This is a genomic window from Polynucleobacter sp. MWH-Loch1C5, assembly GCF_018881775.1.
GTDB lineage: Bacteria > Pseudomonadota > Gammaproteobacteria > Burkholderiales > Burkholderiaceae > Polynucleobacter.
Map to the genome: position 1 here is coordinate 632,558 of NZ_JACVPR010000001.1, position 115,343 is coordinate 747,900.

The window sequence follows — 115,343 nt, forward strand, 5'->3', positions numbered from 1 at the left end:
ATAACTTGGCCACATCTTCACACTTACTCGCATTAGGTGTTGGCACGACCTGCATCGTTTGAGTCGCTGGCGCACGTGTGGCAATCAAAGATAAAGCTTCAGCAGTTTCAATATTGGCGGCATAGTCCGATGTGGGGCAATAAGCAATCGCATCTTCACCCGTATCAGCAATCACATGGAATTCTTGACTACCCGTGCCACCAATCGCGCCATTATCTGCAGCTACCGCACGGTACTTCAAACCCAAACGAGTAAAGATGCGGTTATAGGCATCAAACATCTTGGCATAAGAAGCCTGCATACCCGCTACATCTTTATCAAAGGAGTAAGCATCCTTCATTGAGAACTCACGGCCACGCATGACACCAAAACGTGGGCGACGCTCATCTCTGAACTTCGTCTGAATCTGATAAAAGTTCACTGGTAACTGCTTATAGCTCTTGATCTCGTGACGAGCGATATCGGTAACGACCTCTTCTGAAGTCGGCTGAATCAAAAAGTCACGATCATGACGGTCTTTAATACGCAAAAGCTCAGGCCCCATCTTTTCCCAACGCCCCGTCTCTTGCCAAAGTTCGGCAGGTTGAATCACAGGCATGAGTAATTCAATAGCGCCTGCGCGATCCATCTCTTCACGAATAATATTTTCGACTTTACGGATGACTCTCAAGCCCATGGGCATGTAGTTATAGATACCCGCACCGAGTTTACGGATCATGCCCGCGCGCATCATCAACTGATGCGACACAATTTCAGCGTCTGCTGGGGCATCTTTTAAGGTACTGATAAAAAATTGCGAAGCTTTCATGAGAAATTCGTTTCTTTAAATGGTTAGGGTATCGCTATAATCAAGATATTGATTTTAAAGGATTAAGGGATTAAGGCAGGAATATGCTCGACAGAGAAGGGTATCGACCCAACGTCGGCATCGTTCTTCTCAATCAACGCAATGAAGTGTTCTGGGGCAAACGAGTTGGACAGCATTCTTGGCAATTTCCTCAAGGCGGCATCCAACATGGTGAAAATCCTGAACAAGCGATGTATCGTGAGTTGCATGAGGAGATCGGTCTAGCGCCGCAGCACGTTCAAATTATTGGACGTACACGTGAATGGCTACGTTATGACGTGCCAGAGGAATTCCTGCGTCGTAGCCAAAATCTGCGTTCTGCCACTGGTAAACCTAGAGCGAGCTATCGTGGCCAAAAACAGATCTGGTTCTTACTCAGAATGGTCGGCAGAGATAGTGACATCAGTTTAAGAGCTACGGATCACCCTGAGTTTGATGCCTGGCGTTGGAGCCCCTATTGGGTACCACTGGATGTGGTGATTGATTTCAAACGCGAAGTCTATCAACTTGCACTCTCAGAGTTAGCCCGCTATTTATCACGCAACAGAAAAATGAGTATGTTGCCTTGGGGTAGTGATCTCGAATTACCTCGCTTTGGCATCAAAGCCCCACGTAAAAATTCCTCAGAAGGACATGAGTCATGAAAAAAATACTATTTGGCTTGTGCTTCATGCAATGTCTCAGCTCTTTAGCATTGGCACAATACAAAACTCTGGATCCTAACGACGCCAATGATCCCGATGCGCCACGCGTTTGGTCAGAAGTCGACATAGAGCTACCTAAAGAAGGGCCTTCGAATGATTTACGCCCTTTTTATGTTTCCAATACAACAACTCTAAGCTTTGCGATTGATGCTAAAAGCTTAAGTATTGGTCAAGATGATGTGATTCGCTATATTGTTGTCATTACTAGCCCGAGTGGTGCTCAGCAAGCTACCTATGAAGGTATTCGCTGCGAAAAATATGAGTCTCGTCACTACGCGACCTATCAAATCTCAGAAAAAAAATGGGTCAGAAATCCCTACAGCAAATGGGAAATTATTCACGGCGGTAGCCGCAACCGTTACCACGCAGCTTTGGTGCAAGATGCTTTTTGTGATTTTAAAAATCCAAGAAGAAATCGCGAAGAAATCCTACGTTTACTCAAACCTTAACAAGGTTTTAGTGGTTCGCTAGCAACTGCGTGCCAATCAGCTCGCCTTCTGCAAGGCGTACCAATACTTGATTTTCAGTGCCATCGGCAATCACGGTATTGGCACCAGATTGCTTGGCTAATTTAGCAGCCAACACTTTGGTCAACATGCCACCCGTACCAATCGCACTGCCTGAACCGCCCGCCATCACTTCTAACTGGGCATCCCCGGCTTTCGCAGTCTGTATCAGAGTAGCATTCGGATTTTTACGTGGATCTTCGCTGTAAAGACCCCCTTGATCAGTCAGAATGATGAGTGCATCAGCTTCAATCAAGTTGGTAACCAAAGCACCTAAAGTATCGTTGTCACCAAACTTAATTTCATCGGTGACGACTGTGTCATTCTCATTAATGATAGGTACCACACCCATCTTGAGGAGCGTCAAGAGAGTCATGCGGGCATTTTGATAACGCTGCTCGTCGGCCAAGTCAGCATTCGTCAAAAGAACTTGTGCGGTTTTGATGCCATGTTTAGCAAAACAAGTTTCATAAACTTGCACCAAGCCCATTTGGCCAACAGCTGCTGCAGCTTGTAACTCATGTATATCTGTGGGGCGTTTTTGCCAACCCAGGCGCTGCATGCCTTCCGCAATAGCGCCAGAACTCACCATCACGACTTGCTTACCCATTTGTCGCAGTTTTGCCATTTGCTCAGCCCAACGACCAATCGCGGCATGGTCCAGTCCCTGACCATGATTAGTCACTAAAGTGGAACCTACTTTGACAACGACACAATTTGCTTCTTGAATGGCTTTACGCACAATAACCTCTATGCTGTTTTTGATCTTTTTATTGATTAACTATTAGACTCATCATCGCTAGGCAAAAAACGTACATCTGCTTCTTGTTCTTCTTCAAGATCCCGTGCGGCACGCTTGGCATCTAGGTCTTTCTGAATCGCATAACAAAGTTCTTTACAGCCCTCACCGGTCAAGGCAGAAATCTCAAAGACAGGGCCCTTCCAAGCAAATGCTTTCACGAATTTTTTAATCCGCTCAGCACGCTCTTCAGCAGGAATCATGTCGACTTTATTCAGAACCAACCAGCGTGGTTTGGAATATAAATCTTCATCATATTTTTTGAGCTCATTCACAATCGCTTTAGCTTCAGCCACCGTATCGATGTTTTCATCAAAGGGGGCCATATCCACCAAATGCAAAAGTAAGTTCGTTCTCTGTAAATGCTTTAAGAAACGGTGACCTAAACCAGCACCTTCAGCCGCACCCTCAATCAAACCCGGAATATCAGCAATCACAAAACTTTTTTCATGGCTGACTCGGACTACACCTAAATTAGGATGCAAGGTAGTGAATGGATAGTCTGCAATCTTCGGTCTAGCATTCGAGACTGCGGTAATGAATGTGGACTTACCCGCATTAGGCATACCCAATAAACCCACATCCGCCAAAACTTTCAGTTCAAGTCTGAGCTTACGTTCTTCGCCCGGCAGACCATTGGTCTTTTGACGCGGTGCGCGATTCGTACTGCTCTTAAAGTGCAAATTACCCCAACCCCCTGCACCGCCCTTAGCGAGGCAAAGTCTTTGTCCGTGGTAAGTTAAATCAGCAATGACATCTTCTGTTTCACTGTCATAAATAATCGTGCCAACTGGCATGCGCAATTCAATATCTTCACCGGCTTTGCCATAACAGTCAGAACCACGACCAGGTTCACCGTTTTGCGCTAAATGTTTTTTTGCATAGCGATAGTCAACGAGGGTATTGATATTGCGATCAGCAATGGCATACACGCTGCCACCACGACCGCCGTCACCGCCGTCTGGACCACCGAACTCAATGAATTTTTCACGGCGCATAGAAGCGCTACCGGAACCACCGTGGCCGGCCACAACTTCAATACGGGCTTCGTCAATAAATTTCATGAGTGACTGACTTACTTTCTAGGTCTATACAATTTTCTAATCAATAAAAAAGGCCTCGCTTGGCGAGGCCTTATTCTGAGTTGAGTGTCTTAGTTCAATTCAGTTAAGGCGAATTAAGCACGCGGCAAAACAGATACGACTGCTTTTTTGCCAGCGCCTTTAACGCCAAATTGAACATGACCATCTACCAATGCAAACAATGTGTGGTCTTTGCCACAACCTACGTTTACACCAGGATGAACACGTGTACCGCGTTGACGCACGATAATGCCACCGGCATTAATTGCTTGACCGCCATACACTTTTACACCTAAACGTTTTGACTCGGAATCACGACCGTTGCGCGTGGAACCGCCACCTTTTTTCTGTGCCATTTTTTACTCCGTTCTACCTGCTTAGGCTTTAATGGTGTTAATCAAGATCTCAGTAAAGTTCTGACGATGACCTTGACGCTTTTGATAGTGCTTACGTCTGCGCATCTTAAAAATCTTTACTTTGTCATGACGACCTTGTGCGACAACAGTGGCTTTAACAGCAGCACCTGCAACCAGAGGTTCACCAATCTTGAGTGACTCGCCCTCGCCGACGGCAAGAACCTGGTCCAAAGTGATTTCGCTGCCAACGTCCGCCGGTATCTGTTCTATTTTCAATTTTTCGCCAGCAGCAACCTTATATTGTTTGCCACCGGTTTTTATGACCGCGTACATATAGAAATCTTTCTTTAGTTACCTCTAGCAACCCCATGTCGCTAGATAGCCTTAGATTATAGCCCTAGCCTTATTTCTAGTCAAAAAGTAGAATCGTGTTTTACTAGTGTCTAGTAAAAGCGTTGTTTTTCCATCTATTTATAAAAAATATGATTGAATTCAATGGCTTATATGATGAAAATACGATAAAGAGACCCGATAAGCAGTATCTCAAACAGATTAAAAAGTTAATGAGCACTAACTTACAAGCCATTTTAAGCCCGGTTGAGCAGGATATGAAGACCCTCGATGAGGTCATTCGTACCCGCTTACAGTCGGATGTGGTACTCATCAATCAGATTTCTCATTACATCATTGGCGCGGGTGGCAAACGCTTACGTCCCGCATTATTGATGATGACTGCGCAAGCTCTAGGGGGTACTCAAGTTGCCCACCGTCACGAAATGGCTGCCGTAGTCGAGTTCATACACACTGCCACCTTATTGCATGACGATGTGGTTGACGAATCTTCTTTACGTCGTGGTCGCGCTACCGCCAATGCTGCTTTTGGTAATGCCGCGAGTGTGCTCGTCGGTGACTTTTTATATTCGAGAGCATTTCAGATGATGGTGGCGCCTGGGCAGATGCGTATTATGGAAATCCTAGCCAATGCCACTAATACGATCGCTGAAGGCGAAGTCCTGCAACTACTGAATATGCATGACCCTGATGTCAATGAAGAACGTTATGTTCAGGTGATTAACTTTAAAACCGCGAAATTGTTTGAAGCCGCCGCCTCTTTAGGCGCTTTATTGGCGGGGGCCAGCGAAGCTCAATTTGCGGCAGCAGAGCGCTACGGTCGCCACATCGGTACCGCCTTCCAAATTGTGGATGATCTTTTAGATTACACCGCAGATGCATCACAGATGGGTAAAAATGCGGGCGATGATTTGCGTGAAGGCAAGCCTACCTTGCCTCTGATTTACCTCTTACAAAACGGTACTGCTGAGCAAAAAGCTTTGATTCGTTCGGCCATTGAACAAGCCGATGAGCTGCCTGACGATGTCTTTGAAAAGGTTTATCGTGCCATCGTCGAGTCTCAGGCTCTGAAGTACACGCAAAGCGTTGCAGAAAAAGAAGCTCATTTAGCCAAAGAAGCATTAAAAGCCTTCCCGCACAATGCGGTTACCCAAAGTTTGAGTGCTTTGTGTGACTATTCACTCGTGCGTACACACTAATTTTCTAATCTTGTCCTACACATCTTGTCCATCTTTGGACAAATACTTTTTCTTATGACTTTGCTATAGTGATAGCCATGTTCATTACTGATAAAGGTCTCAGTGGATTCTTGGCTTGATCATTGGCCCTGGTGGGTTCAAGTTGCCTTAGTTATTCTACTTTTGGTGATCTCGGCTTTTTTCTCCATCACAGAGACAAGCATGATGGCATCCAATCGCCATCGCTTACGACATCTTGCCAATCGCGGGAATAAGGGTGCGAAAAACACTCAGGATCTTTTAAGTCGTACTGAAGAACTCCTCTCAGTGATTCTGATTGGCAACAACGTGGTCAATACGATTGTGCCCGTCCTCTTGGGAGCCATTGCATTACATGCCTTTGGTAACAATGCCACAGTCTTGTCGATCAGTACGGGCGTATCGGCAGTCCTGATTATTATCTTCTGCGAAATCACGCCGAAAGTAATTGGTGCCACCTTCCCAGAACGAATTGCGATGTGGGTGAGCTGGATTATCAAACCATTGACGGTCCTTCTGAAACCCATCATGTGGCTGATCAATGTTTTTGTATCTGCCTTACTCAAACTATTGCGTATCAATACCAAAGACACAAAACATAGCCAGATGACCCGCGATGAATTACGTAGCGTTTTGTTGGAATCGCACTTTATTCCTCATAAGCATCGCAATATTTTGTTGAACTTCTTTAACTTAGAAGAGATTCAAGTCGACGATGTGATGACGCCGCGTGCACGGGTAGAAGTTTTAGATTTATCACGTCCTATTGATGAAGTGATTCATCAATTAGAAACTTGTTATCACAATAAATTACCAGTCTTTGATGAAGACTCAGACAAGATTATTGGCATTTTGGCGGTGCGCAAGGCTTTATCCCTATTAGGAGATGAAGAGCTCACCCATGAGCACTTCAGAGAAATCTTAAGTCCGTCTTATTTCATTCCAAGTGGCACACCGGTATTACAACAGTTGCAATACTTCCAAGAAAACCAAGAACGTATTGGCCTAGTTGTCGATGAGTATGGGGTCGTTCAAGGCATTGTGACGATTGAAGATATCTTAGAAGAACTCATTGGTGAATTCACGACTTCTTTACCGGATCTAGCCACTAAAACAAAATGGTTACCTGACAATACCTATATTGCTGATGGTACGGCCACCTTAAGAGATTTAAACCGTCTTCTAAGCTTGGATTTACCTTTAGATGGTCCTAAGACTCTCAACGGTCTATTGCTGGAATATCTTGAAGACATCCCTGATAACGACGTGAGTGTGCGTCTTGAGGGTGTTGTGATGGAAATCACACAAGTTGATGATCAAATTATCAAAACAGTGAAAATCTATCGACCGAATGGCAGCTGAGACGAGTCCACAAACGTGGAATACGATTCTTCAGCAAGCCATTCAGTTTAAAGCCAGCGACATACATATCGAACCAAGGGGTATCGATTGGCAAGTTCGTCTGCGCATTGATGGCCTACTGCGCGAATTACCTATCGCTCCTGATATATCCCGGGAGCGCTTATCCAACTTCATCAAAGTGATGGCTGATTTAGATATTTCTGAAAAGCGCTTACCCCAAGATGGCCAAATAAAAACTGAGATCAATCAGCAAAGTATTCAATTACGAGTCTCGACCATGCCCGTGCTGCATGGCGAAAAAATTGTGCTACGTCTGACAGGCCACTACACAGACTTTGATGACACCTTGAGTGCTCTAGGTATGAATGCAGCACAAGAGGATTTAATGATGGGTGCCTTACAACAAAGTTCTGGTTTGATTTTAGTGACAGGCCCTACCGGTAGCGGTAAATCAAGAACTCTGTATACCTGCCTCAACATATTGAATGACGGGCAAAGAAATATTTGTGCGATTGAAGATCCTATTGAAATTGAATACCCGGGTATTCAGCAAATTCCGATACACACTAAGGCAGGTTTTGATTATCCGCATGCCCTCAGAGCACTATTACGACAAGACCCAGATGTCATCATGATTGGTGAAATCCGCGATCGCACGACTGCTCAAATCGCACTCGAAGCGAGTCGCACGGGTCACTTAATCCTGGCCAGCCTTCATACGACTAGTGCTTTAGGTAGTATTGCTCGACTTCATGGTCTAGGGATTGATCAAGCAGATCTTTTAGAAGAACTAAGGCTAGCCTCTGCACAACGTTTACTACGTCAACGATGCCCCTCTTGCCATGGCTCGGGCGTTCTTTGCGACACATGCCATCAGAAGTCCTATCTAGGACGTATAGCCGTTCATGAAGTGCTGCCCATGACCGCAAAATTACGCGAGGCTTTTTATATAGGCCATTCACTGGGGACAATCAAAAAGCAACTGTCTCAGATGGGCTTTAAATCCATTGATGAAGAAGCCCAATCCCTGATTGCCCAAGGTATTACCGATGAGGCAGAGGTTCAACGCGTTCTAGGATTGAACGATATCCGCAAGCACCATGAGTGAGCACTATGAAGATTGAAGATGAAATGCGCTTTTATCAAAGCTTGGGCTTTTTATTACAAGCAGGCCTACCTTTAATGAATGCTCTAGAGAAAACAGGGGTACAGTCCATGCTAAGGGGCATCCAAGAAGGTCGATCTTTGGCGGAGGTACTCAATCAACATGCATGTCATCTGTCATGTGTACAGATGATTCGCATCGGTGAACAAAGTGGTCAACTGACGTCTGCGCTGATAGAAGCATCTGAAGAACTGCAAGAACTCATTAAAAATCAAACAGAAATGAAGCGAGCCTTGCAATATCCCTGCTTTGTACTGGCTTTGGCAATCTCTATTTTGGCGGGGATGTTGTATTGGGTGGTACCCAGTTTTGCCAGTATGTTCACGCAATTCAATGCTGAATTACCCAAACCAACACAAGTTTTACTGACTGTATCAGAAAATATACAGAGCTATGGTCTATGGGTTTTACTGAGCTTTACTGTGATTTTTTTATCTGCAAGAACTTTGCTCGTGCGCCATCGTGGCTGCCAACAATTCTGGGATTATTTACTCGTGAGACTCCCCGTGATCGGCCCCTTACTCGGACATTATCTTTGTCAAACATGGGCACAACAATTGGCTCGTTTATTGCGCTCAGGAATGTCTTTGCCTTTAGCCTTACTGGAAATCGCTCAATATTCGAACCATTGGGTTGTTCATGATGCCTGCCTAGGTATTCATTCTCAATTAAGCCTAGGTCATTCTTTAGCTCATGCAGTACAAAGAACACATTTAGGTAGGCTACTTCGACCTAGCCTAGTTCAATTAATCGAAGTGGCCGAGGCATCGTCACAACTAGATTCTGTTTTATTAATGATTGGGCAAGAAGAAAAACGACAATGGAGTCATTCAATCACCCAGCTCAATAAAAACTTAGAGCCGGCCCTCATCTTATTCCTCGGTATGATCTTGGTCATGATGATTAGCGCCTTATATTTACCTATTTTTGAGATGGGTCACTTATTTTGATGAGCCTGACTTTTTCGATTTTGATTGCCTGCTTATTACTGGTACTTAGCCTCATCGATTGGCGTACTTTTTTACTGCCTGATTGGGGTACCTTTAGTCTGATGGGCGTAGGCTTCTTGCTCAATTTTTTTCACATTTACCCCTATGGTTGGCAAGAGTCTGTACTCGGTTTATTGTGCGGCTACGGTTTGATCTGGCTGGCTAACTTCATCTATCGTTACATCAAAGGACAAGATGGTATGGGTATGGGAGATGCCAAATTATTAGCGGGCTTGGGTGCTTGCTACGGCATATCACTCTTACCGATCATTTTGCTCGGTGCTTGTCTCATTGGCTTAGCAGGTGGAATCTTGTGGTTACAGATTAAAGGTCAATCACTGCGTTCACCCTTCCCATTTGGACCCTATTTAGCCCTATCCGGTGTTTTGATTGGCAATTACTCGCTCTACTTTTAATATGTCATCATGACAGCCATGAATACCCCTTATTATCCATTGCTACGCGTGGGCCTGACCGGCGGGATAGGCAGTGGTAAAAGTGCAGTTGCCCGGTATTTATCAGAGCATGGTGCCCATATTATCGATACCGACGCACTCGCTCATCAAATTACAGCTCCTGGTGGTTTAGCTATGCCGGCTATTCGAGAGAGCTTCGGCGATGATTTTATAGATAGCTCGGGGGCTTTAAATCGCACAAAAATGCGGGAGTTGGTTTTTTCAAACCCGGCTGCTTTAGCACGTCTAGAAGCGATCACTCATCCCCTCATTCGCCGCTTAACAGAAGAGGCGGCTATGCAAGCAATTGCTTTCAATCCTAGCTATGTGGTTTTTATGATTCCGCTACTCTTCGAATCCGGGGACTGGCACGGGCATGAACCCAAAAAGCTAGACGTGATTGTGGTGGTCGATTGCCCCGAAGAGCAACAAATCGCCAGAGTCATGGCGCGTAGTGGTCTTGATCGCTTAGCCGTTGAGCAAATCATGGCCCAACAGGTGAATCGTCAAGAACGTCTTGCCCATGCCGACTGGGTGATTCCCAATGATGGCGATCTGGAACATCTCAAAAGGCAGTGCAATCTCGCCCACGAAAGACTATTGGCTTTGAAAAATACTAAAAATCGTTAATAAATCGACAAAAACTCACGATTTTGGGTCTAGAATAGTGAGCTGTGATTATTTACGAATACCCCTTCAATGAGCTGGTTCGCAGTCTTTTAAGACTCGAATACCTCTTTGACCGTTTTGAGTATTTCGTTAATCACGAAGATGCGCGTGACCAACATGCTGCCATTGCTATTTTGTTTGATTTAGCGGAAATCACTGCTCGAGCTGATTTGAAGTCGAGCTTGATGAAAGAATTAGATCGCCAAAAGAGCTCTTTGATGAGCCTCAAAAATTCAGCACAAATTAATCAAGATGCTCTGAATCGCACACTCGGCGAAATGGATGCAATCTGGCAACAAATTAATCAAACGGGTAAAAGTAATACAGGCATCCTTGAGAGTGAATGGCTGAATCTGATTCGTTCACGTTTAAGTATTCCGGGCGGCACGAGCCCCGTCGATTTGCCAGCGTATTACGCCTGGCAATTTACCCCAGCAGAAAATCGTATTCAGTTACTGAAGTCTTATGTGCAACCTTTGCAAGCATGGAATGTGGCAAGCCAAATGTTCTTACGTTTATTACGTGAGTCAGGCAAACCACAAGCAATGAATGCACCAAGCGGCTCATACCAACAGATGCTATCTGGCAAGACCTATCAGTTAATGCGTGTTTTTGTCGAAGACCCACAATTGATTCCTGAAATCAGCGCCAATAAATATATGTTGTGGACGCGCTTTATGATTTCTGATGGTTTGGCCAAACCCAAACCGGTGGGTACCGATGTGAGCTTTCAGCTCTCATTATGTAACTTCTAAAGACTCATTCCTCTTAGCTTTTCCATAATCGGAATCGTCGCTGGCAATAGCGGCTCTAATGATGACTGAGAGTCGTCTAATGAAAGCCAAGCAAGCTGTTGTTCTTCCATGCCTTGAGGATTACCCTGCCATTGCCTCACTAAACAGATATGCAATCTGACATAAGCATGCGGATAGTCATGCTCTAGCACCATGAACTCGTTGGCATCTTCAATCACAATATTGATTTCTTCTTGTAATTCACGACGTAAGGCTAAAAAGATTGTTTCACCCGGCTCCACCTTGCCACCCGGGAATTCCCAATAACCCGCGTAGGGCTTGCCATGAGGCCTTTGCCCTAAAAGTACGGTGTGATTTTGAATAAGGACGCCGACTGCCACTTCAACAATGGGGCGAGTTGTCGATTGATTCACAAGCTTTACTGTTGGCCAGCCCAGTGGCGCGCAAATTGCCAAGCCACACGACCCGAACGAGAGCCACGCTCTAATGCCCAAATCAGAGCTTCAGGATGAGCGGCCTTGATTTTCTCAGGACTCAAATCAAAGTGCTTTAACCAATGATCGACCATATCCAAATACTCATCTTGCTTCGGTGGATAGAAGGAAATCCATAAACCAAAGCGCTCAGAAAGCGATATTTTTTCTTCTACTACTTCACCAGGATGAATCTCACCATCCTTGGTGTGCACATAAGATTGGTTATCACTCATGTACTCGGGTAATAAATGACGGCGATTAGAAGTGGCATAAATCAAAATATTGTCAGACTGGGCAGCTACAGAACCATCCAAGGCTGACTTCAATGATTTATAACCAGACTCGCCATCTTCAAACGATAAATCGTCGCAAAAGATAATGAAACGCTCAGGGCGTTTTGCCAACTGATCGGTAATATCACCCAAATCAGTGAGATGCTCTTTATCAACTTCAACCAAACGTAAGCCCTGCTTGGCAAACTCATTTAAACAGGCCTTGATTAAAGAAGATTTACCGGTGCCTCGCGCACCCGTCAAAAGAACATTATTCGCAGGCTTACCTGCCACAAAGTGGGCGGTGTTGTCGTAAATAAGATTTTTTTGACGCTCAATATGCTGTAAATCAGCAAAGGAAATCTTGGAGGTGTGCGTAACCGCTTGCAAGTACCCCAACTTACCAAACAAAGTGTCTTTACGACGCCAGCGATAAGCATGCGCCTGCCAATCGGCTTCTGTCATGGCAGGCGGCAACCACTCTTCTAGGCGAGTGAGTAATTGAACCAGTTGTTGACTGTAATCTGCGGCCATAATTAAGAACGATAGTCAGCATTGATCGTGACATAGTCATGCGATAGGTCACAGGTCCAAACAGTATGACTTGCTTGGCCTCGACCTAAATCAGCTTTGACTTTGATCTCAGCTTTTTTCATGACTCTTTGACCATCGGCTTCCTGATAATCAGGGTGACGGCCACCATTTTTTGCAACCCACACATCATCTAGCCATAATTGCACACCATTGACATCGAGATCAGCAATGCCTGCATAACCAATCGCAGCCAAGATACGACCTAGATTAGGATCGCTCGCAAAGAAGGCTGTTTTCACTAGTGGAGAATGAGCAATTGCTTTTGCTACTTGCTGACACTCAGCGGTAGTTTTTCCACCGACGATTTCAATCGTGATGAATTTAGTGGCACCCTCGCCATCACGCACAATCATTTGCGCAAGAGCTTGGCTCATTTCAATCAATACTTTTTTAAACTCTTCATAAACAGGGCCCGTTTCCGGAATCTCAAGACCACTCGTACCACTTGCCATAATGATGAAAGAATCATTGGTCGAGGTATCCCCATCAATCGTGATCGCATTAAATGAGGCATCCGCTGCTTCTACAGTAAGCTTTTTGAGTAAAGCACTAGATACTTTGGCATCGGTAGCTAAATACCCCAACATGGTGGCCATATTGGGTTGAATCATGCCAGCGCCTTTACTAATACCGGTGAAAGTGATTGTTTTTCCTGCAATCGTGACCTGACGTGAACAAGCCTTAGGCTGAGTGTCGGTGGTCATAATCGCTTCAGCAGCGTTGTACCAATTATCTTCTTGTAGATTAGCAATCGCTTGCGGTAGTGCGGCGACTAATTTATCTACAGGCAAAGGCTCCAAAATCACGCCCGTAGAAAAAGGCAGAATTTGCTGGGCATTGACTGAGAGCAACTTGGCGAGCTCACTACAAGTTGTTTGTGCGTTTCGGTAACCGGGCTCGCCTGTACCTGCATTTGCATTGCCAGTATTGACAACCAGAGCGGCAATACCCTCTTGATGAGTCGCTAAATGTTCACGACAAATTTGCACAGGTGCCGCGCAAAAACGATTTTTAGTAAAAACACCAGCCACCGTTGTGCCTGCTTGCAAAGCAATCACAAGCACATCTTTACGTCCTGATTTACGAATCCCCGCTTGCGCATGACCTAAGCGAATGCCAGCTACAGGCTTAAGTTCACTGGCAACAGGTAAAGGTAAGTTCACGGCCATGGTATGTCCTTCTAAAACATTCGCTTTAAAAAATTATGTCAACTGGCCGTGGCAATGTTTGTATTTTTTGCCACTGCCGCATGGGCAAGGATCATTACGCCCCACCTTAGGGCCTGCTTGGGCCGGCTGAGGCTTGGCCGCAGTCGATGCATCAGATTCTTCTTCTACACCAGCATGCTGATATTGAACACCTTTGACATCCAAATCTTCTTGCATAGACTCAGCAGCCTGATCGAGTTCATCCGCTGTACGAATACGTACATTGGCAATGGTGCGGGTGACATCCAATTTAACCGTATCTAAAAGACGGCTAAAGAGTTCAAAAGCTTCACGACGGTATTCTTGCTTAGGATCTTTTTGTGCATAACCGCGCAAATGAATCCCTTGACGTAAGTGGTCTAAGGCTGCCAAATGCTCGCGCCAATGCGTATCAATACTATAGAGAATGACCGAACGTTCAAAATTAGCAAAGGACTCTTGGCCCACCATCTCGACTTTTTCTTGATAGATCTTGGCAACCAAATCCAACACTTGCTGCAAAATCATTTTTGCATCGATCTCATCTTGACTTTCGATCAAGGCCGCGAGATCAATGGCTAGACCCCAGTCATTGGTGAGGACTTGCTGAAGACCATCCACGTCCCACTGTTCAACGACTGAATCTTCAGGAATATAGTCAGCAATCAGTTCAGAGAAATAAGCTTCACGCAGATTAGCAATGAGTGCGGAAACATTATCAGACTCTAAAACTTCATTACGCAAACGGTAAATCTCTTTACGCTGATCATTGGCCACATCATCGTATTGCAAGAGTTGTTTACGAATATCAAAGTTACGCGCTTCTACTTTACGCTGGGCACTTTCGATAGAACGAGTCACCATGCCCGCTTCAATCGGCTCACCTTCTGGCATACGCAAACGATCCATGATGCTACGTAAGCGCTCACCAGCAAAGATGCGCAACAATGCATCATCCAGAGCCAAGTAAAAACGTGAGGAGCCTGGGTCACCCTGACGACCAGAACGACCTCTTAACTGATTATCAATACGGCGGCTTTCATGACGCTCGGTACCGATAATGTGTAAACCACCGGCACTGACCACATGGTCATGCAAACCTTGCCACTCATCTTTGAGCTTTTGGATACGGCTTGCTTTATCAGCCTCTGATAAAGCTGCATCTTGGCGAATAATGGCTGCTTGTTTCTCAACATTACCGCCCAAGACAATATCAGTACCACGACCCGCCATATTGGTAGCAATCGTGATCATTTGCGGACGACCCGCTTGAGCGACGATCTCAGCTTCACGGGCATGCTGCTTCGCATTCAATACTTGATGAGGCAATTTAGCCTTATCGAGCAAACCTGAAATTAATTCTGAGTTCTCGATTGAAGTGGTACCTACCAAAACAGGTTGGCCACGTTCATAGCATCCCTGAATATCCTTAATGACGGCGTTATAACGCTCTGTGGATGTTTTATAAATCTGATCCTGGAAATCGATACGCGCATTAGGGCGATTCGGTGGAATGATGACTGTTTCAAGACCATAAATTTCTTGGAACTCGTAAGCCTCTGTATCAGCAGTACCTGTCATACCGGCTAACTTGCCATACATACGGAAATAGTTTTGGAAGGTAATCGTCGCTAAAGTTTGGTTCTCATGCTGGATAGCCACACCTTCTTTAGCTTCAACCGCCTGATGTAAACCATCTGACCAACGACGACCCTGCATCAAACGACCCGTGAACTCATCAACAATAATGACTTCACCGTTTTGGACGACATAGTGTTGATCACGATTAAAAAGAGTATGCGCACGCAAAGCCGCGTATACATGGTGCATCAAGGTGATATTTTGGGCAGCGTATAAAGAATCGCCTTCCTTGATTAAACCGAGTTGAGTCAAAACGGCTTCTGCTTTTTCATGACCAGACTCAGTCAAGATGACTTGATGCGCTTTTTCATCGAGGATGTAATCACCAGGCTCAATAACGCCCGTACCATCAGCTTTTTGCTCACCGATTTGGCGAGTTAAATACTGAGGCAAAGCGTTCATCTTGAGATAAATCTCTGTGTGATCTTCGGCCTGACCAGAAATAATCAAAGGCGTACGTGCCTCATCAATCAAAATCGAGTCGACCTCGTCGACAATGGCATAAGCTAAACCACGCTGCACGCGTTGTTTAGACTCTTGAACCATGTTGTCACGCAGATAGTCAAACCCGAATTCATTATTGGTCCCGTAGGTAATGTCGGATTGATAGGCTTTTTGCTTGGCCTCATGCTCCATCTGTGACAAGTTGATGCCGACCGTTAAACCTAAAAACTGATAGAGCTTACCCATCCACTCCGCATCTCGCTGAGCAAGGTAGTCGTTGACAGTCACCACATGAACGCCACGACCTGTGAGGGCATTTAAGTAGACAGGCAAAGTTGCTGTCAGCGTTTTACCTTCACCCGTGCGCATTTCAGCAATCTTGCCTGCGTGCAAAGCCATGCCACCGATCAGCTGCACATCAAAGTGGCGCATGCCCATCACACGCTTGCTGGCCTCACGAACGACCGCAAAAGCTTCAGGCAAAATTTGATCTAGGGTTTGGCCTTGAGCCAAACGATCTTTGAACTCTGCCGTCTTGGCTTGTAAGCCTGCATCATCCAAACTAGCGATAGACGATTCCAAATCGTTGATCTGGGCAACGATTCGTTTATATTGTTTGAGTAGGCGATCGTTGCGACTGCCAAAAATCTGCTTTAAAAGACCGGTAACCATGAATTTTTCTAATGAATTTAAGCCTCAAAGTTTAGCATCTACGCATGTCCCTGCGTATGCTAAGGAGGCCTTAGATTGCATTGATGAACACTCGCCATTGGGTAAAACCTTGCAAAAAGCCAAGGAACAATTGCGTCTGCAAAGCATTTTAGAGGAATCCTTGGCTCAAATCGGGCTAGAAAGCCTGATAAATCAAGTACATGCATCCGAATATAAGGCTTCTTCGACAGACTGGCTGCTATTGGCTTTAAGTCCTGCAATTAGCCATCGTTTGCAGCAAAAATTGCCTAGCTTGATTGGGGCGTTGAAAAAACACTTGCCTGACTTGCAAATCGTACAAGTGAAACTTGCGCCACAGCTCAAAGCTAACTCTGCATCCAGGGTAAAGACTGAATCAGTTGCTACTCCCGCAGAATTACCAGTAAGCGCAATGACGGCTTGGCAAAAACTTTACGAAGAGATTAAAGATGATCCTGAGCAAGATGCCTTACGTCTTGCCATAGAACGTCTTTTAGCTCATCAAAGCACTAAGAAATAGTGTACTAAGCAAATAAGGGGCGATCGCCCTGGAGATAAGCTTTAGGCGCTGTATCTTCTGTGAATGTCTTGATCTCAAAGCTCTCAGGCTTAGCAAACATCGCACGTAAAAGAGCATTGTTTAAAGCATGCCCCGATTTTTCTGCAATATAGGCGCCTACAATCGGATGACCCGATAAATAGAGATCTCCAATGGCATCCAAAATCTTGTGACGCACAAACTCATCGTCATAACGTAATTCTTCATTATTCAGAATACGGTGCTCATCAAGAACAATAGCGTTGTCTAAACTGCCACCGCGCGCCAAACCCATCTCACGCAAGGCTTCCACCTCGTGCGCAAAACCAAAAGTTCTAGCTCGACCAATCTCTCTAGCATAGGTACTATCTGCGAAGTCGATGATATGACGTTGTCCAGTTTTATCGACAGCCGGATGCTTGAAGTCGATTGTGAAATCAAGCTTAAAACCATCAAAAGGTTCTAATCGGGCTAACTTATCACCTTCGCGTATTTCAACAGGCTCTTTAATCACAATAAAGCGGCGTAGCGCGTCTTGCTCTTCAATGCCTGCTGACTCGATTAAAAATAAGAATGAAGCCGCGCTACCATCCATGATGGGCACTTCTTCACAATCGAGCTCAATAATGAGGTTATCAATTCCTAAACCCGCACAACCCGATAAGAGATGTTCTACGGTAGATACTCTAGACTCACCTTTTTGCAAAACAGTGGCTAGACGCGTGTCGGTCACCAAATGAGCATCTGCTGGAATATCTTCCGCCTTGGGAAGATCAACACGACGAAAAATAATGCCCGTATCAACCGGGGCGGGAACCAAACGCAAAGTGACTTTGCGGCCGGTATGTAAACCGATACCGACCGTTTTAACCGGAGCCGCAATAGTCCTTTGTTTGAGCATGTATTACCTGATACTTTTAAAGCGCTTTTAAAACAGAAGCGGCATCACTGACTTCAAATTTACCCGGTGCCTCAACTGCTAAGTGTTTAACCACACCATTATCAACCACCATCACATGGCGTTGACAACGAATACCTAAACCACGGGCTGTCAAATCGAGTTCTAAGCCAAGCTTCTTCGTGAAATCTGCATTACCGTCAGCCATCATGCGAATCTTGCCAGCCACTTGCTGTTGCTTGCCCCAAGCACCCATCACAAACGCATCATTGACAGCTAAACACCAGATCTCATCCACACCCTTAGCTTTAAGAGCATCGTAATTAGCCAAGTAACCCGGCACATGTTGCGCAGAACAGGTAGGCGTAAAGGCGCCAGGCAAACCAAAAATCACAATTTTTTTACCCGCAACCAATTTGCTCACTTCGAAAGCATTCGGGCCTACTGAACAACCTGCAGTCTCTTCTTCATAGAACTCATGCAATGTGCCATCTGGTAATTTTTGTCCTACAGCAATCATGTTCGGTCTCCATTTTTTTGACGATTAAATTTTGCACTACTAGCTTTCAAACACAGTTTCCTAAAAAAAGATCTTTCAGGAAACTATCTTTGACTGCCAGAGTACCGATGGTAGCGCATGCGTCGTCGTTTCGCAGGAGGAGCGTTACCACCGGCACCTGTATGCCATTGTTTTTTATAGGATTTACTATTTCGATTGTTTTATAAAAAACTCAATTTCAGTCCGCTTGCTTGCGCAAGAAGGCTGGAATATCGTAATAGTCAGTCCCTTTATCCATCATCGCCTGAGCTTCTGGCGAACTATTGGCACCCAAACGTGGCTCCGCAGCATTCTCACGATTGCTACGAAATACCTTAGGCACATCGTACTGGCTGTAATCAGTCGCTACAGGAGCAGGGGCAAGCTGTGGAGCTGCTGCAGCTTGTGCCATGACCATCGATGCGGTTGGGCTTTGTGGCGCAAATGCTTTGAGATCCGCCATCGGTGCTACTGCATCATAAGTACCTGTGGCTTGAGTATTACGCCAAATCACTTCTGGCTGCTTGTCACGGCGACGACCATTATTCAAACCAGTCGCAACCACAGTCACACGCAAGGCATCACCCAAGGCATCGTCATACACAGTACCGAAGATGACAGTTGCGTCTTCTGCCGCATAACCACGAATTGCAGCCATGACTTCACGAGTTTCTGACAACTTCAGTGAACGGCTAGCAGTGATATTCACCAAGACGCCACGTGCACCGGAGAGATCTACACCCTCTAAGAGTGGTGATGCAACAGCCGCTTCAGCTGCTAAACGAGCACGATCCATACCAGAGACGGTTGCAGTACCCATCATGGCTTTACCCTGTTCGCTCATCACTGTCTTGACGTCTTCAAAGTCAACGTTAATCAAACCTTGCTCATTGATGATTTCTGCAATACCTGCCACAGCGTTATGTAAAACATCATCCGCGCAAGCAAAGGCTTTATCCATCTCTGCATCTTCACCCATCACTTCGAAGAGTTTCTCATTGAGAACCACAATCAGTGAATCGACATAAGACTCTAGTTCATGAGCACCCGCTTCAGCGACCTTAGCACGCTTAGAGCCTTCAAAATCAAATGGCTTACTAATCACGCCCACGGTCAAGATACCCATTTCTTTGGCGACTTGCGCCACAATCGGGCCTGCGCCAGTACCGGTACCACCACCCATACCGGCTGTGATGAAAACCATATGCGCACCTTGCAAGGCATCGGCAATACGTGCTTTGGCTTCAATGGCAGATGAAGCGCCCACTTCTGGTTTCGCGCCTGCACCTAAACCTGTTGCACCCAGTTGGATGTTTTGACTCGCTTTTGAACGTTGCAAAGCACCTGCGTCGGTGTTCATGCAAATAAACTCCACGCCTTGCACGCCTTTACGAATCATGTGCTGTACGGCATTGCCGCCTGCACCACCAACACCAACCACCTTAATGATGGTTTTACCTGCCGGTTCGTTATCTAACATTTCAAATTCCATACTTCCTCCTTATTAACTACGGTTGACGACGACGAAAAAAACAAACATTAAAAATTACCCATGAACCATTCACGCATCCGCGCAACGATTCCTTGGAAAGTGCCTGATTGAGCGACACGCTGACCTCTTAATAGTTGTGCACGCCCTTCCATTAACAAACCAATCCCCGTTGAATAACGTGGACTTCTTAAGACTTCGTGTAAATGACCGCGGTACTCAGGGATACCCACGCGTGCAGGCTTACCAAACACTTCTTCAGCCAGCTCAACGACCCCTGGCATCAAGGCGGTGCCACCAGTCAGCACCACACCCGAAGAAACCATGTGCTCCATACCAGAATCCATGATCACTTGTCTAACCAAGCTCAAGAGCTCTTCGACTCGGGGCTCAATCACAGCCGATAAGGCCTGACGTGAAATACTCCGAGCTTCACGATCACCGACACCAGGCACTTCGATCATCTCTGCAGGGTCGGCCATTGCTTGCTTAGCAATACCAAAACGAATCTTCAAATCTTCAGCATCCACGGTAGGCGTACGCAAGGCCATCGCAATATCGTTGGTGATCTGATCTCCAGCAATTGGAATGATGGCGGTATGACGAATCGCACCTTGACTAAAGATAGCGATATCGGTGGTACCTCCACCAATATCAATTAATACAGTCCCGAGTTCTTTTTCATCTTCAGTCAGCACTGAGACACTTGATGCCAAGGGTTGCAAGATCAGGTCATTGACTTCTAAACCACAGCGACGCACACACTTCATGATGTTTTGCGCCGCACTCACAGCACCGGTCACAATATGAACCTTGACCTCTAAGCGAATACCGCTCATACCAATCGGTTCACGCACATCTTCCTGACCGTCAATGATGAATTCTTGAGTGAGAATGTGCAGAATCTGTTGATCGGTTGGAATATTGATAGCTTTTGCTGTTTCAATCACACGTTCTACATCGGCAGGAGATACTTCTTTATCGCGAATAGCCACCATACCCGTCGAGTTAAAGCTATGGATATGGTTACCTGCAATACCTGTGAAGACTTGTGCAATGCGGCGATCTGACATCACTTCTGCTTCTTCAAGCGCTTTCTGAATCGACTGGACCGTTGCTTCAATATTGACGACCACGCCTTTTTTCAGACCCTTGGATTGAACTTGACCTAAACCAATCACATTGAATTGGCCATCACTACCCAACTCTGCCACCAAGGCCAAGACCTTGGATGTGCCAATATCTAAACCGACTAAGAGCTCTTTGGTATCTTTACTAATGACGCTCACAATTTTTTCCCCACTTGAATCGCATAACCATTGGCATAACGTAAATCGACTGAATCCACACGCTGACCCCACTTTTGTTCTACTTGTGGCCAGGTCTGTAAAAGGCGCTCAACACTTAACTGAATTTGTTTGCTATCGCGCTCATCTAATTCGCGACCTAAATCAATCGTGATGCCATTACTCAACTTGACTCGCCAGGCATAGCGTGACGACAGATCAAGAGCCAATACATGGGCATCCCAGGGTTTGAACCAGTCATTGACCTTATTGATCTTGCGATACACATCAAGATTGCTGCCTTCTGGGCCGCTTAATTTGAGTAAGGCACTTGGGTTCTCAACTTCAGCCAAATTGGCGGTGAATACTTCACCATAGGTATTCATGAGGCGCGGATTATCACTACCACCCCAAATGCCCATAGCTTGATGTTCTTCAATAGCCACCACAATGCCGTTCGGCCACTCGCGACGTACAGAAGCTTTTCTAACCCAAGGCATGGTCTCAAAGGTTTGACGAATATGATCTAGGCGAATCGTGAAGAAGTTGCCTTGTACAGATTGCAAACCTTTAGCTTTGATCACCGGTAGATGAATATGCTTAAGCTCTTGACCCGTCATCGATTCAACAGTGAGATGGTTGAGTGTGAAGACTGGTTTTTGACCCAACCAGAAGAGCACCCAGAATAAAGTGACTAATAGAGCAATCAAGAACAAGAAATTAGCGATCGTTCTCAAAATCAAAGGGTGATTCCACACAGGCCCTAAAGCTGTGACGAACACTCCTTGAATCATTGAGAAGAAGGCTTTGATGAATTTCATAGCTTCAAACTCGCCTGACTCAACAACCACATGACTAGTGTTGGGTAATCAACCCCCGCTGCTTTGGCAGCCATCGGCACGAGTGAATGACTCGTCATACCCGGTGCGGTATTCATTTCTAGTAGATATGGCTTTTGGGTTTGACCATCGATCATGACATCAGCACGACCCCAACCCTGACAACCCAATGCTTGATATGCCTTAAGAGCTAAGTCTTGTACTTCTCTTTCCAAATCCAAAGAGAGTCCTGTCGGGCAGAGATAACGGGTGTCATCCGAGAAATATTTATTGTGATAGTCGTAGTTGGCTGATGGCGCCACAATACGAATTACTGGCAATGCTTGAGCATTGTCACCTGCACCTACAATTGGACATGTGAGCTCTTCACCAACGATGCACTGCTCAGCCATGACGGCGCGATCTAACTTGGCCGCTAAAGCATAGGCCGCTGGCAATTCTTCAGCACGATTAACCTTTGATAAACCTAGGGAAGATCCCTCTCGAGCAGGCTTCACAATCAGTGGCAAACCTAATTCATCAATGACTGTTTGCCAATCAGTTTTTGCATCCAACATCACAAAGCGTGGGCTGGGTAAGTGATAGCTAGTCCACACACGCTTTGTGGCTTGTTTATCAATTGCTAAAGCCGAGGCCAACACACCACTACCGGTATACGGAATACCAATTTGCTCTAAAGCACCTTGCATCGTGCCATCTTCACCATAGCGTCCATGTAAAGCGATGAAGACTCGATCAAATTTTTCCTGAACCAAATCTGCCAATGATTGCTCGGCAGGATCAAATGCATGAGCATCGACACCACGACTTTTGAGCGCTTCTAGAACGCCTTGGCCTGACATCAGTGAAATGTCACGCTCACCCGAGCGACCTCCCAAGAGAACACCAACTCGACCCAAGTCTTTCGCTGCGACTTTTTCAAGATCACGCTGCACTTGGTCTGCCCAAGACGATGATGCTGACTTATGCATGTGAAGACTCCATCAATTTGCCAGCCACTGCAGAGATTGAACCTGCACCCATGGTGACAATCACATCACCATCACGCGCAACGCTCAAAATACCTTCGGGTAACTGAGTAATATCTTTAATAAAAACACTTGCTTCAGAGGCCAAGAGACGATCTGCAGCTTTTGCTTTTTGCAAAGCTTTCATCAAGCTCTGTCCATCTGCTCCGGGAATACGTGGCTCACCCGCTGGATAGACATCGGTCAATGCCAATGCATCCACGCTTTGTAAGACTTGTACGAAGTCACCAAAACAATCGCGTGTACGTGTATAGCGGTGGGGCTGGAAAGCGAGTAATAAGCGACGCCCTGGGAATGCGCCACGCGTTGCCGCAATCGTGGCGGCCATCTCAACTGGATGATGACCATAATCATCGATCACAGTACATGTGCCACCACTGGCTAACTTGAGCTCACCATAACGCTGAAAACGACGTCCCACACCTTTGAATTCCTTAAGTGCTTTGACAATCGCTTGATCAGATACACCTAACTCGGTGGCAATCGCAATCGTCGCTAGCGCATTACGCACATTATGTAAGCCGGGTAAGTTCAAAGTGACTTCAAGTGGCCCAGGTTTCGCACCATGGCGTCTGACGGTATGGCGCAATGCCACGAATTTCATTTGCGCCTGACTGGCTTCGATTTCTACTGCTCTGACTTCAGCTTCTTCAGATAAGCCATAACGCAATGTGGGTCTCGAAATGAATGGCAGGATATCTCTGACATTGGGGTCATCCATACAAACAACGGCGATGCCATAGAAAGGCATTCTTTGTGTAAATTGCACAAAAGCTTGCTTCAGACGGCTCATATCATGCTGATAGGTATCCATATGATCAGCATCAATATTGGTAATGACTTCAATCACAGGTAGCAAGTTCAAGAATGAAGCATCTGATTCATCGGCTTCAGCTACGATAAAGTCGCCTGTACCTAAACGAGCGTTCGCACCTGCAGAATTGAGCTTGCCGCCGATCACAAAAGTAGGATCTAGACCGCCCTCTGCCAATACAGAAGCCAGCAAACTAGTCGTGGTTGTTTTGCCATGCGTACCAGCAATAGCAATGCCTTGTTTAAGGCGCATGAGCTCACCCAACATCACAGCTCTGGGCACAATCGGAATCTTCTGAGCTCTTGCATGGAGAACTTCTGGGTTATCTCCTGTGACCGCTGTTGAAATCACAACAGCCTCTGCATCTCCCACATGCTTGGCATCATGACCTAAGAAAATCTCAGCACCCGCCTGACGCAGGCGTGTAGTGGTGGCACTCTCGACCATATCAGAGCCACTGACCCGATAACCTAAGTTCAAGAGAACTTCAGCAATACCACTCATGCCGGCACCACCGATGCCTACAAAATGAATATGTTCAACGATATGTTTCATAGGCTCACTTCCTCGCAGACCGCTGCGACATCATGGGTTGCTTGAGGCTTTGCTAATGTATGCGCAAGACTTGCCATTGCTAAGAGATCGGTGCGCTCAACGGTTTGTAAATAATGAGCCAAATCTGGCGCACTTAAATATTTCTGACTACACATCTTGGCTGCACCAGCATCGACCAAGAATTTAGCGTTGGTCGTCTGATGGTCATCTACTGCATGAGGGAAAGGTACAAAGTAAGCAGCCACCCCCACGGCGGCGATCTCTGCAACGGTCATAGCCCCCGCACGACAAATCACGAGATCGGCCTCTGCATAAGCTTTGGCCATATCGTTAATAAAAGGTCTTAAATCAGCTGTAACCCCCAAGGCTTGATAGCGCGCTTGTAAATCAGCAATATTTTTTTCACCCGCCTGATGAATGACTTGCGGTCTTTGATCTTCGGCAATTAAAGCCAAGGCTTCAGGAAGCAATTGATTGAGTGCTTGCGCTCCCAAGCTGCCACCGACCACTAAGATCTTTAACGGGCCAGTACGAGTCTTGTAACGTTGTTCTGGATTGGGGGATGCCGTCATCTCTGAACGCAAAGGATTACCTAGCCATTGCGCATTCGGTAAGGCTTTTGGAAAGGCGCACAAAACTCGATCCGCCACCTTGGCAAGCACTTTGTTAGCTAAACCAGCGATTGAGTTCTGCTCATGCAAGACCAGAGGCCTACCTAATAAAACACTCATCATGCCCGCAGGGAATGTGACATAGCCTCCCATACCCAAAACGACGTGCGGTTTTACGCGACGCAGCACTGCCATACTTTGCATGAATGCTCTGAGAAGATTGAGCGGCAATAAGAGCATAGTTTTCATGCCTTTGCCTCTTAAGCCACCAAATTGAATCGCCTCAAATGGAATGTTCTCCGCTGTCACTAAGCGATATTCCATGCCCCCACGATTACCCAACCAAGTGACATGCCAGCCTTTTTGGCGCAAATGGTTAGCGACTGCTAAACCGGGGAAGATATGACCGCCCGTGCCACCTGCCATCACTAAGATTGTTTTGTGACTGATAGAGTTCATAACTTACCCCCTCGCATCAGCACTCGGTTTTCATAATCGACTTTGAGCAAGATGGCAATGGCAACCGCATTCATGAGCATGCCCGAACCGCCAAAACTCACGAAAGGTAGAGTCAGTCCTTTGGTCGGCAAAATACCGAGGTTCACACCCATATTGATAAAGGCTTGCCAGCCAATCCAAATCGCAATACCTTTCGCGACTAAGCCTGCAAAACTACGATCCAATTGCAATGCCGTGCGGCCAATTAAGAAGGCGCGACGAATAATCCAGTAGAAAATAGCAATCACCACTGTGACACCGACAAAGCCTAGTTCTTCACCAATGACGGCCAAGATGAAGTCGGTGTGTGCCTCTGGTAAGTAATGCAACTTTTCAACACTGCCACCTAAGCCCACACCAAACCATTCACCACGACCAAAAGCCATGAGTGAATGAACCAGTTGATAGGCTTTACCCGCAGCATACTCTTCTTGCCATGGGTCAAGGTAAGCAAAAATACGATCGCGTCTAAATGGCGACAAGATAATGATGGTGATAAATGCAGTTAAAGCAATACCTGCTAAAGCACCAAATAACTTACCGCTAATACCACCTAAAAATAAGATACCCATAGCAATCATGGCTATGACCATGAAAGCTCCCATATCGGGCTGCCAAAGCAATAAGACACCGACCATCATCACAGCGGCGCCCATCGGGATTAAACCCTTCACAAATGAATGCAAATACTCTTGGCGTTGTACGGTGTAATACGCACCAAAGAGAACCACGGCGAGCTTCATCATTTCTGAAGGCTGGAAGTTCATAAAGCCTAGGGAAATCCAACGACGTGCGCCATTGACCCCCTTACCAATACCTGGAATAAGCACAATGATGAGCAGCACGAACGCAACTCCAAACATCAGCGGTGCCAAACGATCCCATACTTTGATAGGTACTCTAAAGGCCATGATGCCGACCACAAATGCCAAGCCAATAGAAATCGCATGGCGCACTAGGAAGTGACTGCTGCTATAGCGTGCGTATTTAGGTCCATCCGGTAATGCAATCGATGCTGAATAAACCATGACTAAACCCAAAGTCACAAGAACCATCACCGCCCACAAGAGGGGTTGGTCATAGCTCATCATTTTTGAACGAGTCGGTTTTACTGCAGTCGTCGCATCACGCAAACCTGATTTGAAATCAGCAAAACCATCGCGGATGCCGCCTTTAACGGAACCAAAACTATTTAGACTTAATTTTTTGAAGAAAGTGATCATCAGTTCACCTGCCCTTGCTCGTGAGCGAGCTCATTGACGGCTTCTACAAATACCTGAGCGCGGTGTGCGTAGTCCTTGAACATATCAAAGCTGGCACACGCTGGCGAGAGTAAAACCATATCTCCAGAAACTGCGAGTTGCGTAGCCTTTTGCACTGCCTCAGGTAAAGATTGCGCAGCCTGAATGGCAATACCACTCTGACTCATCGCTTCTGCAATCAAGGGGCCATCTTTACCAAAAACAATCACAGCCTTGGCATACGCTGCTACGGCAGCTTGCAAGGGTGCAAAGTCTTGTCCCTTACCTTCACCACCAGCTAGGAGAATGATTTTTGAACGCGTCTGACCTTGACCTAAACCTTGTAAAGCAGCCAAGGTGGCACCTACATTGGTACCTTTGCTATCGTCGATGTATTCCACATCATTGACGACCGCAACACTTTGTACACGGTGTGGCTCACCCGCATACTCGCGCAGCGCATGCAACATAGGGCCAATATGAAGACCTAAGGCACTAGCGAGTGCAAGTGCTGCTAATGCATTGGCTGCATTGTGACGTCCTTTGATACGTAAAGCATCACTAGGCATTAAGCGTTTGATACGTAAAGGCTCATCTCTTTCTGATTTGCGGCGACGTCTACCTGGGTTTTCTAATGCTTCCCAGTCGGGCTCCGCCCAGACTAGCCAATCGATGCCACCGGCAGAGGTGTCATGATGAATACCGAATGAATCTTCTTCGGTCGGTGTATCAAAGCCGAAAGTAATTTGACGTTGCTGCTTAGTCAAGCCTTTAGCCATGGCACTCACTAATGGATCATCACGATTAAGCACAGCCGCTTTAGCATTTTGGTAGATACGCTCTTTTGCTTTCGCATACGAAGCCATATCACCATGCCAATCTAGATGATCTTGACTGAGGTTCAAAACCGTTGCTGCATCAGCAGCTAGCGAGTAGGTGTGCTCTAGCTGGAAGCTCGATAACTCCAAAACCCAAATCTGCGGCAACTCTGCCACTAACTCATCTCGCTCTTCTAAAACCTGGCCGAGTTTATCGAGCGCAGCAGGGCTGATATTGCCGGCAACCGCTACACGTTGACCTGATTTTTCACATAACAGTCCGGTCAAACTCGTTGTTGTGGTTTTGCCATTGGTACCTGTAATGGCAATCACACGACTCTGATGTTGGTACTCTCGCTCGATCGCTTGCAAGGCTTTGGCAAAGAATTCGATTTCTCCCCAAACAGCAATATTCAGCTTTTTTGCAGCAGCTAAGAAAGATTGCACAGGCTCCTGAATCGGAGATAGTCCAGGACTAATCGCAATTATCTGTTTTGCTTCTAAATGGCTGGCGCTCAATTGACCATACTCAATTTTGATACCAAGGTCCTTTAGTTCTGTAGCACTCTTGCGTGCTGCATCTGAAAGCTGACTCTCTTGACGGGTATCCGCAACGCTGACTCTCGCTCCTTGAGCATGACACCAACGTGCCATCGCTAAGCCAGACTCCCCCAAACCCAAAACCAATACACCAACATCGTTGGTATAGGATTCACCGAAGGCTTGTTGAAGTTTTAGGATGGTCATGTTCTATGTTTTCCTAACGCAGCTTTAAGGTAGATAGACCAATTAAGACCAATAGGATGGTGATAATCCAAAAGCGCACCACGACCTGAGTTTCTTTCCAACCACTCAACTCAAAGTGATGATGCAGCGGTGCCATCTTGAAAATACGGCGGCCCTCACCATAAAGCTTCTTCGTAATCTTGAACCAAGCAACCTGCAACATCACAGAGATAGTCTCAGCGACAAAGATACCGCCCATGATGAAGAGCACGATCTCTTGGCGCACAATGACCGCTACCGTTCCCAGTGCTGCACCTAAAGCGAGAGCACCGACATCCCCCATAAATACTTGCGCAGGATGCGTGTTAAACCATAAGAAAGCCAGACCAGCACCTCCCATCGCCCCGCAGAAAATCATCAGCTCACCAGCGCCCGGTATAAAGGGGAAGAAAAGATATTTGGCGTAGATGGCATTACCCATCACATAGGCAAAAGCACCTAATGCGGCACCGACTAATATGACCGGCATTATCACTAGACCATCTAAGCCATCGGTTAAGTTGACTGCATTTGAGCTACCCACAATCACCAAGTAAGTCAGTACGATAAAACCCAAGACACCTAAGGGATAGCTAATTTCTTTAAAGAAGGGCACGTATAAATTGGAGTTGGCTGGCAAATCAATGGAGAAGCCACTTTGAACCCAACTAATAAAGAGCGCTAATACTTTTTGATTATTCGCCTCCGCTACCGAAAAAGCCAAATAAATGGCAGCAAAAATACCAATAACTGATTGCCAAAAGTATTTTTCTTTGGAAGACATCCCTTTAGGATCACGGTAAACGACTTTACGATAGTCATCGACCCAGCCAATCGCACCAAAGCCCAAGGTCACAATGAGCACAATCCAAACAAAACGATTACTCAAATCAGCCCAGAGCAAGGTAGAGATCGCAATACCCAAGAGAATGAGAACACCTCCCATGGTGGGTGTGCCACTCTTAATTAAATGAGTTTGCGGTCCATCAGTACGTACTGCTTGACCCACTTTGAGAGCTGTTAAGCGCCGAATGACCCAAGGACCCCAGAACAACCCAATCAATCCAGCTGTCAAAGTAGCCATCACTGCTCTGAATGTGATGTAGTTCACCACCCGCAAAGCACTAATATCGTCTTGTAGCCACTGCGCTAGCCATAAAAGCATTAATGGGTCTCCTCTGTTAAAGCTTTCACCACACGCTCCATCTTCATAAAACGTGAGCCCTTAACTAATACGGTTGTTTTTTCATGGGCAGCGCGCTGACCGAGTGACTCACGCAAGGCAGCACATAAAGCATCGACCTCTGGGTAATGTTCTGCAGAGGTATTTTGTGCACTGCTTTTTTTAAATGCCATCACGCTATGCTTGGTTTGTTCACCCAAAGCAAATAGTTTTTGCACACCCTCTTGCGCGGCATAAGCGCCCACCTCCTCATGAAAGGCGGGGCCTTGATCACCGACTTCGCCCATATCTCCTAAGACCAACCAAGCTGGCATAGAAAGTTTGGCTAGAACATCGATGGCTGCCTTCACAGAATCTGGGTTCGCGTTATACGTATCATCAATCAAAGTCGTTTGTGGATTGATCTGCTGAACCTGCATCCGACCCTGAACAGGCGTAAAGGTCTCTAGACCCTTTTGAATAGCATCCCAAGTAATACCAGCTGCCAATGCGGCTGCTGTTGCAGCTAAAGCATTTTTTGCATTATGTTCACCCAGAACCTGTAAGTGCACTCGGTGAGTTTGTGTTACTTGAGAAGTATCTCGATAAGTAATATCTAAGGTTTGACTTGTCTGGTCTGAACTAATTACATCACCTCGCACTATTGCATCGTGATGCAATGCAAAGCTCATGATGGTTTTGCCAGCCGCTCGTTGAGCCCACATCTCAGAGTATTCCGAATCCGCAGGAAAAATAGCGACGCCCTTATTAGGCAAAGCATCCAAAATGAGAGCATGTTCTTTCGCGACCGCATCAATCGTTTGCATGAACTCCTGATGCTCACGTTGAGCATTATTGATAAGTGCAATATTGGCCTGAGCCATAGCCGCGAGCTGTTGGGTTTCGCCGGGATGGTTCATACCTAATTCAAGTACTGCATGAGTATGTTCACGATTCAAACGCAAGAGCGTCAGAGGTAAACCAATGTCATTGTTGAGATTACCTACAGTCGCCAAGCTCTTCTCACCGACCGCGGTAGCAAAAATATGAGCAATCATGCCCTTGACTGTCGTTTTGCCATTGCTACCCACGACTGCAACCGTTTGCTTGAGTTGATTTTGTTGGCAAGCCTGCACCCAAGCTTTTGCAAGTTGCTGTATGGCTTGCAAAGTGTTATCCACCTGGATGACAGGAAAACCATCGGGGCGTTGAGCCAAATCACTGATGAGTGCACACAAGGCACCCTGTTGCATGACCTCGTGGAGGAATGCATGTGCATCATGGCGTTCGCCCTGTAAAGCAATAAAGCAGTCACCCGCTCGAACTTGGCGACTATCACTTATAAAACGCTCAATGAAAGTGCTATCAGACAAGCCCAAGAGCTTGGCATGAGGTAAGCCACGCTTGACGTCTGCGACTGTCATGAAGCGACTCATCGCACACCCCCTAAAGCTAACTGAGCATGAAGGTAATCTGAAAATGGTATTTTTTGGCCAGCAATCTCTTGGGTCTCTTCGTGACCTTTACCAGCAATCAAAATAATATCTTCTGGTTTTGCCTCACGAATCATTTGCAAAATAGCAGTCGCACGATCAGGATTCATCTTGACCCGCTCCGCTTGCTGAATGCCACTCTGAATTTGCGCAATGATGCTGTTAGGATCTTCACTGCGAGGGTTGTCGCTAGTGAGCATGACTAAATCTGCATATTGCTCAGCAATCGCACCCATAAGAGGGCGCTTCAGTGGATCACGATCACCACCACAACCAAAAACAACACACAAGCGACCTTGACGTTCTTGAGCAACGCCTTGAAGCGTTTCTAAAACTTTTTGCAAGGCATCTGGCGTGTGCGCGAAATCAATCAATACCATCGGCTGTTGAGCTGCAGTATTAGGTACACGCTGTAAGCGGCCTGGCACTGCTTCAATATTTGCTAAAGCAGCAATCACTTGCGCAGCCGAATAGTCTCTTGCAAATAATGCGGCAGCGACTGCCAAAAGATTACTGATGTTGAATTGGCCCCATAAGCTGGTTTCAACACGACCTAGAGTTTTGCCATCTAAGATCAATGCAAATGACATCCCTTGAGCATGCAGTTGAATGTTTTGCGCTAAGAGATAGCGTGCTGCTAAATCCTTATTAGAGGCTATGCGCTCTAGCGCTTTTGCATCAGTTGCGTAGGACCATACTTGGCAAGCTTTTTGAGATTGACGCTCTCCGATGTACTGTAGGCAGTTCTGGCCAAACTCATCATCGGCATTGATGATGGCAGTCTTGATAGTTGGAATATCTAAGATCTTACGCTTTGCCAAAGCATATTCAGCCATTGTGCCGTGGTAATCCAGATGATCTTGAGACAAATTAGTGATGATGGCTGTTTTGACATGCAAGCCTAGGGCACGACCTTGATCCAAAGCATGAGATGACAACTCCATCGCTAATGCTTTTGCACCTTGCTGATGCAATGTTTGGCAAATGCGATGATTCGAGGCAGCATCTGGCGTTGTAAAACCAGTGGTCTTTAATTGCCCTAAAAATCCAACCCCTAGAGTACCAATCACAGCCGTTTTTTGTTCTAGGTGATTGAGTGCCTGAGCGAGGTACTGAGTCACACTGGTCTTACCATTGGTACCTGTGACACCCAAAACATCCATGAACTCTGTTGGGCGACCATACCACTCGTGCGCTAAGGGTCCCGCAAAGTGAGCCAAGTTCGGTATAGCCCAACATTGTTGATTGAGCATCACCTGGACTTCATGATCGAGTGCATCAGGCTCATAAAGAACAAAGCTCGCGCCTTGGGATAAAGCTTGTGCAATATAGCGCCGATTATCTGTTCTTTGACGCTCATTACCTACTGGATAGGCTAAGAAGACATCGCCTTGTTTCAACTGTCTGGTATCCATAGTCAAATGAGCAGTCTCACCCAACTGCGCACGTAATTGCGCAGCAAGCTGGGTAGGTGTCATCGTGACCATAGCGTTCATTGAGTCGTGGCTACCTTGTTATTTCCACCGGTCAATGCGGCGGGCTTGATATTTTGTGACTTGAATTCTTGATCGACCATTTGCTTAATTGCTGCATCAGGCAAGACGTTCATATTGCGCAAAGTACCTGCGACAATGTTCGAGAATGCAGGGGCTGCAACGATACCGCCGTAATAGCCGCCAGAACGTGGCTCATCTACCATCACAGCCACAACAATTCTTGGGGCACTCATGGGGGCCATACCAACAAAGAAGCCGCGATATTTATTTCCGGCGTATCCCTTGCCTTCTACTTTGTGAGCGGTTCCTGTCTTACCACCAACGCGATAGCCCATGGTCTGAGCACCTGTAGCAGTACCACCGGTTTGCGTCACCATCTCTAGCATTTCACGCATCTGAATCGCTGTTTTTGCAGAGATCACACGCACACCTTTGGGTGATTGATCTGTCTTATAGATGGTGGTGGATACGAGCTCACCATCGCGTGCAAAGATGCTGTAGGCGCGCGCCACCTGAAAGAGTGAAGCAGACAAGCCATAACCGTATGACATGGTGGCTTGATCAATCGGTACCCAATTTTTATAAGGGCGTAAGCGACCGGCAACAGCACCTGGGAAACCAATTTCTGGGGCTTGACCAAAACCCAAGGCCTGGAATAACTCCCACATCTCTTGAGCTTCTAGTTGCATGGCCATCTTGACAGTGCCAATGTTGCTTGATTTTTGCACTACTTCAGCCACTGTTAGAGAACCATAGGGATGCGTATCTGTAATCGCTTTCTTACCGACGACGAGAGACTTACCAATCGCCATCTGCGTATTGGGTTGAACCAAACCTTTTTCTAAAGCCAATGAAATCGGGAAAGGCTTCATCGTTGAGCCTGGCTCAAAAGTATCTGTTAAGACTCGATTACGTAACTGCTCACCCGATAGATTCTGTCTAGAGTTGGGGTTGTAGCTCGGGTAATTGGCCAAAGCCAAAATTTCACCGGTATGCACATCGAGCACCACTGCACCAGCACCTTTTGCATTATGTTTTTCTGCAACGGCTTTGATCTCGTTATAAGCTAAGAACTGAACTTTGCTATCAATAGATAACTGCAAGTCAGCACCATCACGTGGGGGACTGATGATGCCTAAATTTTCTACGTAGCGGCCTAAACGATCTTGAATCACACGGCGTCGTCCAGGTTGACCGACGAGATCTTTTTCGCGGGCCAACTCCATACCTTCTTGGCCTTTATCCTCTACGTTGGTAAAACCAACGATATGAGCCATCGCCTCTCCCTCAGGATAAAGACGACGATATTCATTATTTTGCGCAATGCCCGGTATGCCTAATTGTCGAATTTGTTTAGCCACTTCCAAATCGACTTGGCGTTTTAAAAAGACTTGATTACGCTCAGAACGCATCCGCTTTCTGACTTCGGCCTCAGGCATTTCTAATAATTTTGCGAGCTCTGATACTTTTTCTTTTGGCAGATCATCAGGGATTGCATCAGGGAATGCGATGATGGCTTTAGCTAGCAAACTAGTTGCTAGTACTTCACCATTGCGATCTAAGATCTTGCCACGACTCGCTGGCATTTCAATAGAACGTAATGTGGCTTTATTTCCCTTTTCTTCATAGAAGGAATTACCAAAACCTTGCACCCACATTGCTCTGATCACGAGAGCCACAAAACCGACGAACATCAAAAACAAAACGAGGCGTGAACGCCACATCGGTAGTCGCAAGACTAAATTCGGGGTAGAAGAAAAAGAGATTTGCGCCATCAGTCCACCGTCACATATTGAGTACGCGCAGGATTGATGGCCTGCATCTGTAATTGTTTACGCGCAATCTCATTAATGCGCGCTGATTTCGATAAATTTCGCTGTTCAAACTCAAGACGCAACCACTCTTGATTTAAACGACGCTCTTCAGTCTGGGCACGCTCGAGTGCCACATACAAGGTTCTTGTTTTTTGTTGTGCGGCTACTAAAGACAGAGCGCACAACATGAGGACCACCATCAAGATCACAATCGAACGATTCATGATGGAGCTCCTGGCAGAGGTGTAGAACTGGTCAACTTTTGCATGACACGCAAAATTGCTGAACGTGCTCTTGGGTTTTCTGCAACTTCAGTGCTTGAGGGTTTGATACGACCCAATAATTTTGCTTGCGGTTTGGGCATTTGTGCTTCGGTGAGCGGGATCCCACGTGGCACATTCACAGTCGACAGACCTTGCATGAATTGCTTCACAATACGATCCTCTAGCGAGTGAAAACTAATCACCGCCAAAATACCGTTAGGCTTTAAGCAATTCATGGCTGCTTTCAATCCATTCTCCAAGTCAGTGAGCTCTTGGTTGACATGAATCCGTATAGCTTGAAAGGTGCGCGTGGCCGGGTCTTGCCCCGCCTCGCGGGTGCGGACGACACTAGCCACGAGCGTCGCGAGTTCTCGGGTGGTGCCAACTGGCTCCCCCTGCTCTCTGCGAGCAACAATCGCCTTTGCAATCTGTAGAGCAAACCGTTCTTCCCCATAGTCTTTAATGACCCTCGCTATTTCTGTCAGTTCTGCACTGGCTAACCAGTCTTTCGCGCTCATGCCTCGCGTGGTATCCATGCGCATATCCAATGGACCCTCGTGACGGAATGAAAAACCTCGCGCGGGATCGTCGATTTGTGGCGAACTGATTCCCAAATCGAGTAAGACACCGTCCACGCTCAGCGCTGGCAAGTGGGAGGCCATCTGAGCGAAACTGTCGTGAATGATTTGAAAGCGTGTGTCGCTGATTTTTTGGGCTTCGGCTATCGCTTCGAGATCCTTGTCGAAGGCAATCAAGCGATCTTTCGCTTCTAGCTTCTCCAAAAGAGCGCGACTGTGACCGCCTCTGCCAAAAGTACCATCGACTAGCGTGCAAGTGTGTGTGGGATCGAGAACCGGGATTAACGCGGAGACTGCCTCGGCCAGCAGGACTGGGCGATGGGTGTATGTCATAAACCGTCCGCATCAAAAGGTGAATTGTTTCAACGCATCAGGCATACCCTGTGCGATCGCTTGTTGTTCCTTCTGTGCATAAGTCGCTGCATCCCACAATTCAAAGTGACTACCCATTCCTAAGAGCATCACATCTTTTTCAATCGAAGCTGCAGCGCGTAATTCTGGACTCACGAGAATGCGACCAGAACCATCCATCTCAACATCAGAAGCATTACCTAAAAATATTCTGCGCCACCAATGAGCATCCATCGGCAACTGTGCGATACGACTTCTAAATGCTTCCCACTCAGAGCGTGGGAACAATAAGAGACAGCCATCGGGGTGTTTCGTGAGCGTCACGCGGCCCTCACCCTGCAACTGCAAGGCGTCACGATGCCGCGACGGAATTGACATCCGCCCCTTGGCATCAAGAGTTAAGGCTGAAGCACCCTGAAACACGTAATTTTCCCCACTTTTTCACACTTTCTCCCACTGTAGAGGATGGGAAAAACTAGGTCAAGTGTTTTGGGGCATTTTTTTGAAAATTCCTCAAATAGAACAAGGACTTATAACACTTTCTTGAGTCTATTTTGACACAAAAAACCCAATAAAAACAGTGTTATGGAATCTACTCTTAAGAAACAGCTTAAAGTTTGGAAGTGATTTCTAGAAAAAATCAGATTTTGTACGCCGTACGGGTCATGATTTTGGCCATGAACTGCATGGCCCCCTGAATGGGGGTCGGTAAATCAATACCCCCCTCTTTTTTAGCCATTTGGCCATGCTCGATTTCATCTAAACGCATCTGATCAACGATGGCTCTAGAGCGCAAATCTTTTTCTGGCAAGTCTTTGAGGTGACCATCCAAATGCTGCTCGACCTGTTTTTCTGTCTCTGCAACAAATCCTAGACTGACCTTATCACCTGCGAGGCCTGCGGCACTGCCTAAAACAAAGGCTCCTGCGTACCAAAGAGGATTGAGTAAGCTCGGTCTTGAATCCAATTCTTCAAGACGTTTAGCGCACCAAGCCAGATGATCTTCCTCTTCTCGGGCAGCATGCTCCAACTTCTCTTTGAGCTCTGGAGTTCGAGCATATAACTTTTGTGATTGATACAAGGCTTGTGCACAGACTTCACCCACGTGATTCACACGCATGAGTCCTGCCGCATGTTGTTTTTCTTCGGCACTTAAATCTAAATCATGCTGCGTCTGGCCCGGTATCGCTCTTTGCATAGGCGTAGAGCCTACTACGGCGCGTAGCGCACGATCAAATTCAATAATGAGTGAATCTAAGTTCATGTTTGTATTTTATTCTTTTCGCAATAAAAAAGTCGGCGAGACTTTTGAGATCTCACCGACTTATTTTGCAAAATGATTGCTTGTTCTATACCAAGACCTCAGCCTTACATGCCGTCTTAGTTTTTAAACCTAGTTCGGCTAACAATTGACGATCAGCATCAGCTTCTGGATTGTCTGTGGTGAGTAATTTATCGCCATAGAAAATTGAATTAGCGCCGGCCATAAAACACATCGCCTGTACTGCACGACCGAGCTCTTGACGCCCAGCAGACAAGCGTACGCGAGCTTTAGGCATGGTGATACGCGCAATCGCAATAGTGCGCACAAACTCGAGTGGGTCAACGCCTTTTTGATCTGCTAAAGGTGTACCTGCCACAGGGACTAGATGATTAATCGGTACTGATTCTGGGTAAGGATTGAGGTTCGCCAACTTGGCGATAAAAGCAGCACGTTGACGACGAGTCTCACCCATACCAATAATGCCGCCGCAACAAACAGACATACCTGCTGATCGTACATTTTGTAATGTGTCGATGCGATCTTGATAAGTTCTCGTCTGAATCACGGCACCGTAGAAGTCTTCGCTCGTATCGAGGTTGTGGTTGTAGTAATCCAAACCCGCCTCACCTAGAGCTTTGGCTTGCTCAGGCTCCAACATACCTAGAGTGGCGCATGTTTCTAAGCCTAACTCTTTAACGCCTTTGATCATCGCAACTACTTTTTCAATATCGCGATCTTTGGGTTCGCGCCAGGCCGCGCCCATACAAAAACGATTCGAACCCGCTTCTTTAGCCGCACGTGCCGCTTCTAGCACTTCCTCAACGTCCATGAGCTTGGTCGCTTTGACATCGGTATGGTAGCGAGCTGCTTGTGGGCAATAGCCGCAATCTTCAGGGCAGCCTCCGGTCTTGATCGATAGTAGCGTCGCTAATTCAATATCACCTTCCGGGAAATGCTCTTGATGAACAGCAGCTGCTTGAGCCATAAGTTCATTGAAAGGTAATTCGTATAGTTCGAGAACTTTTTCTACAGTAACTGACATAATTTTGTGGCTATTCAGATGAATAATTACTAATGATACAGGTCGAGATGTTCAAATAATGGGTATGAACAAGATTTTGCTTAGTTTGTCCCTCCTAGCTTGCGTGAGCCTTTCCTCTAGCCCGTCTTGGGCCTGGCCCCAGAAAAATAATGAACCTATACGGATTGTGGTGACCTTCCCGACCGGGGGTGCGCCAGACATCTTGGCCCGACTATTGGCTGAACAATGGCAAAAAGAGCTTCAAAATCAAGTGATTGTGGAAAATAAGCCAGGTGCGGGTGGCAATATCGGCACAGATTTTGTCACCAAAGCGGCCCCCGATGGTCACACACTGCTGATCGGCACCATCGGAACGCTCACCATTAACCCTTATCTGTATAAAAACTTAAGTTTTGATCCTCAGCGTGATTTGGAGGCGATTACTTTTTTGGCGAGCACACCCAATGTATTGGTCGTGCCCAAGCAATTGCCGGTGCAAGATACCAAAGGTCTGATTCAGTTAGCTAGGAGTAAACCGTATGCCTTGAGTTATTCATCCTCAGGCATTGGCACATCGATTCACTTATCGGGTGAATTATTTGCTCAATTAACCCAAAGCAAAATCAAACACATCCCCTATAAGGGCCGCGCGCAAGCGATGCCAGATTTGCTAGCAGGGCGAGTGGATATGAGCTTTGACAATTTAGCGTCTGCTATCCCACTGATTCGTTCTGGAGATTTACGAGCCATCGGCGTGACCAGCGCGCAACGCTCTAGCTTTGCTCCTGAAATACCCACGCTGGCCGAAACAGATCCTAGCCTGCGCATCTTTAATGTCACTTCTTGGTTTTCCTTAATGGGCCCCAAAGGAATGTCAAACCACGATGTAGCCAAGATCAGCGCTGACGTTAAGCGCTTTATGCAACTACCCGAAGTACGAGAAAAGCTCGCTCACTATGCCCTTGAGGCTAATCCCCAAGGCCCACAGGCTTTACAAAAGCAAATTCAGCAAGACGCCAAACGTTGGTCAAAACTGATTAAAGACAACGGGATTCAGGCAGAATAAGCACCATGAGCACGAATAATGCCGCGTGGGTTTCACGCAGCCTTGATGCTGTTTGGCATCCTTGTACGCAAATGAAGAGTCATGAACAATTTCCCATGATTCCGATTGCGCGTGCCCAAGGCGTTTGGTTATATGACTACGACGGCCAGCGTTATCTCGATGCGATTAGCTCTTGGTGGGTTAATTTATTCGGTCATGCCAACCCCAACATTAATGCTGCAATCAAAACACAGCTAGATCAAATTGAACATACGATGCTAGCCGGCTTTACACACGCTCCAGTAGTTGAACTGTCCGAGCGTTTACGAGCACTCAGCCACCACCAACTAGGGCATGTCTTCTATGCTTCTGATGGTGCCTCAGCAATTGAAATCGCCTTGAAGATGAGCTTTCATTACTGGCGCAATGCGGGTCAATCTGGAAAGCAACAATTCATTTGCTTGAAGAATAGTTATCACGGTGAAACCCTAGGTGCACTGGCAGTCACTGATGTAGCCATCTTTAAAAATACCTATAGCGCACTGACTCAAAATGCCGTGGTGGTTGCTGGCCCAGACAATCGCAGCCAAGAAAATACTCATAAAGTTACTGCAGAAGCGCTGCAAAAAATGCGAGACGCTCTTGAGAAACACCGTGGGCATATTGCGGCCGTGATTGTGGAACCCCTAGTGCAATGTGCAACGGGTATGGTGATGTATGAGGCCGATTACCTACACGGTTTGCGCGCCCTCTGTGACGAATATCAAGTTCATTTAATTGCTGATGAAATTGCAGTAGGCTGCGGACGCACAGGCACTTTTTTTGCCTGTGAACAAGCCGGTATTTGGCCTGATTTTTTAGCCTTATCCAAAGGGATCAGTGGAGGATATTTACCCCTCTCACTGGTCATGACAAAAGATAAGATTTATCAGGCGTTTTATGCCGACGAGATTGAACGTGGCTTCTTACACTCACACTCCTATACAGGCAATGCATTAGCTTGTACCGCAGCAAATGCAACTTTGCGCATCTATGAAGAGGATGCTTATTTACAAAAAAATCGTGTCTTAGCAAACAAGCTCACGCAAAGCATGTCCTGGGCACACGAACACCCTTCGCTGGAACACATTCGACAAAAAGGTACGATTTGGGCTTGTGATGTCAAACCATCCTGGGCTAGCGCCACTTTTGCCAAAGAATTTTTTATGGCTGGTCTCAAAGAAGAAATACTCGTTCGCCCCATTGGGCGCACCATTTACATCATGCCCCCTTATGTATTAAGTGATGATGAGTTAAATCATTTATCTAAGCGTCTAGAAAAAACATTAGCGCGTGTTTTAGATGGGCAATCAGAGAAAGATCTCAATCTCTCATCGTCTACCTCAGGCGCCGACCATACAAGGATGGCATGAAATATATCCAAGCCTACCTTCAGCGCTTACAAGAGTTAGATGATCAACAACTCTTAAGACACCTCAAGCTCGCAGAAAGCCCCTGTGATACTCGAATGCAAATCGATGGTCGCTCTATGCTGACCTTTTGCAGCAATGACTACTTGGGTCTAGCCAATCATCCCGATGTATGTGCTGCGCTTGAAAAAGGTTTACGCTTATATGGTGCCGGTAGCGGTGCCTCACACCTCATTAGCGGTCATAGTCACGCCCATGAAGCATTAGAAATTGCCTTAGCCAAAACTCAAGCAGCCCATATCCCGGAATGCACAGCCATGTATTTCAGTACAGGCTATATGGCTAACTTAGCAGCGATTACTGCTTTAACTATTCCATGGACTGTTGACGATAGCGTTGCAATTTTCTCAGAGGAGCTTAATCACGCTTCTTTAATTGATGGTGTGCGTTTAGCTAAACAACAAAATAAAGCCGACTCTTTTGTCTATGCCCACAATGATATAGATGGTCTGGAACAATTACTGAAAGCATCCTCACACTCTCAAAAACTCATTGTCACAGATGGTGTTTTTAGTATGGATGGAGATCTGGCACCTGTTAGAGATTTACTTGATTTAGCCAAGCGTTACGATGCTTTGTTATTCGTTGACGATGCGCATGGCTTTGGGGTTCTTGGTCAAAACGGTCACGGCATATTAGAACACTTGGCATTAAGTGAAGCTGATACTGCAGCCCATCTCATCTATATGGGCACACTCGGTAAAGCAGCAGGTGTGAGTGGTGCATTTGTGGCAGCTCACCACACCTTCACTGAATGGCTACTCCAAAAATCACGCTCTTATATTTACACGACCGCCAGCCCACCTCATTTGGCGCATGCCCTTTTAAGCAGTCTGCATCTCATCGAGCAAAGTCCATTAAGAGAACGTTTACAAGCCAATATCGCGCTCTTTAAAAAGAGCCTGCAACTTCAGCATTGGTCATTAATGGCTTCAGATACCGCAATACAGCCTGTAGTGATTGGTGAGAATGGCATGGCTTTACAAGTGGCACAACAATTACTCGAACTAGGCGTTTGGGTACCGGCTATACGACCTCCAACAGTGCCTAAAAATACTGCCCGTTTACGTATTACCTTATCGGCAGCGCACAGTACTGAAGATATTCAAAAACTAGTGCAGTATTTAATGCAGATTGAAAGTGATTTATACGCATGAGTGATCCCACTGGTTTTTTTGTCACAGGCACAGATACCGAAGTTGGTAAAACTTTAGTAGCCGGCGCATTGATTGAACTTCTGAAAAAAAAGTATGCGCGCGTAGCCGCTTTCAAACCCGTTGTGGCGGGCTTAGCTCTTTATGACGGCGTCCTGGCCAATGAAGATGTTCTAGCTTTATCGCAAGTCGCTAATGCCGGGCAAACCAGTAAAGAAATCTGCCCTTATGCTTTAAAGATGCCAGCAGCCCCTCATTTGGTCGCCGAGATTGAAAATATTCAAATCAATATTGACTCTATTCGCAAGAGCTTTGTGCACTGCCAAAAAAATGCTGATGCGGTCGTTGTCGAAGGTGCGGGTGGTTTTTATGTACCCCTGCAAGGACTCTATAGTTTTGCTGACTTTGCTAAAGAAATAAATTTACCTGTAGTCATGGTCGTTGCCATGCGTTTGGGTTGCATTAACCATGCACTACTGACTGCCAAAGCCATAGCAGCAGAAGGCTTAAAACTTAAGGGTTGGGTGGCCAATACGATGGGGCATGCCATGCCCCTCTTAGATGAAAACATCAAAACATTGCAAGAGCGCTTGCCCGGGCAATACTTAGGCAAACTACCTGCTTTCTCAGAATCCGAGGCGAGAACACCGTACTCGCTAGAAACTATAAAAAAAGCAGCCTCGCATTTGAGGCTGCCTCATGGATAGTTTTTGAATAGCTTTTAAAAAGTTATTCAGTTTAGGTTCTGAGTTCACGACGCAAAATTTTGCCCACATTGGTCTTGGGTAATTCTGTACGGAATTCAATAAATTTAGGACGCTTGTAGTTAGTGAGTTGCTCTTTGCAATGCTCAATGACTTGCTCTTCTGTGAGGGCGGGGTCTTTTTTAACAATAAAGACTTTTACAACCTCACCGGAATGCGCATCAGGTACCCCTACCGCGGCACACTCTAGAACACCTGGCAACATGGCAATTACATCTTCAACTTCATTCGGATAGACATTAAATCCAGAAACCAAAATCATGTCTTTTTTACGATCAATGATTTTGACGTAGCCACTCTCATCCATATAGCCAATATCACCTGACTTAAAGTAACCATCAGCCGTCATGACCTTAGCAGTCTCTTCAGTACGATTCCAATAACCTGCCATTACTTGAGGGCCCCTGATACAGATTTCACCGGGTTGCCCAAAAGGCTGATCGCGCCCCTCTTCGTCTCGTATCACAACATCCGTACCCGGTACTGGTAAGCCAATATGGCCCGTGTAGGCTTTAATCCATGGCGTATTACAGCAAGCCACAGGAGATGTTTCTGATAAGCCATAGCCCTCAGCGACTGGGCACCCCGTGAGGGACTGCCAACGATCAGCCACCGCCTTTTGTACCGCCATGCCACCGCCAATGGTGACCAAGATGCTTGAGAAATTAATCGTGCCAAATTGAGGATGATTCATCAAGGCATTGAATAAAGTATTCACGGCTGGGAAGATATGGAACTTCGGTAATTTAGCGAGCAACTTAATAAAACCAGGAATATCTTTTGGATTGGTCACTAAGATATTAAGACCACCAGCACGAATACCAAACATACAGCACGCTGTTAATGCAAAGATGTGATACAGCGGTAGAGCACATATGAACACCAATTGATCCACATCTTTGCCGCGTAACCCCGGCTCTAACCAAGCTTCGGTTTGCAAAAGATTAGCGAGGATATTGCGATGTAATAAGGTGGCGCCTTTTGAAACCCCTGTTGTTCCCCCTGTGTATTGCAAGAACGCCACATCATCGTGAGTGACATGCGGTGGGATTAAGGTATGTTTTTGGCCGTTGGCAAGAGCTGCTTTAAAGCTCATATGGCCGTCGACTTGCCATTGAGGCACCAATTTCTTTACTTTACGTACAACAAAGTTAACGATGTGGCCTTTGAGACCCATGAGTTCGCCCATGCTGGTCACAATCACATGTTCAACTCCTACCTTATGGCGCACTTGCTCATACACATGTGCAAAATTCTCTAAGATGACCAGCGCTTGGGCTCCTGAGTCATTCAACTGATGCTCTAACTCACGCGGGGTATACAAAGGATTGACATTGACAACGACATAACCGGCGCGCAAAACTGCTGCAATTGCAATCGGATATTGCAAAACATTGGGCATCATCAACGCAATACGTGCGCCCGGCTTGAGTCCCAATGACTGAAAATGTGCAGCAAGCTGATTGGAGTAGGTATCTAACTGTGCATACGTTAGGTATTTACCCATGCATTCAAAAGCTTGACGGTCAGCAAACTTTTTGAAGGATTCATCCATCATTTGGTTGATCGAACGATACTGATGGTAATCCACGCTATGGGGTACACCAGGAGGATAACTTGCTAGCCAAGGTTTTGTTGTCATAAATGCTCCTTTTTTTATGAACTATTGTGTCTTTGATAGGACTAATAGTTGATTTATGAGTAAGACTATATGACTTTGTTACAAAAAAGCCAAGCTTAAAAAAGTGTTATCGAATATGATTAAAGCTTCAATCAATGATTGCAGCAATAAAGAGTACGACCATGAAATTGATTCCAGAAATTTTGCAAGCTAAACCGCAGATTGAAAAAATTCGCAGGGATATCCACGCCCATCCTGAACTTTGTTTTCAGGAACAAAGAACGAGTGATGTCATTGCAAAGCAATTGGAATCCTGGGGCCTACCCGTTCACCGTGGTCTAGGTAAAACCGGTGTCGTGGCGATCATTGAAGGCCAAGGCCCAGGTAAAAAAATTGGCCTTCGTGCCGATATGGATGCCTTGCCTTTACAAGAACATAATCGTTTTGCTCACGCCTCCAAACATGAAGGCAAGATGCATGCTTGCGGGCATGATGGCCATGTTGCGATGCTACTTGGCGCCTGTGAATACTTAGCCAAGCATCGCGACTTCAAAGGCACAGTGTATGCGATTTTTCAGCCAGCAGAAGAAGGGGGTGGCGGCGCACGCGAAATGATCAAAGATGGCCTTTTTGATTTGTTCCCTTGCGATGCTGTATTTGGTATGCATAACTGGCCTGGCCTAGCCGTCGGAGAATTTGGCGTAACACCAGGCCCGATGATGGCCTCGAGCAATGAGTTTCGTATTACAGTCACCGGCAAAGGCGGGCATGCCGCCCTGCCACATAACAGTGCTGACCCTCTCTTTGCCGCTGCACAAATTATTCAAGGTCTACAAGGCATCATTACGCGCAATAAGCGTCCTGTGGATTCTGCGGTCTTATCAATTACTCAGTGCCACGCTGGAGATGCGAGCAACATCATTCCTGATAGCGCATGGATCGGCGGCACAGTGCGTACTTTTACGATTGAAGTCTTGGATTTAATTGAATCACGTTTACGCCATATTGCCGGAACCGTTGCGCAAGCTTATGACTGCAAAGCAGATGTCGAGTTTTTACGTAACTACCCACCGACTATCAATCACGAAAAAGAAACTGCTTTTGCGATTAGCGTAATGCAAGAATTAGTTGGCGAACATCGTGTCAATCCACGCATTGATCCGACCATGGGTGCCGAAGATTTTGCGTATATGTTGCAAGCCAAACCGGGTTGCTATGCCTTTATTGGTAACGGTGATGGCGATCACCGCAGCACCGGTCATGGCATGGGGCCCTGTCACCTCCACAACCCGACCTATGACTTTAATGATGAGATCCTGCCCTTAGGATCGAGCTACTGGGTCAAGCTCGCACAAAAGTATTTAGCTAGCGAGTCCTAATTTAAATTATTTGTTGGTAGTTGAATTAGTTTTCGTACTTGCTTGGCTAGCCGCTTTATTTTTCTTTTTATCAGCGAGCTCAATATCGCCATAGATAGCGCTCACTTGTGTACGCGTGTTATCACTATCTGTCATTAGCCCCAGACCAATGACCTTGCCTGGCGCTTCACCAAAAGCATTCTGATAATCATCTTTGAGATTGCGGCGATGTGTTTGCCATATACCCAAATCATTCGGCCCAGAATTCACCACAATCATTTTGATGCGTGAAGTTCTTGAGCTGGTATAGATTGTCTCCACCGGGCTTTGGGATGCCCAGACATACATCAATGTGGCATATGGCATATCGTGACCACTAATCACCTTTGCCATCTCAAAAACCATTTGTTCTTTAAAAGGTAATTTTGATTTATCCCCATCAAAGGCCACCATGATGCGTAGGGGCGCATCATCTCTTTGTGACTCACGAGGTTCAGCCTGTGGAATGTAGCTCAACGCTTTCCATTGCCACCTTAACTCTAACTCCTCGGTCAATCGAGGCTTGATGGCCAAGACTAAGCCAGAAGCAGCTACATCAGCCTGCGCATGTAAAACGGTTTTTCCCTCATAGCGCTTCAGTGAATACTTCGTTTTATTTTTTTGTGGTGTGATTCGCCAAGCTTGCCAAGCTTTGGGTAAAGTGGCACGCTCGGATTGCTCTGAAAATTTCTGGACTTCTGCCACAGGCTCTGGCGCTTTTTTTGACTCACCCCAAAACGCACATCCCGACAAAACCAAAGGGAACGCTACAAGCAAGCTTGTCATAGAGCGAGTTTTCAAAGGCGGGCTTTTAATCATTTCTGAGCTTAGCGATGTTTGAACTGAGCGGGACGTTTTTCAACAAAGGCAGCCATCCCTTCTTTTTGATCATCGGTGGCAAAGGTAGCATGAAATAAACGACGCTCGAAATGAACCCCTTCTGACAATGAGGTTTCATAGGCGGTATTGATACTTTCTTTCACCATCATCACGATCGGCAATGACATACTGGCAATTGTTTTTGCAGCATTTAGCGCTTCTGTTAAAAGTTGATCAGCGGGCACGATACGAGAAACCAAACCTGCACGCTCAGCCTCTTGTGCATCCATCATGCGGGCTGTTAAACACATATCCATTGCCTTGGCTTTAGACACAGCACGGGGTAAACGTTGTGTGCCACCTGCCCCTGGAATAATCCCCAGCTTGATCTCAGGCTGACCAAATTTAGCTGTGTCAGCTGCAATGATGAAGTCACACATCATCGCGAGCTCACAACCCCCTCCTAAAGCAAAGCCAGCAACTGCGGCAATCACCGGTTTACGTACCTTGCGTATGGTTTCCCAATTTTTGGTGATGTAGTCACCTTTATAGACATCCATGAAGTCGTACTTAGCCATCATGGTGATATCAGCACCGGCAGCAAATGCTTTTTCACTACCAGTGATCACCATACAAGCGATCTCATCATCTGCATCAAAACTCTGCAAAGCATGGCCTAACTCATCCATCAACTGATCATTGAGGGCATTGAGAGCCTTAGGACGATTAAGGGTAATGAGGGCTACGTGCTCATCACGACTGGTAATAATAGTTTCATAATTCATAAGAACTCCTTGGGGTCATTCTGTTATTACATTCAATGAGTCAGTTCACTCATTTTTATATATGATGATGACATCCATTTTGCATGAAACCAGGAGTTGATATGCCTTTTAGTCAAGATTTTGCGCAAGTCCATTACCAATCTGAAAACGGTGTGGTCACTTTGACATTAAATCGTCCTGAAAGAATTAATAGTCTGACAGCACAAATGCATGCTGACTTAAGAGCCTGCCTTGATTTAGCAGAGTCTCAAAGAGACACAAAAGTTATCCTACTCACAGGAGCAGGCAAAGGCTTTTGTGCAGGGCAAGATCTCACCGATCAAGAAACAAACACCCGTGATTTAGGTGAAGCCCTTGAAAAAAACTATAACGTGCTCGTGCGACGCTTGGTCTGTTTACCCTATCCCGTGATTGCCGCTGTGCATGGCGTAGCAGCCGGCGCTGGTGCGAATTTAGCCTTAGCAGCCGATTTAACCATCATGGGTCAAAACGCAGTATTTACTCAAGCCTTTATCAGAATTGGTCTCATGCCCGATGCGGGCGGAACCTGGTTCTTGCCCCATCGAGTGGGTTTACAGAAAGCTTTGGGATTGGCGATGACCGGTGAAAAAATTACAGGTCAAGAAGCTGATGCCATGGGTCTGATTTGGAAAGCGGTACCTGATGACCAAGTGCTTTTAGCTGCCCAAGCCCTAGCCACGCAATTAGCTCAAGCCCCCAGCCAGGCTTTGCATGAAACTAAACAAGCGATGTGGGCTGCTCTACAACAATCTTTAGACCAACAATTAGACTGGGAGCGAGATGCTCAGCGTCGCTTAGGGCGCACCGCTGATTTTTCTGAAGGCGTGAGCGCATTTTTAGAAAAACGCGCACCGCAATTTAAAGGCTCTTAAGAATGCGTTTGCTAGAGACTAACGGGGTACGAAGACCCACATACGCCCCGTTTGCTTCATACGGCCTGCTTGCTCACCAGCCGCTTCACCAGTACCCCAGTAAAAGTCTGCACGCACAGCACCAATGATGGCGCTGCCTGTGTCTTGCGCCATCATCAAACTATTAAGTGGTTTTTCAGAAAGCGGAAAAGTGGTGGATAGGTAAACCGGCGCCCCCAAAGGTAGCGCCTTGGTATCCACCGCAATACTGCGCTTAGGCGTTAGTGGCACGCCCAAAGATCCAATCGGGCCCACTTCTAAATCAGGGGTGACTGGCATCTCTCTAAAAAAGACATAGCGTGGATTGGCATTGAGCATCTCTTGAACACGCTGAGGATTCTTCTTCGCCCATGCCTGAATACCTTGCATCGTCGCTTGCGCGCGGGTGATTTCTTTACGGTCTAACAACCACTGGGCAAAGGACTTAAAGGGCTGATCATTCGTACCTGCAAAACCTAGGCGAACTACTTGCCCATTGTCCATGCGCACCCGGCCAGAACCTTGCACTTGCATAAAGGCGGCGGCAACCGGGTCGTCGACCCAAAGAATTTCTTGGCCATTGAGTTGGCCACTGCGCATTAACTCGGCACGGGTGGGCATGTCATCTGGTTTTTTACGACGCCATGCATCAGGATAACGATGAATCGGTGTTTGATAAATACCTTGGCGCTTGCGTGAACCATTGAGATAGGGTTCGTAATAACCAGTGACTAAGCCGGTATTTTTGCCAGCATTGCTGCCACTTTGATGACGTACTTCTAAGACCTTAAAGTGTCTCTCAAAGTATTGACGAATCTCTGTGTTACTAGAGGAATTAACGCGCTTAGCCGCATCACATACGGGTCGCCACTGAATACCACTGGGGTTGCGTCTTGCTAAACCTTGACAGCTTCTTAACCATGAAGGCCACGCTTCTTTGACGTCATCCTCTTGCCAACCCGGTAGCTGAGACCAGCCCACTTCGTAAAACTGAGCAATATTGTTTGATTTCAATAAAACCCCTGGATCCTGTCTAGGATCCGGTGCAGAACTAATGGGAACACGGGTGGGCGCACAGGCCTGTAATAAGGCCAATGTGGCGAGAATCAAGACGATTGTCCGTATATATGACATGTTTTTCATCAACTGCTATTCTTTGTCCGTATCGCTATACTTCTAGCGCAATAATTCCTACAGGAGACTTGAATGGCAGATTTGTTTGATGAATATCCTATGCTCTTATTTGCCATTGAAGCCGGTGTTGCCTTAGTTATTTTGCTCATCATTGTAGTTTGGACCATGATGGGTCGCAAAGATAAGTGAAGCTAGGCATTGAATTAGTGCAAAGTTCTAGGCATCACCAAAGCAAATTCTGGAATCGGGGTTTGAAAAAACTGGGCATCATCGGTGACACAGAAGAATTCACCCCGCATGGTCCCCATGGGAGTGGGTAATGTGGCCCAACTGGTGTACTCAAATTGCTCGCCGGGTCTTAACAGAGGCTGTTGCCCTACGACGCCCAAGCCTTTGACTTCTTGCACATCTCCTTCGCCATCAGTAATTAGCCAATGTCTAGCAATCAACTGGCTAGGCAGCTGACCGACATTACGGATGGTGATCGTATAAGCAAAGACAAATTGACGATTATCCGGATTGGACTCCTGCGCCAAATATTGGACTTTGACCGAAACTTGTAGCTGATGTTGTTCCATGACCGTGATTCTGCGCCAACAAACGCACTACTGCAACCGAACGCGTTATAGAATGACGTTATGGCAAATACAAATACCCCTAAGTACCTGATTGCTCCGTCAATTTTGTCGGCTGATTTCGCCCGTTTAGGCGAAGAAGTCAGCCAAGTACTCGCCTCTGGGGCCGACTGGATCCACTTTGATGTGATGGACAACCACTATGTGCCCAATCTGACGATTGGCCCTTTGGTATGTGAGGCTATCCGCTCTTACGCCGTCAAAGATGGCAAACCCGCCTGTATTGATGTGCATTTAATGGTTGAACCCGTTGATCGCATCGTTCCTGACTTTGCTAAAGCAGGGGCCAATGTCATTAGCTTTCACCCTGAAGCGAGTGCTCATATTGATCGCACCTTGAGTCTCATTCATGACCAAGGCTGCTTGGCGGGTCTGGTGTTTAACCCTGCCACGCCACTGAACTATCTGGAGCACGTCATGGATAAAGTGGACTTAATCCTGCTGATGTCAGTGAACCCTGGCTTTGGCGGTCAATCCTTTATTCCATCGACTTTGCCAAAGCTTGCGCAAGCTCGACAATTGATCGATGCCCATCGTGAAAAAACCGGGCGTCAAATCCGCTTAGAAGTCGATGGCGGAGTCAAAGCTGAGAATATTGCCGAGATTGCTAAAGCAGGGGCAGATACTTTTGTAGCCGGTTCAGCAATTTTTGGTAAACCTGACTACCGCGCGATTATTGAGCAGATGCGTGCAGCACTCAATGCCATTTAAGGCTCACAGATGGAAAGCCTTTAATGCAACGTCAAGAATTTGAACAATTAGCCAAGCAAGGATACAACCGCATTCCGCTGGTATCCGAGGCTTTGGCTGATTTAGAAACGCCACTCTCGCTGTATCTCAAACTCACACAAAGTGAAGGTGCGCGCAATACTTTTCTATTAGAGTCTGTCGTCGGTGGGGAACGTTTTGGGCGTTATTCCATTATTGGTCTACCCGCACAAACGCTACTGCGTGTCACTGGTGGCCCTAAAAATTGTTTAACTGAAGTCATTTGCAAAGATCAAGTCATCGAGACCGATCGTGGCAACCCACTCGACTTTATTGCGAACTATCACGCACGCTTTAAAGTCGCTCTGAGAAATGACTTGCCACGTTTTTGTGGTGGTCTCGCGGGTTACTTTGGGTATGACACGATCCGCTATATTGAATCTCGTTTAGCGGAGCATTCCCTACCAGATGAAACTCACTTACCGGATATTCAGTTAATACTCACTGAAGAGTTGGCGGTGATTGATAACCTCAAAGGACGTTTATATCTCATCGTGTACGCTGACCCTAGTCAAGCAGGTGCTTATGAAGCAGCGATGGCTAGGCTGGCACAACTGCGCGAGCGTTTACGTGCCCCCGTGCAAGTACCAAATACCGCGGCCTCTCAAAAAACCGAAGCCGTTCGTAAATTTGCTAAAGACAAGTTTTTAGATGCAGTCAAACGCACGAAGGAATATATCCTCGCAGGTGACTGTATGCAGGTCGTGATTGGTCAGCGGATCAGTCAACCCTATCAAGATTCGCCATTAGCGCTCTATCGTGCACTACGCTCCCTCAATCCGTCTCCTTATATGTATTTATATGATTTTGGAGATCATCAGATTGTGGGTTCATCTCCAGAAATTTTAGTACGCCAAGAAAAACGTTCCGTGGCTGGCGAAGAAAAACGCATCATTACTGTGCGCCCTATCGCTGGCACTCGCCCACGCGGCCAAACACCTGAGCAAGACGAAGCCCTAGCAACAGAATTACTCGCAGATCCCAAGGAAATTGCTGAGCATGTGATGCTGATTGATTTGGCACGAAATGATATTGGTCGCATTGCTAAAAATGGTAGCGTCAAAGTGACTGATCGCATGGTGATTGAGAAATACTCTCATGTACAACATATCGTGAGCTCAGTAGAAGGCGAGCTCGCTGATCAGGTTAACAATATGGATGTCTTGCGCGCGACATTCCCAGCAGGCACCCTGTCCGGCGCCCCCAAAATCAGAGCGATGGAAATCATCGATGAAATGGAAATTGTGAAGCGCGGCGTCTATGGTGGTGCTGCCGGTTATTTGTCTTTCTCGGGCGATATGGATGTCGCGATTGTGATTCGTACGGGGGTGATTTGTGATGGCATGGTGCACTCCCAAGCAGGTGCTGGCATCGTCGCTGACTCTGATCCTGAATCTGAATGGCGAGAAACTGAAGCGAAGGCACGCGCCGTATTACGTGCTGCAGAAATGGTACAAGGAGGTCTAGATGCTCGTCATGATTGATAACTATGACTCTTTTACCTATAACCTCGTGCAGTATTTCGGTGAATTAGGGGTAGAGGTCAAGGTCTTTCGCAATGACGAGGTGACCCTCTCTGAGATTGAGGCTTTATGCCCCAGCCATATTTGTATTTCACCAGGCCCTTGTAGTCCTAAAGAAGCTGGTATTTCGGTCGCGACCTTGCAACATTTTGCAGGCAAAGTACCACTACTTGGGGTTTGCTTAGGCCATCAAGCCATTGGCGAAGCTTTTGGTGGCAAAGTCATTCGTGCTCAGCGAGTCATGCATGGCAAGACAGATACAGTACACACGACGCAAGTGGGTGTCTTTCGTGATTTGCCAGAACACTTCACGGTCACTCGTTATCACTCACTCGCGATTGAACGCTCGAGCTTGCCTGATCATTTGGAAATCACGGCTTGGACCGACGATGGTGAGATCATGGGTGTACGTCATAAACAATTTGCGATTGAAGGTGTGCAATTTCATCCAGAATCGATTCTGTCTGAGTATGGTCACGAACTACTCAATAACTTTTTGAAAACAAAAATTTAAGTCGTCTACGAGGTCTGTATGTCCATCACTGCTCAAGAAGCATTACAACGCTGTTTGGATCATCGTGAAATTTTTCATGATGAAATGCTCTCCATCATGCGTGCCATCATGAGTGGCGAGCTTTCACCCGTGATGACTGCAGCGATTTTGACAGGCCTTCGTACCAAAAAAGAAACGATTGGTGAAATCACAGCAGCAGCTACTGTGATGCGCGAATTTGCCACGAAAGTGAATGTGGCTGATGATGCGCACTTCGTTGATATTGTGGGTACTGGCGGTGATGGTGCGCATACATTTAATATTTCCACAACTGCGATGTTTGTGGCTGCCGCCGCAGGGGCCAAGGTCGCCAAGCACGGCAATCGCAGTGTGAGTAGTAAATCAGGCGCTGCCGATGCCCTAGAAGCTTTGGGCGTCAATATCACTTTACAAGCACCTCAAGTGGCTCAATCGATTGAGCGTTGTGGCATTGGTTTTATGTTTGCCCCGAATCATCACCCAGCTATGAAAAACGTGGCGCCTGTTCGCAAAGAGATGGGCGTACGTACGATTTTTAATATTTTAGGACCACTGACTAACCCAGCAGGTGCCAAACATATGTTGATGGGGGTCTTTCATCCTGATTTAGTCGGTATCCAAGCACGCGCCTTGCAACGCCTTGGCATGAAACATGCTCTTGTGGTCTATGGCAAAGAAGGTTTAGACGAAATCTCTTTGCAAGGTCCGACCTTGATTGGTGAGTTAGTGAATGACCAAATCAAAGAATATGAAATCACGCCCGAGCAATTTGGTCTTCAAGCAGTTCCCACAAGCAGCTTCAAAGTAGCAACCCCAGAAGAATCACGTGCAGTGATGCTCTCCGTGCTCGGTGGTCAAAAAGGGGCGGCCATGGATATCGTCTGCCTCAATGCTGGTGCTGCCCTGTATGCGGCAGATCTAGCAAATAGTATTGGCGATGGTATCGTGATGGCTCAAGAAGCCGTTCTGAGTGGCAAAGCCAAGGCCAAATTAGATGAATTTGTAGCAGTGACTCAAGCTCTAGGACAATAAGCGATCTATGAGCGATATTCTAAAAAAAATCCTGGCCACCAAATTTGACGAAGTTACTAAAGCTTCACATCAAATCCCAAGTCATGTCATGCGCAGTGATGCAGAAGCTGCTTGCAACGACAGTGCTTTACAAACCCGTGGTTTTGCCCGCGCCATCGAAGCAAAAATTGCAGCAGGGCAAGCGGGTGTGATTGCAGAAATCAAAAAGGCAAGTCCGAGTAAAGGAGTTTTGCGCGAAGACTTCCACCCCAAAGAAATTGCCCAAAGCTATGCCAAGCATGGTGCGGCTTGTTTATCGGTACTCACAGATGTGCAGTACTTCCAGGGGTCAGCCCAATATCTTCGCGAAGCTCGCCATGCGGTTAGCATTCCGGTCATTCGTAAAGACTTTTTGGTTGATCCTTATCAGGTCTACGAAGCACGTGTGATGGGGGCTGATGCCATTTTGTTAATTGCGGCGGCTTTGGACGATCAACAGATGCAAGACTTTGAGTCCCTCGCTTTTGAATTAGGCATGGATATCTTGGTGGAAGTTCATGATGCTTATGAACTCGAGCGCGCCTTAAAACTAAAAACATCACTTCTTGGTATCAATAACCGTAATTTGCGTACTTTTGAAGTCAGCTTACAAACTACACTGGATCTCCTGCAAGAGATCCCCGCTAATAAGCGAGTGGTGACTGAAAGCGGCATTTTGAATAAAGCGGATGTAATACTCATGCGTGAGCATCAAGTAGATGCTTTCTTGGTAGGTGAAGCGTTTATGCGCCAGCCTGACCCCGGTCAAGCTCTCGCTGATTTATTTGAATAATATTTGTCTGATTAGACTGATTATTCAGTCTAATCTCACGAGATCCACTGAATCTCTCTTTGTCCATGCGCCTTTAGAAACTGATTAGTTTTTAAAAAGTGCTGGCAGGATTGCTGATCGCCTGGATATATAAAAGGCTCTTTGGTTTTATAGACACCTAAGCCCGAGGGGTGAGAGGCCGTCAAGATCAATTGGGTGCCTTGACCCGAGATATCCGTCTTTTGATTGTTTACCTGTGCCCTTGAGTCGCACCCCTTTTGTATTACGGCTTCAATCAGAGGCTTTTTTTGTTGCGCATGGGCTCCCCATAAAAGCCATACCAAAGTTTGCTGCTGCTTCATATGATGTTGCGCCAATCTCTCTAGCAAATGATCTGTCAAGGCTTGCCAACCCCAATGCGCATGAGATCCTGCTTGATTGAGCTGAACAGTCAAAGTAGCGTTTAAGAGTAAGACGCCCTGTTTCGCCCAAGCCGTGAGATCGCCATGCTGAAGAGCACCATAAGTATCAATTTGTAATGCTTTACTGATATTTCTTAAGGAACTCGGAAATGCTCGCCAGCCTGGCTGAATTTCTTTAGGAATCGAAAATGCTAAACCTTGGGCTAGGCCTGGGGTCTGATAAGGATCTTGACCCAAGATGACAACACGCGCTTCTTTGACAGAACACAGCTGTAATGCCCGAAAGATATTCTCGGGCGCTGGCGCAATCTCTTGCCCAGCCCGCTTGGCTGCTAGTAATTGCTGACTAATTTTTTCCAGTAGCCCCTTGCTGATCTGAGGGTCACAGATGGCTTGCCAATCAGAGGGTATTTGCTGCCATAGATCGATAGGATCTTGGGCAGCTGCATGATGAAATAGATCCTGCATACAAAGCTGATTTCAGCGTCTACTGCACCGTGATGCAATACTGCGCTGGCAAGCTTTCTTGAATGCTCAGACCATCCGCCTCTAAGACAAGTTCGAGCAGAGTTTCATGACGATAAGCCTGAATCTGCACATCTTCACCCGTGTTTAAAGCTTGGCTTGCTGCCACTAAGATTTGATTCAAACGATTAGGGGTCACGCGTTCACGATCGATACTGGCGATGTAGTCACCCGCAGCCAGCCCTGCCTGTTGAGCCAAGCCTCCATCTAAAACGTGCGTTAACTTGATCCAACCCTGCACTGCTGATGTGCGAATACCCCAGGCCTGTTTGATACGTTCTGCATCTTGGGTATGAGCATTGGCCAGGTATTGCGCTTGCACTTGTATCTGCTGATTAGCCCGAGGCAACCATCGATCAAGCGGTAAATCTTCACACCCATGAATATATTTGGCTTCAAATACTCGCCAATCTTCATATATTTTCGGCCCCAATAAAAAGCGTATCGCAGCAGCCACATCATCTTCAGCCAACCCTTCTTCAGTTAACTGATACATCTGCCAAAAATGTCGCATGAGTGTATCTAGAGAATGTGCGCCTCGAGTTTTATCGCGGATCAAGAGGTCTAGACCTAAAGCAATCAAAGATCCTTTAGCGTAATAGCTCACGACCGCATTGGGTGTGTTCTCATCCATCTGGTAATACTTGGTCCATGCATCCCATGAACTTTGCGCCACGGACTGTTTGTGACGACCCGGTCCGCGCAAGACCATATTCCACGTTTTTTCAATACGCTTTAGGTATTGCTTTAAGTCAATGCGCGCACTGCGTAAGAGGAAAAGATCATCGTAGTAACTGGTAAAGCCCTCAAAGAGCCAAAGCAATTGCGTGTGATTCGGTTTTTGTAAATCATAGGGTATGAATGCTTTGGGTCTAACTCGTTTAACCATCCACGCATGAAAGTATTCATGGCTACAGAGTCCTAAAAAATCTTCATAAGCACTGTGTTTTTTTAAGTCTTGGCCCGGATAGGGTAAATCTTCTCTTTTACACAAGAGAGCCGTGCTGTTGCGATGCTCCAAACCACCATAACCATCGCCTACAGTATTTACTAAGAAAAAGTATTTCTTAAAAGGGGCGCGTTTCGTTGTTGGTTCAAAGAATTCAATCTGGGCATTACAAATAGCCTGCAAATCTCGAGCCAGGGCTTTTTCATCAACACGTTTGACTGCGCCTTGTATGACCATCTGATGGGGCGTACCGTGCGAGGTCCATTTAATTCTCTGGAATTCACCGATGGCGACCGGATGATCAATCAGCTCGTCATAATCTTTCGCTTCGTAATCACCAAAACCATGGCTATCAATCTTTTTGGGGCTTAATCCTGTGACCACTTCCCACAACTCATACTGACTATCGTGTAGATAGTTAGCCAAATGGGGTTTTCTGATGGTAAGACCCTGCGCAATAGAGTTTGACTCTTGCTTACTGTTAAGCACTCTTAAGCAAAGGCTCGTGGGGTTAAAAAAGGCTCGAGTCTGATCTAAATAAGCGGTTCTGACTGAGGTATCAAACGCATATACCTGATAAGTCAGCTCTAAATCTGCGGCCATTGATAAATCATTAATTTGCCAGGTATGACTATCGATCGCTTTGAGTGAACTCTTGCTTTGCTCTGTACTTATTTTTAGATTTTCGAGGTGTTTAGAAAAATCTCGAATCATATAACTGCCCGGTATCCAAGCGGGTAGCTGCAAGATCAAGCCTGCTTGACCATTGCCTGTTAGTTTTTTGAGTACTGCTTTTTGAATCGTCAGGCTCACATCGAAACGATGGCCATGCATATCATCCAAACGAATCGTGTAATGAATAGGGCTCATCATGCTTCCTATTTAAGCTTTTTCTCAATCTGCGCCAAAGGAACCGCTCCGGCAACACGAGAGCCATCGACAAAGAACATGGCTGGCGTTCCTGTCACACCTAACTTCTTCGCTAAGGCGGCATTACGATCTAAAGGATTGGCGCAATCGGTCTTGCCAGATGGCGCTACACCACCCACCATCCAGTCAGTCCAGACTTTGGCACGGTCACTCGCACACCAAATTTGCTGTGATTTAGTGAGTGAGTCGGCAGATAGCATCGGCACTAAGAAGTTATAGATAGTGACGTTGTTTAAATCTTGAAATGATTTTTCTAAGCGCTTGCAAAAACCACAATTAGGGTCTGCAAAAACTGCCATTTGGCGAGCCCCATTGCCCCGCACAATCTTGATCGCATCATTGAGTGGCAAGTCACTCCACTTAATACGATTAATCTCATTACTTCTTTGCTCAGTGAGGTTGGTGCCACTCTTTAAATCGATGAGTTCACCCTGAATGAGATAGCGCCCACTCGCATCAGCGTAAACGATGTCACCACCAATTGCGATCTCATAGAGATCTTTAATGGGGGTTGATTTAACCCCAGTGACCTTGGCGCGATCACCTAACTGTTTCTGAATTTCATTTTTCACTTTTTGCTCTGCCAGCGTTTGGGCTTGTACCATGCTCCCTGTGATGATGAAGCTTGCTAAAGTAGCCAATACCAGCGAATATTTTTTAAATTGAATACCCATTTTCAGTCCTTATTAAGCCAGAGCTTTTTGAATTAACTGGCGTTTTGCAAAATCACTACGATTGAGTAGACGCAAACCCATATTACGTATTCCCTTGAGCACCTCAGAGTCGTGACTGAATAACTTTTGCAGTCGATCAGTCACTAATAAGAGCGCATCTGTATCCCCTTGTCTAGAGCGCTCGTAACGTCTTAAGAGTGTTCGATCATCAATACTTCTAAATGATTCTCTTGCTTCGAATAATTCACCTAAGCTTGCCACGTCTCTGAGACCGAGGTTTAAACCTTGTCCCGCTAATGGGTGCATAACGTGCGCCGCATCACCTAGCAATATGATGCGCGGCGTCATATTGCTCTCATCCTGTGAGGCATTTTTTTGAGAAGCGGTGCCTAAAATTTGCTTGGCGCGAATACGTCGTAGAGGGAAAGGTTGTGGGTCTGTCACTAGAGTGAGTGTTGGGTAATGCTTACGCACACTCTGCTCACCCGCCATCAGTAAATGCTGAGCTAAGGTCTTGGCATCCATCTTGAGGATCTCTTCTGCATGCTCTCTTTGCGCAGACCACACCATTGAGACATAAGAGCCAGCCAGTGGTAGTAATGCCAGAATCTCCCCGCCGGGCAAAAACCATTGATAAGCAGTACCGCGATGAGGCTGTTCAATCGCAAAATTGGCAACGACTGCGGTTTGCTCATAGTCATTCGTGAGCGTTTCAATATTCAGACGCTCACGGGTGGGTGAACGTGCGCCATCAGCGGCCAACATCAACTTCGCTTGATAAGTACTTTTCTCAGTATGGACCTCAATTGAGTCAGTATGCTGCATGAAATCTTTGACCGTGTCGGTAATACGTGTGATGCCTTTTTGAAATTGGGTCGCCAGATCTAGTGTTTTTTCGATATGGCTTGATTCCACAATCCAAGCTAATTGGGGCACGGTCGCGCTGTAGGCTGAAAAATGTAGCTCATCATCAAAACGAGTGCTATCCCCAAAAATACGCATATCCGAGACCACTTGAATACGGGAGTGATCCATAGCATCCCAAACCTGCAATTTAGCGAGTAAGGCTTGCGAACTAGCCGATAAAGCATAAATACGGCTATCCCAGCGGCCAGATTCATTACAATTGAAGCCGGGATCGAAACTGGGTGCAATGTGTAAAACCTGAAGTCCGAGCTGAGCCATGCGCAAAGCTGTGGCTTTGCCGGTAATACCTGCACCGACAACAATAAGATCGTAATTCACCATAACTGGAATAATAAACGCTATGTCTTTGAAATGCGGGATCGTCGGACTACCGAATGTGGGTAAATCCACTTTATTTAATGCCTTAACGAAGGCAGGCATTGCAGCCGAAAACTACCCTTTTTGCACCATTGAGCCCAATGTCGGGGTGGTCGAGGTACCAGATCCACGTTTAGAGAAGTTAGCGGCGATCGTTAAACCTGAAAGAATCCTGCCTGCTGTGGTCGAGTTTGTGGATATCGCTGGTTTGGTTGCCGGCGCCTCAAAGGGCGAGGGTTTGGGTAATCAGTTCTTAGCCAATATCCGTGAAACCGACGCGATTGCCCACGTGGTGCGCTGCTTTGAAGACGGCAATGTGATTCACGTGGCAGGCAAAGTCGATCCTTTAGCCGATATCGGGGTAATTGATACAGAGTTAGCACTTGCTGACTTAGGCACTGTTGAAAAAGCGCAACAGCGTTACAGCAAAGCCGCCAAATCAGGTAACGACAAAGAAGCAATCGCGATGGTGGCAGTGCTGCAAAAGGTTTCCGAGCAACTCAATCAAGCAAAACCAGTACGTGGCCTGAATTTATCTGAAGAAGAACAAAAACTACTCAAGCCTCTCTGTTTGATTACCGCCAAGCCAGTGATGTATGTGGCCAACGTCAAAGAAGATGGCTTTGAAAACAATCCTCATCTAGAAGCGGTCAAAGCTCATGCTGCCCATGAAAAATCTCCCGTGGTTGCGGTATGCGCCGCGATTGAAGCAGAGATTGCCGATATGGAAGATGCTGATAAAGCCGAGTTCTTAGCCGATATGGGTATGCAAGAGCCGGGGCTTAATCGTGTGATTCGAGCTGGTTTTAGCCTGCTCGGTTTACAAACCTACTTCACCGCAGGTGTTAAAGAAGTACGCGCTTGGACGATTCGGATTGGTGATACCGCCCCCCAGGCAGCGGGCGTGATTCATACAGACTTTGAACGTGGCTTTATTCGTGCGCAAACCATTGCTTATGAAGACTACATCACGTATCAAGGCGAAAGCGGTGCTAAAGAAGCGGGCAAGATGCGAGCTGAAGGTAAGGAATACATCGTCAAAGATGGCGATGTGATGAATTTCCTCTTTAACGTATAGCCTGACGGTACAACAGCCCAATGATGATGGCTGCTAGCCCTGCTAGCAGCCATTCTTGTATTTGGCCAGCACGGAACCATTGCAAAGCCTGGCCTAGAGTGCTGAGTGCATAACTAGTAAAAGTGCCTAAAAGTATGGGAATGAGGATTTTTCTGGCAAAACGCTGAAAACGACTGCCTTTGGCAGGTGTTTTACCGGGAAATAGGTAAAAACTAGCCAGACTTGAGCCACCACCAAAGATCAAAAATGCCAAAAAGCCCATAAAACCCCATGAAAAGCCTGAGAAAACTTATAATTTCGCCATGCAGATACTGACGCTAGGCATCAATCATCACACGGCTCCTGTCGAGGTCCGTGAACAGGTGGCATTTTCACCTGAGACGATTCAGCCTGCCTTGCATCATTTGCGTGACCACTTAAGCAGTGTATCGAAATCAACCCTTCCTGAAGCAACTATTTTATCGACCTGCAATCGCACTGAATTGTATTGCGCGGCCAATGATGAAAATCAAGTCGTGGCATCTGATGGTTTAAAAAATTTAACGATTGATTGGTTGGCACGCTCTAAAGGTTTAGATCACTCTGATTTAGCTCCCCATGTTTATGTCTTACCTCAGTCACAAGCTGTACGCCACGCGTTTCGCGTCGCGTGTGGCCTAGACTCGATGGTGGTCGGTGAAACTCAAATCTTGGGGCAAATGAAAGATGCAGTTCGTAGCGCTGATGAAGCTGGCTCACTAGGAACCTATCTGAATCAACTGTTTCAGAAAACATTTCAAGTGGCTAAAGAAGTTCGTGGCACCACTGAGATTGGGGCTCACTCGATTTCTATGGCGGCGGCGGCGGTTCGTTTAGCTGAACGTATTTTTGAAAGCGTTTCACAGCAAAAGGTTCTCTTTATTGGCGCTGGTGAAATGATTAGTCTGTGCGCGACTCATTTCGCAGCTCGCCATCCGCAACTCGTGGCAGTAGCTAACCGGACACTCGAGCGCGGTCAAGAATTAGCTGATGAATTAGCGGAACAAGGACTGAAAACGGAATCTTTTCGCTTAGCCGACTTGCCACAACGATTACATGAGTTTGATATTGTGGTCTCCTGTACTGCGAGCTCATTACCGATTATTGGCTTAGGCATGGTAGAAAGCGCAATCCGTGCCCGTCGTCATCGCCCCATGGTGATGGTCGATTTAGCAGTTCCTCGCGACATTGAACCTGAAATTGCGCGCCTCAATGATATTTATCTGTACACCGTTGATGATCTCGGTGAGATTGTGCAATCAGGCAGTGATTTGCGTAAAGCTGCGATTGGTCAAGCCGAAGCGATTATTGAAACGCGTGTGGCGCATTTTATGCACTGGCTAGAAACGCGCGGCACTGTACCGCTCATTCAAGATCTGCGTCAAAGAGGCGATCATCTAAAAGATTTTGAACTGGAAAGAGCCCGCCGTCTTCTAGCGCGCGGTGAAGATCCAGCCTTAGTCCTCGATCAACTCGCCCAAGGTTTAACTAATAAATTCCTGCACGGTTCTTTGCATGCTTTGCAGCATGCCCAAGGTGAAGAACGCGAAGCCCTCATGAAAATCTTGCCCCAATTATTCCGGGCAAACCCATCCGACAAATAGATGAAACAAAGTATGCGTACGAAGCTCGAGCAGCTTGATGCTCGACTCGAAGAACTCAATGCCCTGCTCGTTCAGGAAGAAATCACGAAGGATATGGACCAATATCGCAAGCTCAATCGTGAGCATGCGGAGATCGGCCCAGTGGTAGAGCATTTTCAGCAATATTTGCAAGCTGAGCGCGATGAAGCAGCCGCTTTAGAGATGCAAAACGATCCTGAAATGAAAGAGTTTGCTGCTGATGAGATTTCTGCAGCGCGTGAACGCATGGCCCAGTTGCAAATTGATTTACAAAAACTGCTACTGCCCAAAGATCCGAATGACGATAAAAATATCTTCCTAGAAATCCGTGCAGGGACAGGTGGCGACGAAAGCGCACTCTTTGCGGCAGATTTATTACGCATGTATACCCGCTATGCTGAGCGTCGGCGCTGGCAAGTTGAGATTGTGAGCACTTCAGAATCTGACTTAGGGGGCTATAAAGAAGTGATTGTGCGTATCGTGGGTCAAGGAGCCTACTCGCGCCTTAAATTTGAATCCGGTGGCCATCGTGTGCAACGTGTACCCCAAACCGAGACTCAAGGCCGTATACATACCTCTGCCTGTACGGTAGCAGTGATGCCTGAAGCCGATGAGATTGAAGATATTCAGATTAATCCAGCCGATTTAAGAATCGATACCTTCCGCGCTTCAGGCGCAGGTGGTCAGCATATTAATAAAACTGATTCAGCAGTCCGTATTACGCACTTGCCTACAGGCACTGTAGTGGAATGCCAAGATGACCGCAGTCAACATCGCAACAAAGAACAAGCGATGAAAGTGCTAGTGGCACGCATCATGGATGCTAAGCGTCGTGAAGCGCACAATAAAGAAGCGGAGACCCGTAAGAGCTTGGTGGGTTCTGGCGATCGTAGCGATCGCATTAGAACGTATAACTTTCCGCAAGGTCGTATTACCGATCACCGTATCAATCTGACACTCTATAAGATTGATGCGATGATGGATGGCGATATTGAAGAATTACTCAATGGCTTGGCCGCTGAACATCAAGCAGAACTGCTTGCCTCTTTGGGTGATAACTAAACATTCATGAGCTGCTTGCGCGAGCTTGTAAAAGAAAGTCCGCTAGGTAGTAGCGATACACGCGCACTACTGAAACATTTAGTAGAAGAGGTACTGCAGTGGCCCAGTAGTGCCCTCATCACACGTGATTTAGAAACTTTGCCTGAATCATTCATCAGCACTTGGCAGAGCTACTGTCAAAGACGCCTAAAGGGTGAGCCTGTAGCTTATATATTAGGTTATCGTGATTTTTACGATATTCGCTTAAAAGTAAGCCCTGCAGTTTTAATCCCCCGCCCCGATACTGAATTACTCGTTGATATAGCTTTGGACTTTTTACAAAAGAAACTGGCGCAGGGGCAAGATTCATTCAAAGTACTTGATCTAGGCACCGGTAGTGGCGCGATTGCTTTAGCGATTGCCTCAACGATTGCCAAAAATGCTCCTCACTCTCAAGTGTGGGCCTGTGACAAAAGTCTAGCCGCTCTGAAGATAGCCCAAGAGAATATGAAAGATCTGGGGCTAAAGAACGTCAAGCTCTTTGAGAGTGATTGGTACAGCGCCTGTGAATCAGAGGTTTTTGACCTGATTGTGAGTAACCCACCTTATATTCGGGCTCACGATGAGCACTTATCTTTGGGCGATTTGCGTTTTGAGCCCCAGAGCGCTCTCACCGATGATGGCGATGGTTTATCCGCCTATCGAGCCATCATCAGCCAAGCCCCCGATTATCTTGTCAATGAAGGCTATATCGTCTTAGAGCATGGCTATGATCAATCGGAGGCTGTCTGTGCTCTGCTGCAATCCCATGGCTTTAGGGATATTGAAGTCCATCATGATTTAGCGGGCATTGCCAGAGCAGCGAGTGGCAGGCTTCGCTAAAATAGAGCCTTATTAATTCATTGCATCATTGAAAGACACTTATGGATACTCAAGCTCAGATTAAATCGATTGTTGAAGGCCACCCTGTGGTGCTCTTTATGAAAGGCACAGCAAAGTTTCCGATGTGCGGTTTTTCTGGCCGCGCCATACAAATTTTGCAAGCTTGTGGCGTTGACCCACACACCGTGAACGTCTTAGAAGACGAGGCGATTCGTCAAGGCATTAAGACTTATGCCAACTGGCCGACAATTCCACAACTCTATGTCAAAGGTGAGTTCATTGGGGGCTCAGACATCATGACCGAGATGTATCAAAGTGGTGAATTACAGCAACTCTTAAAAGCCTAAACAAACGCTTTTACTTCTAAAACGGGCTTTCTTTAAAGCCCGTTTTTATTTGTAACATTTCTCATTCATTTTTTAGAACATCAGGGCTGTTCAACGGTATGATGATTCCATTCCTGGATTAATCATTCTTATTACTTATGATCGAAATATTATTAGCTGTGGCGATTCTGATAGCACTGGGAGCTGGCATTTATGCCCTCAAAGAAAGCCAATTACGTGCCCGTCTAGAAGCTGAATTAGAGGCAGAACGTCGTCAAGCTGCCGAAAAAATAGCCCTCTTGCAATCTTCCACCCAAGAAGCAAAAGACGCCCTATCGAATCAATTTAAGAATTTAGCCAATGAAATCTTAGAAGAGAAATCACGTCGCTTTGCTCTACAAAATCAAGAGAATCTCAATGTGCTCTTAAAACCTCTTTCAGAAAAGTTAAGTGAGTTCCGCCAACAGGTCAATGACACCTACCAAAATGAGGCCAGAGAACGTTTTGCCCTCAAGCAAGAAATCGAGCGTTTAGCAGGCCTGAATTTACAGATGAGCAATGACACCAAGGCGCTGACCAATGCCCTCAAAGGGGAATCTAAGACCCAAGGTGATTGGGGTGAACTGGTTCTTGAAACCATATTAGAAAACTCAGGTCTGCGTAAAGGTGAGGAGTATCTGGTTCAGGATACACAAACGATGGCAGATGGTTCACGTCTACAGCCCGACGTGGTGATTCGTTTACCGGAAGCTAAGCATTTGGTGATTGACTCCAAAGTATCAATCACTGCTTATACGCGTTATATGCAAGCCGATGATGAGTCGCAGAAGAATGCTGAGCTGAGCGCCCATGTGCAATCGATTCGACAGCATATCCAAGGCTTATCTGCGAAGAATTACCAAGATTTATATGCTCTAGGCTCGATTGATTTTGTTTTGATGTTCATCCCCGTTGAGCCCGCCTTCTTGGCAGCTATGCGACATGCCCCTGATATTTATCAAGAGGCTTTACGTAAAAATATTGTTTTAGTTTGCCCAAGCACTCTATTAGCCACCGTTAGAACAGTGGCTCATGTCTGGCGACAAGAGCATCAGAATCGCAATGCCCAAGAAATTGCCCGTCAGTGCGCCAATCTCTATGACAAGTTTGTAGGCTTTGTCGATGATCTTGAAAAAGTCGGGCAGCGCTTAGAGCAAGCTCAAGTTAGTTATGGTGACGCCGTAAATAAACTCAAAACGGGTAAAGGTAATCTCATACGCACGGCTGAGAACGTCAAAAAGTTGGGAGTGAAGCCCAATAAATCTTTACCGAACCAATTGCTCGATACTAGCGACGACGCTTAATCACAGCATTTTTCAGCACATTCATTTTTTGCAATAAAAAAACCCGCTATCGCTAGCGGGTTCTAGTTGGTCTTCTTTCGTTGACCAGGAGGAGATCTTACTTACGTGTACGACGTGCAGCAGGCTTAGCAGCGCGTGTAGCTGGCTTAACAGCAGCAGCTTTAGCTTGGTTAGCAAAACCTTGGAAAGCTTCAACTGCTTGCTCAGCATTTTGCTCAGCAACAGCAGCAGCTTCTTTAGCAGCAGCTTGGAATTGCTCAAAACCTTGCAATGCAGAACCCATTGATGTTTTCAATGCGTTTACAAATACGTCTGAACCTGCTGGAGCGTTTGCTACCAATGTGTCTACCCAGTTCTGTACGCCTACTTGGAATTGCTCGATACGAGCTTCAGCAACTTCTGCCAACTCTACGTTACCTTCGCGAACGATCTTCGCAACAGCACGCTGATGAGCAGCCAATTTTGTGCTCAAAGGAGCCAATACGTCGCTTTGTACTAATGATGCGAGATCAGCAGGATCTTTAGCTGACATTACTTGCTCGAGGTTGTCTTGAGCTTCTTCTAAAACTGCTTTAGTAGCAGCAAAGTTCAAGTCAACGAGCTTTTGTGTACGCTCTACAGCCTTTTGGCCGAGTGCAAATGCTGTGTTGAGGTTTTCACCTTGGATTTCAGCAATTTTTGCTGTGATTTGTTCTTGGTTCATCGTCTTCTCCAAATAGAGGTTGGTGTTAGTTAATTTTTTTGCAGTGCATATATTGCACTGCACAAACTCTATTTTAGGCAGCTTATGTGACTTTTCAAGGACTTTTTGTTGCATTGCATCAAAAAAGTTTATTTTCTTATTATGTGGAATATTTATATTGTTTTTATTGAATAAATTTCTATTTCAGAAAGTTTTTGTCCCCAATTAATAGTGCCGTTATATGGTACTTTTTTACTGAAAATGCACTTTGGGCCAATTTCATGTCGTTTTAAGACCGTTTTATCGACATGTTTTCATGACGTGTCGATAAATGACTCAAAAAACGACACGTTTTCTTGATATGTCGCTGATAGCGACATTAGCTTCTCACTTTTTGAAAATTTCATCCAAGATTGACAGAGGGGCTTCAAGAAAATATAAAAAGAAAAAAGACCTGAAAGTTCAGGTCTTTGAGTTTGGTGCCCCCTGACAGAATCGAACTGCCAATCCATGATTACAAGTCAAGTGTTATACCATTTAACTAAGGAGGCTTTTGAGTGTTTGTTCTTTATTACAGCCACTCGAAGAGCATTATTCTAACCTATTTCACAATCTTTAAGCTAGGCTTTCCTTTGGATGGAATAGCTGGCGTATCAGCTGTGCGGGTAGGCTCTGGGGTGTTTTGTCTTTCAACCGGGAAAGACATACCTTGGCCATTTTCTTTGGCATAAATAGCCATCACTTGGGTGATCGGTACCATGATGTCACGTGGCACCCCTGCAAACCTTGCCTTAAAAGTGATCCACTCATTGTCCATCTGCAATGCCTGACAGGCATCCGGGCCAATATTCAGAACAATTTCTTGATTGTTCACATAATCCATGGGCACCTGGACTTGTTCAGTGACAAATACCGCCAAATAAGGTGTGAAACCGTAGTCCACGCACCATTGATATAGTGCGCGAACTAGGTAAGGTTTATTACTGGGAACGGCAGTAGAGTTCATCGTGCTAACACTCTAGGCGTTAACGACGCATGACCTTCTCAGATGGCGTCAATGCTTCGATATAAGCAGGACGACTAAAAATACGCTCAGCGTATTTCATGAGAGGCGCAGCATTACGAGACAAATCGATTTCGTAATAATCTAAACGCCAGAGTAGTGGCGCAATCGCCACATCAAGCATGGAGAACTCATCACCCAACATATATTTGTTCTTCACAAAAATAGGGGCTAATTGAGTCAAACGATCACGAATCGCTGAACGTGCTTTCTCAAGTACTTTTTCGCTAGGCTTGCCAGAAGCCTTCTCTTGCTCAATGCTGCTGACATGCACGAAGAGTTCTTTTTCAAAGTTGAATAAGAACAAACGTGCACGGGCGCGCGCCACAGGATCAGGCGGCATGAGTTGTGGATGAGGGAAACGCTCATCAATATATTCATTGATGATGTTGGACTCATACAAAATCAAATCTCGTTCGACCAAGATAGGTACTTGGCCGTATGGGTTCATGACAGAGATGTCTTCTGGCTTGTTGAACAAGTCCACATCGCGGATTTCAAAATCCATACCTTTCTCAAACAATACCAAACGGCAGCGTTGAGAAAAAGGGCAGTTCGTGCCCGAATACAGCACCATCATAGGCTTGCTCTCCTAGTTGTAATTATTTGATGTCTTTCCAGTAAGCCTTATTCAGGCCCCAAGCCAAAACAGTAAAGATTGCCAAGAACATCAAAACCCAAACGCCTAAACGCTTACGCTCGAGTTGAGCTGGCTCACCCATCCATTGCAAGTACGCAACTAAATCTGCCATCGCCTCATCAAACTCTTGAGGCTTTAACTTACCCGGTGTGACTTGCTCAAAACCTTTGAATACATGAATGGTTTTGCTGGCATCGTGCGGATCTTTTTCATCGACATACTTAGCGGTACGCACACCTTGTAATTCCCACATCACGTGCGGCATACCGACGCTTGGGAAAGCCATATTGTTCCAACCTGTGGCTTTGGTGTCATCTTTATAGAAAGTACGCAAATAAGTGTAGAGATAATCAACACCCTTTGAACGTGCGATCACTGACAAATCAGGAGGCATTGCACCAAACCATGCTTTCGCATCTTTTGGAGAAATCGCAACCGTCATCAGGTCACCGACTTTGTCGCCTGTGAACAAAAGATTTTGCTTGATCTGCTCATCGGTTAAACCAATATCGCGCAAACGGTTGTAACGCATGCTCACTGCGCCATGACAGTTCAAGCAGTAGTTCACAAACAATTTAGCGCCATGCTGCAAGGCAGCTTGGCTATTAATACGGTCAGGTGCAGTGTCGAGTGGGAAGTTGCTACCACCCGCTTGTGCAGTTGACATCACAGCGACTAAAGCGAAGCCACCGAGGATCTTAGATACAAAGTTTTTCATATTCTTATTCCTTTTGGGTTATCGCATTAGTGCGCTACAAAATTAACACGTGTAGGCACAGGCTTGAACTCACCCATACGGCTCCACCATGGCATCGCTAAGAAGAAAGCAAAGTAAATGATGGTGCCGATTTGGGAGATACGCTCACCCACCGGTGATGGTGGCTGAATACCCAAGTAACCCAATACAACGAAAGCGACCACAAAGACACCATAGATGTATTTATGGAATTGTGGGCGATAACGAATAGATCTAACAGGTGAGTTATCTAACCATGGGAGGAAGAAGAAAATCACTACAGAGCCACCCATTACAACTACACCCCAGAACTTCGCATCAAACAAGAAGAAACCAGCAGCGAGCGCTACGAGTACACCAGCACAAATAGCTTTAGTTTTCTTGCAATCAGTTTCACGAATCACTTTACCCAACAAGATGGCTGCAAAGACCCACATGGGGATCAAGAACTCAGTGGTTGTGGCACGCAACATGGAATAGAACGGCGTGAAATACCAAACCGGTGCAATGTGCGGCGGTGTCTTCAATGGGTCCGCAGGAATGAAGTTGTTAAATTCTAAGAAGTAACCATTCATTTCTGGGGCGAAGAACACGATGAAAGCAAAGATCATCAAGAACACGCCCACACCCATGATGTCATGGACTGAGTAATAGGGGTGGAAAGGAATACCGTCGACTGGTACACCATTCGCATCGAGGTTCTCTTTGATATCAATACCATCTGGATTGTTTGAACCGACTTCGTGCAAAGCCACAATGTGGGCAGCAACTAAACCGATCAAGACGAGTGGTACAGCAATCACGTGGAATGAGAAGAAGCGATTCAATGTTGCATCACTCACCACATAGTCACCACGAATCCATAATGACAAATCAGGACCCACGAGTGGGATGGCAGCAAACAAGTTCACAATCACCTGAGCACCCCAGTATGACATCTGGCCCCATGGCAACAAGTAGCCCATGAAAGCTTCAGCCATTAAGCACAAGAAAATCGCGCAACCGAAGATCCAAACGAGTTCACGTGGTTTTCTGTATGAACCGTAGATCAAACCACGGAACATGTGTAGGTAAACCACAACGAAGAACATCGATGCGCCGGTAGAGTGCATATAGCGCACTAACCAGCCCCATGGAACTTCACGCATGATGTATTCAACAGACTGGAATGCTTTTTCAGCATCAGGCTTGTAATGCATCACTAGGAAAATACCGGTGATGATCTGAATCGCCAAAACCAAAATGGCTAATGAACCAAAGAAATACCAAAAGTTAAAGTTCTTTGGTGCGTAGTATTTCGTGAGGTGACCTTCAATCGTAGCGGTCAAGGGAAAGCGTGAATCAATCCACGCCATCATTTTTTGACCGCGCGTGGCGTTTGCTGGAACTTCTTTTTCTTTAAAAGCCATGTTTTACCCCTTACGCTTTCTTGTCTTCACCAACCAAAATCTTGGTGTCGCTCAAATACATATGTGGCGGAATCTCCAAGTTATCTGGCGCTGGTTTGTTCTTAAATACGCGACCTGCCATGTCGAATGTCGAACCGTGGCATGGGCATAAGAAACCACCTTCCCAGTTATCAGGCAAAGATGGCTGTGCGCCAACTTGGAATTTAGTAATTGGTGAACAACCCAAGTGTGAACAAATACCGACGGCAACCAAGTACTCAGGCTTGATGGAGCGATGTTGGTTACGGGCATACTCAGGTGTTAAATCTTTTGGATTACGCTCTGACTTCGGATCGGCGAGTTCGCCTTCAGTCTTTTTGAGTGATTCAATTTGCTCTGGTGTACGACGTACTACCCATACTGGTTTACCGCGCCACTCAACAGTGCGCATCTCACCAGGTTGCATACCTGTTAAATCTACTTCAACCGGTGCACCTGCTGCTTTTGCTTTTTCAGATGGAGCAAAGGTGCTTACAAGTGGAATGGCAACAGCTGCACCACCCACACCACCTGCAACGGATGTTGCAATCAGCCAATTGCGTCGGCTTTTATCCACAGTTTGATCACTCATGAACTCATTTCCCTTCAGGACCTCTGCTCAAATCAGTATTTGCCCTGATTTTTCTGCGTTGAGGTGTATTTTTATTGACGTCAGTCCAAAATTATAGCGAATCAGGGGTAGCGATTTAAAGCCCAAACTGCAAAAAGTTCTTGTTTTGGCACAAAAAAGTTTCAAATGGCAAAACCAGCTAAGCATTCAATCAATGCTCTTCTTGGCGCAAAGCAGACTATTCCTTGAGGGAAGATCGATTGAGTTGAAAACCCATAGCGATAGTGAAAATGGTGAAAAATGTGAAAAAGTTCAAAAAACCCATTTTTTAGTCTAAAAACAGCTTAAAAAATGCATTTTTCAGCCATTTTTTAGCTTTTTCTATTTTTTCTCTTGGCTAAACCGGATTGGGAATATCAATAAACTCGTGCTCTATATTTAAGGTTTTCTTTAAGTGTTCGCCCAATGCCTGCACCCCGTAACGCTCGGTCGCGTGATGACCTGCACTAATGTAGGCTAAGCCCATCTCTTTAGCAAAATGGAAGGTTTGCTCTGAGACTTCGCCACTGATGTAAGCGTCCACTCCCAATGACAGGGCCTCTTTAATGTAACCTTGTGCTCCACCCGTACACCAAGCAATCTTTTTAATCTTTTGGGCAGGTTCGCCAATGACCAGGGGATCGCGACCCAAACGGCTCGCCAAACTTTTACTCAACTGAATTAGGGTCGTGGGTTTTACCTTGGTAGACCAAATCAAACCATCCATCACCCCAGGCAAAGTATTCGGGCCAGCACCCTGCCAGCCCATCACTTTGGCCAGTTGTGCGTTATTGCCAAGCTGCGGGTGAATATCGAGCGGCAAATGATAGGCCAGTAGATTGATATTGTGATCCAGCAAAAGTTTCATACGAGCATGCAGTTGCCCCACGATACTCGGATCATCGTTTTTCCAAAACCAGCCATGGTGTACCAAAATGGCGTCTGCCTTAGATGCAATAGCGGCTTCAATCAATGCCTTGCTGGCCGTCACCCCTGAAACAATTTTTTGAATCTTCTCTCTACCCTGCACTTGCAGACCATTGGGGCAATAGTCTTTTATTTTGGCAGTTTGTAAAAACTGAGCAAGGTAAGTCACAAGCTCATCACGCTCAATGACTGAAGCAGTCTTCCTTTTCGCTCTTACTTGATTTTTAGTCTGATTACTTGTCTTTTTTGCTGGCATCGCTGGTATTCCCTGCATGGCCCATCTTATTCAATTAAATGGGTTAATCTACGGTTATGACTAAAAGATTATGGCTTCTGTTTGCACAAATTGTCACGCTCTTGTTGGCAGTATTGTTTATCGTGAGCACCTTAAAGCCAGAGTGGCTCTCTGGCATGGGTTATCAAGGCTTGGGTGGGCTTAGTAGTTCCCTGGGTACTGTCACCGTTCGAGAATCTTCAATTGACCCAAGTACTCCCAACCCTGGCTCGTATCACGAGGCCGTGAAACGCTCGATGCCGGCTGTTGTCAATATCTTTACTAGCAAAAATATCCCTAAGCGCCCGCGTGGTCGTGAACGCAACGATAATGCGGCGCCTTTCAATGACCCATGGTTTCGTTACTTTTTTGGCGACCCCAATCAAGCCCCACAGGAAGACTCCGGCAATAGCTTAGGTTCTGGTGTGATTGTGAGTGCTGAAGGTTTAATCTTGACCAATCACCATGTGATTGATGGTGCTGATCAAATTGAAGTCGCCTTGGCTGATGGCAGAAAAGTGAAAGCCACAGTGATTGGCCATGACCCAGATACCGATTTAGCTGTTCTTAAAATCAATATTCCCAATCTACCCACACCAATTACCTTTGGCAAAGTGGAATCTGTTCGTGTGGGCGATGTAGTGCTTGCAATTGGCAACCCCTTTGGTGTGGGGCAAACAGTGACCTCGGGCATTGTGTCTGCATTAGGTAGAGATCATCTAGGTATCAATACTTTTGAAAACTTCATACAAACCGATGCTGCAATTAATCCGGGTAATTCAGGGGGGGCATTGGTTGATACGCGTGGTCACTTAATTGGTATCAATACAGCCATCTACTCTAGAAGTGGTGGCTCAATGGGTATTGGCTTTGCGATACCTGTCAATACAGCTAAGCAAGTGATGGAAGCGATTGTGACCAATGGCTCAGTGACACGTGGCTGGATAGGTGTTGAACCTCAAAACATTACCAAAGAAGTTGCTGAAGCCTTAAAGATCAAAAATGAAGGTGTCTTGATTGTGGGCACATTACAAAATGGACCCGCAGATAAAGCGGGCATCAAGCCAGGTGATGTGCTTAAATCCATTGATGGCAAGGCAGTCAACGATATTACTCAATTACTCAATCGTATTGCTAGCCAAGAACCAGGCAAGAAGATCAAAACGATTGTGAACCGCAAAGGTAAAGATTTAGAGATCGAAGTTCAGGTGGGTAAGAGACCAGGGCCTAAGAGACAGAAGTAGATCCTTTAATGGCTTGGATTTCAAATTTGAAGTTCAAATCTCACAAATAAATGAAGCCACTTGTCGTGGCTTCATTTTTATTAAATTCTAATTAAATTAGAACTTATAAGTCACGCCCACAGATGTAGCGATTGGGCTTAACTTCAATGTACCAGCATTAGCACCTGCTGCTGTGAAAACATCTGTTTTGATATCAATATATTTGACATCCAGATTAATACCCCAGTTTTTGGTCAACATGTAATCAGCACCTGCTTGTAAAGCATAACCAATGCTTGATTTTTCGACATAGTATCCATTGCTGGTGTTATCCACGCCTAAATTACGGCTACCAAAACGTGTGTAATTAAGACCTGCACCCACATATGGCTTAAGTGGGCCAAAGTTAGTGAAATGATACTGAGCCAATAGCGTTGGAGGTAAGGCTGTCACTGTGCCCAAGGACGCAGAACCAGCAAATACTTCAACTCGTTGTGGATAAGATAAAACTAGCTCTGCTGCGATATTGTTAGTGAAGAAGTAGGTAATATCGATTTCAGGAATAATTTTATTATCTGCATTGACGCCAAGCGTTGTAACTGTATTGGTTGTTGAATTATCCCAATTTAGATGGGTAGCACGTGCACGAACCATCCATGGGTTTTCTTGTGCGATGGCATTAAATGACATAGCTGCAAGAGCTACTAAAGCCAATTTATTTAGTTTTTTCATTTTTCTTTCCCTCAAATTAATGTCATTGATTTGACATGTTTGAGGTTAAAGATTTGGCAGTTTTATGACTTGACTTAGGTCAAGTGGGTTTAAGCAGAATTACTAAGTAAATCAGGAATTTGATTCAGGTCAAATTAATGTGCGATCAACTTCTTTAGTGTTAACTGACTAGGATCTTAGATAAAAACTCTTTGGCTCTTGGTGATCGCTCCTCAACATCATCGAAAAATGATTTTGTCGGGCAATCTTCCACAATTTTTCCCTGATCCATAAAGACCACTCGATTGCTTACTTTTTTTGCGAAACCCATTTCATGGGTGACACACATCATGGTCATGCCCTCATTAGCCAGATCAACCATGACATCAAGCACTTCACCCACCATTTCTGGGTCTAAAGCTGATGTAGGTTCATCAAATAGCATGACAATCGGATCCATGCATAAAGCTCTAGCAATGGCTACTCGCTGTTGCTGACCACCTGATAGCTGCCCTGGGAATTTATCTTTTTGCTCAATCAAGCCAACTCTATCCAAGTATTCAACACCTCTTTTTTTTGCTTCATCTTCAGATTTATTGAGTACCTTGATTTGAGCGATGGTGAGGTTATCCATGACTGATAAGTGTGGAAATAACTCAAAATGCTGAAAGACCATACCCACCTGAGATCTAAGCTTGGGTAAATCTGTTTGTTTATTGGTGACCTCAACACCATTAACCGCTATATATCCTTTTTGAACTGGTTCAAGAGCATTGATGGTCTTTATTAGGGTTGATTTGCCAGAGCCTGACGGACCGCAAACAACTACTACTTCACCTTTTTTGACTGTTAATGAGCAATCAGTGAGTACCTGAAACTTGCCATACCATTTAGAGACATCTTTGAGTTCAATCATGTTTTACCTATCGAATGATGGCCACTTTTTGCTGTAAACGCCGCACTAATTGCGACAATGAAAAGCAAATTAAAAAGTAAATAAATGCGGCTGCCAGATAGGCCTCTATAGGTCTACCAAAGTTCTTACCTGCAATCTCGAAACCTTTAAGCATGTCATAAGCGCCAATTGCGTAGACCAAAGAGGTGTCTTGGAACAAGATAATAGTTTGCGTCAGCAGCACAGGAATCATATTTCTAAATGCCTGAGGCAACACTACTAAATACATGTTTTGTGAATAAGTCATACCCAAGGCTTGGCCTGCATATATTTGCCCCTTGGGTATCGACTGAATACCTGAACGCATGATCTCGCAAAAGAAGGCTGCCTCAAAAGCAATAAAAGTGATCTTTGCCGACAGCTCGGCACCAATCGGCTTACCTACAATAAACGGAACTAATAAGAAGAACCAGAGAATAACCATGACCAATGGAATCGATCTCATGGTATTTACATAAATAGAGGCCGGTATTTCTAGATAAGGTTTGCCAGATAAGCGCATCAAGGCCAAGACTGTTCCAAAGAAGATGCCGCCAATTGTGGCAATCACGGTCAGTTCAATACTGAATAAAAAACCATTCAGAATATATTTCTGAATAAGGTCCCAGCTATAGAATGACCAATCCAAGGACATTAATGACCTCCTTGAACAGTAGGTCCGATAAATCCCGGTACTCGCGTTCTTTTTTCAATCAAGCTCATGACACGATTGACTGTGAATGCAGAAATTGCATAAAGCAGAGTGACCCCAAGATAGATTTCAATACCACGAGATGTTTCTTCCTGTGCTTGAAGGGCAAAAAGTGTTAGGTCTGCCACTGATACTGCAAAAGCCACAGAGGAGTTCTTAACGATATTCATCGACTCTGAGGTGAGCGGTGGAATGACAATACGTAATGCCATGGGTAACAGTACAAAACGATAGCTTTGTATCTGTGTCATACCCATGGCCGTTGCCGCATGTCTTTGCCCTTTAGGCAAAGATTCGATACCTGCCCTGACCTGCTCCGCAATACGTGCAGAAGTAAAGAAACCCAAGGCAAAACTAACTAAGATAAAAGAAGGGAAACCTTTCAAAATCGGGAACAGTGCATGCAGCACGTGATACCAGATAAAGACTTGAACTAAGACGGGGATATTTCTGAAGAGCTCAACCCAGGCCGTGGCAAAAGCTCTCAGAATCTTATTTACTAACGAGGAATGATTGAGTGTACGAAGAGTACCTATTGTTACCCCAAAAAAAAGGGCAATAATTAGCCCCGTTGCAGAAACTGCAAGAGTCCACCCCCAGGCAGATAGTAGCCAATCTAAATAGGTAATTTCTCCACCGGTGCCAAAACACACCGGGGAGTAATCTTCTTCAATGGTACTTTTACAAAATACCTGCCAATCCCAAGTCATGTTGGGATTTTATTTCTTGGCGTATTCTTCTGCAGGTTTATCGTTAGGATTAGCCCATGCATCTTTAGTTGACTGAGATAAGGCTAGGCCAATCTTGTTACCTTTTGGTGGAATAGGTTGCAAGAACCATTTATCCCATAACTTGCTCAAGGTACCATCTTTCATCATTACTTTAATGCTGTCATCCACTGCCTTTTTGAAAGCAGGATCATCCTTACGCAGCATAATAGCAATCGGCTCGACAGCAATCACTTCACCAACAATTCTGTAATCGCCTGGATTTTTTGAGTTGGCAATATTTGCAGCCAAGATAGAGCCATCCATCACAAAGGCATCAGCTCGACCAGACTCTAGTAACAAAAAGCTATCAGCATGGTCTTTACCAAATATCTCTTCAAAGTTAACGCCAGTAGCACGCTCATGTTTTCTTAATAACTGAACTGAAGTAGTCCCTGTTGTAGTCGCTACTTTTCTACCATTCAATTGGTTTAAAGACGTAATACCAGAATTAGCCTTGGTTGCGATGCGCACCTCTTCTACGTAAGTGGTGACAGCAAAAGCAACATCTTTCTGGCGAGTTGCATTATTTGTTGTTGAACCACACTCTAGATCAACTGTGCCATTTTGTACTAACGGGATACGGTTTTGTGATGTTACAGGCTGATATTTAATCTCAAGACGATTGAGCTTCAACTGCTTCTGAATATCTGCCAATACTCTTTGACAAACATCCACATGAAAGCCGGCAAATTTACCGTCACCAATCGTAAAAGACAGACCAGAGGATTCACGAACACCCATGGTCACTGATCCGCTGGATTTAATCTTATCCAAGGTGTTGGCTTGGACTAAGCCAGAAAGTAGTAAAGCACCAAACAAAACTGATAATTTTTTATTCATATTGAGCTCCTCGTTGAAGAGTCAAAAACTATCAGATATGCCTAAAAAAAGATAGTAAGTATTTAAACCAATAAAAAACCACCCTATGACTAGGGTGGTTTTAGACACACAAATGACTAGTTAGAATGATTGGGAGTATTGAATACCCATCAACCATGCACTAGATTTATAGCTTCCGTTCACCAAACCTCTATTATCAGAAGCTTGGTTATTATTAACATTAGCGTTCTTGATAAAGACTTTAGCCAAACCGAAATCTACTGCCGAAGTTTTATTCAACTGGTACTGCGAACCAACTGATAGCCAAGTTCTGTCATTGTCAGGTAGAGAGACCAATCTTGTATCAGCGCCTTTCACAGGCGTTTTATCATAAGCCACGCCTGCTTTAAGTTTGATATTTGAGGTGTACTGATAATTGAGACCTAAGGCAAATCTCCAACTATCTTTAAAGTCTGTTGTTAATGTTTGACCTAGGCGAGAATTGGTAACGTTATACACATCTATCTTTGGAATTGAACTCCAACCTGTCCAGGAAATATCACCCAACATTTCAATCTTAGGCGTGTACTTGTGACTGATACTTAAAAACGCCATGTCCGGCAAAGTAACGCCAGCTGTACCCAATCCCGTTCCACCGGCATTAACTAAAGAACCACTATTTCCCGTAACTCCCACAGTGTTTAAGGAGCCATCTAGACCATGTTTAATTTTTGATCTATAAGAAATGCCAATCTTAGTTTTTTGATCTGGCTTGAATAACATTCCTGCGTTCCATCCAAAAGATCCAGAATCTGACAGATCCATTTCGGTCATACCGGTAGTATAGTTTACGGCGTTGCCATTAACAACAGATCCTGTTATTCGCTTATACTTCGCATCAATTTGTTGGTAGTTAATACCGAATCCGACAGATAGTCTGTCATCCAACTTATAAGCCAAAGAAGGATTGAAATTTATTGTTTTAATTTGGAATTCAAGTGCTTGGGCACCGCCAATCCAAGGATTATCATATTTTGAATGTGAGCCAAATGGGGCTCCAATACCAAAACCTAGAGTTAACTTTTGATCTATTTGGTGAGTAAAGTAAGCATTCGGAATAACGCCGATAGTCCCTGCATCACCACCGTTACCAGATAGTTGCGTAGAGCTTGAAGAACCATTACTAAACTTAATACTGGAACTAACAACATTGAGACCTGCTGATACGTTCGTACCTTTTAATTCTGTCATACCAGCTGGGTTGAAGAAAACAGTACTAGCATTATCTGCTACAGCTGCCGACCCAGCATACGCATTTCCAAGGCCGCTAGCATTTTGTTGAAAAATTTGAAAGCCTGCGGCAGATACTGATGCACTAATGAATGTTAACGCACTAGCAACTGCAATCCTGTTTAACTTATATTTCATTACATTCTCCTTTGACATTATTTTATGATTTAAACATAGAACTTCTTTATTTGATCTCGGTATTTGCCCTAAAAGAAAAACCCACTCCGAGGAGTGGGTTTCAATCAAGCTAAATCTAACTGGCTAGGCCAGCGAAGAATTAGAATGAGTGACGTACACCAACTGCCATACCAGTTGATTCAGTCTTGTTAGCACTATTTGATCCAGTACCTTTGATTTCTTGATTACCGTAAATACCATAAACAGTTGTACGCTTACTCATCGCATATGTAGCACCAACTTGGTAACCTGCTACGTCAGATGTTGCTGAGCCTGTGTCACGGTCACCATCAAATGCTGAAGCCCACAACATTGTTTTACCCATTGGTACACGAACACCAATTTCAGTAGCTTTTGTCTTGCCTGTACCAGTCAAAGCACCAGCTGTTGAAAGTTCTTTACGCTCTGTATTCAAAGCAAAAGCTTGAACTGGGCCAAAGTCGTAAGATGCGCTGATTGCACGTACTTTTGTGTCAGCTGTACTATTTGTGCTTGTTGAAGTATCAGATTCTGTTGTAGCAAAACCGTAAGCAGCAGCAAACTTACCTGCTGAATACTTCAAGCTACCACCAACTTCATTTGTAGATACCTCATCAACACCAGTTACGCCTGGCTTTGTTGTTGTGTTAGCCGTTTGTAATTCAGCACGAACACCGTTGAATGATGGTGAAATATAAGTAACTGCACGATCAACGAAAACTGCGTGAGGTCTCATTTTTGCTGAGTTTGTTGAAACACCACTTAAATCGCTAGAATAGATCTGACCAGTAATATTGTTAGCGTTACCAGCTGTACCAGCAACTACTACTGAGTGAATTGACTGTTCTTGACGACCTAAACGCAATGCACCTAACTTAGCATCTTCTAGACCAATCCAGCTATAACGAGCACCAAAACCTGAATTCACAGCTGTACTTGAGCTAGTTGCATCAACAGTTAGACCTGTACCACCAGTTCCAACGTTAACTAGGTCATACTCTAATTGGAAGTTAGCTTTTAAGCCACCGCCAAGATCTTCAACGCCACGGAAACCTAAACGTGATGTTGACAATGCGCCGTCACCGTTACCAGTGTCTTTGATCTTAGCTGTTGTTGTGCCTGATGAAGTTGTTGCTTTGTTCTCAACTTCTGTGTAGCTCATATCCAATACACCGTAAACAGTCACTGAAGACTGAGCTTGTGCTGCTGTTGCAAATGCTGACAAAGCAGCTAATGCGATTAATGATTTTTTCATTCGTAAATCTCCATAAATGTGAAATAAACGTACTCGGCTTCCCGAGGACAGATTGATACTGCATGAGTCTTGTACGTCTTTCTGTGTACTTGTGGGGCTTAGGGGCTTTTTTTCTGTGGATTGATGGTCTTTTTTTTTGTTTTGTTGTATTTTGACAACAAACTCGTTTTATTTTTCTTATTTTCAAGAAAAGATTGGCTTTATCTACATATAAACCCTAGTTTTTATGCTCAAATTGTTGCATGGCAAGCCGTGAATTATTGAAAATTCTTAAATTAGCTCGATCAGGTGATGTTTTTTCACAACATCAATTAGGTCGAATTTATCTTCTTGGTCTTGAAAATACACCTGCTAATTTGCCCAATGCTCTTCTTTGGCTTGAGAAAGCGTCTGTAAGTAGTTCATTTAAAGAAGAATTTTCATTTTTTTTAGCTGAGCATCTACCGTTGGTGGGTCAAGTGCCTGTTTCGTCTCTTGACTTTGCTTTGCGCTCTCTATTGTTATCTTCTCACTCGGGTCATTTGCGTGCTCGCTGGTATGTTTCATTGAGTTTGTTTAACCGGTTATTACTTGAGCGGGATCTTAGTGTTGATACTCCAACTTTATTAGATGGCGTTTCATTTTCTAGGGCTGTTGATATCGCATCCTATTTATCGATCGGTATTCATAGTCGTGATGACTTATTGGTTATGGGTCAACGCTATTTAGAAGAACTCGCTGATTTGGATGGTGAGTTTCAATCATCTGCTAAAGAGTTATTGGTTCAATCTCTACAGTTAGGTTTGTTTGGCCAACAAGATTTGGCTCGTGCGCAGAAGATTCAATCTCACCTTGCCACTGATAGTGTCAGTGGTTTACGACACTTACTCGATCTCTCTAGTGCATTTGATCATGAGCCTAGTGTCTCATTAATGGATGCCCTGAGATCTCACATACCTGAGTTACTACGTTTAAATGACACTTCCTATTTGTCTTTGTACTGGGCAGCTTGGGTTCATCTAGAGAACGAATCCTGTTTAGAGACGGCCGCTGAGTTAGGTCATGCTCGTGCTCGATTGATATTAGGCTTAAGAATGGCGCGATTTTCTGAAGATGAGTTATCGGAGTTTTCTTTATCGAGTGTTGACCTTGGTTTGATACGTATCCCCCCCGGTAAAAATGCGCGCCTTAAGCAAGCGGTATATTGGTTAAAGTTGGCTGCTGGGTCGGGTGAGCGAGATGCGTGGTACGCCTTAGGTTTAATTAATCGTATGCCTCAATACTCTGGGTACAGCGCTGAAGATAGTGATACTTGTTTTGATAAAGCTGCTGATTTAGGTCACCCCTATGCGCAATATCGTAAAGGGGCTAGTCTATGGCGTAAGCGTGAACAGCTGGAAGAAAAGGTGGTCGGTTTACAAGCATCCTATTGGGTATGGCATGCGGCTTCACAAGGAGTGTCTGATGCACGCGTTCTATTATCTAAATTAATGGTGTCTTGCCCCAATGCTGTAGCTAATCGTTGGGCAAAAGAAGCTCTGATTGTTCGTGAATCTCTTGAAAATCTTTCCCATCGCTTCAGTGGCTCCAGTGATTTAATACTCATGGCGCATCGTATCTTAGTAGCCAACCAACTTGATCTATCCCAAGCTGAAATGCTTTTGGTCGATATGCTCACAGTTCAACATGAGCACGGTGCTGTGATTGATATTAGAGAGCACTTACCTCGCTCAAGTCCGAGGTTGATACAGATTGAAACTTTAGAGCAACGTAAAACACTGATGCTTGCCGGGCGTGCTTATGCAGCAGCTTTTAACAAAGAAATTGTGGATGAAGGTAATTTAAGGCAAAGACGCTATCGTTTAGATAAGCTATTTCAGTTACTGGGTATTCAGTAAAGGACTGACTAAATATTAGCCTGACTCTATTTTTTTGTTTTTTGTTTTGTTTTTTCTTATTTCTTTTTTCTTTTTTCTTTTTTGTTATTTCTTGTTTTTTCTTATTTTTTTCTTTTTTATTGTCTTAGTTTTTATGGCTTAGCTTCTTCTGCGTCCTCAGGATCAAGCTTTGGTTCGTAGTATCTTGCAACTAGGATTCCGAGTTCATAGAGTATGCATAGGGGTACTGCTAAGAGTAGTTGTGAGAGCACATCTGGTGGTGTGACGATGGCCGCGATGATAAAGGCGCCAACAATCACATAAGGTCTGATCTCTTTAAGCTTGGCGATTCTGACCATGCCGAGTTTGACAAGTACGACGACTACAACAGGCACTTCAAAAGTAATACCAAAAGCTAAGAAGGTGGTCATGGCAAAGCTTAGGTATTTATCGATATCGGTAGCCATGTCTGCACCTAGGGGGGCGTTGTAGGCTGCCATGAACTTAAAGACGGTTGGAAAAACAATGAAGTAAGCGAAAGCCATGCCAATGAGAAAGAGAATATAGCTACTGCTGACAATCGGAAATACCAAGCGCTTTTCATGGGTGTAGAGGCCAGGGGCAATAAAGGCCCACATTTGATACATGATGACTGGCAAAGCAATCAAGAAGGCCACCAGCATGGTGACTTTCATGGGCACAAAGAAGGAACCTGTGACATCTGTAACAATCATTTTGCCACCATTGGGCAGTGCATCTAAGAGAGGCTTAGCAAAGAGATGGAAGATATCTGGCGCCCAATAAACGAGTCCCAAGAAAATAACTAACAAAGCACCAATCGAGCGAATCAAGCGATCGCGCAACTCAAATAAATGAGTGAGGAAGGTTTCTTGCAGGCCTTCTTCGGGTTGTGGATTGCTTGTGCTCATATAGACTTTTTTGTTCTAGCTTAAAAGAATGATTTAGGCGTTTTGATTTGAGTCGCAGCTCTTCTGTGACGTTTGACTCTAGCGGCACCCGATTGAATTTTCATTTTCACGCCAGCACTACGTTTGTACCACTGTGGCATCGCCGAGCGTTTAACACCCCAACTGTCTCTGCCTTGCCTCAAATTGGTTTTTGGCTCTCGCAAGGGGCTGACTGTATAGCTGTCGTAATCAGAGAATGCATCGTATTCAGAAAGGCTGGTAGTCAGTTCAGAGCCGACTTTGCCGACACTCTCCTCAACATTTTGTGCCACGTTCTCCATCTCTTTGACTGTGGACTGCACATCCTGCATGGCCTTCTTGGCCTCTTCCTGCATTTTCTTGAGCTCTTCTAGCTCGACTTGCTTATTGACTTCGCTTTTGACTTCAGACATGTAGCGTTGGGCACGACCCATGAGGTTGCCCGCCATGCGGGCCACTTTAGGTAAGCGCTCAGGGCCCACCACCACGAGTGCCACAACGGCAATCAGGGCGAGCTTGGAAATGCCAAGATCAATCATGTCTGTGAATACCCATCCTGCGATGGGAAGCGATTAAGACTTGTTGACGTCTTTAGCTTGAACGTCGACAGTTTTACCGTCTTGGTTCTGGGCTGGGATTTGCTCAGCAGCTTTTTCTTCTTGAGAGCCTTTCATACCATCTTTAAAGCCCTTGACTGCACCACCCAAATCAGAACCGATATTACGTAGTTTCTTAGTACCAAATACTAAGAGCACAATCACTAAAACAACTACCCAATGCCATACGCTAAACGAACCCATTATTAGCTCCTAATTAGTTTTTCTTCCACGGACGCGGACCACCCATGATATGCATGTGTAAATGGTAAACCTCTTGTCCACCGTCTGCGCCATTATTGATTACTACACGAAAGCCCCCGGATTCGCCAGGGCGGCAGCCTTGCTCGATTGCAAGACGCGGTGCAATGGTTAACATTCTACCCAGTATTGCCTCATCTTGGCTATTGGCATCCATTAAATTTTTAAAATGACGCTTAGGCACAATCAGAAAGTGAACCGGGGCCGCTGGGTTAATGTCATGAAAAGCAAAGAGCTCTTCATCTTCATAAACCTTTTTGCTGGGGATTTGCCCCGCAATAATTTTGCAAAAAATACAGTTTTCTGCGTGACTCATGACTTTTTAGCTCTTTCTTAAAGCTTTTTCGGCAATTCCAGATGTGCCTTCACGGCGCTCTAACTCAGCAATGACGTCTTCAGGACGTAAATTGAATTGCGCCATCGCAACCATGCAGTGAAACCATAAATCGGCAAACTCACCGACCAATTTAGCCTGGTAAGCAGGGTCTAGGTCATGAAAGCGACTATCTTTGGCAGCCATCACAGTCTCAGCCGCTTCTTCGCCAATTTTTTTCAAAATGGCATCATCACCCTTACTAAATAGTTTGGCAATATAAGAAACATTAGGGTCTGCTTTGCCTGCCTTAAAGTCAGCCATGCGCGCATCAACCACATCTGCTAAGCGCTTGAGTGCATCGGTTGTATGAGTTGTCATGCTTGGAATTTACCTTATTTTTGCCATCTCAAGGAAGACGCTTGATTGTCTAGATCTCTAAAAAAGCAAGAGTGCGCACCTGTATGACATGCAATACCATCGATTTGCTCTACTTTGATCAGCAAGGTATCACCATCACAATCTAAATGAATACTTTTGATAATCTGAAAGTGGCCCGACTCTTCACCTTTGTGCCATAGCTTGTTTCTGGATCTTGACCAATAGACTGCTTGGCCAATTTCTAGGGTCTTGATAAAAGCAGCTTCATTCATCCAAGCCATCATTAGTACATCACCACTACCGTACTCTTGCGCAATGACTGGTACGAGCCCTTGCTCATTCCAGGCAATCTCTTTGAGGAGGTCTTGGTATTTATTGTTTTCCATGGCATAAGCCTAGCATTGTTTTGCGCTTGTATTTGCTTTTATAAACGTACAGGGATGCCACGGCTATGCATTAAGGCCTTAGCCTGTCCTACGGTGTATTCACCAAAGTGAAAAATACTGGCTGCTAAGACTGCATCTGCATGACCTGTAGTAATACCTTCTGCTAGGTGCTCTAGATTGCCGACTCCACCCGAGGCAATCACCGGAATAGGTACTGCATCACTGACGGCACGCGTGAGCGCTAAGTCAAAACCATTTTTGGTGCCATCACGATCCATACTGGTGAGCAAAATTTCTCCAGCGCCCCGCTCTGCCACTTCCTGTGCCCAGGCAATCGCATCAATGCCTGTATTTTTTCTACCGCCATGCGTAAAGACTTCCCAATGATTCTCGGCTGTTTGTTTAGCATCAATAGCCACCACAATGCATTGCGAGCCATACTTTGCTGCAGAATCAGAAACTAAATCAGGGTTAGCTACAGCTGCCGAGTTCATGCCTACCTTATCAGCACCGGCATTGAGTAATCTGCGCACATCAGCCACAGCTCGCACACCGCCACCCACAGTCAAAGGTATAAAAACTTGAGAGGCAACATCTTCTATGATGTGCAGAATCAAGTCACGCTCATCCGATGTAGCAGTAATATCTAAGAAGGTAATCTCATCCGCACCCTGCTCATCGTAGCGTCTGGCAATCTCTACTGGGTCACCGGCATCACGTAACTCTACAAAGTTCACACCCTTGACCACGCGACCGGCCGTCACGTCTAAACAAGGAATAATACGTTTACTGAGCATGAGTAATTAGTAGTGATAATTCTGTTTATTTAAGATGTCTTGGCATCCGCATGTTTTTGCGCTTTGGCCAAATCTAAATCACCGGTATAGATCGCGCGACCGGCAATCACTCCCATGACACCATCATCTTGTGCTGCGCACAGTGCATCGATGTCTTTCATATTGGATAGGCCGCCGCTAGCAATGATCGGGATATTGACTGACTGAGCGAGTTTGACAGTGGCTTCCATATTGATGCCCTGTAACATGCCATCACGGCCAATATCGGTATAGATGATGGCTTCAACGCCATAGTCTTCATATTTTTTTGCAAGGTCAATCACTTCATGGCCGGTGAGTTTGCTCCAACCATCTGTTGCGACTTTGCCATCTTTAGCATCAAGACCGACCATGATGTGGCCACCAAAGGCTAAACAGGCTTCTTGTAGAAATCCTGGGTTTTTAACTGCGGCCGTACCAATAATGACGTAACTCAAACCATCATCGAGTAAACGCTCAATAGTTTCTAGATCACGTATACCGCCACCTAATTGCACAGGAATATCATCACCCACTGCTTTAAGGATAGACTTAATCGCTGCCTCATTCTTAGGCTTACCTGCAAAAGCACCATCAAGATCAACCAAATGCAAACGACGCGCACCTTGGCTGACCCAGTGCTTTGCCATTGCCGCAGGGTCTTCTGAGAATGTCGTGGCTTTATCCATATCGCCTTGCTCTAGGCGAACACAATGACCTTGTTTGAGATCAATAGCAGGGATCAATAACATGATGTGAGACTAAATGTTCCAGTTAACGAAATTTTTATATAAGCGCAAACCATATTCTGCACTTTTTTCAGGGTGAAATTGTGTCGCAAATAAATTATCACGTGCGACCGCACAGGTAAACCAAGCGCCGTAATCTGTTTGGCCCACAATATGTGCAGGGTCTTCCGGTACCGCATAGTAGCTATGCACAAAATAGAAGCTGGTCATATCGGGGATGCCTTGCCACAGCGCATGCTCTTGGGTTTGACGAACCTGATTCCAACCCATATGCGGGACCTTAAAGTGGGAACCATCGGCTTGCTGGCGACCGGCTAAATCAAAACGAATCACTTTACCGGGTAAGAGTGCCAAGCCTGGCGTGACTGCTGGGCTGATTGCTTGAGAGTGTTCAGTGTATTTTGGAGTGCGTACTTCTGTGCTGGATTCAAAAAGCATTTGCTCGCCCACACAAATTCCTAGCATGGGTTTGTTTTTACTCGCATCCAGTACAGCGTCCAGTAAACCGGAGTCCTTTAAATGACTCATGCAATCCGGCATAGCTCCCTGCCCAGGCAAAACAACTTTATCAGCCTGTGCGATGGTACTTGCATCAGTAACAATCTCAATATGTGCTTCAGGAGCAGCATGCATCATGGCTTGCGCAACTGAGCGCAGATTACCCATGCCATAGTCAACGATTGCAATCCTGGGGGTTTGTTTAGACAAAATCGACTCGATTAAAAAAGCTCAATAAAGCTTTAGCCTAAGACTTATAGACTTCCCTTAGTAGACGGCACGACTCCACCTGCACGTGGATCGAGTTCTAAAGCCATGCGTAGCGCACGACCAAATGCTTTGAAGACTGTTTCAATTTGGTGGTGCGCATTGATACCGCGAATATTGTCGATATGCAAAGTCACGCCCGCATGGTTGACAAAGCCGCGGAAGAATTCAATAGTCAAATCAACATCAAAGTCACCAACGCGTGCACGTGTGAAAGGCACATGGAACTCAAGGCCTGGGCGACCTGAAAAATCAATCACCACTCTTGATAAAGTCTCATCCAACGGCACATAAGAGTGGCCATAGCGTGTAATTCCTTTTTTGTCTCCCACAGCTTTAGCGATGGCTTGACCTAAGGTAATACCGATATCTTCTACGGTGTGGTGATCATCAATATGCGTGTCACCCTTGGCCTTGACGGTCAGGTCAACCATGCCATGACGGGCGATTTGATCCAACATATGGTCCAAAAAAGGCACGCCGGACTGCAAATCTGCACGACCAGTGCCGTCCAAATTGAGGTCAATCTCAATTTGAGTCTCTGAGGTATTGCGTTTGACGTTCACTTGTCTCATGCCGTAATGATATCACCCCTTCCCCGTTTTGCTAGTTTGGATCATGATAAAAGGCAGGCTTTTCAACCACTTGAGCCAAAAACGAGGAAAATAGAGTTTTTGCTAATGTTGAGTGCATCATGAGTCGCTTTTGGAGTAAAACTGTTCAAGAACTAACCCCCTATGTTCCTGGGGAACAGCCCAAGCTCACGCAACTCATCAAACTCAACACCAATGAGAGTCCCTATGGGCCCTCCCCGAAAGCTATTGCAGCGATTAGCCAAGCTAATAGCGAACTCTTACGTTTGTACCCAGACCCAAACTCCGATGCTTTAAAACAGTGTATTGCTCGGAATTATCACTTGCAAGCCAATCAGGTGTTTGTGGGTAACGGTTCAGATGAGGTTTTAGCGCATGTATTTTTAGGCTTACTCAAACACGACAAAGCGATTCTGTTTCCGGATATCACCTACAGTTTTTATCCTGTCTATTGCAAGCTCTATGGGATTGATTTTGAGACAGTGCCACTTAATGCTGAGTTTGCGATTGATATCAAAACCTACCTAGGTAAAGCCAACGGTGGAATTATTTTCCCCAACCCCAATGCACCAACCGGTCGCGCCCTAGCCTTAAGTGATATTCGTGAGTTACTTGAACATAATACAGAGAGCGTAGTCGTGGTCGATGAAGCTTATGTTGACTTTGGTACTGAATCAGCCAGCACTTTGATTAATCAATACCACAACCTCTTGGTATCACACACCCTATCTAAATCAAGAGCTTTAGCAGGTCTGCGTGTTGGCTATGCCATGGGTCATGCTGATTTGATTGCTGGTTTAGAACGAGTCAAGAATAGTTTTAACTCTTACCCGATTGATCGCCTGGCAATGGCTGGGGCAATTGCGGCCATCGATGATCAAAAGCATTTAGAAACAATCAGCTCAGCAGTCATCAAAAGTCGCGAGGCCCTGATCGCAGATTTGAATCAGCTAGGCTTTGAAACGATTCCATCCCAAGCGAACTTTATTTTCACCTGCCACCCCAAACACGATGCAGGTCAATTGGCTCAGGCCTTACGTGAGCGTCACATCATCGTGCGACACTTTAAGCAAACTCGTATCGATCAATACCTACGCATCACAATTGGTACCGATGAGCAGTGCGCAGCCTTAGTCAAAGCACTTCAAGCAATTTTGGCTTAATTTTTAGTTAGCTTTTAGTTTATTGCTTAGAGTTCTTAAGGCGCATCTCAGCTGCCCTAGCGTGAGCTTGCAGACCTTCACCATGGGCGAGCACACTTGCGATATGTCCAAGTTGATCGGCACCTTCAGCACTCACTTCAATCATGCTCGAGCGTTTGACAAAGTCATAGACGCCCAAGGGTGAAGAAAAACGTGCCGTGCGCATGGTTGGCAATACATGATTAGGGCCGGCACAGTAATCGCCCAGAGATTCTGAGGTATATGGGCCCATGAAGATCGCGCCTGCATGACGAATTTGCTCGGCCCAATGACGTGGGTTTTCTGCACAAATTTCCAAGTGTTCTGCAGCAATCGAATTCGCAATCTCACAAGCCTCACCCATATCTCTAACCTGAATCAATGCGCCACGCCCTGTTAAAGATGCGTGAATCACGTCACGTCTTGGCATGTCATTGATTAAGCGATTGATACTCTCTTGAACCTGTTCAATAAATTGAGCATCAGGGCACAAGAGTATGGATTGCGCCAGCTCATCATGTTCAGCCTGCGAGAACAAGTCCATCGCAATCCAATCAGGATTTGTTTTGCCATCACAGAGTACTAAGATTTCTGATGGGCCGGCAATCATATCAATACCGACCGTACCAAATACACGACGCTTTGCAGCAGCCACATAGGCATTACCTGGGCCAACGATCTTATCTACTGCTGGAATAGTTTCCGTGCCAAAAGCCAGAGCCCCTACCGCTTGTGCACCACCAATCGTAAAGGCACGATCCACACCAGCAACTGCAGCGGCGGCCAATACGAGAGGGTTCTTCGTACCATCTGGGGTAGGTACCACCATGATGACTTCTTTCACACCAGCAACTTTGGCTGGCATTGCGTTCATCAGTACTGACGACGGATAGGCAGCCTTACCACCCGGCACATATAAGCCGACACGATCTAAAGGGGTTACCTTTTGACCTAAACGAGTACCATGCTCATCCGCATAATCCCAAGAGTGACAACCAGACTCTTGCTTTTGTTTTTCGTGATAACTCTTCACACGCGCTGCAGCTGCCTCTAGGGCAGTGCGTTGCTCAACAGGCAAACTAGCGAGCGCTTGCTGAAGATCGGCTTGCCTTAACTCCAAGGCTGAGACGCTCTTGGCTTGCTCAGCACTGAGGCGATCAAAGCGCTGGGTGTACTCTAAAACAGCAGCATCACCCCTTGCTTTAACGTCGGCCAAGATTTTTGCTGCCGCTTGATCAATCGCCTCATCATCAGCTTCTGAAAAAGCCAATAGCATCTTCAACTGATTTTTAAAATCAGCGGTTTGGCTATTGAAGCGTTGAACAGGGCAGCTCATGATTTTTTAATCGATCTCAATTTCGTTTTAAGCAGTTTGTGCAAAAGCATCTAAAAACGGTTGTAGTTCTGCACGACGACGCTTGTAAGCAGCTTGATTGATCACTAAGCGTGAACTAATTTCTTTAATCACTTCGACTTCTTTTAGTCGATTGGCTTTCAGAGTATTACCGGTGGAAACTAAATCAACAATCGCATCTGCTAGTCCGACAAGTGGTCCTAACTCCATCGAGCCATAGAGCTTAATAAGGTCAACGTGCATACCCTTATTGGCGAAGTGTTCGCGAGCCTGTTGCACATACTTGGTAACGACCTTAAGACGTGCGCCTTGGCGTACCGCACTGAGGTAATCAAAATCGTCTCTTACGGCGACTGACATGCGGCATTGGGCGATTCCTAAATCAATCGGGGCATATAAACCGTCCATACCATGCTCAGCAAGTACGTCATAACCAGCCACACCAAAATCAGCAGCGCCATATTGAATATAAGTTGGTACATCAGAGGCGCGCACAATGATGACTCTTAATTTAGGATTGGAAGTCCCAAGAATCAGTTTGCGCGATTTCTCAGGATCATCAGCCACAGTGATACCTGCCTTAGCGAGCATAGGCATGGTTTCTTCAAAGATGCGGCCTTTTGAGAGCGCGAGGGTCAGAATTTCAGACATGACTCTATTATTTCATGCTTTGCGGGTCTTATCAGACCCGCTCAGGTTTATTTAGAAATATCAGGGCTTACTGGATACGGCTGATATTGGCGCCTACAGCTGCCAATTTTCTTTCCATACGGTCATAACCACGGTCAAGATGATAGATACGATCTACTATGGTTTCACCTTGAGCAGCTAAACCAGCAATTACTAGACTGGCTGAGGCCCTTAGATCTGTGGCCATAACAATGGCACCAGACAAATGATTAACCCCCTCGGTCATTGCCGTATTGCCTTCAATCGCGATTTGGGCTCCGAGGCGATTGAGCTCTTGAACGTGCATGAAGCGATTCTCGAAAATAGTTTCGGTCACTCGTGAACTACCCTGAGCAATGGCATTCATGGCCATGAACTGCGCTTGCATATCCGTGGGGAAAGCTGGGTATTCAGAAGTTCTAAAACTAACCGCCTTAGGTCTTTGCTTGATTTGTACATGAATCCAGTTATCCCCAGTCTTGATCGACAAACCTGCTTCACGTAATTTTTCAATGACGGCATCTAAAGTATCAGGACGCGCATTCTTTAGTAGCAAGTCTGCACCTGTCTCACCCATAATGGCTGCAGCACACATGAAGGTGCCTGTTTCGATACGGTCAGCAATCACGGCATGTTGGGCCCCATGCAGCTTGGCCACACCTTCAATCACCAATTTATCGGTACCTATGCCACTAATCTTTGCGCCCATTTTGACGAGTAATTCTGCCAAATCAGTAACCTCAGGCTCACGCGCTGCATTCTCAAGGACGGTTTTTCCTTGCGCCAAGACAGCGGCCATTAAAAGATTTTCTGTTCCCGTGACTGTGATCATATCGGTCACAATCTTGGCGCCCTGCAGCGCTTTGTGGCCCTCGCCAAAACTAGCCTGTATATAGCCATGCTCAATGCTAATCGCCGCGCCCATAGCCTTTAAGCCTTTGATATGTTGGTCTACAGGCCTTGCCCCAATCGCACAACCACCAGGTAGCGAAACTTTGGCACGACCAAAGCGTGCTAACAGTGGCCCCAAAACCAAGATAGAAGCCCGCATGGTTTTCACAAGCTCATAAGAGGCTTCTGGAGTATGAATATCTGAAGCATCCAAAATCACGACCGAGCGATCATCAGGCTTAGGGAAAGTAACTTTCAAACCCATCTGCATCAAAATCTTCAGAATCGTTCTCACGTCCTGAAGATCAGGAAGATTAGATAGCTGAACAGGCTGATCAGTCAGTAGTGCGGCACACAAAATGGGCAGAGCAGCATTTTTTGCCCCTGCAATTTGAATCTCGCCAGCAAGTGCTTGGCCACCAAGTATGCGTAATTTATCCATGCGCCACATTGTAGTGGCGCATGGACCTAAGCCTGAAATTCTTCGGGAGTTAAGGTTTTAAATGAAAGCGCATGAATTTCTGCTTTCATACGATCGCCAAGTACGGCGTAAACTTTTTGATGTCTTTGCACAGGTCTTAAACCCTGAAACTCAGGACTAACAATGGTTGCAAAAAAGTGTTGACCATCGCCTTCAACTTCAATATGGGTGCAATTTAATCCCGCTTGAATATAGGCTTTCACTTGTTCTGGAGTGGGTAGCATGATTTAAGTATTTATTAGTTCAATCTGTACTGCTGATCTGATTAGTGTCTTAATTTATAGCCTTTAGCCAACATACGAATCGCAATGCTAGCCACAATGAGAAAGAATGTTGCCACAATCGCTAAAGACATCCAGGGAGATACATCAGAAACCCCAAAGAAGCCGTACCTAAAGCCATCAATCATGTAAAAGAATGGATTGAAATGAGAAATGGTTTGCCAAATACTAGGTAAGGTATGTATCGAGTAGAAGACGCCTGAGAGCATGGTGGCAGGCATGATGAAGAAGTTCTGAAAGGCTGCTAATTGATCGAACTTTTCTGCCCAAATACCCGCAATCAATCCTAGAGCACCTAGTACTGCGGAGCTTAAGAGAGCAAATAAGACGATCCAAAGAATGGCATAGGCTTGTAGATCCACAAAACCGATGGTGGCCATCAGGACTCCGAGACCCACCACGACACCGCGCAGCATGGCAGCCAACACATACGCCAAGAAGAACTCCAAATGCGACAAAGGTGCCAAAAGAACAAAAATGAGGTTGCCTGTGATTTTCGACTGAATGAGTGATGAGGATGTATTGGCAAATGCATTTTGTAATAAGCTCATCATCACTAAACCCGGAATTAAGAAGGCGGTGTAACTAATCTGTTCATAAACTTTCACATGGTCTTCAAGCACATGACCAAAAATCATCATGTACAAAATCGCTGTGAGCACCGGAGCTGCAACAGTCTGAAAACTTACACGCCAAAAACGTTTCACTTCTTTATAAAAAAGAGCAAAGAAACCGCTTGTCTCCTGAGCCAAAACCGGTATTGAGGTCTTTTGTAGAGTATTTGGCAATTCTTGATGATTACTCATGATGGGCCCCTGCCATGATTTGCATGAAAACATCTTCTAAATCAGCTTTACGCTGATCATCATGGCTTACTCTAGCTAATAAGTTCTTAGTCGTATCCAGAGCAACAATTTGGCCTTGCTTCATCATCGCTATGCGATGACAAAGTTGTTCTGCCTCTTCCAAATAATGCGTTGTAAGAACGATGGTGTGGCCTTGTTGATTGAGTCTTGAAATAAATTGCCAAAGCGACTGACGCAACTCAACATCGACTCCTGCAGTGGGCTCATCTAAAACAATCACAGGTGGCCGATGGACCAACGCTTGTGCTACCAAAACGCGACGCTTCATGCCGCCAGAGAGTGCGCGCATGTTTTTATTGGCTTTGTCAGTGAGTCCCAAGTTCTCCAGGATTTCATCAATCCAGTCGGCGTTATGCTTGATACCAAAGTATCCGGATTGAAACTCTAAGGTTTCTCGCACAGTAAAAAATGGGTCAAAGACGAGCTCTTGTGGAACAATTCCTAGACGACGTCTAGCCTCTCTAAATTGGGCTTGCACATCAAAACCCATTAAAGTCGCAAAGCCACTCGTGGGTTTACAAAGGCCAGCCAAGATGGAAATCAAAGTCGTCTTACCCGCACCATTGGGGCCTAAGAGTCCAAAGAATTCTCCTTCTTCAATATCTAGGTTAATTGACTGCAAAGCTGTCAAAGAACCGTATTGCTTCGTGAGATTTTTAAACGATATCGCGCTCATTGAGTAACAAATTCTGTAACGCCATAAACCTGGGCCAAGCTTTTAAGCTTTTCTGGGGCATTCAGAATTGTGACTTGCTTGGCAGCACGCTTGGCGGCCATGAATAGACTAATAGCACTTGAATCAAATTGCTCTAAGGCCTGACACTCCACAGTGATAGCATCCCCCGTGTTTGCCAATTGAGTGATGGCATCAATGAGTGCCTCCACATTACTGTGGTCAATCGTTGGGGGGACAACAAAAGTAGGCATATTACTTACCTGCTGCTAAAGCAGCATTACGTTGCTGTAAAAACTGAACCAATCCTTCAATCCCACCCTTACTGACCTGGTCATTGAATTGGTTACGATAGGACTCAACGAGCCAAGCACCCAACACATTGATGTCATAGACTTTCCAACCATCATTGGTTTTCTCGACACGATAGTCAATTTGAATGGGCTCACCCTTGCCAATCACCACTGTGCGCACGATGACATCTGTTTCATCTGCTGCAGCTCTAAATGGCTTGTACTGAATCTTTTGATCTCTCACTTGTGCCAAAGCCCCTGAGTAGATCCGAATCAAAAGATTTTTAAATTCTTGCGTAATTTGCTCTTGTTGTGCAGGTGTAGCTTTATTCCAATTTCTGCCCATTGCTAGGCGAGTTGTTTTCTGAAAATTAGAATACGGTAGGATTTTTTGATCAACGAGAGTATTAATTTTTCTCAGATCACCGGCTTGTATCGCCTTGTCATTTTTGATGGTATTCATAACATCTTCAACGACAAACTTGACTAAGCCATCAGCCGTATCTTTATTTTGTGCGTGAGCAAATCCTAGGTTTAATAAACCTAGACAAGCTAAAGTCATCACTCTAAGAAAATATCGTTTCATTCTCATTCTTTATCCAATCCAACAATCCTATTTACGGGCATAGGCAAGACCCCGCACTATTTATATTGCTATTGTATTGGTTTACAGCAGATTAGGCTCTATACACTCCCAAAAACATGGGGGGGAAGGAAAGCTTAATCTTCTTCTTTGAGAGGAGGTGGATTGCCATCAAAGACCTGATTACGACGGCGCTGTAAATAAGAATCTCTAATAAAGCTGTAGCGATCAAAGGCTGCGGCATCAACCAGTTGTTCAGCATCAAGCAGATTGGCGCGCAAATTAATAATACGTAAGCCTGTAATGCCTATCTTCTCATCACTATTAAGACGATCAGAATTAAGTACAAAGTCGGTATAAATATCAAAACCAAAACCCACACCGTCTCTGACGGTGCTAGGCCCGAAGAAAGGTAAAACGAGGTAGGGGCCTTGAGGGACACCCCAGACCGCGAAAGTTTGACCAAAATCTTCAGGGTGTTTTTCTAGGCCCATATCGGTGGCTACATCAAAGATACCCAAAATACCCAAGGTTGAGTTCACCACAAAACGACCAATATCACTCACCGCATCCATGGGCTTGCCCTGCAGGAGATTATGGCCCGCGTTGTAGATATCTAAAATATTCTGAAAAAAGTTTGTAATACCTTTACGAACTGGCTCTGGCAAAACAAAGCGGTAGGCCTCTGCAACCGGTTTAATAGCGTACTCATCAAGCTTTTGGTTGAACTCAAAGACCCCACGATTAAAACCTTCTAAGGGATCAATCTTCGCAACACGCTCACTCTGTGGTGCCACAGTAGCGCAAGCAGATAAAACCAGCACACCTGCAACTAATATTAAGCGCTGCATGCTAAAGGTCCAAAATTTAGCCAAGAGTTTCATGATTGTTTCACTCAATTTTTTTTATTAATGAATCGATAACTCTTCTATGTATTGCTATAACTTATTTTTTATCTGGGGTTTCCGAAGCTTTGTTGTATAGAAATTGTCCGATTAAGTTTTCTAGAACGATCGCTGATTGAGTTTGCGTTAACTTACTACCCTGGGCAATCATAGCCTCATCACCACCGGCCTCTAAACCAACATACTGCTCACCTAGAAGACCTGAAGTCAAAATTTTTGCTGAAGTATCTTTAGGAAATTTATAACGCTCTTCTAGGGCTAGAACGACAGTTGCTTGATAACTTTGATCATCAAAACGAATTTCTTTAACGCGACCAACAACAACACCGGCACTCTTAACAGGTGCCCGAGGCTTTAAACCACCGATATTGTCAAAACGTGCGCTCACCTCATAGGTTGGCTGGAAAGTAAATGAACTCATATTGCCGGCTTTTAAGGCAAGAAACAATAGCGCCAAAATGCCTAAGACAACAAATAAACCAACCCAGATATCTAATGTTTGTTTTTTCATAATCGATTACAAAATCTATAAACCTTTATAACACCTTTTTAGCTAGAGAACATCACAGCTGTTAAAAGGAAGTCCAAACCTAACACCGCCAAAGAAGCAATCACCACGGTGCGCGTTGTGGCTCTTGCCACACCTTCAGGGGTGGGCTTTGCTTCATAGCCTTGGTAAAGCGCAATAAATGTCACCGCAATACCAAAGACAAAACTCTTGATCACACCATTACCCACGTCTTTCACTACATCTACGCCCGCTTGCATTTGTGACCAGAATGCCCCGTCGTCTACACCAATCAAAGGCACGCCCACGAGATAACCTCCCATGACACCTACTGCGCTAAAAATAGCAGCCAAGATAGGCATCGCAATAATGCCTGCCCATAGGCGCGGGGCAATGACTCTAGATAATGGGTCAACAGCCATCATTTCCATGGCAGAGAGTTGTTCACCGGCTTTCATGAGACCAATCTCGGCGGTGAGTGATGTGCCAGCGCGTCCCGCAAACAAGAGTGCGGTGACTACAGGGCCTAGCTCTCTAACCAATGACAGCGCCACTAAAAGTCCTAAGGCTTGTTCAGACCCATAACGATTTAATGTGTAATAGCCTTGTAAACCCAGAACAAAACCAACAAACAGTCCTGAGACAGCAATGATGACAAATGAGTAGTTGCCGACAAAATGTATTTGGTCGCTCACTAAACGAGGTCTTTTGAGTAATGGTGCTGAGCGGCGCATGATGGTTACGAACATGCGTGAGGCAAAACCTAAACCCGCGAGATTTTCTCTGACAAAAGCACCAAGACTAGCTAAAGATTGAAGTACGGGATTCATGAACGTACTCCAAAATCATCACGGATATTCTGGGCTGGATAATGGAAAGGCACAGGGCCATCGGGTTCTGCAGCTACAAATTGTTTCACAAATGGGTCTGTGGAAACACGCAGATCATCAGGAGTGCCTTGAGCTGCAATCTTGCCATTAGCAATAAAGTAAACGTAATCAGCAATCTCAAAAGTTTCTGGGATATCGTGAGTGACCAAAATACTAGTGGCACCCAATGCTTGATTCATGTCTCTGATTAAGCGCGCCGTGATACCCAAAGAAATAGAATCTAAGCCAGCAAAAGGCTCGTCATACATGATGAGTGGCGGGTCTAGAGCAATAGCGCGCGCCAAGGCAACGCGTCTAGCCATGCCCCCTGAAATTTGTGAAGGCATCAAATCTCGCGCACCTCGTAAACCCACTGCATTGAGTTTCATGAGCACAAGATCCCGAATCGTTTGCTCTGATAGCTGAGTATGCTCTCTGAGTGGGAAAGCCACGTTATCAAAGACACTCATATCAGTAAAAAGTGCGCCAAATTGAAACAGCATGCCCATGCGACGTCTCGCCTGCATGAGCGCTGCGGTATCCATTTGCCCAACGTCTTGCCCTTCAAAAAGAACTTGTCCTTGTTGGGCGGCGACTTGGCCACCAATCAAACGTAAGACAGTGGTTTTGCCACAGCCTGAACCCCCCATGACTGCCACGACTTTGCCACGCGGAAACTCCATATTGAGTCCAGACAAAATCGTACGTTCCCCCGGAGCATAGGAGAAGTCTACGTTTCTGAGAGAAACGATCGAGGTATTGGAATCTTGTGGGTGAAAAGCTGCCGTCATGTTTATTTTTAATATCTATAACGGCAGTTTATCAATAGATCATGATTAGCGCGGTAGAACGCTAGACCCCATCAAGAACTCGTCTACTGCGCGAGCGCACTGACGACCCTCACGGATCGCCCAAACAACGAGTGATTGGCCGCGACGCATATCGCCAGCTGCAAATACTTTAGGCACATTGGTGTAGTAGGCTTTTGCGCCTTCAGTCGCTGCTTTGGCATTACCTCTGGCGTCTTTTTCAACACCAAATGCATCGAGTACTGTTTGTACTGGTGAAACAAAACCCATGGCTAGCAAAACTAGATCGGCTTTCATCTCAAACTCACTACCGGGGATTTCTTGCATCTTGCCGTCTTTCCATTCCAGACGTACACCGATGAGTTTTTCTACTTTGCCGTTTTTACCTTCAAAACGCTTGGTAGCCACTGACCAGTCACGCTCACAACCTTCTTCATGAGAAGTTGAAGTGCGTAACTTGGTGGGCCAATAAGGCCAAACCAAAGGCTTATTCTCTTGCTCAGGAGGTTGTGGCAATAACTCAAACTGCGCCACAGATTTTGCGCCGTGACGATTGGATGTGCCTACACAGTCTGAGCCTGTGTCGCCACCACCGATCACCACCACATGCTTACCGTCGGCTCTAATTTGGTTCTTACCATCACCGGCAACTTCTTTATTTTGCGGAATCAAGAACTCCAAAGCAAAGTGAATACCTTCTAGCTCACGACCTGGTACAGGCAAATCTCGTGGCTGCTCAGCGCCACCAGAAATCACCACTGCATCAAAGTCTTTTTGTAATTGCTCCGGAGAAACTGTTTTCTTGGCGTAGTTTTTAACTTCCTTACCCGGCGCATCTTTACCAACAAAAACACCTGTCTCAAACTTCACGCCTTCAGCTTCCATTTGCGACACACGACGGTCAATTAATTCTTTTTCCATCTTGAAGTCAGGAATGCCGTAACGCAAGAGACCGCCTACACGATCATTCTTTTCAAAGAGCGTGACATCATGACCGGCACGCGCTAGCTGCTGAGCGGCAGCCATACCTGCAGGACCAGCGCCCACTACAGCGACCTTCTTGCCAGTCTTCTGTTTAGGCAATACTGGTTTGACCCAACCATTCGCCCATGCCTTATCAATAATGGCGTGTTCAATGGATTTAATACCCACCGGATCTTCATGTATCCCTAAAGTACAAGCAGCCTCGCAAGGTGCCGGGCAAATACGGCCCGTGAACTCAGGGAAGTTATTGGTAGAGTGCAAAACCTCAATCGCGTTTTGCCAATCTTGTTGATAAACCAAATCATTAAAGTCAGGAATGATGTTGTTCACTGGGCATCCGTTATTACAAAACGGGATACCACAGTCCATGCAACGCGCACCCTGAACTTTTGCTTCGTCATCGCTTAAGGCCATAACGAATTCTTTGTAATGTTTAACGCGCTTCGTTGGCTCTTCGTAATGCTCACTTAAGCGCTCAAACTCCATAAAACCAGTGACTTTACCCATGGCTATTCCTCTTTATCTATTCTTAAACGGCCGCAGCCTGTTTATTGCCCTGTGAACGCTCCCACAACTCACCCAATGCGCGGCGATATTCTGTGGGGAAGACTTTCACAAAGCGTGCTCGTGATGAATCCCAGTTGGCCAAAATAGCTTTGGCACGCTCTGAACCGGTGTGCTTAAAGTGGCGCTCCACTAAACCTTTGAGAATCACTTCATCCGTTAAGCGCTCACCACCCTCTTTCACATTCACGGGTGCATGCCACTCTGATTTTGGCATCTTGGCTTCTTGCTCAGCGCTAGGTAATACTGCTTCCAATGTCACCATACTAGTGTTACAACGCTTCGCAAAAAGACCATCTTCGTCGTACACATAGGCCACCCCGCCGCTCATACCGGCAGCAAAGTTACGCCCTGTCATACCGAGCACCACGACCGTACCTCCAGTCATGTACTCACAACCATGGTCGCCTGTACCTTCAACAACCGCAATCGCACCAGAGTTACGCACTGCAAAGCGCTCACCAGCGACCCCATTAAAGAAGGCTTCGCCACCGATCGCACCATAAAGCACTGTATTACCCACGATGATGTTTTGGGCAGTATCCCCACGGAACTCATGAGGTGCACGAACAATCACACGACCGCCTGACAAACCTTTACCCACGTAGTCGTTACCGTCACCGACCAAATCCATCGTAATGCCGTGAGCTAAAAATGCTGCAAAGCTCTGACCCGCTGTACCGTTTAACTGAATATGAATCGTATCTTCAGGCAAACCTTCATGACCATAACGTTTAGCCACCTCACCGGAAAGCATGGCGCCCGCCGTGCGGTTAACGTTCTTGATTGGCTGAATAAATGAAACACGCTCACCTTTTTCGAGAGCGGCTTTTGATTTTTCAATCAAGGTGTGATCCAGCGCAGTTTGCAAACCGTGATCCTGTACTTCCACTTGATAACGTGGCACTTCTGCAGGAACATCAGGAGCTTGGAAGATCTTTGCAAAATCCAAGCCCTTAGCCTTCCAATGCTCGATACCTTTTTTCATATCGAGCAAATCAGTTTTACCAATCAACTCATCAAATTTCTTAATACCTAATTGCGCCATGATTTCACGAACTTCTTCAGCGATAAAGAAGAAGAAATTCACAACATGCTCAGGTTTGCCTGAGAATTTCTTACGCAACTCAGGATCTTGTGTTGCAACACCCACAGGGCAGGTATTCAAATGGCATTTACGCATCATGATGCAGCCCTCAACAACCAAGGGTGCCGTTGCAAAGCCAAACTCATCAGCACCTAAGAGCGCGCCGATGACAACATCGCGACCCGTCTTCATCTGACCATCCGCCTGTACACGAATACGGCTGCGTAGACCATTGAGAACTAAAGTCTGCTGCGTTTCTGCTAAACCAAGCTCCCAAGGTGAGCCAGCATGCTTGATAGAAGATAAAGGTGAAGCCCCTGTACCGCCATCGTGACCAGCAATTACAACGTGGTCAGCTTTTGCTTTAGCTACACCCGCAGCCACAGTACCTACACCCACTTCAGAAACTAGCTTCACAGAAATATCTGCTTGGCTATTCACATTCTTAAGATCGTGAATCAACTGAGCCAAATCTTCAATCGAATAAATATCATGGTGTGGTGGCGGAGAAATCAAACCAACGCCAGGCACTGAGTAACGGAGCTGGCCAATATAGTCAGACACCTTGCTACCAGGCAATTGTCCGCCCTCACCAGGCTTAGCACCTTGGGCCATCTTGATCTGAATCTGATCTGCAGAAGTCAGGTACTCAGCGGTCACACCAAAGCGACCAGAGGCAACTTGCTTAATCTTAGAGCGCAGCGAGTCGCCTTCAGACAATGGGATGTCTGCTTTGACGATATCGTCGCCAATGATGCTAGCCAAGGTTTCGCCTTGCTTGATCTTGATACCCTTGAGCTCATTACGATAACGCTTGTTATCTTCACCACCTTCACCAGTATTTGACTTACCGCCAATACGGTTCATCGCAATCGCTAAAGTTGCATGCGCTTCTGTAGAAATAGAACCCAATGACATCGCACCCGTTGCAAAACGTTTAACGATTTCTTTAGCAGGCTCAACCTCATCTAATGGAATTGCTTTGCTTGGGTCTACCTTGAACTCAAATAAGCCACGCAAGGTCATATGACGCTTGCTTTGATCATTGATGATATTCGCGTACTCTTTATAGGTTTGGTAACCGCCTTTTTCTGGGCCTTGACGAGTCGAGTGCTGTAACTTAGCAATCGAGTCGGGTGTCCACATATGATCTTCGCCGCGAATACGGAAAGCATACTCGCCACCAGCATCGAGCATGTTTGCTAGTACAGGATCATTACCAAAGGCGAGGCTATGCATACGCAGAGCTTCTTCAGCGACTTCAAACACACCAATACCACCGACGTTTGATGCTGTCCCTTTGAAGTATTTATCAATTAATTCTTTTGACAAACCAATGGCTTCAAAAATCTGTGCGCCGGTATAAGACATATAAGTCGAAATACCCATCTTCGACATGACTTTTTGTAAGCCCTTACCGATGGCCTTTGTGAAGTTCTTGATAACTTTTTCAGCTGACAAATCGCCTTTGAGATCTTGGGCCATTTGTGCCAAAGTTTCCATCGCCAAATAGGGATGCACTGCTTCAGCACCATAACCTGCCAATAGTGCGAAATGATGAACTTCTCTGGCACTACCAGTTTCTACAACTAAGCCTGTAGAGGTTCTTAAACCTTTTTCTACGAGGTGTTGATGAATCGCTGAAGTTGCTAAGAGTGCTGGGATGGCCACATGACTGGCGGCTACTTGACGATCACTGATGATCAAAATGTTATAGCCCGAGTTCACAGCATCAACTGCTTCAGCACATAAAGAGGCTAAGCGTGCTTCAACACCATCTTTACCCCAATCGGCCGGATAACAGATATCCAACTCGTAAGAGCGGAACTTACCACCCGTGTAATGCTCGATATGACGGATCTTGGCAATATCTTCAAAATCCAATACTGGCTGAGAAACCTCTAAGCGCATTGGAGGATTGATATTGTTGGTATCTAATAAATTAGGCTTAGGACCGATAAATGAAACCAATGACATCACGAGGTTTTCGCGAATCGGGTCAATTGGAGGATTAGTCACCTGCGCAAACAACTGTTTGAAGTAGTTATAGAGTGGTTTGTTCTTGTTTGAAAGCACAGCCAATGGGCTATCGTTACCCATAGAACCAATCGCCTCTTCACCAGCTTGTGCCATTGGCGCCATTAAGAACTTCACGTCCTCTTGCGTATAACCAAAGGCCTGTTGACGATCTAAGAGGCTCGCTTGTGGGCGAATATTTTCTGCATCAGCTTTGGCATCAGCAGCTTGCACATCAATTTCATCGAGCTTGATGCGAACTGCATCAATCCAGCTCTTATAAGGTTTTGCTTTTGCTAAAGCATCTTTGAGCTCAACGTCATCAATGATGCGACCCTGTTCCATATCAATTAAGAACATCTTGCCTGGCTGTAAGCGCCATTTTTTAACAATCTTATTTTCTGGGAAGGTCAGTACGCCAGCTTCTGATGCCATGATCACCAGGTCATCATCGGTCACGTAATAACGTGCTGGGCGCAAACCATTACGATCCAAAGTTGCACCGATCTGACGACCATCGGTAAAGGCAATCGCTGCTGGGCCATCCCATGGCTCCATCATTGCTGCGTGGTATTCGTAGAAAGCACGACGGTTGTCATCCATGAGCGTATGTTGTTCCCAGGCCTCTGGGATCATCATCATCATCGCGTGCGCCATGGGGTAACCAGCCATCACGAGTAGCTCTAAACAGTTATCAAAACTGGCTGTGTCTGATTGGCCTGGGTAAATCAAAGGCCACAGTTTTTGTAAATCATCACCTAATACAGGTGAGCTAATCGCACCTGTTCTGGCATTGATCCAGTTCACATTACCCTTCACGGTATTAATTTCACCGTTGTGCGCAATCATGCGATAGGGGTGAGCCAACTCCCACGCAGGGAAAGTGTTTGTTGAGAAACGTTGGTGCACAAGCGCCAAAGCTGAGACCACACGTGGATCTTTCAGATCGTCATAGTAGGCGCCCACTTGGTTTGCCAATAACAGACCCTTATAGACAACGGTACGGGCCGACATAGATGTCACGAAATACTCTTTACCGTGCTTCAGTTGTAGATCTTGAATCGCATGACTCGCTGTCTTACGAATCACATACAACTTACGCTCCAGAGCGTCTGTTGTCATAATGTCCCGACCACGGCCGATGAAGATTTGACGAATCACTGGCTCTGTCTTACGAACGGTCGGTGACATCGGCATGTTCTTGTCGACTGGCACATCACGCCAACCCAACATGACCTGACCTTCAATACGAACTGTACGCTCTAACTCTTGTTCGCAGGCTAGGCGAGAAGCTCTTTCTTTAGGTAAGAACACCATACCTACGCCGTACTCTCCGGCAGGTGGCAAGTGCACACCTTGTTTTGCCATTTCTTCACGATAGAACTCATCAGGTATCTGAATCAAGATACCGGCACCGTCGCCCATTAAAGGATCTGCACCGACTGCACCACGGTGATCGATGTTCTCCAAAATCTTTAGACCCTGGGTCACGATGTCATGTGTTTTTTTACCCTTGATGTGCGCTACAAAGCCAACACCGCAAGCGTCGTGTTCATTTTGTGGGTCATAAAGACCTTGCGCCGCAGGGCGCAATACTGGCGTAGTATTCACGGATACGTTCCTATCTAGTAGACGAGCCTCATTTATTCTTCGGTAGAGGCAACACCCCCCTCACTTTTACGGGGTTTTGATTGGACTATAGGGGAATACCCGAGCACTTGCAATAGAAAAATATTAGTGTCTGTCACTAATTTATTTATGATCCCTCCGCCACCGCTCAATAATTAGGGACAGGAAAATATGGGTCAGCACATTATTGGTTTCTAAACGGCACTATTTTGGTGAACTGAGGGATTTTTTGGTTTATTTGACGACTTGTTTTTTAGGGCGGCCCGCCTTACGAATGACCATGGGGCGGTTGAGTTGGCTACCTAAACTGGCTAGGAGTTCTTCAGAGAGGAGCGGCCATCCATAATTGAAGTGTTTACTCACTTTATCTAGATCTACGGAAGATAAATGGTCTGCCAATAAGCTAGTCCAGGCTAGTTGACGCTCAAAGGGGGTATTACCTAAAGCCCAATACTGGGGATGATCATTGATCCAGGGGATTGTTTCTTGTCCCGTATGGTGATTTGCCGTTGACCAAGCCCAGTCACCCGGTTTTTGTACCAAATGCTGAACGACCGGCGCTTGCTCGATGAATTGTTGGGCTTTAATAAAAAACTGTTCGGCTTCAATCAAGCAAGAGCGAAAGCGCCCCTCCCACAGAGTTCCGGTCGTTTGATAGCGGTGATGTGAGTAATGTGCATAACGACGGCCCAAGGATTGCATGACCTTGGCTAGGCTTTGGGTATGCTTAGGCGTAGCTAGGATTTGTGCCTGATTTTGCGTTAGAACATAAGCGTGTATTGCTAATTCATGCTCACGTGCAGCATCTCTTAGCCACTCTAGATAGGTTCTGCGGTCAGCATCATCCAAAAAAATAGCCTGCCCTTGATGGCCTCGCACAGAGGCATACATGGGATAACCCGGCAAAACGAGTCTTGGTAAACGCGCCATAGCGTTAGGATACCCCTATGAGCTTAAATGACGCAAAAACTCTTTTTCGGCATAACGATCGGTCATACCCGCAATGTAATGGGAAATACGTCTGGTTAATTGATCTTGAGGACGAAAATCCGCAGGTATTAACTGGGGGTTATTGAGATAAACCGCAAAGAGTTGCTTCACGCATTCTGCCGCTTTTGTGGTTTGTAATAGCACCTGCTCATGTCGATACAGGTTTTTGAACAAAAAGCGCTTCATTTCTATAGCCTGCTCACGCATTGAATCTGAAAAATCAATAATCTTTGGTAAGCGCCTCACATCATCGAGAGACTGTGGCTGTAATTGCTGAATGCGTGCTTGGCTCGCCTTGACCAAATCATCTACCAAAACATGGATGATATGACGCACTACTTCACAGACCATGCGTCGACCGATCAATTGTGGATATCTTGCTTGAACAAGCTCTCTTTGTGAACGCCATAGACTGACTTCGCTGAGTTGTTCAATTTGTATGAGACCCGAGCGCACCCCATCATCGATATCATGATTGTTATACGCAATCTCGTCGGCAATATTAGCTAGCTGAGCTTCCAAACTAGGTTGCTGACCTTGCAAAAATCGCTCACCCAATCGCCCTAATTGTTTAGCATTATTTTTAGAGCAATGCTTCAAAATACCTTCGCGCGTTTCATAGGTGAGATTAAGACCATCCCAACCTGCATAACGCTCTTCAAGAAAATCAACGACCCAAAGACTTTGTAGGTTGTGTTCAAAACCACCATAGTCACGCATACACTCATTTAGCGCATCCTGGCCAGCATGTCCAAAAGGAGTATGCCCTAGGTCATGAGCAAGGCTAATGGCTTCTACTAAATCTTCATTCAGCTGCAAACGCCTCGCAACTGCGCGACCAATCTGAGCAACCTCTAAGCTATGAGTTAAACGAGTACGAAAGTGATCACCCTCGTGATTTAAAAAAACTTGAGTCTTGTACTCTAAACGCCGAAACGCTGTGGAATGAATAATCCTGTCTCGGTCACGAGAAAAAGGATTACGTCCTGAGCGACTTGGCTCTGCTGGCTCAGTATGCTCTCTACCTAAACTATTCACCTCAGAGACTGCATAAGGGGCCAAATTGAATGGCATCATTACGCTGCTCGCGTGGCCTTTAATGTTTCAATAACTGTGCTCTCTGGAACCTTAGTAATTTTGGCTTGACCCATCGGTTGTAGAACAATGTATTTAACTTCACCCCCTTCAGCTTTTTTATCCACGCTCATCAGCTCAAGGTAACGTTCAACGCCGAAGCTCGGTGGTACCGTAGGCAGATGCAATGCGGCAATGATGTTTTTAAGTCTTTGCGCATCGGCGTCTGTGATACCACCTAAACGTGTAGAAAGGTCGGCTGCCATGACCATGCCACAACCAACTGCCTCGCCGTGCAACCACTCACCGTAGCCCATACCTGCTTCAATCGCATGGCCAAAAGTATGACCGAAGTTCAAGATAGCTCGCAAGCCACCTTCACGCTCATCTTTGGCAACCACATCAGATTTAATTTCGCAAGAACGAAGTACGGCAAATTCCATAGCCGCGGCATCACAGCGATTCAATTCTGCTGTGTGTGCTTCTATCCAATCTAAAAACTTTACATCTGCAATCGCGCCGTGCTTGACCACCTCAGCCAAACCTGCCGCTAACTCTTTGGGTGACAAAGTCTTTAAAGTGTCTAAATCCGCCAACACAGCAGCAGGTTGATAAAAAGCGCCGATCATATTTTTGCCAAGCGGGTGATTAATGCCCGTCTTACCACCCACCGATGAATCGACTTGCGATAAAAGTGTTGTTGGCACCTGAATAAAAGGCACACCCCTCATGTATGAAGCTGCCGCAAAACCTGTCATATCGCCAATCACACCACCACCTAAGGCAATTAGGGTTGTTTTGCGATCAGCAGTCTCTCGCAAGAGCCCATCAAAAATTTTCTGCAGAGTTTCCCAAGTTTTATAAACTTCGCCATCTGGTAAAACGATTACGCATACCTTTTGACCGAGCGACTCTAAAGTTTCTTTCACTTGTTTTGCATATAAAGGAGCGACCGTTTCATTAGTCACAATCGCACTCATGCGCCCTTTTAAATGCGGTTGATAGAGTTCAGCACGAGTGAGTAATTGACTCCCAATATGTATCGGGTAACTTCTTTCACCAAGATCAAGATGTAATGTTTTCATGCGGATAACTCGACTTGCATAATCAGATTGTTGACTAACTGACTCACATTAGGCTTACCAGTATCAATAATGTGGTGAGCGGTTTCGCGATATAAAGGATCACGAATGGTGAATAGCTTTTCTAAAGTTCCTCTAGGGTCGTTGTTGTTCAAAAGAGGACGACCCTTGTCATTGCGGGTGCGCAACCAAAGTTCGTGAGGAGTTGCACGCAGATAAATCACCACGCCACGCTCTTTGAGGTGCTGTCTGTTCTCAGGAAGTAATACGGCACCACCGCCGGTAGCCAATACGATATTTTTCTCTTGCGTCAGTTCATCAATGACTTGTGCCTCACGCTTACGAAAACCTTCCTCGCCCTCCATCTCAAAGATGACGGGAATCTTGACCCCACAGCGTTGCTCGATCTCATGATCAGAGTCAATAAAACGGCGCCCTAATTTTTTAGCCAAAAGACGTCCCACGGTGGTCTTACCGGCACCCATGACCCCCACGAGAAAAATATTGTCTGAAATCTGGCTCACACCCATGATTCTACTGAGGGTTTGGTGAATTGACTAAGGTTGGCGTTAAAAATATTAATAATTCTGTCTTATCTTTACTTTTAGCTTCTTGCTTAAATAAATAACCGAGGATCGGAATTTTCGAAATCCAAGGAACTGCCGTCTCATCTTGACGCTCTGCTTCTTGAAAAATACCCCCCAAAATGACAGTGCCCCCACTCTCGACCATCACCTGGGTCTTTAGATGTTTGGTATCGATCGCAAAGCCATGTTCAGTTTTTAGGCCCACGCTGTCTTTATTGATATCAACATCCAATAAGATCGCACGATCCTTCATGATGCTGGGTTTGACCTGTAAGCGTAGATTTGCTTTACGAAACTGCACCTTGGTGGCCCCTTGGCCCGCCGAGGATTGATAGGGTAATTCTGTACCTTGCTCTATCAAAGCCTGTGTATTGTCCGCTGCCATAACGCGTGGATTAGAAACTATCTGCCCTAGTCCATCGGCTTCTAGGGCAGATAATTCGATCTGCAATAAGCCAGCCGCCTCCTTGCCCAAAATTCCTATCGTCGCGCTAGCTGCCTCATAGCCACTCAAACCTTGCGACTTCAAATCACTTTGCCACTGCCTGGCGCTTTCTTTTTGATAATTAAGTTTGGCACCTAGATGACGGGCAAAGTTTCTTTGGGCCTCAACAATTCTCGCCTCGATCATGACTTGGCGCGGCATATCACCCAAGTTACTCGATTGAACTAATTTTTTGAGTTCTTGCTCTTGCAATAGTCGCTGCTTGAGCTGCTGATGATGACCGACCCAAATCTGATGACCTAAAATTCGATAGCTCAGATCTTTTTTCAAAACAATCGCATCCCAAGCTTCCTGCCACGTTACATCTCGCAGCTGAATATCAAGCGTTCCCCTAATGCCCTCAGCCAGGATCAAATTGTGACGTTTCATTTTGGCTAAACCCTGTAATGCCTCTACAACAGAAACTCCATAAAAATCAAAATTGAGTTTTTCTGCGTAAGCGTTAGCAGAAAGCGCCACCATTATTGCGCTTGTGATTTGCAGGATTCTTTTCATAGTTAGCCCTGCTCACGTTTTAACCAGTGCTCCTGTTGTTGAATGAGCAACTGCAAGACATGGGCATCAATGTGTTTGAGCATGGCAGCACCACACCATTGCTGTGGCTTTAACCACAACTCTTCACCCTGACAGATCAACAGCGCCCTGCGCTCCCCCGCCAGATCCTGATAAGCCAAATAACGTATGGTCGATAAGGGGTTATCGGGGGCATGCGCTTCGGCTGTCTCAGCATCGGGGCTTAAGGCTAAATCTTGAACAGCCACTAATTGCGGAGTATTTGTCTGATCATGCTTCAACTCATTGAGAGTTTGAATAATTTCTTGCTTCAGTGATGGCCTTGACTCCAAATTTACCACCCGGTTCTGCAAGAAGAATAAATAAGCTGTTTGCATCGCGATCAAGAAATACGGCAAACCAAGCTGCCATCCACGAGGTAGCGATGATCTCAAAAATTGATGTCCCGACTGTTTCCAGATGGATTGGAATATATGCATGATGCGTGAGCCCTGGTCAGATCTCGAGCTAACCCTATCGGCTCGTGAAATCTGACGCTCTTTGTATTTGAAATCTTGGATTGATTGTTCGTCGATGAGTCTTTTAAACATAGGCCTATTGTGCCCAGCCAGGCTCTTTGTATGGAACTTGCAACTTACTGATTTTATTGATGGAAATAGCTGATTTTTTTGTAGTCCTCATTTATAAAAATAGGGGTATTGAGACCCTATAATGATCATATGAGTGATTCACGTAGACCGATTCGCCCCCAGTCTCGCATCAAAGACTTGAGTGCCACACGAAAACCCAAAAAACCTTTGGGTGAGTACTTCATTCGCTGGGGATTATTTTTAGGCAGTGCCGGTCTGATCCTCTTGGCTCTGATTGTGGCCTATGCCTTTATTGTGGCTAGACCCAACCTTCCCGATCTAGAAACCATTACTGACTACAAACCAAAAGTTCCACTACGTATCTATACCGCTGATAAGGTTTTGATTGGTGAATTTGGTGAAGAACGCCGCAATGTAGTGTCGATTCAAGAAATCCCTGCCTATCTTAAGAATGCTGTGATTGCAATCGAAGATGAGCGCTTTTATGAACATGGTGGTGTTGACTATTGGGGTGTGGCGCGCGCTACGCTGGCCAACCTCAAAGGCAGCCTCTCTCAAGGCGCTTCCACCATCACGATGCAGGTGGCTCGTAACTTTTTCCTCACTAACGAAAAGTCCTTTAGTCGCAAGATATACGAAGTGCTTTTGGCTTGGAAAATCGAAGCCAATTTAAGCAAAGAGCAAATTCTTGAGCTGTACATGAACCAGATCTTTTTGGGTCAACGCTCTTATGGCTTTGCCAGCGCCGCACAGATTTACTTCGGCAAAGATATACGGACGATTTCTATTGCAGAAGCAGCCATGTTGGCAGGCTTACCGAAAGCGCCATCTGCTTATAACCCTGTTGTGAATTATCGCCGCGCCAAAATTCGCCAGGAATATATCTTGCAACGTATGCGTGATTTAAAGATGATCACGCCCTCTCAATATGAATCAGCCAAGATGGAAATCTTGCATGTCCGTGGCATTGGCAAGGAATTTGTCACCAAAGCGGACTTTGCCACTGAAATGGTCAGACAATTACTTTATAGCGAGTATGGGGATACGATCTATAGCCAAGGGATGACAGTCATTACAACGATTCGTCGTGCCGAACAAGATGCTGCCTATTCAGCAGTTCGTAAAGGCATCATGGACTACGAATTACGCCACAAGTATCGCGGTCCTGAAGGTTATATTAAGCTTCCTGAAAAAGAAGTGGATCGTCAGCGCGCTATCGATATTGCTTTAAGTGACCACCCTAGCAATGATGATTTGCTATCTGGGGTTGTGATTGAGGCGCAACCAAAAATGATTCAAGTAGTCATCTCAACTGGTGAGACGGTCACTATTAAAGGTGATGATCTCAAGCTAGGCGCCATTGCCTTAACAGACAAAGCTTCGTCCAAACAGCAAATCAGACCGGGTGCAATTGTGCGCGTTCTGCCGGTAGAGGGTCGCTATGTCTTGGCCCAAATGCCACAAATCGAAGCAGCTTTTGTAGCGCTCGACACACAAGATGGTGGCATTCGTGCACTAGTGGGTGGTTTTGACTTTAGTAAGAATAAATTCAATCACGTCTCACAAGCACAACGTCAACCTGGCTCTTCGTTTAAACCATTTGTATATGCCGCTGCTATTGAAAAAGGTTTGATGCCCAATTCATTAGTGAACGATGCACCTCTGTCGATTAGTGGTTTAGAAACTGGAGGGCAATTATGGGAGCCCAAAAACTACGACGGTAAATTTGAAGGTCGCATGACAGTCCGTAATGCGATGGCCAAATCTAAAAACCTAGCTTCAGTTCGCATCATTCGTAAAGTTTCTCCACGCTATACCCAAGACTATATTCAGCGCTTTGGCTTTGAGGCTGAAAAACATCCCGCTTATCTCACCATGGCTTTAGGTGCAGGCTCTGTGACTCCACTACAAATGGCTACAGGTTATGCGGTCTTCGCTAACGGTGGGTTTAGGGTAGAGCCTTACTTAATTAGCAAGGTGATTGATAGCAAAGGTAATGTTTTATTTGAAGCACAACCAACGCGCTCAGGCGACCCATCCATTCGGGTGCTTGATGCTAGAACTGCATTTGTCATGGATAGCCTGCTCTTAGAAGTGACCAAATCGGGAACTGCTGCTAGTGCTAGACCTGCTTTATCAAGAAGCGATATAGCGGGCAAAACAGGAACCACCAATGACTCTATGGATGCTTGGTTCGCAGGCTATCACCCCAGCGTTGTGGCCGTATCATGGTTAGGTTTTGATAAGCCCAAGAGCTTGGGTGATCGAGAAACCGGTGGCGGCCTAGCCTTACCTGTATGGGTACGTTATATGCAAACTGCGCTGCGAGGTGTGCCAGAGGCTGACCGCCGTCCACCTCCTGGAGTAGTTCAAAGAGATGGTGACTGGGTAATACCTGAGTTCATATCATTCTTTGGTGGCATGCAAAATCTTGACTAGTTAAGTCAAACTAATCTTGATAGTCACCCCGGCTTGCTTCGAAGCAAAGCGGTTGAGATCAGCAAATAGATCCTGACCCGTTTTAGTATCCGACCATTGAGGCTGATCTAGGGTGCCAGTAAAGCGGTAATGAAAACCGCCTTCTTTGGCCGCTACCCAAATTTCCTGTAGGGGTGGCTGTGTGTTGACCACAATGACACTCTTATCTTCAAACTGAATGTTGACCACATTGCCACCTTGACGAGCAATATCCAAATCTAAATCTTGCTCCTGAAAGGCATTTTCTAGAGATGCTTCGATCGCTCGTAGAGTTTTTTCTGCTACGGCTCTAAAGTCTTTTTCACTAAGTTGCATATATAGGTCTCCAGATTCATTCTTCTTGCTCGGCAGACTGATGACTGCAGGTCTGCACTATACTGAGCTGATTGCAAATCGCTTTTAAACTATTGGTATGAAGACTATTTTAGCGAGGTCCTTGGTTTTATGTGCTGCGATATCCCTGCTCGCTTGTGGGATACGAGGCCCCTTAGTTTTGGCTCCCAAACCCGCAGAGCCCACCCCTCCTAGTAAAGCAGAACCCAAAGAGAAACAATGGCCGCCTCAGAAAGAAAAGCAATGAATATCACCCCCTCACTCAATGGTTTTTCACAACAAGATGGGGTTTGGTATGCCGAAGGTATTCGCTTAAGCGATCTAGCACAGCGCTTTGGCACCCCGACTTATGTGTATAGCAAAAAGGCCTTAACAGACGCTTTTAGCGCTTATGAAAAAGCATGTCACAAAAATGGTCGGCGTCGCGCTCGAGTGCACTATGCGATGAAAGCCAATAGCAATATCGCAATTTTGAATTTATTTGCTCAATTAGGCGCTGGTTTTGACATCGTATCTGGCGGCGAACTCGCTCGCGTGATAGCCGCCAAAGGCAATCCCGCACATGTGGTCTTCTCTGGTGTGGGTAAAACCGAACATGAAATGGCAGATGCCTTAAATGCAGGTATCAAATGCTTTAATGTTGAATCGATTCCTGAGCTCACTCGTCTTAATGAAGTAGCAAAGCGCTTGAACAAAAAAGCAGCTATCTCATTGCGCGTCAATCCTGATGTGGATGCTAAAACCCATCCTTATATTTCTACAGGCCTTAAGGGTAATAAATTTGGCATCGCTTACGATGATGTCTTGCCCACCTACCTTGCAGCCAAACAAATGACTCATTGTGAAATCGTAGGTATTGACTGTCATATCGGCTCACAAATTACAGAGATTAACCCTTACCTAGATGCCCTTGATCGCGTCTTACTACTGATTGAACAACTTAAATCTCAAGGCATCACTATTCAGCACTTAGACATTGGTGGTGGCTTAGGCATTTGTTACACCGATGAAACCCCGCCAGACATCACGGCTTTTGCCAATACCTTACTCGATCATATTGAACAAGAAGGTTTTGGTCATTTAGAGATTCTTTTTGAGCCAGGACGTTCACTCGTGGGAAATGCTGGGGTTCTACTGACTCAAGTTGAATTCTTAAAACCTGGCGAAACCAAGAATTTCTGTATCGTCGATGCCGCCATGAATGATTTAATGCGCCCAGCGATGTATGAGGCTTACCATGCCATCGTGGCTTGCGAGAGTAATCCCAATGCACCACAAGCGACTTACGATGTCGTGGGCCCTATTTGCGAGTCCGGTGACTGGTTAGGTCGCGATCGCGCTCTGCAAGTAAGTCCTGGTGATTATCTTGCGATTCTATCTGCAGGTGCCTATGGTTTTACGATGAGCTCTAACTACAACACGCGTGGTCGCGCAGCAGAGGTGATGGTATCGGGCCAAGAAGCCCATCTGATTCGTGAACGCGAAAGCATTCCAAGTCTTTTTGCTCTGGAACGACTAGTTCCCTAATCCTACAACCCAAAAAAACTGGTATTCAATAAAAAACCCCCACAGTCTCACTGTAGGGGTTTTTAATCTTTGTTTCTTTTAAAGTGTGCCGTAACTATGCAAACCCGATAAGAACATATTAACGCCCAAGAAAGCAAAGGTCGTGACAAACAAGCCGACGATGGCCCACCAAGCAGCTACGACACCTCGTAAGCCTTTCATGAGGCGCATGTGCAACCAGGCTGCGTAATTTAACCAAACAATTAACGCCCAAGTTTCTTTTGGATCCCAGCTCCAATAACCACCCCAGGCTTCTGCAGCCCACAAAGCACCCAAAATCGTCGCTATGGTAAAGAATGCAAAACCAACCGCAATCGCTTTGTACATCAGATCGTCCATGAGCTCTAAGCTAGGCAAGCGATTTGCTAAGATATTTTTAGATTTGAGGATGTAGGCAATCGCAACCATAGCCGCTAGAGCAAATGTTCCATAGCCAATAAAGTTAGCAGGCACATGAATCTTCATCCACCAACTCTGTAATGCAGGAACCAATGGCTGAATCTGGTGAGCATCACGACTGACGCTGTACCAAAGAATAAATGCGACTGCCGCAACAATGATCCACAGTATGAACGCCCCTAAAACAACAGACTGATAACGGGCCTCGTAGTAGAGGTGAAAGATAGCCGTAATTAAGCAAAACAGAATGAAGACTTCGTAGAGATTCGATACTGGAATGTGACCAATATCTGGGCCCATCAAATAAGACTCATACCAGCGCACTAGCATGCCTGTTAAACCAATATAGACAGCCGCCCATGACAACTTAGTGGCTGTCGCGCCAAATGAGGTTGCATTTTTGATTAGCGCAATCGTATAAAAAAGTGTGCTTAAACAGAAAAAGACACTCATCCACAAAATGGCAGACTGACTGGAGAGCATGTACTTTAAAAAGAAGGCTTGCTCGGCACGCGCTAACTGGCCACCTTCTGGCGTTTGATAAAAATAGACCGCTAACAATGCAAGTACGGTGCTACCTATCATGAGATTGCGCATCGGCTTCCATAACCAGCCGATGAGCGCAAAAGATGGCACACAAGCAAACAAAATAGTTTGCTCATAGACATCCATGTAATCTGAGAAACGATACTCAGCGTAAAAAGCACCTATGAGTAATGCGAGCGCAAATAAGTAGTCAAACCAAGTCAGTGACTGAGCTAATTTTTGCGCCAGTCGTTTCATCGACTGCCCCAGCCCTCCCTGGGTAGAGCTTATGTATTCTGTTTCCATGATCTGAACTCTTGTTGATATTGGTTGAATTCTTTCTCAAAATCGAGGGTTCTGCGTGAGGTTGACATCGCAAAAAGGTTATTCCCATTACCTAAAGTTTTAACCCAAATACGACGATCCGGTAGGTAGAACATCGCAAAAATGCCTAAAGTCAGTAATAAACAGCCAAAGTACACCATATTTTTCCCAGGTGATTTCGTTACTTGAAAGACACTGGCTTTGACTTCTTCAAAATCTTCTAACTGAAAGACGAGTGGCGCGGGGTAGAAAGTACTGTCTGATAAGGCAGAAGTCGCTTGTTGAATATAGCGCTGACTCTGTTCATTGTTGATTGCAGCTGGCAAGCCGAGTTGTGCACGAGCTTCTTGCCATAATTCCCACATCACACCATTGAGAACTTTGAGGATGACTTCGGCCGCTTTTTGCTGTTCTTCAGCGGGCACGGCTTGTTCAATGAAACCTCCTAA

Annotated in this window: 115 protein-coding genes, 1 tRNA gene and 2 pseudogenes (2 of these 118 running past the window's edge); 32 read left to right on the forward strand and 86 right to left on the reverse strand. The window is 45.7% G+C overall.

Features of this window, described 5'->3' with window-relative positions:
* On the reverse strand, window positions 1-808 hold the start of the coding sequence (locus ICE94_RS03155) for a proline--tRNA ligase (RefSeq protein ID WP_216148720.1). It extends 923 nt beyond the left edge of the window; only the first 808 of its 1,731 coding nucleotides appear in the window; the start codon lies at window positions 806-808; the stop codon falls past the left edge of the window.
* An 83-nt stretch (window positions 809-891) separates the two neighbouring features.
* On the opposite strand from ICE94_RS03155, the gene ICE94_RS03160 reads away from it, so the two are divergent.
* Both ICE94_RS03160 and ICE94_RS03165 read left to right on the forward strand, forming a co-directional pair.
* A complete protein-coding gene (locus tag ICE94_RS03160) occupies window positions 892-1,491 on the forward strand; it encodes an RNA pyrophosphohydrolase (protein WP_216148723.1) in 600 nt (199 codons plus the stop codon).
* Window positions 1,488-2,000 carry a CNP1-like family protein gene (locus ICE94_RS03165; protein ID WP_216148725.1) on the forward strand — a complete coding sequence of 171 codons (513 nt, stop codon included), beginning with the start codon at window positions 1,488-1,490 and terminating at the stop codon, window positions 1,998-2,000. Before ICE94_RS03160 ends, ICE94_RS03165 begins: the two co-directional genes overlap by 4 nt.
* A gap of 16 nt (window positions 2,001-2,016) precedes the next feature.
* Here ICE94_RS03165 and proB read toward each other — a convergent pair.
* The 4 genes and pseudogenes from proB to rplU all read right to left on the reverse strand — a co-directional run.
* A pseudogene (gene proB, locus ICE94_RS03170) lies at window positions 2,017-2,799 on the reverse strand (glutamate 5-kinase); the annotation flags it as partial.
* A 35-nt stretch (window positions 2,800-2,834) separates the two neighbouring features.
* The gene (gene obgE, locus ICE94_RS03175) at window positions 2,835-3,920 is read right to left on the reverse strand and encodes a GTPase ObgE (RefSeq protein ID WP_216148731.1); all 1,086 of its coding nucleotides are present in this window, start codon (window positions 3,918-3,920) and stop codon (window positions 2,835-2,837) included.
* Between the two features lie 113 nt (window positions 3,921-4,033).
* The gene (gene rpmA / locus ICE94_RS03180; RefSeq protein ID WP_216148734.1) at window positions 4,034-4,294 is read right to left on the reverse strand and encodes a 50S ribosomal protein L27; all 261 of its coding nucleotides are present in this window, start codon (window positions 4,292-4,294) and stop codon (window positions 4,034-4,036) included.
* A gap of 21 nt (window positions 4,295-4,315) precedes the next feature.
* Window positions 4,316-4,627, reverse strand: a complete 312-nt coding sequence (gene rplU, locus ICE94_RS03185; protein ID WP_216148737.1) for a 50S ribosomal protein L21 — start codon at window positions 4,625-4,627, stop codon at window positions 4,316-4,318.
* Between the two features lie 230 nt (window positions 4,628-4,857).
* On the opposite strand from rplU, the gene ICE94_RS03190 reads away from it, so the two are divergent.
* The 7 genes from ICE94_RS03190 to zapD all read left to right on the forward strand — a co-directional run bounded on the left by ICE94_RS03190 (window position 4,858) and on the right by zapD (window position 11,257).
* Window positions 4,858-5,844 carry a polyprenyl synthetase family protein gene (locus tag ICE94_RS03190; RefSeq protein ID WP_255539133.1) on the forward strand — a complete coding sequence of 329 codons (987 nt, stop codon included), beginning with the start codon at window positions 4,858-4,860 and terminating at the stop codon, window positions 5,842-5,844.
* Window positions 5,845-5,946: 102 nt separating this feature from the next.
* A complete protein-coding gene (locus ICE94_RS03195; protein ID WP_370623771.1) occupies window positions 5,947-7,224 on the forward strand; it encodes an HlyC/CorC family transporter in 1,278 nt (425 codons plus the stop codon).
* A complete protein-coding gene (locus ICE94_RS03200) occupies window positions 7,214-8,332 on the forward strand; it encodes a GspE/PulE family protein (RefSeq protein ID WP_216148740.1) in 1,119 nt (372 codons plus the stop codon). The genes ICE94_RS03195 and ICE94_RS03200 overlap by 11 nt, the downstream gene beginning before the upstream one ends.
* A 5-nt stretch (window positions 8,333-8,337) precedes the next feature.
* Window positions 8,338-9,339: a type II secretion system F family protein gene (locus tag ICE94_RS03205; protein WP_216148743.1), complete on the forward strand. Its 1,002-nt coding sequence runs from the start codon at window positions 8,338-8,340 to the stop codon at window positions 9,337-9,339.
* The gene (locus tag ICE94_RS03210; RefSeq protein WP_216148746.1) at window positions 9,339-9,794 is read left to right on the forward strand and encodes an A24 family peptidase; all 456 of its coding nucleotides are present in this window, start codon (window positions 9,339-9,341) and stop codon (window positions 9,792-9,794) included. The genes ICE94_RS03205 and ICE94_RS03210 overlap by 1 nt, the downstream gene beginning before the upstream one ends.
* Window positions 9,795-9,803: 9 nt before the next feature.
* Entirely contained in the window at window positions 9,804-10,463 is a 660-nt protein-coding gene (coaE, locus tag ICE94_RS03215) for a dephospho-CoA kinase (protein ID WP_255539069.1), read from the forward strand.
* Window positions 10,464-10,507: 44 nt separating this feature from the next.
* On the forward strand, window positions 10,508-11,257 hold the full coding sequence (gene zapD / locus ICE94_RS03220) for a cell division protein ZapD (protein WP_216148749.1): 750 nt from the start codon (window positions 10,508-10,510) through the stop codon (window positions 11,255-11,257).
* Here zapD and mutT read toward each other — a convergent pair.
* From mutT to secA, 4 genes are read right to left on the reverse strand one after another with little or no spacing between them, the layout of a single operon-like run.
* Complete coding sequence (gene mutT / locus ICE94_RS03225) at window positions 11,254-11,670, reverse strand: 8-oxo-dGTP diphosphatase MutT (protein ID WP_216148752.1); 417 nt, start codon at window positions 11,668-11,670, stop codon at window positions 11,254-11,256. The two genes, zapD and mutT, sit on opposite strands and share 4 nt — an antisense overlap.
* A gap of 5 nt (window positions 11,671-11,675) precedes the next feature.
* Window positions 11,676-12,539: an ATP-binding protein gene (locus ICE94_RS03230; protein WP_216148755.1), complete on the reverse strand. Its 864-nt coding sequence runs from the start codon at window positions 12,537-12,539 to the stop codon at window positions 11,676-11,678.
* Between the two features lie 2 nt (window positions 12,540-12,541).
* On the reverse strand, window positions 12,542-13,768 hold the full coding sequence (gene argJ / locus ICE94_RS03235) for a bifunctional glutamate N-acetyltransferase/amino-acid acetyltransferase ArgJ (protein ID WP_216148758.1): 1,227 nt from the start codon (window positions 13,766-13,768) through the stop codon (window positions 12,542-12,544).
* 33 nt (window positions 13,769-13,801) lie between these two features.
* Window positions 13,802-16,543, reverse strand: coding sequence for a preprotein translocase subunit SecA (gene secA, locus ICE94_RS03240; protein ID WP_216148760.1), 2,742 nt, complete (start codon window positions 16,541-16,543; stop codon window positions 13,802-13,804).
* On the opposite strand from secA, the gene ICE94_RS03245 reads away from it, so the two are divergent.
* On the forward strand, window positions 16,542-17,081 hold the full coding sequence (locus ICE94_RS03245) for a hypothetical protein (RefSeq protein ID WP_216148763.1): 540 nt from the start codon (window positions 16,542-16,544) through the stop codon (window positions 17,079-17,081). The two genes, secA and ICE94_RS03245, sit on opposite strands and share 2 nt — an antisense overlap.
* Window positions 17,082-17,085: 4 nt before the next feature.
* Here the strand turns inward: ICE94_RS03245 and lpxC are convergent, their stop codons facing one another.
* From lpxC to bioB, 19 genes and pseudogenes are all read right to left on the reverse strand, one after another.
* Window positions 17,086-18,000, reverse strand: a complete 915-nt coding sequence (gene lpxC, locus ICE94_RS03250) for a UDP-3-O-acyl-N-acetylglucosamine deacetylase (RefSeq protein WP_216148766.1) — start codon at window positions 17,998-18,000, stop codon at window positions 17,086-17,088.
* Window positions 18,001-18,016: 16 nt separating this feature from the next.
* A complete protein-coding gene (locus ICE94_RS03255; RefSeq protein WP_216148769.1) occupies window positions 18,017-18,517 on the reverse strand; it encodes a peroxiredoxin in 501 nt (166 codons plus the stop codon).
* Between the two features lie 217 nt (window positions 18,518-18,734).
* A complete protein-coding gene (gene ftsZ / locus ICE94_RS03260) occupies window positions 18,735-20,027 on the reverse strand; it encodes a cell division protein FtsZ (RefSeq protein WP_216148772.1) in 1,293 nt (430 codons plus the stop codon).
* A 47-nt stretch (window positions 20,028-20,074) separates the two neighbouring features.
* On the reverse strand, window positions 20,075-21,304 hold the full coding sequence (gene ftsA / locus ICE94_RS03265; protein ID WP_216150896.1) for a cell division protein FtsA: 1,230 nt from the start codon (window positions 21,302-21,304) through the stop codon (window positions 20,075-20,077).
* Window positions 21,305-21,309: 5 nt separating this feature from the next.
* Window positions 21,310-22,131, reverse strand: coding sequence for a cell division protein FtsQ/DivIB (locus tag ICE94_RS03270; protein WP_216148775.1), 822 nt, complete (start codon window positions 22,129-22,131; stop codon window positions 21,310-21,312).
* Entirely contained in the window at window positions 22,128-23,120 is a 993-nt protein-coding gene (locus ICE94_RS03275; RefSeq protein WP_216148780.1) for a D-alanine--D-alanine ligase, read from the reverse strand. The genes ICE94_RS03270 and ICE94_RS03275 overlap by 4 nt, the downstream gene beginning before the upstream one ends.
* Window positions 23,113-24,546, reverse strand: a complete 1,434-nt coding sequence (murC, locus tag ICE94_RS03280) for a UDP-N-acetylmuramate--L-alanine ligase (RefSeq protein ID WP_216148782.1) — start codon at window positions 24,544-24,546, stop codon at window positions 23,113-23,115. The genes ICE94_RS03275 and murC overlap by 8 nt, the downstream gene beginning before the upstream one ends.
* Window positions 24,543-25,607 carry an undecaprenyldiphospho-muramoylpentapeptide beta-N-acetylglucosaminyltransferase gene (gene murG, locus ICE94_RS03285; protein ID WP_216150898.1) on the reverse strand — a complete coding sequence of 355 codons (1,065 nt, stop codon included), beginning with the start codon at window positions 25,605-25,607 and terminating at the stop codon, window positions 24,543-24,545. Before murG ends, murC begins: the two co-directional genes overlap by 4 nt.
* 5 nt (window positions 25,608-25,612) lie before the next feature.
* Window positions 25,613-26,878 carry a putative lipid II flippase FtsW gene (ftsW, locus tag ICE94_RS03290; RefSeq protein ID WP_216148785.1) on the reverse strand — a complete coding sequence of 422 codons (1,266 nt, stop codon included), beginning with the start codon at window positions 26,876-26,878 and terminating at the stop codon, window positions 25,613-25,615.
* A complete protein-coding gene (gene murD, locus ICE94_RS03295) occupies window positions 26,878-28,461 on the reverse strand; it encodes a UDP-N-acetylmuramoyl-L-alanine--D-glutamate ligase (protein ID WP_216148788.1) in 1,584 nt (527 codons plus the stop codon). The genes ftsW and murD overlap by 1 nt, the downstream gene beginning before the upstream one ends.
* A 13-nt stretch (window positions 28,462-28,474) precedes the next feature.
* Complete coding sequence (mraY, locus tag ICE94_RS03300; protein ID WP_216148791.1) at window positions 28,475-29,644, reverse strand: phospho-N-acetylmuramoyl-pentapeptide-transferase; 1,170 nt, start codon at window positions 29,642-29,644, stop codon at window positions 28,475-28,477.
* Window positions 29,644-31,077, reverse strand: a complete 1,434-nt coding sequence (murF, locus tag ICE94_RS03305; RefSeq protein ID WP_216148794.1) for a UDP-N-acetylmuramoyl-tripeptide--D-alanyl-D-alanine ligase — start codon at window positions 31,075-31,077, stop codon at window positions 29,644-29,646. Before murF ends, mraY begins: the two co-directional genes overlap by 1 nt.
* Complete coding sequence (locus ICE94_RS03310; protein ID WP_216148797.1) at window positions 31,074-32,630, reverse strand: UDP-N-acetylmuramoyl-L-alanyl-D-glutamate--2,6-diaminopimelate ligase; 1,557 nt, start codon at window positions 32,628-32,630, stop codon at window positions 31,074-31,076. The genes murF and ICE94_RS03310 overlap by 4 nt, the downstream gene beginning before the upstream one ends.
* Window positions 32,627-34,405, reverse strand: a complete 1,779-nt coding sequence (locus ICE94_RS03315) for a penicillin-binding protein 2 (protein WP_216148800.1) — start codon at window positions 34,403-34,405, stop codon at window positions 32,627-32,629. The genes ICE94_RS03310 and ICE94_RS03315 overlap by 4 nt, the downstream gene beginning before the upstream one ends.
* A complete protein-coding gene (ftsL, locus tag ICE94_RS03320) occupies window positions 34,405-34,668 on the reverse strand; it encodes a cell division protein FtsL (RefSeq protein WP_216148803.1) in 264 nt (87 codons plus the stop codon). Before ftsL ends, ICE94_RS03315 begins: the two co-directional genes overlap by 1 nt.
* The gene (gene rsmH / locus ICE94_RS03325) at window positions 34,665-35,618 is read right to left on the reverse strand and encodes a 16S rRNA (cytosine(1402)-N(4))-methyltransferase RsmH (protein ID WP_216148806.1); all 954 of its coding nucleotides are present in this window, start codon (window positions 35,616-35,618) and stop codon (window positions 34,665-34,667) included. The genes ftsL and rsmH overlap by 4 nt, the downstream gene beginning before the upstream one ends.
* A 12-nt stretch (window positions 35,619-35,630) precedes the next feature.
* Window positions 35,631-36,059, reverse strand: a complete 429-nt coding sequence (mraZ, locus tag ICE94_RS03330) for a division/cell wall cluster transcriptional repressor MraZ (protein WP_216148809.1) — start codon at window positions 36,057-36,059, stop codon at window positions 35,631-35,633.
* 217 nt (window positions 36,060-36,276) lie between these two features.
* A complete protein-coding gene (gene coq7, locus ICE94_RS03335) occupies window positions 36,277-36,900 on the reverse strand; it encodes a 2-polyprenyl-3-methyl-6-methoxy-1,4-benzoquinone monooxygenase (protein ID WP_216148811.1) in 624 nt (207 codons plus the stop codon).
* An 85-nt stretch (window positions 36,901-36,985) separates the two neighbouring features.
* Window positions 36,986-37,930 (reverse strand): annotated as a pseudogene (gene bioB, locus ICE94_RS03340) (biotin synthase BioB); the annotation flags it as partial.
* Between the two features lie 76 nt (window positions 37,931-38,006).
* Between bioB and ICE94_RS03345 the strand changes: the two are divergent.
* The 4 genes from ICE94_RS03345 to bioD are packed head-to-tail and all read left to right on the forward strand — an operon-like array spanning window position 38,007 to window position 42,296.
* Window positions 38,007-38,987 (forward strand): tripartite tricarboxylate transporter substrate binding protein, encoded by a 981-nt coding sequence (locus ICE94_RS03345; RefSeq protein WP_255539070.1) that lies wholly within the window; start codon window positions 38,007-38,009, stop codon window positions 38,985-38,987.
* 5 nt (window positions 38,988-38,992) lie between these two features.
* The gene (bioA, locus tag ICE94_RS03350) at window positions 38,993-40,378 is read left to right on the forward strand and encodes an adenosylmethionine--8-amino-7-oxononanoate transaminase (RefSeq protein ID WP_216148820.1); all 1,386 of its coding nucleotides are present in this window, start codon (window positions 38,993-38,995) and stop codon (window positions 40,376-40,378) included.
* Window positions 40,375-41,592 (forward strand): 8-amino-7-oxononanoate synthase, encoded by a 1,218-nt coding sequence (gene bioF / locus ICE94_RS03355; RefSeq protein WP_216148823.1) that lies wholly within the window; start codon window positions 40,375-40,377, stop codon window positions 41,590-41,592. The genes bioA and bioF overlap by 4 nt, the downstream gene beginning before the upstream one ends.
* Window positions 41,589-42,296, forward strand: a complete 708-nt coding sequence (gene bioD, locus ICE94_RS03360; RefSeq protein ID WP_216148826.1) for a dethiobiotin synthase — start codon at window positions 41,589-41,591, stop codon at window positions 42,294-42,296. Before bioF ends, bioD begins: the two co-directional genes overlap by 4 nt.
* Before the next feature lie 31 nt (window positions 42,297-42,327).
* Here bioD and ICE94_RS03365 read toward each other — a convergent pair whose 3' ends face one another.
* Window positions 42,328-43,995, reverse strand: a complete 1,668-nt coding sequence (locus ICE94_RS03365; protein WP_216148829.1) for a long-chain-fatty-acid--CoA ligase — start codon at window positions 43,993-43,995, stop codon at window positions 42,328-42,330.
* A 161-nt stretch (window positions 43,996-44,156) separates the two neighbouring features.
* On the opposite strand from ICE94_RS03365, the gene ICE94_RS03370 reads away from it, so the two are divergent.
* Window positions 44,157-45,353: a M20 aminoacylase family protein gene (locus ICE94_RS03370; RefSeq protein ID WP_216148832.1), complete on the forward strand. Its 1,197-nt coding sequence runs from the start codon at window positions 44,157-44,159 to the stop codon at window positions 45,351-45,353.
* Between the two features lie 6 nt (window positions 45,354-45,359).
* Here ICE94_RS03370 and ICE94_RS03375 read toward each other — a convergent pair whose 3' ends face one another.
* Window positions 45,360-46,157, reverse strand: a complete 798-nt coding sequence (locus ICE94_RS03375) for a DUF3047 domain-containing protein (RefSeq protein WP_216148835.1) — start codon at window positions 46,155-46,157, stop codon at window positions 45,360-45,362.
* 41 nt (window positions 46,158-46,198) lie between these two features.
* A complete protein-coding gene (locus ICE94_RS03380) occupies window positions 46,199-46,975 on the reverse strand; it encodes an enoyl-CoA hydratase (RefSeq protein WP_216148838.1) in 777 nt (258 codons plus the stop codon).
* A 101-nt stretch (window positions 46,976-47,076) separates the two neighbouring features.
* On the opposite strand from ICE94_RS03380, the gene ICE94_RS03385 reads away from it, so the two are divergent.
* The gene (locus tag ICE94_RS03385) at window positions 47,077-47,868 is read left to right on the forward strand and encodes an enoyl-CoA hydratase-related protein (RefSeq protein WP_216148841.1); all 792 of its coding nucleotides are present in this window, start codon (window positions 47,077-47,079) and stop codon (window positions 47,866-47,868) included.
* A gap of 18 nt (window positions 47,869-47,886) precedes the next feature.
* Here ICE94_RS03385 and ICE94_RS03390 read toward each other — a convergent pair whose 3' ends face one another.
* Together ICE94_RS03390 and apaG are read right to left on the reverse strand one after the other, a co-directional pair.
* Window positions 47,887-49,029, reverse strand: coding sequence for a murein transglycosylase A (locus ICE94_RS03390; RefSeq protein WP_216148844.1), 1,143 nt, complete (start codon window positions 49,027-49,029; stop codon window positions 47,887-47,889).
* A gap of 194 nt (window positions 49,030-49,223) precedes the next feature.
* Window positions 49,224-49,598, reverse strand: a complete 375-nt coding sequence (gene apaG, locus ICE94_RS03395) for a Co2+/Mg2+ efflux protein ApaG (RefSeq protein ID WP_216148847.1) — start codon at window positions 49,596-49,598, stop codon at window positions 49,224-49,226.
* A 60-nt stretch (window positions 49,599-49,658) separates the two neighbouring features.
* Between apaG and rpe the strand changes: the two genes are divergently transcribed.
* From rpe to trpC, 5 genes are read left to right on the forward strand one after another with little or no spacing between them, the layout of a single operon-like run.
* The gene (gene rpe / locus ICE94_RS03400) at window positions 49,659-50,366 is read left to right on the forward strand and encodes a ribulose-phosphate 3-epimerase (protein WP_216148850.1); all 708 of its coding nucleotides are present in this window, start codon (window positions 49,659-49,661) and stop codon (window positions 50,364-50,366) included.
* A 23-nt stretch (window positions 50,367-50,389) separates the two neighbouring features.
* Window positions 50,390-51,907 (forward strand): anthranilate synthase component I, encoded by a 1,518-nt coding sequence (gene trpE / locus ICE94_RS03405; RefSeq protein WP_216148853.1) that lies wholly within the window; start codon window positions 50,390-50,392, stop codon window positions 51,905-51,907.
* Window positions 51,891-52,460, forward strand: coding sequence for an aminodeoxychorismate/anthranilate synthase component II (locus tag ICE94_RS03410; protein WP_216148856.1), 570 nt, complete (start codon window positions 51,891-51,893; stop codon window positions 52,458-52,460). The genes trpE and ICE94_RS03410 overlap by 17 nt, the downstream gene beginning before the upstream one ends.
* Window positions 52,461-52,478: 18 nt before the next feature.
* Window positions 52,479-53,510 (forward strand): anthranilate phosphoribosyltransferase, encoded by a 1,032-nt coding sequence (trpD, locus tag ICE94_RS03415; RefSeq protein WP_216148858.1) that lies wholly within the window; start codon window positions 52,479-52,481, stop codon window positions 53,508-53,510.
* Window positions 53,511-53,517: 7 nt separating this feature from the next.
* A complete protein-coding gene (gene trpC, locus ICE94_RS03420) occupies window positions 53,518-54,321 on the forward strand; it encodes an indole-3-glycerol phosphate synthase TrpC (RefSeq protein WP_216148861.1) in 804 nt (267 codons plus the stop codon).
* Between the two features lie 35 nt (window positions 54,322-54,356).
* Here trpC and ICE94_RS03425 read toward each other — a convergent pair whose 3' ends face one another.
* From ICE94_RS03425 to ICE94_RS03440, 4 genes are read right to left on the reverse strand one after another with little or no spacing between them, the layout of a single operon-like run.
* Window positions 54,357-55,190, reverse strand: coding sequence for a uracil-DNA glycosylase (locus ICE94_RS03425; RefSeq protein ID WP_216148864.1), 834 nt, complete (start codon window positions 55,188-55,190; stop codon window positions 54,357-54,359).
* A gap of 19 nt (window positions 55,191-55,209) precedes the next feature.
* Window positions 55,210-57,069, reverse strand: coding sequence for a M61 family metallopeptidase (locus ICE94_RS03430; RefSeq protein WP_216148866.1), 1,860 nt, complete (start codon window positions 57,067-57,069; stop codon window positions 55,210-55,212).
* A 5-nt stretch (window positions 57,070-57,074) separates the two neighbouring features.
* Complete coding sequence (locus ICE94_RS03435) at window positions 57,075-57,800, reverse strand: DsbC family protein (protein WP_216148869.1); 726 nt, start codon at window positions 57,798-57,800, stop codon at window positions 57,075-57,077.
* A gap of 12 nt (window positions 57,801-57,812) precedes the next feature.
* Window positions 57,813-59,048, reverse strand: coding sequence for an FAD-dependent monooxygenase (locus ICE94_RS03440; RefSeq protein ID WP_216148872.1), 1,236 nt, complete (start codon window positions 59,046-59,048; stop codon window positions 57,813-57,815).
* A 19-nt stretch (window positions 59,049-59,067) separates the two neighbouring features.
* Here ICE94_RS03440 and ychF point away from each other — a divergent pair, with 19 nt between their 5' ends.
* Entirely contained in the window at window positions 59,068-60,162 is a 1,095-nt protein-coding gene (ychF, locus tag ICE94_RS03445; protein WP_216148875.1) for a redox-regulated ATPase YchF, read from the forward strand.
* On the opposite strand, the gene ICE94_RS03450 is transcribed toward ychF, so the two are convergent.
* Window positions 60,152-60,415 (reverse strand): hypothetical protein, encoded by a 264-nt coding sequence (locus ICE94_RS03450; RefSeq protein ID WP_216148878.1) that lies wholly within the window; start codon window positions 60,413-60,415, stop codon window positions 60,152-60,154. The two genes, ychF and ICE94_RS03450, sit on opposite strands and share 11 nt — an antisense overlap.
* A 49-nt stretch (window positions 60,416-60,464) precedes the next feature.
* Here ICE94_RS03450 and hemA point away from each other — a divergent pair, with 49 nt between their 5' ends.
* The 5 genes from hemA (at window position 60,465) to rmuC (ending at window position 65,394) form a co-directional block, all read left to right on the forward strand.
* On the forward strand, window positions 60,465-61,784 hold the full coding sequence (gene hemA, locus ICE94_RS03455) for a glutamyl-tRNA reductase (RefSeq protein WP_216148880.1): 1,320 nt from the start codon (window positions 60,465-60,467) through the stop codon (window positions 61,782-61,784).
* Window positions 61,785-62,864 carry a peptide chain release factor 1 gene (gene prfA, locus ICE94_RS03460; RefSeq protein WP_216148883.1) on the forward strand — a complete coding sequence of 360 codons (1,080 nt, stop codon included), beginning with the start codon at window positions 61,785-61,787 and terminating at the stop codon, window positions 62,862-62,864.
* A gap of 6 nt (window positions 62,865-62,870) precedes the next feature.
* Window positions 62,871-63,725, forward strand: a complete 855-nt coding sequence (prmC, locus tag ICE94_RS03465) for a peptide chain release factor N(5)-glutamine methyltransferase (protein ID WP_216148886.1) — start codon at window positions 62,871-62,873, stop codon at window positions 63,723-63,725.
* A gap of 41 nt (window positions 63,726-63,766) precedes the next feature.
* Window positions 63,767-64,072: a Grx4 family monothiol glutaredoxin gene (grxD, locus tag ICE94_RS03470; RefSeq protein WP_216148889.1), complete on the forward strand. Its 306-nt coding sequence runs from the start codon at window positions 63,767-63,769 to the stop codon at window positions 64,070-64,072.
* 137 nt (window positions 64,073-64,209) lie between these two features.
* The gene (gene rmuC / locus ICE94_RS03475; protein WP_216148892.1) at window positions 64,210-65,394 is read left to right on the forward strand and encodes a DNA recombination protein RmuC; all 1,185 of its coding nucleotides are present in this window, start codon (window positions 64,210-64,212) and stop codon (window positions 65,392-65,394) included.
* Window positions 65,395-65,491: 97 nt separating this feature from the next.
* Here the strand turns inward: rmuC and ICE94_RS03480 are convergent, their stop codons facing one another.
* The 8 genes from ICE94_RS03480 to ICE94_RS03515 form a co-directional block, all read right to left on the reverse strand.
* The gene (locus ICE94_RS03480; protein ID WP_216148895.1) at window positions 65,492-66,097 is read right to left on the reverse strand and encodes a phasin family protein; all 606 of its coding nucleotides are present in this window, start codon (window positions 66,095-66,097) and stop codon (window positions 65,492-65,494) included.
* Window positions 66,098-66,553: 456 nt separating this feature from the next.
* Window positions 66,554-66,627 (reverse strand) — tRNA-Thr (locus ICE94_RS03485).
* A 50-nt stretch (window positions 66,628-66,677) separates the two neighbouring features.
* Window positions 66,678-67,082, reverse strand: coding sequence for a ClpXP protease specificity-enhancing factor (locus ICE94_RS03490; protein ID WP_216148898.1), 405 nt, complete (start codon window positions 67,080-67,082; stop codon window positions 66,678-66,680).
* 19 nt (window positions 67,083-67,101) lie between these two features.
* Complete coding sequence (locus tag ICE94_RS03495) at window positions 67,102-67,719, reverse strand: glutathione S-transferase N-terminal domain-containing protein (protein WP_216148901.1); 618 nt, start codon at window positions 67,717-67,719, stop codon at window positions 67,102-67,104.
* 22 nt (window positions 67,720-67,741) lie between these two features.
* Entirely contained in the window at window positions 67,742-68,497 is a 756-nt protein-coding gene (locus tag ICE94_RS03500; protein ID WP_216148904.1) for a cytochrome c1, read from the reverse strand.
* Between the two features lie 26 nt (window positions 68,498-68,523).
* Window positions 68,524-69,924: a cytochrome bc complex cytochrome b subunit gene (locus ICE94_RS03505; RefSeq protein WP_216148907.1), complete on the reverse strand. Its 1,401-nt coding sequence runs from the start codon at window positions 69,922-69,924 to the stop codon at window positions 68,524-68,526.
* Between the two features lie 10 nt (window positions 69,925-69,934).
* A complete protein-coding gene (petA, locus tag ICE94_RS03510; protein WP_216148910.1) occupies window positions 69,935-70,534 on the reverse strand; it encodes a ubiquinol-cytochrome c reductase iron-sulfur subunit in 600 nt (199 codons plus the stop codon).
* 376 nt (window positions 70,535-70,910) lie between these two features.
* Window positions 70,911-71,666, reverse strand: coding sequence for a Nif3-like dinuclear metal center hexameric protein (locus tag ICE94_RS03515; protein WP_216150906.1), 756 nt, complete (start codon window positions 71,664-71,666; stop codon window positions 70,911-70,913).
* Window positions 71,667-71,791: 125 nt separating this feature from the next.
* Here ICE94_RS03515 and ICE94_RS03520 point away from each other — a divergent pair, with 125 nt between their 5' ends.
* Window positions 71,792-72,997 carry a Do family serine endopeptidase gene (locus ICE94_RS03520; protein WP_216148913.1) on the forward strand — a complete coding sequence of 402 codons (1,206 nt, stop codon included), beginning with the start codon at window positions 71,792-71,794 and terminating at the stop codon, window positions 72,995-72,997.
* A 96-nt stretch (window positions 72,998-73,093) separates the two neighbouring features.
* Here the strand turns inward: ICE94_RS03520 and ICE94_RS03525 are convergent, their stop codons facing one another.
* The 7 genes from ICE94_RS03525 to ICE94_RS03555 form a co-directional block, all read right to left on the reverse strand.
* Window positions 73,094-73,708 (reverse strand): OmpW family protein, encoded by a 615-nt coding sequence (locus tag ICE94_RS03525; protein ID WP_216148916.1) that lies wholly within the window; start codon window positions 73,706-73,708, stop codon window positions 73,094-73,096.
* A gap of 160 nt (window positions 73,709-73,868) precedes the next feature.
* Complete coding sequence (locus ICE94_RS03530; RefSeq protein WP_216148919.1) at window positions 73,869-74,603, reverse strand: amino acid ABC transporter ATP-binding protein; 735 nt, start codon at window positions 74,601-74,603, stop codon at window positions 73,869-73,871.
* A 7-nt stretch (window positions 74,604-74,610) separates the two neighbouring features.
* Window positions 74,611-75,276, reverse strand: coding sequence for an amino acid ABC transporter permease (locus ICE94_RS03535; RefSeq protein WP_216148922.1), 666 nt, complete (start codon window positions 75,274-75,276; stop codon window positions 74,611-74,613).
* Window positions 75,276-76,043, reverse strand: coding sequence for an amino acid ABC transporter permease (locus tag ICE94_RS03540; RefSeq protein WP_216148925.1), 768 nt, complete (start codon window positions 76,041-76,043; stop codon window positions 75,276-75,278). Before ICE94_RS03540 ends, ICE94_RS03535 begins: the two co-directional genes overlap by 1 nt.
* A gap of 9 nt (window positions 76,044-76,052) precedes the next feature.
* Window positions 76,053-76,943, reverse strand: a complete 891-nt coding sequence (locus ICE94_RS03545) for an amino acid ABC transporter substrate-binding protein (protein ID WP_216148927.1) — start codon at window positions 76,941-76,943, stop codon at window positions 76,053-76,055.
* Window positions 76,944-77,063: 120 nt separating this feature from the next.
* Complete coding sequence (locus ICE94_RS03550) at window positions 77,064-78,350, reverse strand: OmpP1/FadL family transporter (protein ID WP_216148930.1); 1,287 nt, start codon at window positions 78,348-78,350, stop codon at window positions 77,064-77,066.
* A 139-nt stretch (window positions 78,351-78,489) separates the two neighbouring features.
* Window positions 78,490-79,623 (reverse strand): porin, encoded by a 1,134-nt coding sequence (locus tag ICE94_RS03555; RefSeq protein ID WP_216148933.1) that lies wholly within the window; start codon window positions 79,621-79,623, stop codon window positions 78,490-78,492.
* A 242-nt stretch (window positions 79,624-79,865) separates the two neighbouring features.
* Here ICE94_RS03555 and ICE94_RS03560 point away from each other — a divergent pair, with 242 nt between their 5' ends.
* A complete protein-coding gene (locus ICE94_RS03560) occupies window positions 79,866-81,500 on the forward strand; it encodes a hypothetical protein (RefSeq protein WP_216148936.1) in 1,635 nt (544 codons plus the stop codon).
* Window positions 81,501-81,631: 131 nt separating this feature from the next.
* Here the strand turns inward: ICE94_RS03560 and tatC are convergent, their stop codons facing one another.
* The 10 genes from tatC to hisB are packed head-to-tail and all read right to left on the reverse strand — an operon-like array spanning window position 81,632 to window position 87,267.
* On the reverse strand, window positions 81,632-82,408 hold the full coding sequence (gene tatC, locus ICE94_RS03565) for a twin-arginine translocase subunit TatC (RefSeq protein ID WP_216148938.1): 777 nt from the start codon (window positions 82,406-82,408) through the stop codon (window positions 81,632-81,634).
* Between the two features lie 20 nt (window positions 82,409-82,428).
* Complete coding sequence (tatB, locus tag ICE94_RS03570; RefSeq protein ID WP_216148941.1) at window positions 82,429-82,965, reverse strand: Sec-independent protein translocase protein TatB; 537 nt, start codon at window positions 82,963-82,965, stop codon at window positions 82,429-82,431.
* Between the two features lie 33 nt (window positions 82,966-82,998).
* On the reverse strand, window positions 82,999-83,226 hold the full coding sequence (gene tatA / locus ICE94_RS03575; RefSeq protein WP_216148944.1) for a Sec-independent protein translocase subunit TatA: 228 nt from the start codon (window positions 83,224-83,226) through the stop codon (window positions 82,999-83,001).
* A gap of 13 nt (window positions 83,227-83,239) precedes the next feature.
* Window positions 83,240-83,599 (reverse strand): histidine triad nucleotide-binding protein, encoded by a 360-nt coding sequence (locus ICE94_RS03580; RefSeq protein ID WP_216148946.1) that lies wholly within the window; start codon window positions 83,597-83,599, stop codon window positions 83,240-83,242.
* 6 nt (window positions 83,600-83,605) lie between these two features.
* Window positions 83,606-83,977 carry a phosphoribosyl-ATP diphosphatase gene (locus ICE94_RS03585; RefSeq protein ID WP_216148949.1) on the reverse strand — a complete coding sequence of 124 codons (372 nt, stop codon included), beginning with the start codon at window positions 83,975-83,977 and terminating at the stop codon, window positions 83,606-83,608.
* Between the two features lie 14 nt (window positions 83,978-83,991).
* Window positions 83,992-84,363 carry a phosphoribosyl-AMP cyclohydrolase gene (gene hisI, locus ICE94_RS03590; RefSeq protein ID WP_216148952.1) on the reverse strand — a complete coding sequence of 124 codons (372 nt, stop codon included), beginning with the start codon at window positions 84,361-84,363 and terminating at the stop codon, window positions 83,992-83,994.
* A 38-nt stretch (window positions 84,364-84,401) separates the two neighbouring features.
* Window positions 84,402-85,160 carry an imidazole glycerol phosphate synthase subunit HisF gene (hisF, locus tag ICE94_RS03595; protein ID WP_216148955.1) on the reverse strand — a complete coding sequence of 253 codons (759 nt, stop codon included), beginning with the start codon at window positions 85,158-85,160 and terminating at the stop codon, window positions 84,402-84,404.
* A gap of 29 nt (window positions 85,161-85,189) precedes the next feature.
* Window positions 85,190-85,930, reverse strand: coding sequence for a 1-(5-phosphoribosyl)-5-[(5-phosphoribosylamino)methylideneamino]imidazole-4-carboxamide isomerase (hisA, locus tag ICE94_RS03600; protein ID WP_216148958.1), 741 nt, complete (start codon window positions 85,928-85,930; stop codon window positions 85,190-85,192).
* Window positions 85,931-85,939: 9 nt separating this feature from the next.
* Window positions 85,940-86,635 (reverse strand): imidazole glycerol phosphate synthase subunit HisH, encoded by a 696-nt coding sequence (hisH, locus tag ICE94_RS03605; RefSeq protein ID WP_255539075.1) that lies wholly within the window; start codon window positions 86,633-86,635, stop codon window positions 85,940-85,942.
* A gap of 44 nt (window positions 86,636-86,679) precedes the next feature.
* Window positions 86,680-87,267: an imidazoleglycerol-phosphate dehydratase HisB gene (hisB, locus tag ICE94_RS03610; RefSeq protein ID WP_216148961.1), complete on the reverse strand. Its 588-nt coding sequence runs from the start codon at window positions 87,265-87,267 to the stop codon at window positions 86,680-86,682.
* A gap of 119 nt (window positions 87,268-87,386) precedes the next feature.
* Between hisB and hisC the strand changes: the two genes are divergently transcribed.
* A complete protein-coding gene (gene hisC, locus ICE94_RS03615; protein WP_216148964.1) occupies window positions 87,387-88,448 on the forward strand; it encodes a histidinol-phosphate transaminase in 1,062 nt (353 codons plus the stop codon).
* Between the two features lie 19 nt (window positions 88,449-88,467).
* On the opposite strand, the gene hisD is transcribed toward hisC, so the two are convergent.
* The 20 genes from hisD to ICE94_RS03715 form a co-directional block, all read right to left on the reverse strand.
* On the reverse strand, window positions 88,468-89,802 hold the full coding sequence (gene hisD / locus ICE94_RS03620; RefSeq protein ID WP_216148967.1) for a histidinol dehydrogenase: 1,335 nt from the start codon (window positions 89,800-89,802) through the stop codon (window positions 88,468-88,470).
* 27 nt (window positions 89,803-89,829) lie between these two features.
* Window positions 89,830-90,471 (reverse strand): ATP phosphoribosyltransferase, encoded by a 642-nt coding sequence (gene hisG / locus ICE94_RS03625; protein WP_216148970.1) that lies wholly within the window; start codon window positions 90,469-90,471, stop codon window positions 89,830-89,832.
* A gap of 67 nt (window positions 90,472-90,538) precedes the next feature.
* Window positions 90,539-91,822 (reverse strand): UDP-N-acetylglucosamine 1-carboxyvinyltransferase, encoded by a 1,284-nt coding sequence (murA, locus tag ICE94_RS03630; protein WP_216148974.1) that lies wholly within the window; start codon window positions 91,820-91,822, stop codon window positions 90,539-90,541.
* A gap of 26 nt (window positions 91,823-91,848) precedes the next feature.
* Window positions 91,849-92,085 carry a BolA family protein gene (locus tag ICE94_RS03635; RefSeq protein ID WP_216148977.1) on the reverse strand — a complete coding sequence of 79 codons (237 nt, stop codon included), beginning with the start codon at window positions 92,083-92,085 and terminating at the stop codon, window positions 91,849-91,851.
* Window positions 92,086-92,126: 41 nt separating this feature from the next.
* Window positions 92,127-92,948, reverse strand: coding sequence for an ABC transporter permease (locus tag ICE94_RS03640; RefSeq protein ID WP_216148981.1), 822 nt, complete (start codon window positions 92,946-92,948; stop codon window positions 92,127-92,129).
* Window positions 92,941-93,684 carry an ABC transporter ATP-binding protein gene (locus ICE94_RS03645; RefSeq protein ID WP_216148983.1) on the reverse strand — a complete coding sequence of 248 codons (744 nt, stop codon included), beginning with the start codon at window positions 93,682-93,684 and terminating at the stop codon, window positions 92,941-92,943. Before ICE94_RS03645 ends, ICE94_RS03640 begins: the two co-directional genes overlap by 8 nt.
* The gene (locus tag ICE94_RS03650; RefSeq protein ID WP_216148986.1) at window positions 93,681-93,935 is read right to left on the reverse strand and encodes a lipid asymmetry maintenance protein MlaB; all 255 of its coding nucleotides are present in this window, start codon (window positions 93,933-93,935) and stop codon (window positions 93,681-93,683) included. Before ICE94_RS03650 ends, ICE94_RS03645 begins: the two co-directional genes overlap by 4 nt.
* A 1-nt stretch (window position 93,936) precedes the next feature.
* A complete protein-coding gene (locus tag ICE94_RS03655) occupies window positions 93,937-94,560 on the reverse strand; it encodes a phospholipid-binding protein MlaC (protein WP_216148989.1) in 624 nt (207 codons plus the stop codon).
* 134 nt (window positions 94,561-94,694) lie between these two features.
* Window positions 94,695-95,408, reverse strand: coding sequence for a VacJ family lipoprotein (locus tag ICE94_RS03660; RefSeq protein ID WP_216148992.1), 714 nt, complete (start codon window positions 95,406-95,408; stop codon window positions 94,695-94,697).
* A 94-nt stretch (window positions 95,409-95,502) separates the two neighbouring features.
* Entirely contained in the window at window positions 95,503-95,973 is a 471-nt protein-coding gene (mlaD, locus tag ICE94_RS03665; RefSeq protein ID WP_216148994.1) for an outer membrane lipid asymmetry maintenance protein MlaD, read from the reverse strand.
* 38 nt (window positions 95,974-96,011) lie between these two features.
* Window positions 96,012-96,800, reverse strand: coding sequence for a lipid asymmetry maintenance ABC transporter permease subunit MlaE (mlaE, locus tag ICE94_RS03670; RefSeq protein WP_216148997.1), 789 nt, complete (start codon window positions 96,798-96,800; stop codon window positions 96,012-96,014).
* Window positions 96,797-97,630, reverse strand: coding sequence for an ABC transporter ATP-binding protein (locus tag ICE94_RS03675; protein WP_216149000.1), 834 nt, complete (start codon window positions 97,628-97,630; stop codon window positions 96,797-96,799). Before ICE94_RS03675 ends, mlaE begins: the two co-directional genes overlap by 4 nt.
* A gap of 45 nt (window positions 97,631-97,675) precedes the next feature.
* Window positions 97,676-99,139 carry a glutamate synthase subunit beta gene (locus ICE94_RS03680; RefSeq protein ID WP_216149003.1) on the reverse strand — a complete coding sequence of 488 codons (1,464 nt, stop codon included), beginning with the start codon at window positions 99,137-99,139 and terminating at the stop codon, window positions 97,676-97,678.
* Between the two features lie 22 nt (window positions 99,140-99,161).
* On the reverse strand, window positions 99,162-103,910 hold the full coding sequence (locus tag ICE94_RS03685; RefSeq protein ID WP_370623772.1) for a glutamate synthase-related protein: 4,749 nt from the start codon (window positions 103,908-103,910) through the stop codon (window positions 99,162-99,164).
* Window positions 103,911-104,162: 252 nt separating this feature from the next.
* Complete coding sequence (locus ICE94_RS03690; protein WP_216149005.1) at window positions 104,163-104,858, reverse strand: transposase; 696 nt, start codon at window positions 104,856-104,858, stop codon at window positions 104,163-104,165.
* A gap of 15 nt (window positions 104,859-104,873) precedes the next feature.
* A complete protein-coding gene (locus ICE94_RS03695) occupies window positions 104,874-105,992 on the reverse strand; it encodes a deoxyguanosinetriphosphate triphosphohydrolase (RefSeq protein WP_370623773.1) in 1,119 nt (372 codons plus the stop codon).
* 2 nt (window positions 105,993-105,994) lie between these two features.
* The gene (gene aroB, locus ICE94_RS03700; protein ID WP_216149009.1) at window positions 105,995-107,077 is read right to left on the reverse strand and encodes a 3-dehydroquinate synthase; all 1,083 of its coding nucleotides are present in this window, start codon (window positions 107,075-107,077) and stop codon (window positions 105,995-105,997) included.
* Window positions 107,074-107,598 (reverse strand): shikimate kinase AroK, encoded by a 525-nt coding sequence (gene aroK, locus ICE94_RS03705; protein WP_370623774.1) that lies wholly within the window; start codon window positions 107,596-107,598, stop codon window positions 107,074-107,076. Before aroK ends, aroB begins: the two co-directional genes overlap by 4 nt.
* A gap of 10 nt (window positions 107,599-107,608) precedes the next feature.
* A complete protein-coding gene (locus ICE94_RS03710) occupies window positions 107,609-108,661 on the reverse strand; it encodes a type II and III secretion system protein (RefSeq protein ID WP_216149011.1) in 1,053 nt (350 codons plus the stop codon).
* 2 nt (window positions 108,662-108,663) lie between these two features.
* Window positions 108,664-109,269 carry a hypothetical protein gene (locus ICE94_RS03715; RefSeq protein WP_216149013.1) on the reverse strand — a complete coding sequence of 202 codons (606 nt, stop codon included), beginning with the start codon at window positions 109,267-109,269 and terminating at the stop codon, window positions 108,664-108,666.
* A 129-nt stretch (window positions 109,270-109,398) separates the two neighbouring features.
* Between ICE94_RS03715 and ICE94_RS03720 the strand changes: the two genes are divergently transcribed.
* Window positions 109,399-111,708, forward strand: a complete 2,310-nt coding sequence (locus ICE94_RS03720) for a penicillin-binding protein 1A (RefSeq protein ID WP_216149015.1) — start codon at window positions 109,399-109,401, stop codon at window positions 111,706-111,708.
* Here the strand turns inward: ICE94_RS03720 and cyaY are convergent, their stop codons facing one another.
* The gene (gene cyaY / locus ICE94_RS03725) at window positions 111,709-112,062 is read right to left on the reverse strand and encodes an iron donor protein CyaY (protein WP_216149017.1); all 354 of its coding nucleotides are present in this window, start codon (window positions 112,060-112,062) and stop codon (window positions 111,709-111,711) included. It abuts the gene before it with no gap.
* Window positions 112,063-112,323: 261 nt separating this feature from the next.
* Between cyaY and lysA the strand changes: the two genes are divergently transcribed.
* Window positions 112,324-113,607 carry a diaminopimelate decarboxylase gene (gene lysA, locus ICE94_RS03730; protein WP_216149019.1) on the forward strand — a complete coding sequence of 428 codons (1,284 nt, stop codon included), beginning with the start codon at window positions 112,324-112,326 and terminating at the stop codon, window positions 113,605-113,607.
* A gap of 78 nt (window positions 113,608-113,685) precedes the next feature.
* Here the strand turns inward: lysA and ccsB are convergent, their stop codons facing one another.
* Together ccsB and ICE94_RS03740 are read right to left on the reverse strand one after the other, a co-directional pair.
* Window positions 113,686-114,828 carry a c-type cytochrome biogenesis protein CcsB gene (gene ccsB, locus ICE94_RS03735; RefSeq protein ID WP_216150913.1) on the reverse strand — a complete coding sequence of 381 codons (1,143 nt, stop codon included), beginning with the start codon at window positions 114,826-114,828 and terminating at the stop codon, window positions 113,686-113,688.
* A gap of 29 nt (window positions 114,829-114,857) precedes the next feature.
* A protein-coding gene (locus ICE94_RS03740; RefSeq protein WP_216149021.1) for a cytochrome c biogenesis protein ResB crosses the window boundary here: on the reverse strand, window positions 114,858-115,343 show its 3' portion. It continues 1,680 nt past the right edge of the window; 486 of the gene's 2,166 nt are visible here — the last part of the coding sequence; the start codon falls outside the window, past its right edge; its stop codon occupies window positions 114,858-114,860.

Bases quoted from the DNA above. Each gene is read 5' to 3' on its own strand.
- ICE94_RS03160 (WP_216148723.1), top strand. From the start codon at position 892: ATGCTCGACAGAGAAGGGTATCGACCCAACGTCGGCATCGTTCTTCTC.
- ICE94_RS03165 (WP_216148725.1), top strand. From the start codon at position 1,488: ATGAAAAAAATACTATTTGGCTTGTGCTTCATGCAATGTCTCAGCTCT.
- obgE (WP_216148731.1), bottom strand. From the start codon at position 3,920: ATGAAATTTATTGACGAAGCCCGTATTGAAGTTGTGGCCGGCCACGGT.
- rpmA (WP_216148734.1), bottom strand. From the start codon at position 4,294: ATGGCACAGAAAAAAGGTGGCGGTTCCACGCGCAACGGTCGTGATTCC.
- rplU (WP_216148737.1), bottom strand. From the start codon at position 4,627: ATGTACGCGGTCATAAAAACCGGTGGCAAACAATATAAGGTTGCTGCT.
- ICE94_RS03190 (WP_255539133.1), top strand. From the start codon at position 4,858: ATGAGCACTAACTTACAAGCCATTTTAAGCCCGGTTGAGCAGGATATG.
- ICE94_RS03200 (WP_216148740.1), top strand. From the start codon at position 7,214: ATGGCAGCTGAGACGAGTCCACAAACGTGGAATACGATTCTTCAGCAA.
- ICE94_RS03205 (WP_216148743.1), top strand. From the start codon at position 8,338: ATGAAGATTGAAGATGAAATGCGCTTTTATCAAAGCTTGGGCTTTTTA.
- ICE94_RS03210 (WP_216148746.1), top strand. From the start codon at position 9,339: ATGAGCCTGACTTTTTCGATTTTGATTGCCTGCTTATTACTGGTACTT.
- coaE (WP_255539069.1), top strand. From the start codon at position 9,804: ATGACAGCCATGAATACCCCTTATTATCCATTGCTACGCGTGGGCCTG.
- ICE94_RS03230 (WP_216148755.1), bottom strand. From the start codon at position 12,539: ATGGCCGCAGATTACAGTCAACAACTGGTTCAATTACTCACTCGCCTA.
- argJ (WP_216148758.1), bottom strand. From the start codon at position 13,768: ATGGCCGTGAACTTACCTTTACCTGTTGCCAGTGAACTTAAGCCTGTA.
- ICE94_RS03245 (WP_216148763.1), top strand. From the start codon at position 16,542: ATGAATTTTTCTAATGAATTTAAGCCTCAAAGTTTAGCATCTACGCAT.
- secA (WP_216148760.1), bottom strand. From the start codon at position 16,543: ATGGTTACCGGTCTTTTAAAGCAGATTTTTGGCAGTCGCAACGATCGC.
- lpxC (WP_216148766.1), bottom strand. From the start codon at position 18,000: ATGCTCAAACAAAGGACTATTGCGGCTCCGGTTAAAACGGTCGGTATC.
- ICE94_RS03255 (WP_216148769.1), bottom strand. From the start codon at position 18,517: ATGATTGCTGTAGGACAAAAATTACCAGATGGCACATTGCATGAGTTC.
- ftsZ (WP_216148772.1), bottom strand. From the start codon at position 20,027: ATGGAATTTGAAATGTTAGATAACGAACCGGCAGGTAAAACCATCATT.
- ICE94_RS03270 (WP_216148775.1), bottom strand. From the start codon at position 22,131: ATGAAATTCATCAAAGCCTTCTTCTCAATGATTCAAGGAGTGTTCGTC.
- ICE94_RS03275 (WP_216148780.1), bottom strand. From the start codon at position 23,120: ATGCATAAGTCAGCATCATCGTCTTGGGCAGACCAAGTGCAGCGTGAT.
- murC (WP_216148782.1), bottom strand. From the start codon at position 24,546: ATGAAACATATCGTTGAACATATTCATTTTGTAGGCATCGGTGGTGCC.
- ftsW (WP_216148785.1), bottom strand. From the start codon at position 26,878: ATGATCACTTTCTTCAAAAAATTAAGTCTAAATAGTTTTGGTTCCGTT.
- murD (WP_216148788.1), bottom strand. From the start codon at position 28,461: ATGACCATCCTAAAACTTCAACAAGCCTTCGGTGAATCCTATACCAAC.
- mraY (WP_216148791.1), bottom strand. From the start codon at position 29,644: ATGCTTTTATGGCTAGCGCAGTGGCTACAAGACGATATTAGTGCTTTG.
- murF (WP_216148794.1), bottom strand. From the start codon at position 31,077: ATGAGTCGCTTCATGACAGTCGCAGACGTCAAGCGTGGCTTACCTCAT.
- ICE94_RS03310 (WP_216148797.1), bottom strand. From the start codon at position 32,630: ATGAACGCTATGGTCACGATGACACCTACCCAGCTTGCTGCGCAATTA.
- ICE94_RS03315 (WP_216148800.1), bottom strand. From the start codon at position 34,405: ATGGCGCAAATCTCTTTTTCTTCTACCCCGAATTTAGTCTTGCGACTA.
- ftsL (WP_216148803.1), bottom strand. From the start codon at position 34,668: ATGAATCGTTCGATTGTGATCTTGATGGTGGTCCTCATGTTGTGCGCT.
- rsmH (WP_216148806.1), bottom strand. From the start codon at position 35,618: ATGACATACACCCATCGCCCAGTCCTGCTGGCCGAGGCAGTCTCCGCG.
- coq7 (WP_216148811.1), bottom strand. From the start codon at position 36,900: ATGAACTTAGATTCACTCATTATTGAATTTGATCGTGCGCTACGCGCC.
- ICE94_RS03345 (WP_255539070.1), top strand. From the start codon at position 38,007: ATGAACAAGATTTTGCTTAGTTTGTCCCTCCTAGCTTGCGTGAGCCTT.
- bioA (WP_216148820.1), top strand. From the start codon at position 38,993: ATGAGCACGAATAATGCCGCGTGGGTTTCACGCAGCCTTGATGCTGTT.
- bioF (WP_216148823.1), top strand. From the start codon at position 40,375: ATGAAATATATCCAAGCCTACCTTCAGCGCTTACAAGAGTTAGATGAT.
- bioD (WP_216148826.1), top strand. From the start codon at position 41,589: ATGAGTGATCCCACTGGTTTTTTTGTCACAGGCACAGATACCGAAGTT.
- ICE94_RS03365 (WP_216148829.1), bottom strand. From the start codon at position 43,995: ATGACAACAAAACCTTGGCTAGCAAGTTATCCTCCTGGTGTACCCCAT.
- ICE94_RS03370 (WP_216148832.1), top strand. From the start codon at position 44,157: ATGAAATTGATTCCAGAAATTTTGCAAGCTAAACCGCAGATTGAAAAA.
- ICE94_RS03375 (WP_216148835.1), bottom strand. From the start codon at position 46,157: ATGACAAGCTTGCTTGTAGCGTTCCCTTTGGTTTTGTCGGGATGTGCG.
- ICE94_RS03380 (WP_216148838.1), bottom strand. From the start codon at position 46,975: ATGAATTATGAAACTATTATTACCAGTCGTGATGAGCACGTAGCCCTC.
- ICE94_RS03385 (WP_216148841.1), top strand. From the start codon at position 47,077: ATGCCTTTTAGTCAAGATTTTGCGCAAGTCCATTACCAATCTGAAAAC.
- ICE94_RS03390 (WP_216148844.1), bottom strand. From the start codon at position 49,029: ATGAAAAACATGTCATATATACGGACAATCGTCTTGATTCTCGCCACA.
- apaG (WP_216148847.1), bottom strand. From the start codon at position 49,598: ATGGAACAACATCAGCTACAAGTTTCGGTCAAAGTCCAATATTTGGCG.
- rpe (WP_216148850.1), top strand. From the start codon at position 49,659: ATGGCAAATACAAATACCCCTAAGTACCTGATTGCTCCGTCAATTTTG.
- trpE (WP_216148853.1), top strand. From the start codon at position 50,390: ATGCAACGTCAAGAATTTGAACAATTAGCCAAGCAAGGATACAACCGC.
- ICE94_RS03410 (WP_216148856.1), top strand. From the start codon at position 51,891: ATGCTCGTCATGATTGATAACTATGACTCTTTTACCTATAACCTCGTG.
- trpD (WP_216148858.1), top strand. From the start codon at position 52,479: ATGTCCATCACTGCTCAAGAAGCATTACAACGCTGTTTGGATCATCGT.
- trpC (WP_216148861.1), top strand. From the start codon at position 53,518: ATGAGCGATATTCTAAAAAAAATCCTGGCCACCAAATTTGACGAAGTT.
- ICE94_RS03425 (WP_216148864.1), bottom strand. From the start codon at position 55,190: ATGCAGGATCTATTTCATCATGCAGCTGCCCAAGATCCTATCGATCTA.
- ICE94_RS03430 (WP_216148866.1), bottom strand. From the start codon at position 57,069: ATGATGAGCCCTATTCATTACACGATTCGTTTGGATGATATGCATGGC.
- ICE94_RS03435 (WP_216148869.1), bottom strand. From the start codon at position 57,800: ATGGGTATTCAATTTAAAAAATATTCGCTGGTATTGGCTACTTTAGCA.
- ICE94_RS03440 (WP_216148872.1), bottom strand. From the start codon at position 59,048: ATGGTGAATTACGATCTTATTGTTGTCGGTGCAGGTATTACCGGCAAA.
- ychF (WP_216148875.1), top strand. From the start codon at position 59,068: ATGTCTTTGAAATGCGGGATCGTCGGACTACCGAATGTGGGTAAATCC.
- hemA (WP_216148880.1), top strand. From the start codon at position 60,465: ATGCAGATACTGACGCTAGGCATCAATCATCACACGGCTCCTGTCGAG.
- prfA (WP_216148883.1), top strand. From the start codon at position 61,785: ATGAAACAAAGTATGCGTACGAAGCTCGAGCAGCTTGATGCTCGACTC.
- prmC (WP_216148886.1), top strand. From the start codon at position 62,871: ATGAGCTGCTTGCGCGAGCTTGTAAAAGAAAGTCCGCTAGGTAGTAGC.
- grxD (WP_216148889.1), top strand. From the start codon at position 63,767: ATGGATACTCAAGCTCAGATTAAATCGATTGTTGAAGGCCACCCTGTG.
- rmuC (WP_216148892.1), top strand. From the start codon at position 64,210: ATGATCGAAATATTATTAGCTGTGGCGATTCTGATAGCACTGGGAGCT.
- ICE94_RS03480 (WP_216148895.1), bottom strand. From the start codon at position 66,097: ATGAACCAAGAACAAATCACAGCAAAAATTGCTGAAATCCAAGGTGAA.
- ICE94_RS03490 (WP_216148898.1), bottom strand. From the start codon at position 67,082: ATGAACTCTACTGCCGTTCCCAGTAATAAACCTTACCTAGTTCGCGCA.
- ICE94_RS03495 (WP_216148901.1), bottom strand. From the start codon at position 67,719: ATGATGGTGCTGTATTCGGGCACGAACTGCCCTTTTTCTCAACGCTGC.
- ICE94_RS03500 (WP_216148904.1), bottom strand. From the start codon at position 68,497: ATGAAAAACTTTGTATCTAAGATCCTCGGTGGCTTCGCTTTAGTCGCT.
- ICE94_RS03505 (WP_216148907.1), bottom strand. From the start codon at position 69,924: ATGGCTTTTAAAGAAAAAGAAGTTCCAGCAAACGCCACGCGCGGTCAA.
- petA (WP_216148910.1), bottom strand. From the start codon at position 70,534: ATGAGTGATCAAACTGTGGATAAAAGCCGACGCAATTGGCTGATTGCA.
- ICE94_RS03520 (WP_216148913.1), top strand. From the start codon at position 71,792: ATGACTAAAAGATTATGGCTTCTGTTTGCACAAATTGTCACGCTCTTG.
- ICE94_RS03525 (WP_216148916.1), bottom strand. From the start codon at position 73,708: ATGAAAAAACTAAATAAATTGGCTTTAGTAGCTCTTGCAGCTATGTCA.
- ICE94_RS03530 (WP_216148919.1), bottom strand. From the start codon at position 74,603: ATGATTGAACTCAAAGATGTCTCTAAATGGTATGGCAAGTTTCAGGTA.
- ICE94_RS03535 (WP_216148922.1), bottom strand. From the start codon at position 75,276: ATGTCCTTGGATTGGTCATTCTATAGCTGGGACCTTATTCAGAAATAT.
- ICE94_RS03540 (WP_216148925.1), bottom strand. From the start codon at position 76,043: ATGACTTGGGATTGGCAGGTATTTTGTAAAAGTACCATTGAAGAAGAT.
- ICE94_RS03545 (WP_216148927.1), bottom strand. From the start codon at position 76,943: ATGAATAAAAAATTATCAGTTTTGTTTGGTGCTTTACTACTTTCTGGC.
- ICE94_RS03550 (WP_216148930.1), bottom strand. From the start codon at position 78,350: ATGAAATATAAGTTAAACAGGATTGCAGTTGCTAGTGCGTTAACATTC.
- ICE94_RS03555 (WP_216148933.1), bottom strand. From the start codon at position 79,623: ATGAAAAAATCATTAATCGCATTAGCTGCTTTGTCAGCATTTGCAACA.
- ICE94_RS03560 (WP_216148936.1), top strand. From the start codon at position 79,866: ATGGCAAGCCGTGAATTATTGAAAATTCTTAAATTAGCTCGATCAGGT.
- tatC (WP_216148938.1), bottom strand. From the start codon at position 82,408: ATGAGCACAAGCAATCCACAACCCGAAGAAGGCCTGCAAGAAACCTTC.
- tatB (WP_216148941.1), bottom strand. From the start codon at position 82,965: ATGATTGATCTTGGCATTTCCAAGCTCGCCCTGATTGCCGTTGTGGCA.
- tatA (WP_216148944.1), bottom strand. From the start codon at position 83,226: ATGGGTTCGTTTAGCGTATGGCATTGGGTAGTTGTTTTAGTGATTGTG.
- ICE94_RS03580 (WP_216148946.1), bottom strand. From the start codon at position 83,599: ATGAGTCACGCAGAAAACTGTATTTTTTGCAAAATTATTGCGGGGCAA.
- ICE94_RS03585 (WP_216148949.1), bottom strand. From the start codon at position 83,977: ATGACAACTCATACAACCGATGCACTCAAGCGCTTAGCAGATGTGGTT.
- hisI (WP_216148952.1), bottom strand. From the start codon at position 84,363: ATGGAAAACAATAAATACCAAGACCTCCTCAAAGAGATTGCCTGGAAT.
- hisF (WP_216148955.1), bottom strand. From the start codon at position 85,160: ATGCTCAGTAAACGTATTATTCCTTGTTTAGACGTGACGGCCGGTCGC.
- hisA (WP_216148958.1), bottom strand. From the start codon at position 85,930: ATGTTATTGATCCCTGCTATTGATCTCAAACAAGGTCATTGTGTTCGC.
- hisB (WP_216148961.1), bottom strand. From the start codon at position 87,267: ATGAGACAAGTGAACGTCAAACGCAATACCTCAGAGACTCAAATTGAG.
- hisC (WP_216148964.1), top strand. From the start codon at position 87,387: ATGAGTCGCTTTTGGAGTAAAACTGTTCAAGAACTAACCCCCTATGTT.
- hisD (WP_216148967.1), bottom strand. From the start codon at position 89,802: ATGAGCTGCCCTGTTCAACGCTTCAATAGCCAAACCGCTGATTTTAAA.
- hisG (WP_216148970.1), bottom strand. From the start codon at position 90,471: ATGTCTGAAATTCTGACCCTCGCGCTCTCAAAAGGCCGCATCTTTGAA.
- murA (WP_216148974.1), bottom strand. From the start codon at position 91,822: ATGGATAAATTACGCATACTTGGTGGCCAAGCACTTGCTGGCGAGATT.
- ICE94_RS03635 (WP_216148977.1), bottom strand. From the start codon at position 92,085: ATGCTACCCACTCCAGAACAAGTGAAAGCCTATATTCAAGCGGGATTA.
- ICE94_RS03640 (WP_216148981.1), bottom strand. From the start codon at position 92,948: ATGAGTAATCATCAAGAATTGCCAAATACTCTACAAAAGACCTCAATA.
- ICE94_RS03645 (WP_216148983.1), bottom strand. From the start codon at position 93,684: ATGAGCGCGATATCGTTTAAAAATCTCACGAAGCAATACGGTTCTTTG.
- ICE94_RS03650 (WP_216148986.1), bottom strand. From the start codon at position 93,935: ATGCCTACTTTTGTTGTCCCCCCAACGATTGACCACAGTAATGTGGAG.
- ICE94_RS03655 (WP_216148989.1), bottom strand. From the start codon at position 94,560: ATGAAACGATATTTTCTTAGAGTGATGACTTTAGCTTGTCTAGGTTTA.
- ICE94_RS03660 (WP_216148992.1), bottom strand. From the start codon at position 95,408: ATGCAGCGCTTAATATTAGTTGCAGGTGTGCTGGTTTTATCTGCTTGC.
- mlaD (WP_216148994.1), bottom strand. From the start codon at position 95,973: ATGAAAAAACAAACATTAGATATCTGGGTTGGTTTATTTGTTGTCTTA.
- mlaE (WP_216148997.1), bottom strand. From the start codon at position 96,800: ATGAATCCCGTACTTCAATCTTTAGCTAGTCTTGGTGCTTTTGTCAGA.
- ICE94_RS03675 (WP_216149000.1), bottom strand. From the start codon at position 97,630: ATGACGGCAGCTTTTCACCCACAAGATTCCAATACCTCGATCGTTTCT.
- ICE94_RS03680 (WP_216149003.1), bottom strand. From the start codon at position 99,139: ATGGGTAAAGTCACTGGTTTTATGGAGTTTGAGCGCTTAAGTGAGCAT.
- ICE94_RS03690 (WP_216149005.1), bottom strand. From the start codon at position 104,858: ATGGCGCGTTTACCAAGACTCGTTTTGCCGGGTTATCCCATGTATGCC.
- ICE94_RS03695 (WP_370623773.1), bottom strand. From the start codon at position 105,992: ATGCCATTCAATTTGGCCCCTTATGCAGTCTCTGAGGTGAATAGTTTA.
- aroB (WP_216149009.1), bottom strand. From the start codon at position 107,077: ATGAAAACATTACATCTTGATCTTGGTGAAAGAAGTTACCCGATACAT.
- ICE94_RS03710 (WP_216149011.1), bottom strand. From the start codon at position 108,661: ATGAAAAGAATCCTGCAAATCACAAGCGCAATAATGGTGGCGCTTTCT.
- ICE94_RS03715 (WP_216149013.1), bottom strand. From the start codon at position 109,269: ATGTTTAAAAGACTCATCGACGAACAATCAATCCAAGATTTCAAATAC.
- ICE94_RS03720 (WP_216149015.1), top strand. From the start codon at position 109,399: ATGAGTGATTCACGTAGACCGATTCGCCCCCAGTCTCGCATCAAAGAC.
- cyaY (WP_216149017.1), bottom strand. From the start codon at position 112,062: ATGCAACTTAGTGAAAAAGACTTTAGAGCCGTAGCAGAAAAAACTCTA.
- lysA (WP_216149019.1), top strand. From the start codon at position 112,324: ATGAATATCACCCCCTCACTCAATGGTTTTTCACAACAAGATGGGGTT.
- ccsB (WP_216150913.1), bottom strand. From the start codon at position 114,828: ATGAAACGACTGGCGCAAAAATTAGCTCAGTCACTGACTTGGTTTGAC.